The organism is Arthrobacter sp. 05T442 (assembly GCF_056395945.1).
Map to the genome: position 1 here is coordinate 1 of NZ_JBFTKM010000006.1, position 115,343 is coordinate 115,343.

General features: G+C 67.6%; 89 protein-coding genes and 2 tRNA genes (1 of these 91 running past the window's edge). 62 read left to right on the forward strand and 29 right to left on the reverse strand.

Translation table 11 applies throughout. The features are described 5' to 3' along the window. Positions 1 to 156 precede the first annotated feature (156 nt). Complete coding sequence (locus AC1DES_RS08080; RefSeq protein ID WP_476895186.1) at positions 157 to 1,002, forward strand: PHP domain-containing protein; 846 nt, start codon at positions 157 to 159, stop codon at positions 1,000 to 1,002. 84 nt (positions 1,003 to 1,086) lie between these two features. Here AC1DES_RS08080 and AC1DES_RS08085 read toward each other — a convergent pair whose 3' ends face one another. The 3 genes from AC1DES_RS08085 to AC1DES_RS08095 all read right to left on the reverse strand — a co-directional run bounded on the left by AC1DES_RS08085 (position 1,087) and on the right by AC1DES_RS08095 (position 5,552). After that, entirely contained in the window at positions 1,087 to 1,959 is an 873-nt protein-coding gene (locus AC1DES_RS08085) for a DNA-methyltransferase (protein WP_476895187.1), read from the reverse strand. An 8-nt stretch (positions 1,960 to 1,967) separates the two neighbouring features. Further along, on the reverse strand, positions 1,968 to 3,731 hold the full coding sequence (locus tag AC1DES_RS08090; protein ID WP_476895188.1) for a DEAD/DEAH box helicase: 1,764 nt from the start codon (positions 3,729 to 3,731) through the stop codon (positions 1,968 to 1,970). Positions 3,732 to 4,043: 312 nt separating this feature from the next. Then, on the reverse strand, positions 4,044 to 5,552 hold the full coding sequence (locus AC1DES_RS08095; protein WP_476895189.1) for an RNB domain-containing ribonuclease: 1,509 nt from the start codon (positions 5,550 to 5,552) through the stop codon (positions 4,044 to 4,046). A 41-nt stretch (positions 5,553 to 5,593) separates the two neighbouring features. On the opposite strand from AC1DES_RS08095, the gene AC1DES_RS08100 reads away from it, so the two are divergent. Further along, complete coding sequence (locus AC1DES_RS08100) at positions 5,594 to 6,262, forward strand: ferritin-like fold-containing protein (protein WP_476895190.1); 669 nt, start codon at positions 5,594 to 5,596, stop codon at positions 6,260 to 6,262. A gap of 48 nt (positions 6,263 to 6,310) precedes the next feature. Here the strand turns inward: AC1DES_RS08100 and thiE are convergent, their stop codons facing one another. After that, positions 6,311 to 7,006: a thiamine phosphate synthase gene (thiE, locus tag AC1DES_RS08105; protein WP_476895191.1), complete on the reverse strand. Its 696-nt coding sequence runs from the start codon at positions 7,004 to 7,006 to the stop codon at positions 6,311 to 6,313. Between the two features lie 153 nt (positions 7,007 to 7,159). Here thiE and thiO point away from each other — a divergent pair, with 153 nt between their 5' ends. Genes thiO through AC1DES_RS08120 form a run of 3 tightly spaced genes read left to right on the forward strand, consistent with a single transcriptional unit; the run spans position 7,160 to position 9,537 of the window. Then, positions 7,160 to 8,425, forward strand: a complete 1,266-nt coding sequence (gene thiO / locus AC1DES_RS08110) for a glycine oxidase ThiO (RefSeq protein WP_476895192.1) — start codon at positions 7,160 to 7,162, stop codon at positions 8,423 to 8,425. A gap of 45 nt (positions 8,426 to 8,470) precedes the next feature. Further along, complete coding sequence (gene thiS, locus AC1DES_RS08115) at positions 8,471 to 8,707, forward strand: sulfur carrier protein ThiS (RefSeq protein WP_476895193.1); 237 nt, start codon at positions 8,471 to 8,473, stop codon at positions 8,705 to 8,707. A gap of 5 nt (positions 8,708 to 8,712) precedes the next feature. Further along, positions 8,713 to 9,537: a thiazole synthase gene (locus AC1DES_RS08120; protein WP_476895194.1), complete on the forward strand. Its 825-nt coding sequence runs from the start codon at positions 8,713 to 8,715 to the stop codon at positions 9,535 to 9,537. 25 nt (positions 9,538 to 9,562) lie between these two features. Here the strand turns inward: AC1DES_RS08120 and AC1DES_RS08125 are convergent, their stop codons facing one another. From AC1DES_RS08125 to AC1DES_RS08135, 3 genes are all read right to left on the reverse strand, one after another. Further along, positions 9,563 to 9,865, reverse strand: coding sequence for a hypothetical protein (locus AC1DES_RS08125; protein WP_476895195.1), 303 nt, complete (start codon positions 9,863 to 9,865; stop codon positions 9,563 to 9,565). A 76-nt stretch (positions 9,866 to 9,941) separates the two neighbouring features. Continuing rightward, positions 9,942 to 10,166, reverse strand: coding sequence for a DUF3107 domain-containing protein (locus AC1DES_RS08130; RefSeq protein ID WP_476895196.1), 225 nt, complete (start codon positions 10,164 to 10,166; stop codon positions 9,942 to 9,944). A 61-nt stretch (positions 10,167 to 10,227) separates the two neighbouring features. Next, positions 10,228 to 10,974 carry a TetR/AcrR family transcriptional regulator gene (locus AC1DES_RS08135; protein ID WP_476895313.1) on the reverse strand — a complete coding sequence of 249 codons (747 nt, stop codon included), beginning with the start codon at positions 10,972 to 10,974 and terminating at the stop codon, positions 10,228 to 10,230. A gap of 6 nt (positions 10,975 to 10,980) precedes the next feature. On the opposite strand from AC1DES_RS08135, the gene moeB reads away from it, so the two are divergent. Both moeB and AC1DES_RS08145 read left to right on the forward strand, forming a co-directional pair. Continuing rightward, on the forward strand, positions 10,981 to 12,192 hold the full coding sequence (gene moeB / locus AC1DES_RS08140) for a molybdopterin-synthase adenylyltransferase MoeB (protein ID WP_476895197.1): 1,212 nt from the start codon (positions 10,981 to 10,983) through the stop codon (positions 12,190 to 12,192). Positions 12,193 to 12,223: 31 nt separating this feature from the next. Next, the gene (locus AC1DES_RS08145; protein ID WP_476895198.1) at positions 12,224 to 13,243 is read left to right on the forward strand and encodes an SDR family NAD(P)-dependent oxidoreductase; all 1,020 of its coding nucleotides are present in this window, start codon (positions 12,224 to 12,226) and stop codon (positions 13,241 to 13,243) included. A 13-nt stretch (positions 13,244 to 13,256) separates the two neighbouring features. Here AC1DES_RS08145 and AC1DES_RS08150 read toward each other — a convergent pair whose 3' ends face one another. Further along, on the reverse strand, positions 13,257 to 14,594 hold the full coding sequence (locus tag AC1DES_RS08150; protein WP_476895199.1) for a glutamyl-tRNA reductase: 1,338 nt from the start codon (positions 14,592 to 14,594) through the stop codon (positions 13,257 to 13,259). 158 nt (positions 14,595 to 14,752) lie between these two features. Between AC1DES_RS08150 and hemE the strand changes: the two genes are divergently transcribed. The 10 genes from hemE to hemL all read left to right on the forward strand — a co-directional run bounded on the left by hemE (position 14,753) and on the right by hemL (position 25,726). Further along, the gene (hemE, locus tag AC1DES_RS08155; protein WP_476895200.1) at positions 14,753 to 15,865 is read left to right on the forward strand and encodes a uroporphyrinogen decarboxylase; all 1,113 of its coding nucleotides are present in this window, start codon (positions 14,753 to 14,755) and stop codon (positions 15,863 to 15,865) included. A gap of 4 nt (positions 15,866 to 15,869) precedes the next feature. Continuing rightward, a complete protein-coding gene (gene hemG, locus AC1DES_RS08160; protein WP_476895201.1) occupies positions 15,870 to 17,372 on the forward strand; it encodes a protoporphyrinogen oxidase in 1,503 nt (500 codons plus the stop codon). 84 nt (positions 17,373 to 17,456) lie between these two features. Beyond that, entirely contained in the window at positions 17,457 to 18,218 is a 762-nt protein-coding gene (locus AC1DES_RS08165; RefSeq protein ID WP_476895202.1) for a hypothetical protein, read from the forward strand. A gap of 110 nt (positions 18,219 to 18,328) precedes the next feature. Continuing rightward, positions 18,329 to 19,030, forward strand: a complete 702-nt coding sequence (gene hemQ, locus AC1DES_RS08170; protein WP_476895203.1) for a hydrogen peroxide-dependent heme synthase — start codon at positions 18,329 to 18,331, stop codon at positions 19,028 to 19,030. After that, positions 19,027 to 20,295: a ferrochelatase gene (locus AC1DES_RS08175; RefSeq protein WP_476895204.1), complete on the forward strand. Its 1,269-nt coding sequence runs from the start codon at positions 19,027 to 19,029 to the stop codon at positions 20,293 to 20,295. Before hemQ ends, AC1DES_RS08175 begins: the two co-directional genes overlap by 4 nt. After that, entirely contained in the window at positions 20,292 to 21,290 is a 999-nt protein-coding gene (hemC, locus tag AC1DES_RS08180) for a hydroxymethylbilane synthase (RefSeq protein WP_476895205.1), read from the forward strand. Before AC1DES_RS08175 ends, hemC begins: the two co-directional genes overlap by 4 nt. 20 nt (positions 21,291 to 21,310) lie before the next feature. Next, positions 21,311 to 22,264: a uroporphyrinogen-III synthase gene (locus AC1DES_RS08185; protein ID WP_476895206.1), complete on the forward strand. Its 954-nt coding sequence runs from the start codon at positions 21,311 to 21,313 to the stop codon at positions 22,262 to 22,264. Beyond that, positions 22,261 to 23,241: a porphobilinogen synthase gene (hemB, locus tag AC1DES_RS08190; RefSeq protein ID WP_476895207.1), complete on the forward strand. Its 981-nt coding sequence runs from the start codon at positions 22,261 to 22,263 to the stop codon at positions 23,239 to 23,241. Before AC1DES_RS08185 ends, hemB begins: the two co-directional genes overlap by 4 nt. Beyond that, positions 23,241 to 24,344 carry an LLM class flavin-dependent oxidoreductase gene (locus AC1DES_RS08195; protein WP_476895208.1) on the forward strand — a complete coding sequence of 368 codons (1,104 nt, stop codon included), beginning with the start codon at positions 23,241 to 23,243 and terminating at the stop codon, positions 24,342 to 24,344. Before hemB ends, AC1DES_RS08195 begins: the two co-directional genes overlap by 1 nt. Before the next feature lie 47 nt (positions 24,345 to 24,391). Continuing rightward, positions 24,392 to 25,726 carry a glutamate-1-semialdehyde 2,1-aminomutase gene (gene hemL, locus AC1DES_RS08200; protein ID WP_476895209.1) on the forward strand — a complete coding sequence of 445 codons (1,335 nt, stop codon included), beginning with the start codon at positions 24,392 to 24,394 and terminating at the stop codon, positions 25,724 to 25,726. Between the two features lie 122 nt (positions 25,727 to 25,848). On the opposite strand, the gene AC1DES_RS08205 is transcribed toward hemL, so the two are convergent. From AC1DES_RS08205 to AC1DES_RS08220, 4 genes are all read right to left on the reverse strand, one after another. Beyond that, entirely contained in the window at positions 25,849 to 26,586 is a 738-nt protein-coding gene (locus tag AC1DES_RS08205; protein ID WP_476895210.1) for an amino acid ABC transporter ATP-binding protein, read from the reverse strand. Beyond that, positions 26,583 to 27,347: an amino acid ABC transporter permease gene (locus AC1DES_RS08210; protein WP_476895211.1), complete on the reverse strand. Its 765-nt coding sequence runs from the start codon at positions 27,345 to 27,347 to the stop codon at positions 26,583 to 26,585. Before AC1DES_RS08210 ends, AC1DES_RS08205 begins: the two co-directional genes overlap by 4 nt. 12 nt (positions 27,348 to 27,359) lie before the next feature. After that, positions 27,360 to 28,307 (reverse strand): ABC transporter substrate-binding protein, encoded by a 948-nt coding sequence (locus AC1DES_RS08215; protein ID WP_476895212.1) that lies wholly within the window; start codon positions 28,305 to 28,307, stop codon positions 27,360 to 27,362. Between the two features lie 391 nt (positions 28,308 to 28,698). Next, entirely contained in the window at positions 28,699 to 29,409 is a 711-nt protein-coding gene (locus tag AC1DES_RS08220) for an exonuclease domain-containing protein (RefSeq protein ID WP_476895213.1), read from the reverse strand. A gap of 137 nt (positions 29,410 to 29,546) precedes the next feature. Here AC1DES_RS08220 and AC1DES_RS08225 point away from each other — a divergent pair, with 137 nt between their 5' ends. The 3 genes from AC1DES_RS08225 to AC1DES_RS08235 are packed head-to-tail and all read left to right on the forward strand — an operon-like array spanning position 29,547 to position 36,927. Next, positions 29,547 to 29,975 carry an MGMT family protein gene (locus AC1DES_RS08225; RefSeq protein WP_476895214.1) on the forward strand — a complete coding sequence of 143 codons (429 nt, stop codon included), beginning with the start codon at positions 29,547 to 29,549 and terminating at the stop codon, positions 29,973 to 29,975. A 29-nt stretch (positions 29,976 to 30,004) separates the two neighbouring features. Continuing rightward, the gene (locus tag AC1DES_RS08230; protein ID WP_476895314.1) at positions 30,005 to 33,307 is read left to right on the forward strand and encodes an ATP-dependent helicase; all 3,303 of its coding nucleotides are present in this window, start codon (positions 30,005 to 30,007) and stop codon (positions 33,305 to 33,307) included. Further along, entirely contained in the window at positions 33,304 to 36,927 is a 3,624-nt protein-coding gene (locus AC1DES_RS08235) for an ATP-dependent helicase (protein WP_476895215.1), read from the forward strand. The genes AC1DES_RS08230 and AC1DES_RS08235 overlap by 4 nt, the downstream gene beginning before the upstream one ends. Positions 36,928 to 36,972: 45 nt before the next feature. Here AC1DES_RS08235 and AC1DES_RS08240 read toward each other — a convergent pair whose 3' ends face one another. Further along, positions 36,973 to 38,346, reverse strand: coding sequence for a macrolide 2'-phosphotransferase (locus AC1DES_RS08240; protein WP_476895216.1), 1,374 nt, complete (start codon positions 38,344 to 38,346; stop codon positions 36,973 to 36,975). A 187-nt stretch (positions 38,347 to 38,533) separates the two neighbouring features. On the opposite strand from AC1DES_RS08240, the gene nudC reads away from it, so the two are divergent. The 3 genes from nudC (at position 38,534) to AC1DES_RS08255 (ending at position 42,616) form a co-directional block, all read left to right on the forward strand. Continuing rightward, positions 38,534 to 39,622, forward strand: coding sequence for an NAD(+) diphosphatase (nudC, locus tag AC1DES_RS08245; protein ID WP_476895217.1), 1,089 nt, complete (start codon positions 38,534 to 38,536; stop codon positions 39,620 to 39,622). 199 nt (positions 39,623 to 39,821) lie between these two features. Then, a complete protein-coding gene (locus AC1DES_RS08250) occupies positions 39,822 to 41,912 on the forward strand; it encodes an ATP-dependent DNA helicase UvrD2 (RefSeq protein WP_476895315.1) in 2,091 nt (696 codons plus the stop codon). Continuing rightward, entirely contained in the window at positions 41,912 to 42,616 is a 705-nt protein-coding gene (locus AC1DES_RS08255; protein WP_476895218.1) for a M48 metallopeptidase family protein, read from the forward strand. The genes AC1DES_RS08250 and AC1DES_RS08255 overlap by 1 nt, the downstream gene beginning before the upstream one ends. Positions 42,617 to 42,626: 10 nt before the next feature. Here the strand turns inward: AC1DES_RS08255 and AC1DES_RS08260 are convergent, their stop codons facing one another. Beyond that, complete coding sequence (locus AC1DES_RS08260) at positions 42,627 to 44,120, reverse strand: zinc-dependent metalloprotease (protein WP_476895219.1); 1,494 nt, start codon at positions 44,118 to 44,120, stop codon at positions 42,627 to 42,629. Positions 44,121 to 44,356: 236 nt separating this feature from the next. Here AC1DES_RS08260 and AC1DES_RS08265 point away from each other — a divergent pair, with 236 nt between their 5' ends. From AC1DES_RS08265 to AC1DES_RS08280, 4 genes are all read left to right on the forward strand, one after another. Beyond that, entirely contained in the window at positions 44,357 to 45,505 is a 1,149-nt protein-coding gene (locus AC1DES_RS08265) for a YlbL family protein (protein WP_476895220.1), read from the forward strand. A 152-nt stretch (positions 45,506 to 45,657) separates the two neighbouring features. Further along, on the forward strand, positions 45,658 to 48,666 hold the full coding sequence (locus AC1DES_RS08270; protein ID WP_476895316.1) for a UPF0182 family membrane protein: 3,009 nt from the start codon (positions 45,658 to 45,660) through the stop codon (positions 48,664 to 48,666). Between the two features lie 152 nt (positions 48,667 to 48,818). Further along, a tRNA-Met gene (locus tag AC1DES_RS08275) sits at positions 48,819 to 48,892 on the forward strand. Between the two features lie 854 nt (positions 48,893 to 49,746). Next, positions 49,747 to 49,823, forward strand: a tRNA-Met gene (locus tag AC1DES_RS08280). Between the two features lie 163 nt (positions 49,824 to 49,986). Here AC1DES_RS08280 and AC1DES_RS08285 read toward each other — a convergent pair. From AC1DES_RS08285 to AC1DES_RS08295, 3 genes are all read right to left on the reverse strand, one after another. Then, positions 49,987 to 51,441, reverse strand: coding sequence for a cryptochrome/photolyase family protein (locus AC1DES_RS08285; protein ID WP_476895221.1), 1,455 nt, complete (start codon positions 51,439 to 51,441; stop codon positions 49,987 to 49,989). A 161-nt stretch (positions 51,442 to 51,602) separates the two neighbouring features. Beyond that, positions 51,603 to 52,391 carry a PspA/IM30 family protein gene (locus AC1DES_RS08290; RefSeq protein ID WP_476895222.1) on the reverse strand — a complete coding sequence of 263 codons (789 nt, stop codon included), beginning with the start codon at positions 52,389 to 52,391 and terminating at the stop codon, positions 51,603 to 51,605. 136 nt (positions 52,392 to 52,527) lie between these two features. Beyond that, positions 52,528 to 54,591, reverse strand: a complete 2,064-nt coding sequence (locus AC1DES_RS08295) for a TPM domain-containing protein (protein ID WP_476895223.1) — start codon at positions 54,589 to 54,591, stop codon at positions 52,528 to 52,530. 296 nt (positions 54,592 to 54,887) lie between these two features. On the opposite strand from AC1DES_RS08295, the gene AC1DES_RS08300 reads away from it, so the two are divergent. The 6 genes from AC1DES_RS08300 (at position 54,888) to AC1DES_RS08325 (ending at position 61,394) form a co-directional block, all read left to right on the forward strand. Further along, complete coding sequence (locus AC1DES_RS08300; protein ID WP_476895224.1) at positions 54,888 to 56,507, forward strand: S1C family serine protease; 1,620 nt, start codon at positions 54,888 to 54,890, stop codon at positions 56,505 to 56,507. A gap of 277 nt (positions 56,508 to 56,784) precedes the next feature. Beyond that, complete coding sequence (locus tag AC1DES_RS08305; RefSeq protein WP_476895317.1) at positions 56,785 to 57,585, forward strand: electron transfer flavoprotein subunit beta/FixA family protein; 801 nt, start codon at positions 56,785 to 56,787, stop codon at positions 57,583 to 57,585. A gap of 14 nt (positions 57,586 to 57,599) precedes the next feature. Continuing rightward, the gene (locus tag AC1DES_RS08310) at positions 57,600 to 58,553 is read left to right on the forward strand and encodes an electron transfer flavoprotein subunit alpha/FixB family protein (RefSeq protein ID WP_476895225.1); all 954 of its coding nucleotides are present in this window, start codon (positions 57,600 to 57,602) and stop codon (positions 58,551 to 58,553) included. A gap of 4 nt (positions 58,554 to 58,557) precedes the next feature. Continuing rightward, positions 58,558 to 59,337: a PIG-L deacetylase family protein gene (locus AC1DES_RS08315; RefSeq protein ID WP_476895226.1), complete on the forward strand. Its 780-nt coding sequence runs from the start codon at positions 58,558 to 58,560 to the stop codon at positions 59,335 to 59,337. Between the two features lie 75 nt (positions 59,338 to 59,412). Further along, entirely contained in the window at positions 59,413 to 59,946 is a 534-nt protein-coding gene (locus AC1DES_RS08320; RefSeq protein WP_476895227.1) for a gluconokinase, read from the forward strand. A 44-nt stretch (positions 59,947 to 59,990) separates the two neighbouring features. After that, the gene (locus tag AC1DES_RS08325) at positions 59,991 to 61,394 is read left to right on the forward strand and encodes a GntT/GntP/DsdX family permease (RefSeq protein WP_476895318.1); all 1,404 of its coding nucleotides are present in this window, start codon (positions 59,991 to 59,993) and stop codon (positions 61,392 to 61,394) included. Positions 61,395 to 61,561: 167 nt separating this feature from the next. Here the strand turns inward: AC1DES_RS08325 and AC1DES_RS08330 are convergent, their stop codons facing one another. The 4 genes from AC1DES_RS08330 to AC1DES_RS08345 form a co-directional block, all read right to left on the reverse strand. Further along, a complete protein-coding gene (locus tag AC1DES_RS08330; RefSeq protein WP_476895228.1) occupies positions 61,562 to 62,449 on the reverse strand; it encodes an anti-sigma factor in 888 nt (295 codons plus the stop codon). Positions 62,450 to 62,459: 10 nt separating this feature from the next. Continuing rightward, a complete protein-coding gene (locus AC1DES_RS08335) occupies positions 62,460 to 63,065 on the reverse strand; it encodes a sigma-70 family RNA polymerase sigma factor (RefSeq protein WP_476895229.1) in 606 nt (201 codons plus the stop codon). 243 nt (positions 63,066 to 63,308) lie between these two features. Continuing rightward, positions 63,309 to 63,776: a tRNA (cytidine(34)-2'-O)-methyltransferase gene (locus AC1DES_RS08340; RefSeq protein WP_476895230.1), complete on the reverse strand. Its 468-nt coding sequence runs from the start codon at positions 63,774 to 63,776 to the stop codon at positions 63,309 to 63,311. Between the two features lie 29 nt (positions 63,777 to 63,805). Then, a complete protein-coding gene (locus tag AC1DES_RS08345; protein ID WP_476895231.1) occupies positions 63,806 to 64,795 on the reverse strand; it encodes a J domain-containing protein in 990 nt (329 codons plus the stop codon). Positions 64,796 to 64,918: 123 nt separating this feature from the next. Here AC1DES_RS08345 and AC1DES_RS08350 point away from each other — a divergent pair, with 123 nt between their 5' ends. Next, complete coding sequence (locus AC1DES_RS08350) at positions 64,919 to 65,830, forward strand: diacylglycerol/lipid kinase family protein (protein ID WP_476895232.1); 912 nt, start codon at positions 64,919 to 64,921, stop codon at positions 65,828 to 65,830. A 144-nt stretch (positions 65,831 to 65,974) separates the two neighbouring features. Here the strand turns inward: AC1DES_RS08350 and AC1DES_RS08355 are convergent, their stop codons facing one another. Beyond that, on the reverse strand, positions 65,975 to 66,388 hold the full coding sequence (locus tag AC1DES_RS08355) for a hypothetical protein (RefSeq protein WP_476895233.1): 414 nt from the start codon (positions 66,386 to 66,388) through the stop codon (positions 65,975 to 65,977). Between the two features lie 90 nt (positions 66,389 to 66,478). Between AC1DES_RS08355 and AC1DES_RS08360 the strand changes: the two genes are divergently transcribed. Together AC1DES_RS08360 and AC1DES_RS08365 are read left to right on the forward strand one after the other, a co-directional pair. Next, on the forward strand, positions 66,479 to 67,192 hold the full coding sequence (locus AC1DES_RS08360) for a helix-turn-helix transcriptional regulator (RefSeq protein WP_476895234.1): 714 nt from the start codon (positions 66,479 to 66,481) through the stop codon (positions 67,190 to 67,192). Positions 67,193 to 67,242: 50 nt separating this feature from the next. Beyond that, positions 67,243 to 68,472, forward strand: coding sequence for a cysteine desulfurase family protein (locus tag AC1DES_RS08365; protein ID WP_476895235.1), 1,230 nt, complete (start codon positions 67,243 to 67,245; stop codon positions 68,470 to 68,472). On the opposite strand, the gene AC1DES_RS08370 is transcribed toward AC1DES_RS08365, so the two are convergent. Next, positions 68,451 to 69,695 (reverse strand): NAD(P)/FAD-dependent oxidoreductase, encoded by a 1,245-nt coding sequence (locus AC1DES_RS08370; protein WP_476895236.1) that lies wholly within the window; start codon positions 69,693 to 69,695, stop codon positions 68,451 to 68,453. The genes AC1DES_RS08365 and AC1DES_RS08370 overlap by 22 nt on opposite strands. 172 nt (positions 69,696 to 69,867) lie before the next feature. Here AC1DES_RS08370 and mnmA point away from each other — a divergent pair, with 172 nt between their 5' ends. The 7 genes from mnmA to AC1DES_RS08405 all read left to right on the forward strand — a co-directional run bounded on the left by mnmA (position 69,868) and on the right by AC1DES_RS08405 (position 78,643). Continuing rightward, entirely contained in the window at positions 69,868 to 70,992 is a 1,125-nt protein-coding gene (gene mnmA / locus AC1DES_RS08375; RefSeq protein WP_476895237.1) for a tRNA 2-thiouridine(34) synthase MnmA, read from the forward strand. Between the two features lie 390 nt (positions 70,993 to 71,382). Next, the gene (locus AC1DES_RS08380) at positions 71,383 to 73,011 is read left to right on the forward strand and encodes an ABC transporter substrate-binding protein (protein WP_476895238.1); all 1,629 of its coding nucleotides are present in this window, start codon (positions 71,383 to 71,385) and stop codon (positions 73,009 to 73,011) included. A 132-nt stretch (positions 73,012 to 73,143) separates the two neighbouring features. Next, positions 73,144 to 74,235 (forward strand): ABC transporter permease, encoded by a 1,092-nt coding sequence (locus AC1DES_RS08385; protein WP_476895239.1) that lies wholly within the window; start codon positions 73,144 to 73,146, stop codon positions 74,233 to 74,235. Positions 74,236 to 74,237: 2 nt separating this feature from the next. Beyond that, positions 74,238 to 75,257, forward strand: a complete 1,020-nt coding sequence (locus AC1DES_RS08390; RefSeq protein ID WP_476895240.1) for an ABC transporter permease — start codon at positions 74,238 to 74,240, stop codon at positions 75,255 to 75,257. Then, on the forward strand, positions 75,254 to 76,966 hold the full coding sequence (locus tag AC1DES_RS08395) for an ABC transporter ATP-binding protein (RefSeq protein WP_476895241.1): 1,713 nt from the start codon (positions 75,254 to 75,256) through the stop codon (positions 76,964 to 76,966). Before AC1DES_RS08390 ends, AC1DES_RS08395 begins: the two co-directional genes overlap by 4 nt. A gap of 160 nt (positions 76,967 to 77,126) precedes the next feature. Continuing rightward, entirely contained in the window at positions 77,127 to 77,597 is a 471-nt protein-coding gene (locus AC1DES_RS08400; protein ID WP_476895242.1) for a chorismate mutase, read from the forward strand. Between the two features lie 2 nt (positions 77,598 to 77,599). Then, entirely contained in the window at positions 77,600 to 78,643 is a 1,044-nt protein-coding gene (locus tag AC1DES_RS08405; protein ID WP_476895243.1) for a uroporphyrinogen decarboxylase/cobalamine-independent methonine synthase family protein, read from the forward strand. 28 nt (positions 78,644 to 78,671) lie between these two features. Here AC1DES_RS08405 and AC1DES_RS08410 read toward each other — a convergent pair whose 3' ends face one another. After that, complete coding sequence (locus tag AC1DES_RS08410) at positions 78,672 to 79,385, reverse strand: DUF4166 domain-containing protein (RefSeq protein WP_476895244.1); 714 nt, start codon at positions 79,383 to 79,385, stop codon at positions 78,672 to 78,674. Between the two features lie 160 nt (positions 79,386 to 79,545). Between AC1DES_RS08410 and mtrA the strand changes: the two genes are divergently transcribed. The 7 genes from mtrA (at position 79,546) to secA (ending at position 90,160) form a co-directional block, all read left to right on the forward strand. After that, a complete protein-coding gene (gene mtrA / locus AC1DES_RS08415) occupies positions 79,546 to 80,220 on the forward strand; it encodes an MtrAB system response regulator MtrA (protein ID WP_476895245.1) in 675 nt (224 codons plus the stop codon). Further along, a complete protein-coding gene (gene mtrB / locus AC1DES_RS08420; RefSeq protein ID WP_476895246.1) occupies positions 80,192 to 82,186 on the forward strand; it encodes an MtrAB system histidine kinase MtrB in 1,995 nt (664 codons plus the stop codon). The genes mtrA and mtrB overlap by 29 nt, the downstream gene beginning before the upstream one ends. Next, positions 82,183 to 83,901 (forward strand): LpqB family beta-propeller domain-containing protein, encoded by a 1,719-nt coding sequence (locus AC1DES_RS08425; protein ID WP_476895247.1) that lies wholly within the window; start codon positions 82,183 to 82,185, stop codon positions 83,899 to 83,901. Before mtrB ends, AC1DES_RS08425 begins: the two co-directional genes overlap by 4 nt. Positions 83,902 to 84,164: 263 nt before the next feature. After that, positions 84,165 to 85,208: a ComF family protein gene (locus AC1DES_RS08430; RefSeq protein WP_476895248.1), complete on the forward strand. Its 1,044-nt coding sequence runs from the start codon at positions 84,165 to 84,167 to the stop codon at positions 85,206 to 85,208. 143 nt (positions 85,209 to 85,351) lie between these two features. Continuing rightward, on the forward strand, positions 85,352 to 86,077 hold the full coding sequence (hpf, locus tag AC1DES_RS08435) for a ribosome hibernation-promoting factor, HPF/YfiA family (protein ID WP_476895249.1): 726 nt from the start codon (positions 85,352 to 85,354) through the stop codon (positions 86,075 to 86,077). 33 nt (positions 86,078 to 86,110) lie between these two features. Next, positions 86,111 to 87,337, forward strand: coding sequence for a winged helix-turn-helix domain-containing protein (locus AC1DES_RS08440; protein ID WP_476895250.1), 1,227 nt, complete (start codon positions 86,111 to 86,113; stop codon positions 87,335 to 87,337). Positions 87,338 to 87,421: 84 nt separating this feature from the next. Next, positions 87,422 to 90,160: a preprotein translocase subunit SecA gene (gene secA / locus AC1DES_RS08445; RefSeq protein ID WP_476895251.1), complete on the forward strand. Its 2,739-nt coding sequence runs from the start codon at positions 87,422 to 87,424 to the stop codon at positions 90,158 to 90,160. 116 nt (positions 90,161 to 90,276) lie between these two features. On the opposite strand, the gene AC1DES_RS08450 is transcribed toward secA, so the two are convergent. Together AC1DES_RS08450 and AC1DES_RS08455 are read right to left on the reverse strand one after the other, a co-directional pair. Then, positions 90,277 to 90,849 carry an Rv3235 family protein gene (locus AC1DES_RS08450; protein WP_476895252.1) on the reverse strand — a complete coding sequence of 191 codons (573 nt, stop codon included), beginning with the start codon at positions 90,847 to 90,849 and terminating at the stop codon, positions 90,277 to 90,279. 148 nt (positions 90,850 to 90,997) lie between these two features. Continuing rightward, on the reverse strand, positions 90,998 to 91,855 hold the full coding sequence (locus AC1DES_RS08455; protein ID WP_476895253.1) for a LysM peptidoglycan-binding domain-containing protein: 858 nt from the start codon (positions 91,853 to 91,855) through the stop codon (positions 90,998 to 91,000). Between the two features lie 184 nt (positions 91,856 to 92,039). Between AC1DES_RS08455 and AC1DES_RS08460 the strand changes: the two genes are divergently transcribed. After that, positions 92,040 to 92,609, forward strand: coding sequence for a hypothetical protein (locus AC1DES_RS08460; RefSeq protein ID WP_476895254.1), 570 nt, complete (start codon positions 92,040 to 92,042; stop codon positions 92,607 to 92,609). A gap of 9 nt (positions 92,610 to 92,618) precedes the next feature. On the opposite strand, the gene AC1DES_RS08465 is transcribed toward AC1DES_RS08460, so the two are convergent. Continuing rightward, positions 92,619 to 92,843 carry a helix-turn-helix domain-containing protein gene (locus AC1DES_RS08465; RefSeq protein ID WP_476895255.1) on the reverse strand — a complete coding sequence of 75 codons (225 nt, stop codon included), beginning with the start codon at positions 92,841 to 92,843 and terminating at the stop codon, positions 92,619 to 92,621. 154 nt (positions 92,844 to 92,997) lie between these two features. Here AC1DES_RS08465 and AC1DES_RS08470 point away from each other — a divergent pair, with 154 nt between their 5' ends. Genes AC1DES_RS08470 through AC1DES_RS08485 form a run of 4 tightly spaced genes read left to right on the forward strand, consistent with a single transcriptional unit; the run spans position 92,998 to position 101,396 of the window. Then, on the forward strand, positions 92,998 to 93,642 hold the full coding sequence (locus AC1DES_RS08470) for a CpaB family protein (protein ID WP_476895256.1): 645 nt from the start codon (positions 92,998 to 93,000) through the stop codon (positions 93,640 to 93,642). Beyond that, entirely contained in the window at positions 93,639 to 94,970 is a 1,332-nt protein-coding gene (locus AC1DES_RS08475) for a CpaE/TadZ family protein (protein WP_476895257.1), read from the forward strand. The genes AC1DES_RS08470 and AC1DES_RS08475 overlap by 4 nt, the downstream gene beginning before the upstream one ends. Positions 94,971 to 95,028: 58 nt before the next feature. Further along, the gene (locus tag AC1DES_RS08480) at positions 95,029 to 99,891 is read left to right on the forward strand and encodes an NAD-glutamate dehydrogenase (protein WP_476895258.1); all 4,863 of its coding nucleotides are present in this window, start codon (positions 95,029 to 95,031) and stop codon (positions 99,889 to 99,891) included. Positions 99,892 to 99,926: 35 nt separating this feature from the next. Next, a complete protein-coding gene (locus AC1DES_RS08485; RefSeq protein WP_476895259.1) occupies positions 99,927 to 101,396 on the forward strand; it encodes a sensor histidine kinase in 1,470 nt (489 codons plus the stop codon). A gap of 120 nt (positions 101,397 to 101,516) precedes the next feature. On the opposite strand, the gene AC1DES_RS08490 is transcribed toward AC1DES_RS08485, so the two are convergent. Beyond that, positions 101,517 to 101,765 carry a WhiB family transcriptional regulator gene (locus tag AC1DES_RS08490; RefSeq protein ID WP_003804966.1) on the reverse strand — a complete coding sequence of 83 codons (249 nt, stop codon included), beginning with the start codon at positions 101,763 to 101,765 and terminating at the stop codon, positions 101,517 to 101,519. Positions 101,766 to 102,130: 365 nt separating this feature from the next. On the opposite strand from AC1DES_RS08490, the gene AC1DES_RS08495 reads away from it, so the two are divergent. Continuing rightward, positions 102,131 to 102,526, forward strand: coding sequence for a hypothetical protein (locus tag AC1DES_RS08495; RefSeq protein ID WP_476895319.1), 396 nt, complete (start codon positions 102,131 to 102,133; stop codon positions 102,524 to 102,526). 85 nt (positions 102,527 to 102,611) lie between these two features. On the opposite strand, the gene AC1DES_RS08500 is transcribed toward AC1DES_RS08495, so the two are convergent. Then, positions 102,612 to 106,838, reverse strand: a complete 4,227-nt coding sequence (locus AC1DES_RS08500; RefSeq protein ID WP_476895260.1) for an FtsK/SpoIIIE domain-containing protein — start codon at positions 106,836 to 106,838, stop codon at positions 102,612 to 102,614. A 277-nt stretch (positions 106,839 to 107,115) separates the two neighbouring features. Between AC1DES_RS08500 and glf the strand changes: the two genes are divergently transcribed. The 6 genes from glf to AC1DES_RS08530 all read left to right on the forward strand — a co-directional run. Continuing rightward, complete coding sequence (gene glf / locus AC1DES_RS08505) at positions 107,116 to 108,303, forward strand: UDP-galactopyranose mutase (protein ID WP_476895261.1); 1,188 nt, start codon at positions 107,116 to 107,118, stop codon at positions 108,301 to 108,303. Positions 108,304 to 108,407: 104 nt separating this feature from the next. After that, positions 108,408 to 110,321, forward strand: a complete 1,914-nt coding sequence (locus AC1DES_RS08510) for a glycosyltransferase (RefSeq protein WP_476895320.1) — start codon at positions 108,408 to 108,410, stop codon at positions 110,319 to 110,321. Continuing rightward, positions 110,318 to 111,199, forward strand: a complete 882-nt coding sequence (locus AC1DES_RS08515; RefSeq protein ID WP_476895262.1) for an ABC transporter permease — start codon at positions 110,318 to 110,320, stop codon at positions 111,197 to 111,199. Before AC1DES_RS08510 ends, AC1DES_RS08515 begins: the two co-directional genes overlap by 4 nt. Continuing rightward, entirely contained in the window at positions 111,200 to 111,925 is a 726-nt protein-coding gene (locus AC1DES_RS08520) for an ABC transporter ATP-binding protein (RefSeq protein ID WP_476895263.1), read from the forward strand. Positions 111,926 to 111,950: 25 nt separating this feature from the next. Next, positions 111,951 to 114,086, forward strand: coding sequence for an acyltransferase family protein (locus AC1DES_RS08525; protein ID WP_476895264.1), 2,136 nt, complete (start codon positions 111,951 to 111,953; stop codon positions 114,084 to 114,086). 132 nt (positions 114,087 to 114,218) lie between these two features. After that, on the forward strand, positions 114,219 to 115,343 hold the 5' portion of the coding sequence (locus AC1DES_RS08530) for a DUF6541 family protein (protein ID WP_476895265.1). The gene runs 885 nt beyond the window's last position; 1,125 of the gene's 2,010 nt are visible here — the first part of the coding sequence; the start codon lies at positions 114,219 to 114,221; its stop codon lies off the right edge, out of view.

The following is a 115,343-nucleotide window of genomic DNA, read 5'->3' on the forward strand; positions in this document are numbered from 1 at the left end:
ACATCACCGCCGGGATCAGGCCCCGCAGCGCCGCCCACCACGCAGAGGGCACGGATTACACCAAGCCGGCGCTGCCGGGACCGTCCGGCGATAATGGCCGGTCCCGGACGGGGCTGGGCCCCGCACCCCTCACTTCATATCGTCTAGGCTGGTGGAGTGAGGATTGACCTGCATGCCCACTCGAATGTTTCCGACGGCACCCAGGCGCCGGCCGACGTCATTGCGTCGGCTGCTGACGCCGGGCTCGACGCCGTAGCCCTGACCGACCACGATTCCACCGGCGGCTGGGCGGAGGCCACCGTGGCGGCCCGGGAGCACGGCATCGCCCTCGTGCCCGGCATGGAGGTTTCCTGCCGCACGCAGGACGGAATCAGCGTCCACCTCCTGAGCTACCTGCATGACCCGGCGCACCCGGGGCTGCTGGAGGAAATCACGAAAGCCAAGGACGCGCGGCACACGAGGGCGAAGAGGATGGTCAGCCTTCTCTCCGAGGATTACCCGCTGACGTGGGACGACGTCATCCACCACGTGGCTCCGGGGGCGACGCTGGGCCGGCCGCACATTGCCGACGCGCTCGTCGCCGCCGGGGTCGTGGAGGACCGGTCCGAGGCTTTCAGTTCCATCCTGACCTCCCGGTCGCGCTACTGGGTGCAGCACTACGCGCCGGAGCCGGCGCTCGCCGTCGAACTGGTCCGGGCGGCGGGCGGGGTGCCGGTCTTTGCCCACCCCGTCGCTTCCTCCCGCGGACGGATCGTGGGAGAGCGCACCTACCGGGAGATGATCGACGCCGGGCTGGCCGGCCTGGAGATCTACCACCGGGACAACCCCGAGGAGGGACGTGAGTTCCTCCGCGGCCTGGCCGAACGGTACGGCCTGTTCGTGACCGGGTCCTCCGACTACCACGGCGCCGGGAAGCCGAACCTGCTGGGCGAGAACCTCACCTCGCCCGAGGTCTTGGCCCGGATCGAGGACCTGGGCACTGGCTCATCCGTGGTCCGCTGATCCCCTTCGACCCAACTGACTGGCAGCAGGGGCCGTTTTGAGCGCCCAGAACGGCCCCTGCTGCCAGTTAGTTGGGAATGCGAGTTAGTTGCCCGGGAACGACGTGAACGTGGCGTGCTTTGAGAGCCGCTTGGCCATGACGTCGATGGCCGGCTGGTTCTGGTCCACGCACACGAACCTGCGGTCAAGCTTCGCGGCCACGGCGCCGAGCGTCCCGGACCCGGCGAAGAAGTCCAGGCACCAGTCGCCCGGCCGGCTCGAAGCAGCCACCACCCGGCGGATCAGCCCTTCGGGCTTCTGCGTCGGGTAACCCGTTTTCTCCCGGCCGGTGGGGGAGACGATGGTGTGCCACCAGACGTCGGTGGGGAGCTTGCCGAGCTCGCGCTTCGCCGGCGTGACAAGCCCGGGCGCCATGTACGGCTCCCGGTCCACCTCGGCGCTGTCGAAATGGTACTTGGCCGGGTTCTTGACGTACACGAGGATGTTGTCGTGCTTCGTGGGCCAGCGGAACTTGGCCCGGGCACCGTAGTCGTACGCCCAGATGATCTCGTTGAGGAAGCATTCGCGGCCGAAGATGGCATCCAGCATCACCTTGGCGTAGTGCACCTCGCGGTAGTCCAGGTGCAGGTACAGGGTGCCGTCGTCGGCGAGCAGCCGCCAGGCTTCCACAAGCCGCGGCTCGAGGAAGGACCAGTAGTCGCTGAACGCGTCGTCGTACTTGTGCAGGGCGCCCTTGATGGTGTCGTAGGACCGGCCCTTGAAGCCGACCCGGTCGCCCTCGCCGCCAGCGTTGAGCACCATCCGGGTTTCCTGGCGCTTCTGGACCCGGCCGGTGTTGAAGGGCGGATCCACGTAAATCAAGGTGAAGGCGCCGTCCGGCAGCGTGGGAAGGTACTCCGCGTTGTCCGCGTGTACCACCAGATTGCTGCCGTCCGGCGCCCAGACGGTGTCAGTCATGAAGGGGTTTAGGCCTCGGCGCTGCCCGGCTGCGAAGTGCCGCCTTGCGCGTCGCCCCCGGTCACCACTTCGCCGTTGTGGCGGCGGGTGCGGGTCCGGCGGCGGGCACGGGTGGCCCGGTCGACCTCGACCGCGGCCTTGGCGGGTGCCGGTGCCGCCGTCGCTACAGCCTCGGCAGCCTGGCCGGCGGAGGCATCAGCCTCGGCGGGACGGCGACGGCGGTCTCCGGACCGTCCGCTCTCCTGCCCGCCACCGGCGCCGCCGCTGCGGCGGGTATCGCGGCCGCTGTCCCGTCCGCCTGCGCTGGTGCCGCGGGCGCTGTCCCGTCCGCCTGCGCTGGTGCCGCGGGCGCTGTCCCGTCCGCCTGCGCTGGTGCCGCGGGCGTTCTTCTTGCCGGTCTCGCCGAGGTCCTCAAGGACCTCAGCGTCGACGCCGGCCAGCACGCGCTTGTCGCGCGGCAGGCGGCCCTTGGTGCCCGCGGGGATGTCCAGCTCCTCGAAGAGGTGCGGTGACGAGGAGTAAGTTTCCACGGGCTCCGGGTAGCTCAGGCCCAGCGCTTTGTTGATCAGGCCCCAGCGCGGCATGTCGTCCCAGTCGACGAACGTCACGGCCGTGCCCTTGTTGCCGGCGCGGCCGGTGCGGCCCACGCGGTGCAGGTAGATCTTTTCGTCTTCGACGCACTGGTAGTTGATCACGTGGGTGACATCGTCGACGTCGATGCCGCGGGCGGCGACGTCGGTGGCCACGAGGACGTCGACCTTGTTGTTGCGGAAGGCGCGGAGCGCCTGCTCGCGGGCACCCTGGCCCAGGTCGCCGTGGATGGCGGCGGCTGCGAAGCCGCGGTCCACGAGTTCCTCGGCAACCTTGGCTGCGGTGCGCTTGGTCTTGGTGAAGATAATGGTGCGGCCACGTCCGCGGGCCTGCAGGATGCGGGCCACGACCTCGACCTTGTCCATGCTGTGGGCACGGTAGATGAGCTGGCGGATGTCGCGCTTCGTCAGGCCTTCGTCGTCCGGGTCGGCGGCACGGATGTGGGTCGGCTGGGTCATGTAGCGGCGGGCCATGGCGATGACCGGGCCGGGCATGGTGGCGGAGAACAGCAGGGTCTGGCGGACGGCGGGGGTGCCGGCGATGAGGGTCTCAACGTCGGGGAGGAAGCCGAGGTCCAGCATTTCGTCGGCCTCGTCGAGGATGACCATCTTGACGTTCTGCAGGCTCAGGTGCTTCTGCTTGAACAGGTCGATGAGGCGGCCGGGGGTTCCGACAACGATTTCGACGCCCTTCTGCAGCGCGTCAACCTGGGGCTCGTAGGCCCGGCCGCCGTAGATGGTGGCAATGCGGGCGTTGCGCTTCGTGGCGGCGTTCTCAAGGTCCTTCGCCACCTGGACGGCCAGTTCTCGGGTCGGCACGATCACCAGAGCCTGCGGTGCGCCCGGAACTGCCAGCTTTTCGAAGCCGGCGTCGTCGCGGCCGACGACGCGCTGCAGCGCAGGGATGCCGAAGCCCAGGGTCTTGCCGGTTCCGGTCTTGGCCTGGCCGATGATGTCGTGGCCGGCCAGGGCGACGGGCAACGTCATGGCCTGGATCGGGAAGGGGTGGGTGATGCCGGCGGCGGCAAGGGACTCCACGATGTCGGCGCGGACGTTGTAGTCCGCGAAGGTCTTCTCGGCAATCTCATGCGGCTTTTCGTCCGAGATGATGGTCTCTTCGGGCTCGATCGATTCCGTTCCGGATGCGTCGGTCAGAAGCTGGTGCGTGTGCAATTCACTCACAGGTGAGTTTCCTTATTCATTTTGGGCTGCGCTGCTTGCTCGACGGGGGCGGCCGGGTCGGCCGTTCCGGAGCACGCTCAGGCGCGCAGGCAATTCCAGTGGAAGCCGATCGCGGGCTATCTAAATGCTGGCACTGGGGACCAGCGGGTGTGTCTCAAGATCGCGTAGGGGCGGGCTTGTTGAATTCGAAAATGATGGAAATCAACGACCGGGCATCCATATCTACCTCTCCAGTCTAGCTGTACCGGGCCCGGAACCTCGACGGGACCCGCAATTGGGACCCGCAGTTCAGGTGCGGGATGCCCGGGCGTGTCAGCCTGCGAGCTCCAGCCGGACCTCCCGGGTGGTGATGTCGGAGGACAGGATCCGGACCCGGACCTGCGTGCCGGGTTCCAACTCGCCGGGGCACCGGGCCGTGACTGCGGGCTCGGCGATCTGCACGATGCCGGAGGGTCCGTTGCCGTTGCCGGACTGCTTTCCGTTCCCGTTGGCCTTGCCGGCGGCCCCGCCGTTCCCGTTGCCGTTCCTGGCTGGCTTCGAACCGGAAATGACGACGGCATCGAATTCCTGGCCGATGTGGTTGATGAGCAGGGCCGCCTCCACAGTGTCCAGGGACAGCCGCTCCAGCTTGGCGGCCAGCTGGTCCGAGGTTGCCATGATGGACGGAAGGGAGGGCAGGGCCTCGCGGGCCCAGGCCGGAACCTCCGTTCCGTTGCTGAGGGCTTCGCAGATGACCAGTACGAAGCGGTCGATCAGCCGCCGCAGGGGGGCCGTGGAATGGGCGTACGCCGCGCCGATGGCGGACTGGAGGGCGGCCTGCGGCACCGTTCCGTCGAAGGGCGTGTAGCCGGCTCCGCGGAAGAGCATTCCGGCCGAATGCACGATCGCCAGCTGCCGTGGGTCCGTGGGGTCAAGGGTGCGCAGGTACTCGCCGTAGCTCATTTCTCCGTTCCAGGGCTTGCCGAGGGCGTGCGTCTGGCGGTGGAAGTGCCGCAGGGAGCTTTCATCCGGGGCGGGCATGGTGCGCAGGATGCCGACCTTGCCCTCGAGCATCAGCCGGGCAGCGGCCATGCCCGTCATGAGGGAAATCTGCGCGTTCCAGTCCTCCACCGGCAGCGGCGGCGCCGCCACGATCCGGTAGCCGCCGTCGGGCAGCTGCTGGATTTCCTGCTCCGGCATGTTCAGGCTCGCCCCGCCGCGGAGGCGCTCCAGTTCCACCCGCTTGATGCCGACCTCCTTGAGCAGCTGCAGTACCGGCGCCGCGGTGCCGTCGTCGAGCCCGGCCTGCACGCCCTTGTAGCTGAGCTTGGCGCGGCTGCGGACCTGCGCCCGCCGCACGAGCACCGAGGACACCTCCGCGGCGGTATCGAGCTCAAACTCCCAGACAAACGCGGCGCACAGCTGCCCGGCCAGGAGGCTGCCGGCGGCTTCGCTGATGACTTCCGGATGAAGGGGGATCCGCCCGTCAGGTGTGTAGAAGGTCTGGCCGCGACGGCGCGTTTCGGCGTCGAGCGCCCCGCCCGGGGCCACAAACGAAGGGACGTCCGCGATGGCGTAAAACACTCTGTAACCCTCGCCGGAGCGGTCAATGAACAGTGCCTGGTCGAGGTCGGTGGACGACGCCGGATCGATTGTCACGAACTCGACATGCGTGAGATCAAGATCCGGCAGCTTGTGTTCGGCCACGGCCGCCTCCGCGTCACGGAGCACGTTCTCGGGGAACGCGCCCGGCAGTTCCAACGTGGTGCGCAGCGCCTTGAGAGCCCCGGCAAGCTGGTTATTCTGTTCGTGGACGCTGGGGGTCAGGCGATGATGGGACACGAAAATCAGATTAGCCCGAATTGCGCCATTAGTCTTGGATCATGAGCGCATCCCCGGCTGATCCCGCCCGCTACAACAGCTTCCTCAGGGATCTGCTCGGCGTCATGGCCTACGGCGAGCTTTCGGCCTTCGAGCGACTGTCTTCGGACGCCCGGTATTCGCCCACGCTGCACGACCGCGCGGTCCTGGGCAGGATGGCGGTCGTCGAGTTCCAGCACTACGAACTCGTGTGCGCCAAGCTCGCGGACATGGGCTTGGACCCGGAGGTTGCCATGCTGCCCTTCCAGGCATCCGTGGACCATTTCCACGAGCGGACGCGCCCTGCGGACTGGTATGAATCGCTGATGAAGGCCTATGTGATCGACACGGTCTCCGCGGACTTCTACCGTGCCATCGCCCGGTACGTCGACGCCGGGACCCGGGAACTGATCGAGCGGATCCAATCCGCCGACGAGGGGACGGCCGCATTGCGGGACCGCCTCAAGACGGCGCTGGCCGATGACCCCCGGCTGGCGTCCCGGCTGGCACTGTGGGCCAGGCGCCTGCTGGGCGAGGCCCTGACGCAGGCGCAGCGGGTGAGTTTCGAGCACGCGTTCCTCGGCGCCCTCGTCGGGGACGATGCCCGGTCCAGGGAGTTGGTCAGCGGGCTGACGGCCGAGCTCGCCGCGAACCACTCCCGCAGGATGGCGCAGCTGGGTCTGGCCGGCTAGGTCCGCCGCTGCCCGGGAACCACGTCCGCGACGGGCCGGGGACCGGCCTCAGGCTTCCGCGGCGTCCAGCGCAGCGAGCAGGGCACGCGCGGCGCCGGCGGGATCATCGGCGTCGGTGATGGCCCGGACCACCACGATCCGCCGGGCTCCGGCATCGACGACCTGCTCGACATTGCCGAGGCCGATCCCGCCGATCGCGAACCAGGGCACTCCGCCGTCGACCGTGCCGGTTCCTGCGGCCCCGGCACGGCGGACCGCCTGGGCAGCGTGGCGCACCAGATCGAGCCCGACGGCGGCGCGCCCGGGTTTGGTGGGCGTGGCCCACACGGGCCCCACGCAGAAGTAGTCGAGCGCCTTGCGCCCGGGCGCGGCCGCAATGGCGGCGTCCACCTGCCCGGGGCTGTGGGTCGACAGCCCGATGACGGCGCCGTTGCCCAGGAAGTTCCTGGCGGCGCCGAGGGAAATGTCCTTCTGCCCGATGTGGAACACCGGTGCCCCGGAGAGGGACGCGATGTCCGCCCGGTCGTTGACGGCCCACAGCCGTCCGTGGCGCTGCGCCACCTTGTGCAGTACTTCGAGGAGCTCAAGTTCCTCGGCCGCCTCCAGGGACTTGTCGCGCAACTGGATGATGTCCACCCCGCCGGCAAAAGCGGCGTCCACGAAGTCCTCGAAGTCGCCTCGATCCTTGCGGGCGTCGGTGCACAGGTACAGGCGGGCAGTGGTGTGGAGGGCTTCCTGGCTCATGGGACCAGCCTAGTTCCTCTAAACTGGGCCCATACCGCGGGAGCCCGCTGCAGCCGTTCACGCCACCGGCGTAGGACACTGCACGGCTGAGAGGGCGTCAGAGCCGACCGCTTGACCTGATCCGGTTAGTACCGGCGTAGGGAAGGAATCCTCATGGGCACCCCGACACACGATGATTGTTACGACGTCGCGGTCATCGGCGCCGGCGTGATCGGCCATGGCATCGCCTGGGAGGCCCGCCGCTCGGGCCGGTCGGTTGTCCTGATCGACGACGCCCCCGGCAGCGGCGCCAGCTGGGCCGCCGCCGGGATGCTCGCGCCCGTCAGTGAACTGCACTACCAGGAGGAAGGCCTCCTGGAACTGATGCTCGAGTCCTCCCGGCTGTGGCCGGGCTTCGCCGCGGGACTCGACGGCGCCGCCGGAGCGGGACACGACCCGGGAACAGCAGCGGACACGTGCCCGGATACCGGTTACCTGACGACGCCGACCCTCGTCGTCGGAGCCGACGCCGCCGACCGCCGGACACTCGCGGACCTGCGGACGGTCCAGCAGGCCTGCGGCCTCACCGTCGAACCCCTGACCGTGCGCGAAGCGCGCAGCAGGGAACCCTTGCTGAGCCCGGCGATCTCCTGCGCCTTCGACATCCCGGCCGACCACCAGGTGGACCCCCGGAAGCTGCTTGCCAGGATCGCCGCCCTGCTGGCAGGAGAAGGCCCAGGCCGCGCCCTCCGCCGGCGCGCGGCCGGACTGCTCTGGCAGGACGGACGCGTCAGCGGGGTCAGCCTCGAAGGTGGCGGTGTGGTCCACGCCCGGGAAACGGTCGTGGCGAATGGACTCGGAGCCCCGGACCTGACCGGCCTGCCGGCGGGGCTCGCGTTGCCGCTCCGGCCGGTCTACGGGGACATCCTCAGGCTCCGCGTGCCCGCCCACTTGCAGCCCCTGCTGGCCTCCACCGTGCGCGGCCTGGTCCGCGGGATCCCGGTCTACATCGTCCCGAGGCAGGACGGCACGGTGGTGATCGGGGCCACCCAGCGCGAAGACGGGCCGTCGGACCCGTCCGCAGTCTCCGCGGGCGGCGTCTACCAGCTGCTGCGGGACGCCCAGCAGCTGGTGCCGGCCGTGGCTGAGCTGGAACTCCTGGAGGCCACAGCACGCGCCCGGCCGGGCACGCCGGACAACGCGCCGCTGCTGGGGCGCGTTGCGCACCACGGCCCGGCGGCGGAGGCCGCGGACGTCGGAGACATCCCCGGACTCATCATCGCCACCGGGTTCTTCCGGCACGGCGTCCTGCTCACCCCCGCGGCTGCGATTCTCTGCCGGCAACTGATGGACGGGACCGCGGACCCGCGCTGGTCCGGATTCCGTCCGGACCGGTTTTCCCGTGCCGCTGAGGCCTCCGCGTCCGTGCCCGGCAGATGACGCCCGGCACGCGAGGCAGGCACAAAACCCCAACAAGGAAGCACCATGAACATCAGACTGAATGGAACGGAGCACGCCGTCGCGGACGGCACCTCCGTCAGCACGCTCGTCAGGCAGCTCACCGGCCGGACCGTCGGCCCGGACGGCCAGTCCGCGGACGGGCGTAGGCTCGGCGTCGCGGTGGCCCGGAATTCCGAGGTAGTGCCGCGCAGCCAGTGGCACGCCACCGCGCTCATCGACGGCGACGACGTCGAGCTGGTCACGGCAGTACAGGGAGGATGAACGATATGAAAGAAACCGCACTCACGGCACCGCCGGCGGACCAGGCCACCCCGTCCGGCGGCGACCCGTTTATTGTCGACGGCGTCCGGTTGGGATCGCGACTGATCCTGGGCACCGGCGGCGCCCCGAGCCTGGACGGACTGGGGGCGGCCCTTGCCGCGTCCGGGACCGAACTGACCACGGTCGCGATGCGCCGCTACTCGCCCGCGGAGGCAGGCTCGTTGTTCCAGCTGCTCGTGGACCACAACATCAGGGTCCTGCCCAACACGGCTGGCTGCTTCACCGCCAAGGACGCCGTCCTGACCGCCGAGCTGGCCCGGGACGCCCTCGAAACCGACTGGGTCAAACTGGAAGTCATCGCCGACGAGCACACCCTGTTGCCCGATGCCGTGGAACTGGTGGACGCGACCGAACGGCTTGTGGCCCGCGGCTTCAAGGTCTTCGCCTACACCAACGACGATCCCGTGCTGGCCCTGCGGCTGGAAAACCTCGGCGCCACGGCCGTCATGCCCCTGGGGTCGCCGATCGGCACCGGCCTGGGCATCCTGAACCCGCACAACATCGAACTGATCGTCTCGCGGGCGTCCGTACCGGTGGTCCTCGACGCCGGGATCGGTACGGCTTCGGACGCCGCGCTCGCCATGGAACTCGGCTGCGACGCCGTCCTGCTGGCCACGGCAGTGACCCGGGCGCAGAATCCGGCGCTCATGGGGGAGGCCTTCAAACACGCGGTCATCGCCGGCAGGCTGGCGAAAGCGGCTGGCCGAATCCCGCGGCGCGAGCACGCCCTGGCGTCCTCGGCCATGGAAGGCCGGGCCGAGTTCCTCTAGGCCGGCTCTGCCTCCGGCAGGGTCCCTAGATCTTCAGGATGGCCGTGAGCCGGGCGGTGTCGTGGCGGGTCCGGTGCCTGCCGAGGTACATCACAGAGGCGATGGCCGCAGCGGTGCCCAGGAGCAGCGGCAAGATCCAGGGGATCCACGTCAGGCCCGGCTGGTAGCCGAACCCTGCCGCCATGAAGAGGATCCAGCTCAGCATCCCGACCGAGGCGGAGACCCCCGCCGGGACGCTGATGCCGTATTTGGCGTGGCGCTTGTCATTGGCCCACACGACGAAGCCCGCGGCAACAGTCACCAGGGCGACCACAATCAGGGAAAGCATTTCGGACACCTTATCTTCGTCGGGACAATGACGGGGCAGCAGTTGCGGGGGTGCGCCGGCGGCCAGCCGGGTGGGGCTAGAGCGCGCCGAATCCGACGCGGCGGACCTCTTCGGCCCCGATTTCGACGTAGCCCAGGACACTGGCCGGAACGATGATCTGGCGTCCCTTGTCGTCGGTCAGGCGCAGTTCAGTGCCCTTGGCGATGGCGTCTCCGACTACCTTTGCCACGGCGTCCGCATCCTGGGTAGATTCCAGGACGATTTCGCGGCCGATGTTCTGAATGCCGATCTTTACTTCCACTGCAAGGCCTCCAAGCCAATCAAAGTCGAATACATATCAAGGGGTCATCCCTATTTGTAGTCTAGGTCTCTTTGGGAAAGCGGCTGATTCCGCGCCAAGCTAAACGGTAGATCAAGTCGCTGGCCACATCGAGGTCGAGGTCGCCGCCGGTTTCCAGCCAGTACCGGGCGCTGACCTGCGCCATTCCTGCGAGGCCGCGGCCCAGCAGCTGGGCCTCCAGCTCGGGGAGCTTGGTGTCCTCGGCGATCACGCGCGCGACGGCGTCGGCGAAGGTCTTGTTGAAGGCCTCCAGCCGGGCGCTGACATCGGGATCGTTGATCAGGTCCGATTCGAAGACGAGGCGGTGCGCCTGGTCGTCGCTGGCGATGAACCGGTAGTAGGCGCGCATGACGGCCTGGACCCGCTCGTCGTTGTCCGTTGTGGAATTCAGGGCGCCCATGAGGAGCTCGATGAGCTTCGTGAGGTGGCTGTCCAGCAGCGCCAGGTACAGCTCGCGCTTGGACGGAAAGTGCTGGTAGAGCACCGGCTTGCTCACGCGGGCGACATCGGCGATTTCATCCATGGCCGCTCCGTGGTACCCGTTCGCCACGAAGACCTCCTGCGCAGCTGCCAGCAGTTGCGCCCGGCGTTCGTCGCGGGGGAGCCGTGCCGAGCGCTGTCCGCCGCTCCGCGACTGTGCGGCAGGCGATTTGCCCGCCTGGTCACGCCCACCCGGTGCCCGATGAATCACTGTCGGCCTTCTTTCCCTTGCAGTTAAGAACACTTTACGCGCGGGTAATATGACCTGACGGTATCTTCGGGCATAGATTGAAGTATGGCTTCCAAGTTCATCGCACATGCCGCGCCCGCTACACCGGAGCAACGGCCCGGACCGCTGGTGGAACCTGCGGCGGACCTCAGTCCGGACGAAGTGGAACGCTACTCGCGCCACCTGATCATTCCCGAAATCGGCGCGATCGGCCAGCGACGGCTCAAGAACGCGAAAGTCCTGGTGATCGGCGCCGGTGGGCTCGGGTCTCCGGCCCTCCTCTACCTCGCCGCCGCAGGGGTGGGCACCCTTGGCATCGTCGATGACGACACCGTGGACCTGAGCAACCTCCAGCGCCAGGTCATTCACGGCGTCGCCGACGTCGGCCGGCCCAAGATCGAGTCCGCCCGCGATGCCATTGCCGCGCTGAACCCGCTCGTGGACGTCCGGCTCCACAACATCCGCCTCGACGCGTCCAACGCCCTGGAGCTCTTCGCCGGATACGACCTCATCCTCGACGGCGCCGACAACTTCGCGACCCGCTACCTCGTCAACGACGCCGCCGCCATCCTCGGCAAGCCCTACGTCTGGGGGTCGATCTTCCGGTTCGACGGGCAGGTCAGCGTTTTCTGGGAGCAGTACGGGCCCACTTATAGGGACCTCTACCCGGAGGCGCCCCCGGCTGGATCCGTGCCGTCCTGCGGGGAAGGCGGCGTGTTCGGCATGCTCTGCGCCGCCGTCGGATCGCTGATGGTGACGGAGGCCGTCAAGCTGGTCACCGGCGTCGGGCGTTCCCTGCTGGGACGGCTGGCGCTCTATGACGCGCTGGGCGGCACCTGGCGGGAGATCAGGGTCTCCCGGGACCCCGAGGCCGCCCGCGTCACGGAACTTACCGACTACGAGGCGTTCTGCGGGATCACCCCGACGGCGGATGCCGGGACCGAGCACACGGTGACGGCGACCCAGCTCGCCACCATGCTGGCCTCGCGCAAAGCGGGCCTCAAGGATTTCCACCTGGTGGACGTGCGGGAAGCTGGTGAGCATGAGATCGTCAGCATCGACGGGGCGGTGCTTATCCCGCAGGGCCGGATTCTGGCCGGTGAGGCGTGGGAGGACCTGCCCCAGGACGCGGACATCGTCTTCCACTGCAAGGCCGGCACGCGTTCGGCAGCGGTCCTCGCCGCGGCCCGCACCGCCGGTTACGAACGCGTCAGCCACCTCGAAGGCGGGATCCTTGCCTGGGTGCGGGACGTTGAACCGGGCAAGCCCGTCTACTGAACGGGTTCCGTCAGAGTCGAAAGGCAGCATCATGAGCGAGGCACACGCGCTGACACCGCAGCGGAAGACCGGCTCCGGCTTCGGCAGGGAATCGACCGCGGCCGAGGTCATTGCGGGCATTGACCTGACGGGGAAGACCGCCATCGTCACCGGTGGCTACTCAGGGCTGGGCCTGGAGACCGTCCGGGCATTGGCCGCTGCCGGCGCCGCAGTGGTGGTGCCGGCGCGCCGGCCTGAGCATGCCCGCGAGGTCCTGGACGCGGCCGGGCTTCCGGCCGGAACGGCACCCGGGGACGTCACAGTGGCCGGTTTGGACCTCGCGGACCAGTCCAGCGTGAAGGAATTCGCGGCCGCATTCCTGGCCTCCGGCGCGCCGGGCGCGGGCCGCAGCCTGGACATCCTGATCAACAACGCCGCCATCATGGCCAGTCCCGAGCGCCGGGTCGGACCGGGCTGGGAATCGCAGTTCGCCACGAACCATCTGGGCCACTATGCCCTCACCAACCTGCTGTGGCCGGCGCTCTCCGCGGGGAACGGGGCCCGCGTGGTGTCGCTGTCCTCGACGGGGCACAAGCTCTCGCGCATCCGCTTCGAGGACATCAACTTCGATTCCGGGTACGACAAATGGCGGGCCTACGGGCAGGCAAAGACGGCCAACGCCCTCTTCGCCGTCCAGCTGGACGCCCTCGGCAGGAACTTCGGGGTGCGCGCCTTCGCCGTGCATCCGGGAGGCATCATGACTGAGCTTCAACGGCACTTGCCGCGGGAGGAAATGATTGCCTCCGGCTGGATGGACGAACAGGGCAACGTCGACGCGCGGTTCAAGTCGCCGGCGCAGGGTGCCGCCACATCCGTGTGGGCGGCGACATCCCCTGCGCTTGAAGGAATGGGCGGGGTCTACTGCGAGGACTGCGATATCGCGGAGCCTACCGTGCCCGGATCGCCCGAGGCACGGATCCGGGGTGTGGATGCCCACGCTGTGGACCGGGATGATGCCGCCCGCCTGTGGGCGCTGTCGGCTGAACTGACGGGCATCAACGCGTTCGGCTGAACAGCCGGACGGGTCAGGCGGTGTGCCTCTCGCCGGCGTCGGCGGGGAGCTGGCCGCGCCCGGCCGGGCATTCGGCCGTTGCCGCCGGCGCTGCCGGCGGGTCAACCGTGATGCCGTAGAGAGCTTCGAGGCCGGCGACGTAGTGTTCCTGCTGCCCGTTGGCGGCCAGTTCGCGGGCACGGACGGTGGGCACATGCAGCAGCTGCTTGACCATCCGGCGCAGGGCGAATTCGACTTCCTCAGCCGCAGCGGTGCAGCCGTGCCGGGCACGTACCTTTTCCATTTCCGCATCGAGGACGTTCATCGTGTGGCGGCGGAGGGCGACAATCGCCGAGTCCACCGAGCGCGCCTCGCGTTCCTGCTCGAAGGCGCTGGCCGCACCTTCCACGATGCTGCTCGCCTGCGCCAGGGACTCGGCCTGTTCCTGCGGCGCGGCGAGCCGGACGGACTCGAGGGTCAGCAGTTCGACGCCGTCGAGCTCGCCGACTGCGGGGTCGAAGTCGTGGGTGAGGGCCAGGTCGATCGCGATCAACGGCCGGGTTGACGCCGCCCGGACGCGGGCCAGCTCGTAGGCTTCGACGCGCGTGTCCGAGCCGCTGCAGCCGATCATGACGTCCGCAGCGGCGACGGCGGCCGGCAGGGTCGCCTCGTCCAGCGCCGTGCCGCCGCGGGTTGCGACGAACCCGGCGGCGCGGCCGGAGGAGGAAAAGACAGAGACGTCGGTGCAGCCGCGTTCGCGCAGCAGCGACATCGTGGCGCCGGCATAGGCGCCCGTACCGAAGACGACTGCTTTCTTGGTGGACCAGTCGGGATTCTCTGACAGGTCGGTGGCGAGATCCAGGGCCACTGAGACGATTGAGAGGCCGCGGGAGCCGAGCGCAGTCTGGGCGCCGACGTCCTTGGCCGTCTTGGACGCGGCCTGGAACAGCCGCACGAGGCCCGAGCTTGCGGTGCCCTCATGCTGGGCGGTGATCAGGGCGCGGCGGACCTGCCCGGCGATCTCGCGTTCGCCGACCACCGCGGAGTCCAGGCCGGAGCTGACCGAAAAGAGGTGCTGGCTGACCTCGGGACCGGTGCGGGTGCTGAAGGCCCGGGAGACGAGTTGGTCGTTGAGCCCGCTGGCTCCGCTGATGTGGCTGATCAGAGCCGCGCGGGCGGCTTCGACGTCGTCCGGGTCCGGTGCCTCACCGTAGATTTCGAAGCGGTTGCAGGTGGCAAGCACAACTGCACCCGCCACTGCCGGCGATCCGGCGAGGGCGGATGTGGCGAGCTCCGAAGCGCCGGTGCTCAACTGAGCAACGGTTTCGAGATCGATGTCGGCGTGTGTAGCCACCAATGAGAAAAGAACCACAGCACGACCATCATAGCTTTTTCGTGTCCGCGTAGAACAACAATCCGGAGTGGGGATGGGCACCCCGGCCTGTGATTCCCGCCACGCGCGGGCCCGGGGAGGAAGCGGTGACAGGCTGTCGTTATCTTTTGGGCCCGAATTTGGGCACAATCGAAGTCATGACTCCTAGCGCTGCGGCCACTGACGACACGTCTACCCACGAGACCTCCGGGCTCGACGCCGGACACCCGCTGATGGACGGCCGCACCGCCGGTTCCCCGCTGATTACGGCCTATCGCGGGGGCAAGCCCTCCCGCCGCCCCGTCTGGTTCATGCGCCAGGCGGGCCGCTCGCTCCCTGAATACCTGAAGGTGCGCGAGGGAGTGGCCATGCTGGACTCCTGCCTGCGCCCCGAACTCGCCTCCGAGATCACGCTGCAGCCTGTCCGGCGGCACGACGTCGATGCGGCCATTTTCTTCTCGGACATCGTGATTCCGCTCAAACTGGCCGGCGTCGGCGTCGACATTGTTCCCGGCGTGGGCCCCGTCTTGGACGAGCCGGTCCGCACGGCCGCGGACGTCGCCGCGCTCCCGCAGCTGACATGGGAGGCGCTCGAGCCGATCCGGGAGGCGGTCCGGCTCACGGTGGCGCAGCTCGGCAGCACCCCGCTGATCGGGTTTGCCGGCGCCCCCTTCACCCTTGCGGCCTACATGGTGGAAGGCAAACCCTCCCGCGACCACCTCGGTCCGCGCACGATGATGCACGCTGACCCGGAAACCTGGACGGCGCTGGCCAACTGGGCGGCCGACGCGTCCGGGATGTTCCTCCGCGCGCAGCTGGAAGCCGGCGCCTCCGCCGCGCAGCTCTTCGACTCCTGGGCAGGATCGCTGGGACTCGCTGACTATGAACGTTTCGTTGCCCCGGCGTCATCGCGCGCCCTGGACCATGTGCGGCACCTGGGGGCACCGCTCATCCACTTCGGCACCGGCACCTCGGAACTGCTCGTGGCCATGCGCGACGTCGGCGTCGACGTCGTGGGGGTCGACTACCGGCTGCCGCTGGACGAGGCCAACCGCCGGCTCGGCGGCACCGTGCCGCTGCAGGGCAACATCGATCCCGCGCTGCTTTCCGCGCCCTGGGACGTTCTTGAAGCCCACGTCCGCGCGGTCATCGCGGCCGGCGCCGCGGCCCCCGGCCACGTGCTGAACCTCGGCCACGGAGTGCCCCCGGAGACGGACCCGGCGGTTCTGACGCGCGTCGTCCAGCTCATCCACTCCATCTCCCCGGAGTAGCGGCGTGGACGCAGGCCCGGCTGGCGCCGGGATTACTGCCGCCGGGCCCGCGCCTGCCGGGCCAAGCGCCGTCGTGGTCGGCGGCGGGATCTCCGGCCTGCTCGCCGCGCGGGAACTGGCCCTGGCCGGCGCCCGCACCACGGTCCTGGAGTCCTCCGGGGAATGGGGCGGCTGCGTGGGACGCCACATCGTGGCCGGACTGACCCTGGACAGCGGGGCCGAGTCCTTTGCCACGCGTTCATCCGCCGTGGCTGATCTCGCCGCCGAGCTGGGCCTTGCCGGCGAGATCGTCCGGCCCAATCCGGGCGGCGCCTGGGTCCAGCTCCCGGAGGGCCCGCGGGAACTTCCCCGTACCGGGGTGCTCGGCATCCCGGCCAACCCCTGGGATCCTGAAGTCCGCCGCTCGCTCGGTTTCCTGGGCTCGCTCCGGGCCTCCCTCGACGCGGTGTTGCCCGCCTCCATCGGCACCGGCAACGAGGACACGAGTGTCGCCGCGCTGGTCCGTGCCCGGATGGGGCGGCGGGTCCTCGAACGTCTCGTGGCGCCGGTCGTCGGCGGCGTCCACTCGGCCGATCCCGAGGTCCTCGACGTCGACATGGTCGCGCCCGGGCTGCGGGCCGGAACCCGACGGCACGGGTCCCTTGCCGCCGCCGTCACGGCCCAGCGCGGGGGAGCGGCGCCTGGCGGCGCCCGCCGCGGGGGAGCGGCGCCGCCGAAAGCCGGGCTGCAGAAGGCAGGGTCAGCTGTCGCAGGTCTGCGCGGCGGCATGCACACCCTGGTGTCTGCGCTGCTGGCCGAGCTGCGCGAGCGCGGCGTCATGCTGCATGCCAATTCACCGGCGGACTCCGTGGAACGCACCGCCGGCGGCTGGCGCATCCGAGCCGGGGAGACCTGGTACGACGCCGGACTGCTCGTAGTTGCCACGGAAGGCCCTGCCGCCGTCGCACTGCTCGCCAAGGCCCTGCCGGCGCTCGCAGGACTCCGCCCCGGCGCCGGACCCGACGTCAGCCTGGTCACGCTTGTGCTGGACGTGCCGGCACTGGACGCCGCTCCGCGCGGCACCGGGGTCCTCGTGGCTCCGCAAAGCCCGGGCATCCAGGCCAAGGCCCTGACCCATGCCACTGCCAAATGGGGCTGGCTGGCCGGGCGGACCGGCCCCGGCACCCACGTCATCCGCCTGTCCTACGGGCGCGGCGACACGCGGCACGGCGCCCCGGGACGTGCTGAGCCGCGCACCGATGGGGAGCTCTTCGAAGCCGCCCTCAGGGACGCCTCCACGCTCCTGTCCGTCCCGGTCACTGCCCGGGACGTCGTGGACTGGGACGTCGTGCGCTGGGCCGGGGCGCTGCCGTTCGCTTCCCTGGGCCACGGGAGGCGCGTCGACGAAGTCCGGAGCATTTGCGCCGCGGACGGCAGCGTGGCTGTGGTGGGTGGGTGGCTCTCCGGCAACGGCCTCGCGGCGATCGTTGCCGACACGCCACGGCAGGTGCGGGCACTGCTCTCCTGACCCTGTAGGGCCCGACGAGCCGCCGGCCCCTTCGAGCATGACCCCAGCAAATTTTCCCGGCTGCCGTTCGGGCGGCTAGGCTCGATGACTATGGTTATTTTCAGGCCCCACGGGGCACGGGCGCAGACCGGTCACCTTGGGGGACTCCGGCGCGGCGCAGCGGCTGCCACGCTCGGAGTGGTGCTGGCGCTTACGTCAGGGGTTTCTGCCTCACAGGCCGCAACGGGACTTTCCGCCGCAGCCTCCACCGCCACGGCCAACGCCTGGCTGTCCCTGGGCATCGATGATCTGCTGGGCGGACTGCTGGGCCCCTCACCGCAGCCGACCCCCACGCAGCAGTCCACGCCTGCCGCTCCGACGCAGACCGCACCGACCGCGACACCGCAGCAATCCCCGGCACAAAGCGCCGCGCAGAAAAGAGGCCCTGCGCAGCCCACCGTGCAGCCCACCGTGCAGCCCGCGCTCCCGCAGCCCGCCGCGTCCGCCTCCGGAAGCGTCGCCGCGCCCGCCTCCGGAAGCGTCGCCGCTGGCCAGCAGCAGGCAGCGGGCACTGACCAGCCTCCGGCTGCAGGCTCCCAGGCCGCCTCCGCCCCGGCCGAAGCGGCCGTGACGCCGTCCCCACCGGCGGGGACTGCCGAGCCGCAGGTCCAGGACGGTGGCGCACCGGCCGCCGGTGCCCCGGCGCCGTCGGCCGCCGGAGCGCAGGGACATACGGGCAGCTCCGCGCTGCAGGCAACCGCGGCGGTCAAACCCGCCGGACCGTCCCCGCTGGTCGGCTGGGGCGTTTGCCTGGTCGCCCTGTCCCTCGGGGCCGGCGTCGCCGTCGTCCGGATGCGCAAAATCTGACGGACCCGTCCGTCCGAAGGCGACCTCCCGGATGTGAAATAAAGCACTTCTACGCATCGTAGAAGTGCTTTTTTTCGACTTAGATGCGGTGAAGGGGCAGACTGGTAGGTATGAGCCACACTTCTGCCGAATCTGTCACTAAAACCGAAGAATCAGCCGAGCAGTTCTTTACCCTCTGGACGGTGTTCAAGCGCTCCGGGGACGTCCCGCGCAGCAGCGAAGCTGCCGAGGAGTTCGACACCCTGATCGGGACCCTGGCCGCCGCAGGGGTGGTCCACCGCGGCAGCTATGACGTTTCCGCCATGCGCGCCGACGCTGACATCATGATCTGGCTGCACGGCCCCCAGCCCGAAGCGCTGCAGCGGGCTGTCCGGGACATCCGGCGCAGCAAGCTGTTCACGGGCACCGACATCGCCTGGTCCGCCATGGGCGTACACCGCGAGGCAGAGTTCGCCAAGAACCACACCCCGGCGTTCTCCCGCGGCGTCGAACCGGCAGGGTGGCTCTGCGTCTACCCCTTCGTCCGCTCCTACGAGTGGTACCTGCTGCCCGACGCCGAGCGCGGCGCGATGCTCCGCGACCACGGAATGCTGGGCCGCGACTTCCCCCAGGTCATCTCCAACACCGTCTCCTCCTTCGCCCTGGGCGACTGGGAATGGATTCTCGGCCTGGAAGCGCCCGAACTCGTGGACCTCGTCGACCTCATGCGCCACCTGCGCTCTACCGAAGCCCGCCACCACGTCCGCGAGGAAGTCCCGTTCTACACCGGACGCCGCGTCAACGCCGCCGGGATCCTCGAGGTGCTCTCATGAGCCAACTGGATCCCCAGGAATCCGTCACGGCGCCGACCGCCGTCAACTCCGTCACGGAAGCGGGCCGGATGGCCCCGAAGGAGTACGACGCCGTGCTCCTCGCGTCCTTCGGCGGCCCCGAAGGCCAGGAGGACGTGATCCCGTTCCTCCGCAACGTCACGCGAGGCCGCGGCATCCCGGACGAGCGGCTCGAAGAGGTCTCCCACCACTACCGTGCCAACGGCGGCATCAGCCCGATCAACCAGCAGAACCGCGAGCTCAAAGCCGGGATCGAGGCGGAACTCGCCGGGCGCGGGATCGAGCTCCCCGTCTTCTGGGGCAACCGCAACTGGGATCCCTACATCCCGCAGACCCTTCAGGACATGTACGACGCCGGTCACCGCAAGGTCCTCATGGTCACCACGAGCGCCTACTCCTGCTACTCCAGCTGCCGCCAGTACCGCGAGGACATCGGCATGGCGCTGACGGACACCGGGCTGGACGGAAAACTCGAAGTCGACAAGGTCCGCCAGTACTTCGACCACCCGGGCTTCGTGGAGCCGTTCATCGAAGGCACCGCCGCCGGCCTCAACGACGTCCGCGCCCAGCTGGCCGCGGCCGGCACCCCCGATGCTCCCGTGCACATCCTGTTCGCCACGCACTCCATCCCGACCCGCGACGCCGAAGCCGCCGGACGCTCCGAGGGCGAGCCGCGCCACTTCGACGAGGACTCCGCCTACGTGGCCCAGCACCTGGCCACCGGCACCGAGGTCATCCGCCGCGTCGAAGCCGAGACCGGCCTCACCGCGCCGTGGTCCCTCGTCTACCAGTCCCGCTCCGGTGCGCCCCACGTGCCGTGGCTCGAGCCCGACATCAACGACGCCATCGAGGCGCTCGCCGGACAGGGCACCAAGGGCATCGTGATCGTGCCGCTTGGCTTCGTCAGCGACCACATGGAAGTTGTCTGGGACCTGGACACCGAGGCACTGGAAACCTGCGGCAAGCTCGGCCTGGCCGCCACGCGCGTCCCTACCCCCGGCACGCACCGCAAGTTCGTGGCCGGGATCGTGGACCTGATCTGTGAGCGGACCGCCGCCAACAACATCACGGACCGGCCGCGCCTGACCACGCTCGGCCCCTGGTACGACGTCTGCCGCCCGGGCTGCTGCGCCAACTTCCGCGGCGAAAAGCCCACCATCGCGGGCGCGGACACCACCGTCGGCACCGGCCACGACCCGTCCCCGGCGCCTGCCGGCCTCCCGGCGGCAGGTCAGGCAGCACTGTGACCATCAGGATCGGAACCCGCGCCAGCACCCTGGCGCTCACCCAGACCCAGCAGACCGCGGACCAGCTGGCCGCCGTCGGCGGGTTCCCCGTCGAACTGGTGCACATCAGGACCGACGGCGACGTCCTCAAAGGCTCGCTGTCCCAGATGGGCGGCACCGGCGTCTTCGTCGCCGCGCTGCGCGATGCCCTGCTGCAGGACCGCTGCGACGTCGCAGTCCATTCCCTCAAGGACCTCCCCACCGGGCCGGCCCTCGGACTGGCCCTCGCCGCGACGCCCAAGCGCGTCGACGTCCGGGACGTCCTCTGCGCCCGGGACGGGCTCAAGCTCGCGGACCTGCCCGCCGGCGCCACGGTTGGCACAGGTTCTCCCCGCCGGGCCGCGCAGCTGCGCGCCGCGCGGCCGGACCTGGACATCCGGGACATCCGCGGGAACGTGGACACACGCCTTGGACGGGTTCCCGGACTTCCGGGCAACACCTCCGGCGCCGTCGTGGAGGGCAAGTCCTGCGACCTCGACGCCGTCGTGCTCGCCGCCGCCGGCCTGCACCGGATCGGAAGGCTGGACGCGGTCAGCGAATACCTCGAGACCGACGTCATGCTGCCCGCAGCCGGACAAGGATCCCTCGCCATCGAATGCCGGACTGCCGACGCCCCCAGGAAATCCGGATCCACCGACGGCTCCCAGGGCGTCCTGGCCCAGGCCCTCGCGGCCCTCGATGATCCCGACACGAGACTCGCCGTCACCGCCGAACGGGCACTCCTGGCCCGGCTGGAGGCCGGCTGCGCGGCCCCCGTGGGCGCCTACGCCTACCGCAAGGGCAGCATGCTGCACCTCGAAGCCGTCGTCTGCGCTGTCGACGGCACAGCGAGCGTCCGGGACAAGAAGGCCACCGACGGCCTGACCGAAGTCGGGGCCACCCTCCTGGGGATCGAACTGGCCGAAGGCCTGCTGGCCCGCGGCGCCGCCGACATCGCGGACCTGGCCGTTTCCTGAACCGCGGAATCCATCAAGTCATGGGGCAGGCCACGGAACAGCACAGCGGGGACGACCGCCCGGACGCGCGCTCCCGGGCAGGAGCGCTGGACGGCGCCCGGATCCTCGTCGCCCGCACCCCGGACCGCGCCGGGGAGCTCGTGGCGGCACTGCGCCGCGTGGGCGCCGAACCGGTGCTGCTGCCCCTCATCGACTTCGAGGTCGCCAGCGACCAGCATTCCCTCGACGTCGCGTTCGATGCCCTCGGCGCCGGGGCCTACACCTGGCTTGTGATCAGCAGCGTGACGACCGTCCAGGTGCTCGAGGCCAAAGCCGCCGAACGCGGCGCGACCCTGGGAACCTGGCTCCCCGGCAGCGTGCAGGTGGCCACGATCGGCCCGGCCACGCGACGGGCGCTTGAGTCGCGGGGGATCGGCGTCGACCTGGCACCCACGGCGCAGCAGTCCGGCGCCGGCCTGGCCGGAATCTGGCCCGAGGGCCGGCCCAGCGTGCTCCTGCCGCAGGCCGACATCGCCGACCCCAGTCTCCGCCGGGGACTGGAGGCCCGGGGAGCGTCCGTCCAGGCCGTCACCGCGTACCGGACGGTGGACTACCCGGCCAATCCGGCCCGCGGACTGCGCGCATGCCCGCCGCCTCCCGGGCAACACGACGCCGGGCCACCGGCAGCAGTGCTCACCACGGCCCAGGCGAAGGCCGAGATCGACGCCGGCCGGTTGCACGCCGTCGTCGCCGCCGCACCCAGCGCCGCCCGCCGCATCCACGCCGGCCTCGCGCCCCTTGGCCGCTGCCGCTTCGTGGCGATCGGGCGTTCGACGGCGGGGGAAGCGGAGGCCCTGGGCCTCACCGTCGCGGCCACCGCCGAAAAGCCGACGGCCTCCGGCCTCGTGGCCGCGGTGGTCCGTTCCCTGACAGCAGCGCCCCACCCGTCCCCTCAACCGCCCGCAACCGAGCACCCAGCGAAGGACAGACCATGAGCTTTCCGACCCACCGCCCCCGCCGGCTCCGCACCACCCCCGCCATGCGCCGGCTGACCGCCGAGCACCGCCTCTCCGCCGCGGAACTGATCCTCCCCGCCTTCATCCGGGAAGGACTGGACGAGCCCAACCCCATCGCCTCGATGCCCGGCGTGCAGCAGCACACCACCGACTCGCTCAAACGCGCCGCAGCCGAGGCCGTGCGGCTGGGCGTCGGCGGCATCATGCTCTTCGGAGTCCCCGCTGAACGCGATGCGCGCGGCACCGCCTCCCTGGACCCCGACGGCGTGCTAAACAAAGCCATCCGGGACGTCCGCGCCGAGGTCGGCGATGAGCTCGTGATCATGAGCGACGTCTGCCTCGACGAATTCACCGACCACGGCCACTGCGGTGTGCTGGACGCCAAGGGCTACGTGGACAACGATGCCACCCTGGAAATTTACGGCCAGATGGCCGTCGCCCAGGCGGAGGCCGGCGCCCATGTCCTCGGCCCCTCGGGCATGATGGACGGCCAGGTCGCCGTGATCCGGCAGGCCCTTGAGGACGCCGGACACGCCAACACCGCCGTCGTGGCCTACGCCGCGAAATACGCCTCCGCGTTCTACGGCCCGTTCCGCGAAGCCGTCGACTCGCAGCTGACAGGGGACCGGCGCACCTACCAGATGGACGCCGCCAACCGCCGGGAGGCCATCCTGGAAGTGGAACTGGACCTGGCCGAAGGCGCCGACATGGTCATGGTCAAGCCCGCCATGAGCTACCTCGACATCCTCGCCGACGTCGCCGCCATGAGCCCGGTGCCGGTGGCGGCCTACCAGATCTCGGGGGAGTACTCGATGATCGAGGCCGCCGCCGCCAACGGCTGGATTGACCGGCGGGCGGCCATCACCGAGTCCGTGCTGGGCATCAAACGTGCCGGCGCCAACCTGGTCCTCACCTACTGGGCGAGCGAGCTCGCCGGCTGGCTGAAGGAATCCTGATGAGCAGCGCGACCTCGCCCCTGGGCTCCGTGGCAGCTCCCGCGGACCCGGTCGGGCCGGACCGGATCCTCCTGGGCCTGAACACGTTCGGCGACGTCGGCGTCTTCCCCGACGGGCACCCCGTCCCGCACGCCCAGGTGCTCCGGCAACTGCTCGAACAGGCAGAGCTTGCCGACGAGGTGGGGCTCCATGCCTTCGGCGTGGGCGAACACCACCGCCGCGACTTCGCCGTGTCCGCGCCCGAGGTCTTCCTCGCCGCCGCCGCCGCGAGGACCAGGCACATCAGGCTGGGCTCCGCCGTGACAGTGCTCAGCTCCGATGACCCCATCCGGGTGTTCGAGCGCTTCGCCACGGTCGACGCCATCTCCGGCGGCCGGGCCGAGGTCATGCTGGGCCGCGGGTCCTTCATCGAGTCCTTCCCGCTCTTCGGACTCGACCTGGCCGACTACGACGTCCTGTTCGAGGAAAAGCTCGAACTCTTCGACAAGGTCCGGGCGCAGAAACCCATCCATTGGGAGGGCCGCACCCGCTCGTCCCTCAGCGGGCTGAGCGTCTATCCGCCGCTGGAACACCATCTCCTGCCGGCCTGGATCGGCGTCGGCGGCACCCCCGAATCGGTGCTGCGCTGCGCCGAGTACGGCTACCCGATCATCTTCGCCATCATCGGCGGCGAACCACGTTCCTTCGGCCCGCTGGCCGGGCTCTACCGCGAGGCCATGGCCAAGTACGGGCACCCGATGCGGCAGATGGCAACGCACTCACCCGGCCATGTTGCGGCCACCGACGAGGAAGCCCGCGAGGAACTCTTCCCGCACTGGCTGGCACAGCGCAACCGGATCGGCTCCGAGCGCGGCTGGGGTCCCGGAAACCGTGCCGAGTTCGACGCCCTGTGCACCCCGCAAGGCGCCCTGTACGTCGGGTCACCGGGCACCGTCGCCGCTAAGATCGCGCTGCTCAAGAAGAACCTGGGCGTGGACCGCTTCGACCTCAAATACAGCCACGGCACCCTGCCGCACGCCGCCATGATGCGCTCCATCGAGCTGTTCGGCACCGAAGTCGCGCCCCGCGTGGCGGCCCTGCTGGCCGGATCGCCGGCCGGCTGAGGCTGTACGGGCCTTGACCCGGCCGCGGAACTGAAAGAATAGGAACCATGACGTCCAGCATGCCTCGCAACGAGGAACTCTTTGACCGTGCCCGCCAGCTGATGCCCGGCGGAGTCAATTCGCCCGTCCGCGCCTTCGGATCCGTGGGCGGGACGCCGCGCTTCATGGTCTCCGCCAAGGGCCCGTACCTGACCGACGCCGACGGCGCCGAGTACGTGGACCTGGTCTGCTCCTGGGGCCCGGCCCTCCTGGGACACGCCCACCCGGCCGTCCTGGCGGCCGTGCACGCCGCCGTCGACCGCGGCCTGTCCTTCGGCGCTTCCACGCCGGACGAGGCAAACCTCGCGGCCCTGGTCAAGGAGCGCGTCCCGGCCGCCGAACGCGTCCGGATGGTCTCCACCGGCACCGAGGCGACCATGACGGCCGTCCGGCTGGCCCGCGGCTTCACCGGCCGGAACCTCATCATCAAGTTCGCCGGCTGCTACCACGGCCACCTCGACGGCCTCCTGGCCGCGGCGGGTTCGGGCCTGGCAACCCTTGCGCTGCCCGGCTCGGCCGGCGTCACGGCCGCTACGGCCGCCGAAACGCTCGTCCTGCCCTACAACGACCTCGACGCCGTCGAAGCCGCCTTCGCCAAGCACGGGCCCAACATCGCGGCCGTGATCACCGAAGCGGCGCCCGCCAACATGGGCGTCGTCACCCCCGGGGAGGGCTTCAACGCGGGGCTCTCCCGGATCACCCGCGAGCACGGCGCCCTGCTGATCCTCGACGAGGTCCTCACCGGCTTCCGGACCGGCTACTCCGGATACTGGGGCCTGACCGGCGGGGCGGCCGACGCCGCCGAACCCTGGGCCCCGGACCTGCTGACCTTCGGGAAGGTCATCGGCGGCGGCATGCCGACGGCAGCCCTCGGCGGCCGGGCGGGGGTCATGGACTACCTCGCGCCGCTCGGCCCCGTCTACCAGGCCGGCACCCTCTCCGGGAACCCGGTGGCGATGGCCGCCGGCGTCGCGACCCTGACCCACGCCACGCCGGAGGTGTACTCGTTCGTGGACGCCCGTTCGCTGGAGCTTTCCGGGGCCCTGTCCTCGGCCCTCGATGCGGCCGGCGTCGACCACTCGATCCAGCGCGCCGGCAACCTGTTCTCGGTTGCGTTCGGCACCTCGGCCCGCGGGGTCCACAACTATGACGACGCCCAGGGCCAGGAGGTCTTCCGCTACGCGCCGTTCTTCCACTCCATGCTGGACTCGGGCGTCTACCTGCCGCCGTCGGTCTTCGAGGCCTGGTTCCTCTCGGCCGCGCACGACGACGCGGCGATGAACCGGATCTTCGACGCCCTGCCGGCCGCGGCGAAGGCCGCCGCCGCCGCCGCGCAGGCTTAAGCGCGCTTCCCCAAGCACACGGCGTGCGACGCCGTCGTGCCCAAACGACTGATGGCACCCGCAACAGCGGGTGCCATCAGTCGTTTAACGCCGGCAACGCTGAACGCCGGACCGGCGAAGGGTTAGAGGACGTCCGCCAGGAATCCCTGCAGCCGTTCCGTGCGCGGGTTCGTGAAGATCTGTTCCGGCGCACCGGACTCCACGACGACGCCGCCGTCCATGAACGTCACGGTGTCCGAAACGTTGCGGGAGAACCCCATCTCGTGCGTGACCACCACCATGGTCATGCCGCCCTTGGCGAGGTCGGCCATGAGCGCCAGCACGCCCTTGACGAGCTCCGGGTCCAGGGCGGACGTGGCCTCGTCAAAGAACATCACCTCCGGTTTCATGGCCAAAGCCCGCGCTATGGCCACGCGCTGCTGCTGCCCGCCGGAGAGGTTGGCGGGACGGGAATCGGCCTTGTGCTTGAGTCCGACCAGGTCCAGCTGGGCGAGAGCTTCCTCCCGCGCCTGGTCCTTGGACATCCCGCGCAGCTTCCGCAGCGCCAGGGAGACGTTCTCCGCCACGGTCTTGTGCGGAAACAGGTTGAACTGCTGGAAGACCATCCCGATCCGCCGGCGCAGTTCGTCCGGGTTGTCCTTCAGCACCGAACGGCCGTCGAGCAGAATGTCACCCTGCTCGGGCTCAATGAGCCGGTTCATGACCCGCAGGAGCGTGGACTTGCCCGAGCCGGAAGGCCCGATCACGGAAGCCGTGGATCCCTTCTCGACGTGCAGGTCGATGCCGCGCAGGACGCGGTTCGACCCGAAGGACAGGTGGATATTCTGTGCCGTCAACGATCCGGAAACGAACTCGCTCATGCCTGGGCTCCCTTTCCGACGACGGCAGCTGCCTCGTCCGGTTCTTTCTTTTCCGGCCGGCCCGAGCGCAACCGCCGGTCAATCCAGTTCACGAAGTGGGTCAACGGCACGGTCAGCGCCAGGTAGAACACCGCTGCCGCCACGTAGGGGGAGAGGTTTCCGCTGGTGGACGCCGCGTCCTTGCCGATCTGGAAAATCTCGCGTTCCGACGCCAGCAGGCCCAGCATAAAGACCAGGGAGGACTCCTTGATCAGGGCGATGAACTGGTTGACCAGGGCAGGAAGCACCCGCCGGACACCCTGGGGCACGACCACCAGGCGCATGGCCGGGCCGTAGCCGAACCCCAGGGCCCGGGTGGCTTCAAGCTGTCCCTTGTCCACGCTCTGGATACCGGAGCGGAAGATCTCGCCAATGTAGGCGGCCGACATCAGGGATAACGCTGCGATCGCCATCGGGTACGGGCTGGTGGATCCGGTCATCTGCCGGACAATCGGCCCGAACCCCAACCCGATCACCAGAATGGTGAGGATGGGCGGCAGCCCCCGAAGCACGTCGGTGTAGATGCGCGCGACCCAGCGGGCGCCGGCGTTCCGGGAAATCCCCATCAGGGCAAGCAACATGCCGAGCACTGTTCCGATGACGCCTGACGCGACGGCCAAAACGAGCGTGTTCGGAAGCCCGACGGCGAACATTTTGGGGAGGACGGCGCCGATCGACTTCCAGTCCAGGAAGGTCTCGGAGAGCAATGTGAGGAAATCCATGGAGCGCCCGGGTTACTTCGCGGCGACCTGGACGGCTTTGCTGCCCGGCTTCCAGCCCTGCGGGGTCTGCTCCTTAGCGGTGGGCCGGTCCGTGTACCACTGGGCCGTGAGCTTGGTCCAGGTGCCGTCAGCAATGACGGCGTCGAGGCCGGCGTTCAGGGCGTCAATCAGCGGCTGGTTGTCCTTGTTGACGGCGTAAGCTGTGAAGTTCTGGGTGTTGACAACCTTCTCGGCGATCTTGGTGTTGTCGCCATCCTTGACCTGGCCGGTGGCCTGCTGCGAAGGAGCCACCCAGGCGTCGACCTGGCCGGACTTCACGTTGGCGTACACGGTGTTGTAGTCCGGGAACCGGACCGGTTCGAGCTTGAGCGTGTTGGTCACGTAGTCGTCCTGGACAGTGCCCTGGACGACCCCGATGCGGACGCCGTCCTTGAGGTCGGCGAAGCCTTTGACCTTGGCGTCGCTCTTGGTCACGACGGCCATGTAGCCGAAGTCGTAGCCGTTCGTGAAGCCGACAGTTTCGCGGCGCTTGTCGGTGGTGGAGATCGAGGAGGATCCGACGTCGAACTGCTTGTTCTTGACCTGGGAGAGCAACGCGGAGAAGTCGGTGGAAGCGAACTCGACTTTGAGTCCCAGCTTGTCGCCAATGGCCCGGAGGAGCTCGTTGTCGTAGCCCGTGAACTTGCCCGCCGGGTCGATGAAGATGTTCGGCGGAGCGTCGGACAGGGTGCCGACCCGCAAGGTGCCGTCAGTGATCAGGCCCAGCTTCGACTTGTCGATCTTGTCGAGCGGGGTGACCTCCTTGGTGGTGTACTTGTCCAGTGATGTCTGGTCACTGCCCTGGAGGGCGTCCGTGGGTGAGCCCGTTGACTGTGCGCCGCCGCCGCACGCTGCGAGGGAGGCCGCCATGGCGATTGCCACAGGAACGGTTGTCAGCCACTTCAAGGCTTTGCTTTTCATCGCGCAATCACTTTCGTCCGAAGTTCGGTGGGCCGCGCGGAACCTCTCGGTTCCCGGCCGTCTGCTGGCGCGCCGGGTAGGCAGGCGCACCGCGAAAGATAATTGTGTCACCCGGCGCCGGGGACGCCTCAATTCGAATTAATCGTCACGCAAGAGGGCTCGGGGCGAATTATCTTCCATGTTCGCGTGGGCAGTGCACGCTTCCGAGAGAGCCGCCGGCGCCGGGCGAAATCATCGCCCGCGCCAGGCGACGCGGCGGCGTCCACCGGGGGGTGTGGGTTACGTCTCAACGGCTGGATTTGCCGGTAACTGTGGGCTAAACCAGCCGTCGGGCCGGCCAAGGTTTCGTTTTAAGAAGCCGGCCGTTCCGCCGCTGCAGCTGTCCGGCGGCCTAGAAGTCGCCGCGGCTGGCGTCCTCCGGCGGCAGGACCGGCCACTCGCCTTCGATGACGGCGGCCGGTTTGGTCTTGCGCAGGTACGTCTGGAAGTCGGCGGCCTGCGCGGAGGCCCATTCGACCTGGAGCTGGTGGAGGTGGGTTGCGGGCATCCTGAGCTTGGGGAACTTCCCGGCCATGGCGTCGAGCATGCGTAAGGTGGCCAGGGCGTCGGCCGCGGATGTGTGCGCGTTCTCGAGGCTGACGCCGTATTCCTCGCACAGGGCCGTGAGGGTGCGCTTGCCTTTGCGGTAGCGGTCCACCTGCTTGTTCATGATGTACGGGTCCAGGACCGGGAACCGGTTCAGCTGCGGGACGCCGTAGCGGGCCGATTCGGCGGCGAGGACCGTGAAGTCGTAGCTGGCGTTGAAGGCGATGACGGGCACATCGGCATCGAAAAGTTCCTGGAGCACGGCTGCGAGCTCACGGGTCACCTCCGCTGCGGGCCGGCCGTCGCGGCGCGCCTGTTCGGTGGTGATGCCGTGGACGTCGCTGGCTTCCGTTGGAATGTCCACGCCCGGATCGGCGAGCCACTCATGTTCCTTGATGACCGCGCCGGCGGAGTCCACCACGGTGACCGACGCCGTCACGATCCTCGCGGCGCGGGAATTGCGCCCGGTTGTCTCGAGGTCGAAGGCTGCGCGGGGGAGGGTGTTCCAAGTGCTCATGCTTCAACGCTACCTGCTGCCTCTGACAGTTCCTGCCCGACAGGCCCACACCGCATCGCGGCCACGCCGCGCTCCTTCCGGCCCGGCATGGGCCGGATGTGACCTCGCGCCGCGGTTCCGGCGACTAGGCTGGACCGATGCGCACCGAGTATGTAGAAGCAGTGCTGGAGCTCGTGGCTTTGGTCCCGGCCGGCGCAGCGGTCGCGTACGGGGACGTCGCGGAACTGCTCGGCTCCGGAGGACCCCGGCAGGTCGGTTCGGTGATGAGCCACTACGGCAGCGCGGTGCCTTGGTGGCGGGTTCTCAAGGCCAGCGGTGACGCCCCGCCCGGGCATGAACGCGAGGCCCTGGCACTGTATGTGGTCGAAGGCACCCCGCTTCAGGGCAGTCACGCCGAATACCTTCGTACCGGTGAGGGACGATGGCGCGTTGACCTCCCGGCGGCCCGGTGGAGGCCCTCGGAGGGCGAATTCGACCGGATCGATTCCATTGCCGAGCGGCTGGACGCTGCGCTCCATGGTGAGCTGCAAAAAATGTCGGCACCCGATGATGAAATGACTGTGTGAGTACCCCCAGCCAACATCCGGAATTCCCGCTGTCCAAAGCAGGCGGATCCCGTCCCCGGCCCACCGGTTCGGGGTTGCGCCTGCTGCCGCCCAGGACGCAACACAGCGCCGTTCCGGTGCTGACGGCGGACCAGCTCGCCGCCGTCGACGTCCCGCACGGGTCCGGACCCGTCCTGGTGCCCGGGGCGCCCGGCACCGGCAAATCGACCGTCCTGGTGGAGGCCGCCGTCCGCCGCGCCCAACGCGATGGCCTGGATCCCGAACGGATGCTCATCCTGGCTCCGGGACGGCTCGCCGCTGATTCGCTCCGGGACCGCTTCACCGCCCGGTTGGACCGGAGCCTCAGCACGACGCCGGCCCGCACATGGGCGTCGTACGCCTTCGATCTCATCCGGCGCGCCAAGGCCGAAGGCATCCTGCCCCTCCCGCGTCCGCCGAAACTGCTCTCCGGGCCGGAACAGGACCTCATCATCAAGGAGCTCCTGGAAGGCCACATGCAGCCTGGCCTCGATCTGCCGTGGCCGGAGGACCTGGGGGCTGCCCTGCAGACGCGGGGGTTCCGCCAGGAAGTCCGACAGCTCTTTGACCGGATCATCGAATCCGGGCGGACCGCGGAGGACCTGGTGGTCCTCGCCCGGGCCTGCAGCCGGCCCGACTGGGTGGCCGCCGCTGCCCTTTACGCCGAGTACCGTGACGTCCTGGACCTTCGGATGCCCGAAGCCTTCGACCCCGCCGGCATCATCACGGCCGCGCGCCAGATCTTCCAGGATGAGCCCGGCTTCCTGGCCGCCGAGCGGGACAGGCTCCAGCTGATCCTGGTCGATGACATCCAGGAAGCGAATCCCGCCGTCTTCGAACTGCTCGCGGACATCGCGGCCGGCAAGGACGCCATCATCACCTCGTCCCCGGACACCGTGGTCCAGGGCTTCCGCGGGGCTAGGCCGGACCTGGTAGCCGAACTGCCCGTGTTGCTGGCCCCCGCCGGCGGCACCGTCCTGGAGCGCCCGCTCTTCTCCGCCCACCGCCACGCTCCCGCCGTGGCGGAGGCCTGGCAATCGGTGGCCGTGCGCATCTCACGCCGCGCCGGCGGCCAGTCCGCACGCCGGCTTGAACAGCCCCGCCCGGCTGCCTCAGCTGAAGCCGGCGCAGGCAGCGTCGAGGCGCATCTGCTTCCGTCCCCGGCCCACGAACTGCGATACGTGGCGCAGCGGATCCTGGAAGCCCAGCTGAACGACGGCCGTGACTTCGGCGAAATCGCCGTGATCGTACGCAACGGCGGCCAGCTCAGCCAGCTGCAGCGGTACCTCGCCGGCCAGGGGATCCCGGTCCGGGTCCCGGTGGCCGATTCGGCCGTCAGGGATGAGGTCGCGGTGCGTCCGCTGCTGGAGGCCTACGCGGTGGCACTGGACCCGGCAGTGCTCACCCCGGAGTCGGCTGTTTCCCTGCTCACCTCGCGCATCGGCGGAGCGACATCAATCGAGCTGCGGCGGCTGCGCCAGTCCCTGCGGCGGGAGGAGATCCTGGGCGGCGGTGGCCGCACCAGCGACGCCCTGCTGGTGGAGGCGTTGCTGGAGCCGGGAGCCCTGGCGACGCTTGGCATCGAGGGGCAGGCCGCCCGCAGGATTGCCCGCATGATCCGGGCCGGCCGGGACGCGGCCGTGGCGCCCGGCGGCAACGCCGAAACGGTGCTGTGGGCGCTGTGGCACTCCACCGGCCTTGCCGGCCGCTGGACCGACGCCGCCCTTGCCGGCGGCACGGCCGGAGCCCGGGCCGACCGGGACCTCGACGCCATGATGGCGCTGTTCCACACCGCGGAACGCTTCGTGGACCAGCTGCCCGGTTCCGGGCCCGAGCAATTCCTGGAATACCTGCTGAGCCAGGAACTCCCCATGGACACCCTCGCCGCGCGGGCACAGCTGGAGGACGCGGTGGAACTCATGACGCCCGCCAGCGCCGCCGGGAGGGAGTGGCCGGTGGTGATCATCCCAGGGCTGCAGGAAGGCGTGTGGCCCAACACCCGGCTGCGCGGCGAACTGCTTGGCAGCACCCTGTTCGCGGACGCCGTCGAACACGGCGTGGAGTACGCGCTGCAGCTGGACCCGCTCAGCCGGTTGCGCGAAATCCGTTACGACGAGCTGCGGAGCTTCTCCACGGCCGTCTCCCGCGCCAAGGACGTGCTGATCTGCAGCGCCGTTTCCTCGGAAGACGAGCAGCCGTCCTCCTTCCTGGACTATGTGGCTCCGCTGCGCCCGGACCAGGACCGTCGCGGCTTCACCCCGGTGGAGCGTCCCCTTACCCTGCGGGCCCTCGTGGCCGAGCTGCGCCAGTACGCCCAGCTGGATGCCGCCGCTCCCGAATCCCGCGAGGCCGCTGCGGTGCTGGGCGCCCTGGCCTCGGCGGAGCCAGCCGTTCCGGGGGCCCATCCGGGGAGCTGGTGGGGGCTCGCGCCGCTGTCCTCGGACACGCCCGTGGTGCCCCCGGGCAGTACCGTGTACGTCTCGCCTTCCAAGGTGGAGACCGTGCAGAAGTCGCCGCTTGACTGGTTCGTCCAGGCCGCCGGCGGCGAGGCGGCGACGGACTTTGCCCGCAGCCTGGGCACACTGGTCCACGCAATCGCCCAGGACCTCCCGGACGCCTCGGGCGGCGAATACGTCGCTGAACTTCTCCGGCGCTGGCCCGCCCTCGGCATGAAAGACAACTGGGAGGGAAAGCTGGACTTCCAGCGCGCCGAATCCATGGTCCGCAAACTGGCCCAGTACGTCCTCGTCATGCGCAGCCAGGGCCGCAGCCTGCTGGGCGTCGAGCAGGACTTCGAAGTGAAACTCGCTGACCTCCCGGCGGACACCGGCGCTGCGGGCGCCGCACCGGATTCCGGCGAGGACTCCTGGCCGGCACGGGCCGCCGTGTTGCGGGGCCAGGTCGACAGGCTGGAGATCGACGCCGAGGGCCGCCTGGTCATCGTGGACCTCAAGACCGGCAAGAGCCAGCCCGGCAAAACGGATCTCGAACGGCATCCGCAGCTCGGCGCCTACCAGGCGGCGGTGCTGGCCGGCGGGTTTTCCGGCGCGGATGATGGTCCGCCGCCGCTCCCTGGCGGCGCGGTCCTTGCCCAGCTCGGCACCGGGACCAAGAGCCCGGGCATCCAGGCCCAGGCCCCGCTGGACCCGCAGGATAACTGGGCTCTGGGCATGGTCAACGACGCCGCCAGGGTGATGTCCGGGAACACGTTCGAAGCCCGCCACGATCCGTCCAAGGGGGGCCACGGCGGCCACGGCTGCCGCCTCCCTGAAGTCTGCCCGCTGTGCGCGCGCGGAAAGCAGGTTACTGAATGACCCCCGACGTCCAGCGGGCGGGCGTTCCGGCACCGCCCCCGCCGGCACCCCCGGCCATTCTTCCCGTCCCCAGGTTTACCCCCGAGGAACTGTCCGCCATGCTGGGGGAGAAGAACAGCCCCACGGCCGAACAATCCTTGATCATCTCTTCGCCGCTGTCGCCACGGCTGGTCATCGCCGGCGCCGGCTCGGGAAAGACCGCCACCATGGCCGACCGCGTGGTGTGGCTCGTCGCCAACGGCTGGGTCAGGCCGGAAGAAGTGCTCGGCGTGACGTTCACCCGCAAGGCCGCCGGCGAACTCGCCTCCCGGATCCGCGCCAAGCTGGCGTCCCTGCAGCGGATCGCCGCGGCGGACCCGGAGCACAAGGTCTTCCCCGCCGGACTGCTCAGCAACGACGCCCTCGAACCCAAGGTCTCCACCTACCACTCGTACGCCAGCGGCATCGTCTCCGACTACGGCCTCCGGCTCGGCGTCGAACGGGACGTGGTGCTTCTCGGCGGGGCCCAGTCCTTCCAGCTTGCCAGCGAGGTCGTGGAAGCGTACGACGGCGACTACGAACACTTCCGGTCCGCCAAGTCCACCCTCGTCAAAGCGGTGATCCAGCTCGCCGGGGAGTGCTCGGAGCACCTCCGCGACCCCGCAGAGGTCCGGGCCTGGGTGCTGGAGCGGGTCTCCGCGTTTGAGGCACTGCCCTACCTCGCCACTGCCAGGAAAAACCCCAGCCAGGCCGCGGGGGAGCTCAGCGGCATGCTGCGCACCCGGGCAAGCGTCGCGGAGATGGTGGACCGATATTCCGAAGCGAAACGGGCTAGGGGGGCCCTGGACTTCGGCGACCTCGTGGCTCTGGCGGCCAGGGTTGCCAACGAGATCCCGGTCGCCGCGCAGATGGAACGCCAGCGCTACAAGGTGGTGCTGCTGGACGAGTTCCAGGACACCTCCCACGCCCAGCTCGTGTTGTTCTCGAGGCTCTTCGGCGACGGCCACGCCGTGACCGCCGTGGGGGACCCCAACCAGTCCATCTATGGCTTCCGCGGCGCGTCGGCCGGGCAGTTGTTCCATTTCGTCCGCGAATTCCCCCTCCGCGTCACCGGTGACAACACCGGGCGGAATAATGCCGGCGGAGACGGCTCCGGGGCGCCCGCGGCGGGCGCGGCAGACGCGGCGGGCGCGGCAGGTGGCGTGCCGCGCCTTGCCGTCGCCCCGACGTCGTACCTGACCACGGCGTGGCGCAACGGCCGGAACATCCTCTCCGCTGCCAACCTCATTTCCGCGCCCCTCAGCAAGACCGCGGCCCATGCCGGTGCCGCGGGTGCCAGGGACACCGCAGAGTCCGTTGAGGTGCCGCCCCTGCAGCCAAGCCCGGCCGCCGTCCAGGGCAGGGTCGTGATGGGCCGGTACGCCACGGACGTGGCCGAGGCCGCCGCGATCGCCGGGGACGTCCTGAAGTTCCGCGTGACCGATTTCGACGCGTCGCCGTCGGCCGGGTCCGTACCACCGGCGATGGCCGTGCTGTGCCGGCGGAGGGCCCAGATGGAATGCATCCGCCGCGAGTTCGAGGCCCGCGGCATCCCCTACGAGATCGTCGGTCTCGGCGGCCTGCTGGACACCCCGGAGATCATCGATCTTGTCGCGACGCTCCGCGTCCTGGCCGATCCCGGCCGCTCGGACTCCCTGATGCGCCTGCTGGCCGGTGCACGGTGGCGGATCGGCCCGGCGGACCTGATGGCGTTCCGGGACTGGTCCGGCTTCCTCGCCCGTCGCAGAGGCCGCCCCGGCAGCCCGGACACCGGCGACACAGGTGACTCCGGCGACACCGTAAACGAGGCTGCCGACGCCGTGATCGAAGGCGACCTCACCGATGCCGCCAGCCTTGTCGAGGCACTGGACTGGCTGCCCCGCGAGGACTGGACGTCGGCGCACGGGCGCAGGCTGACGCCCGCGGCCCTGGACCGGCTCCGGCGGCTTTCGGCCGAGCTCCGGCAGCTGCGCACGTACATGGGCGATGACCTCACCACACTGCTCGGCGAAGTGGAACGGGCCATGCTCCTGGACATCGAAGTGGCGGCGCGGCCGGGGACCAGCATCCACCAGGCACGCCGGAACCTCGACGCTTTCCAGGATGCGGCCGCCGGATTCCTGCACACGTCCCAGCGGATCGACGTCCTGGCCTTCCTCGCATGGCTCGAGGCAGCAGCGGCCGAGGAAAACGGGCTCGATGCCGCCGCGGCGGAAGTGAACCATGAGGCGGTCCAGCTCCTGACGGTCCACGCGTCCAAAGGCCTGGAATGGGATGTCGTCTTTGTGCCCGGACTCAACGCCGGCGCATTCCCGAGCAGCCGGGACTCGCGCTGGAGCAGCGGAAGTGCAGCACTGCCGTGGCCGCTGCGCGGTGATCGCGCCGACCTGCCGCAATGGGACCTGGACCAGCCGGACCAGAAAGGCTGGCTCGACGCCGAGAAGGAATTTAAGTCAGCGGTCCAGACCCACGGGGAAGCCGAGGAACGGCGGCTGGCCTATGTGGCCTATACCCGTGCCAAGCACGTCCTCTGGATATCCAGTGCCGCGTGGGTGGGGTCACGGGCCGGCATGGCGGGGATGTCGCCGTTCCTGGCGGAACTGGAGGTCCTCTCCGCGGACGGTACCGCGGAGATCCACCCCCTGTCCGTGAGCGAGGAATTGCTGCCGGAGAAGAGCCCATTGACCGCCGAGCTTGAGGTCGCCGTCTGGCCCTACGACCCCCTGGAAGGCCCGTACGACCCGCGGACGGGGACGCGGCTGCGGCTGGTGCGGGGACGGCGTGCCGCCATGGAGTCAGCGGCGGAGCGGGTGCTGCGGATCCTGGGACCGGACGAGCCCGGCGCCCTGGCCGGCGCCTTGGACGGCCCTGCGGACGACGGCGGACACCGTCACCACCTCCGCGGCCCTGCGGCGGGGTGGGCCAAGGAGGCGGCGACGCTGCTGGACCGCCGGTCCCGGCGGACGACTATGCAGGATGTCCACCTGCCTGGACACATTTCCGCGTCAACGCTGGTGGATCTTGAGGACGACGCGGGCTCCGTCGTGGCCCGGCTGCGGCGGCCCGTTCCGCGCGAACCGGGGATGTCGGCACGCAAGGGCACAGCCTTCCACGCCTGGGTGGAGGGGTACTTCGGCGCCGCCGGCATGCTGGATCTCGGCGAGGCGGCGGGCTCAGATGACCATATCGACGAGGCCTACGGTCTCGATGCCATGGTGGAAACCTTCCGCCAGTCCGAGTGGGCCCACCGCGCGCCAGCCTTTGTCGAAGTTCCCGTCGAGACCAGGATTGGCGAGGTCGTGGTGCGAGGCCGGATTGATGCCGTATTCCGGGATGCCGACGGCGGCTGGGACCTGGTGGACTGGAAAACCGGCCGCCGTCCCTCGGCCGCCCAGCTGAAGGTCAAGGCGGTCCAGCTTGCCGTGTACCGTCTGGCCTGGTCCCGGCTCAAGGGTGTCCCGCTCGAGGACGTCCGGGCCGCGTTCTACTATGTGGCCGACAACCAGGTGGTCCGCCCCCACGATCTTGGGTCAGCGGAAAGGCTGGAGGCCATCGTCGCCGCCGCCCTGGGCGGGACGTCGGCGCCCGCGGGCGGCGCCTAGCGCGACCGGGCAGAGCAAGGCGCAGCCCGGTGTGGGCAAACCGGACTAGAGGGACTTCACCTCAACGATGGTGATGGCCGCCGTTGAGGCGTCCTCGCCGGGATGCGGCTGTATGACAGCGATCGACTGCGTCGAGGTGTCCTCCGAAAGACGGTCTGCCGTGCCGCCGTCGGCCGTGCCGGCTGCTTCGGTACCGCTGTCGGCCGTGCCGGCTGCTTCGGTACCGCTGGCGTCATTCTTCCCGTCTTTCCCGTCGCCGGGGATCGGCGTCACGTGTACGGCGGGCATGGCGTTTCCGGCGGGAACCGCGTCCGGTCCGGAGACCGGATCCGCGGCGGGCACGGGGACCGGGAGTACGGTTACTTTGCCCACAGCCGGGACTGACGGGCCGGCCGGGACTCCCGGGACCCCCGGGACCGCCGGAACCGCAGCGCCGCCAGCGTTCTGCTGGTTTTCGGGCGCCGGGACGGGCCAGGGAAGGGGTTCCACGCTGATCGGTTGGCCGCCGTGTTCCGCGACGTCGTCGGCAAGTGCGGTGAGCATGGACTCGGCCTCATGGATCATGTCCTGGTCTCCGGCGGCGAGGCCCTTGACCAGGTACTGCGCCAGCGCGAATTCGGCGGACAATGCCGCCCGCCGCAGCAGGTGAGTGTCGGGCGCGTCCTTCCGGCTGGCGGTGTAGTGTTCCAGCACGGCGTCCACGAAGGCCTGCTCGTTCGAGGCGACCAGCCAGGCCATGTCGTCGGCCGGATCGCCGATGCGGAGGTCGGTCCACCCGGTCACGGCGGTCACGCGGTCGCCGTCGACCAGGAGGTTGTCCTCGTGCAGGTCGCCGTGGACCACACACGGGTTGAAGCGCCACAGCGACACGTCCTCCATGGCGTGTTCCCAGCGGCGCAGCAGCAGCGGCGGGATCTTGCCGGTCGTGGCGGCCTGGTCCAGCTCATTCAGGCGGCGCTGCCGGAACTCGTTGGGCGTGTAGCTCGGCAGATCGGCGTTGCTGACCAGTGACCGGGGGAGGTCATGGATCGCGGCGAGGGCTGTGCCGATTTCGGCGGCCAGGGCGGCGGATCCGCCACTCAGCTCCTCGACGGAGCGTGTGGCCCCCGCGAGGTGCGAATACACGAAGGTGCTCAGCTCACCCTGCCTGACGGTTCCGGCGACCGTGGGCATCAGGAACGGCAGCTCCGCCCGGATGCCGGGGACAAAGGCGCGCAGCACCATGAATTCCGTCTCGAGGCGGGCACTGGCTTCGGCGTGGCGGGGGGAGCGGACGCGCCAGCGTTTGCCTTCGGAGTCGAGGAGAAGGGCGGAGTCGAAGTCCGCCGGATCGTCGGGCGCAGAGCTGACGGCGGTCGGGGTCAGGCCGGGGACCGCCGCGGTTGCTACAGCTGCCAGTTCGATTGGTTTTCTTCTCACGCTTCCACGGTAGATTGAGCGGCGCATAAGACAGTGAGGCACCACGGCGAGTCTCCACATCGGGAATAAATACCGGAGAGCGTTTCGTTGGGAGCGCAACAATTTCCAGCCTCCGCCGCCATTGGCTCGCGGCTCCGAAACGCCCGAGCAAATGTCAATTGTCTGCGGGAGTCAGTACGGTGGGTATATGAGTCTTGCGGAGTCACCAGCACCAGAAAACGCCGCATTGGGCAGCACGGCATCGGAAAGCACCGCCCCGGGATCCCCGCCGGAGCCGAACCTTCCGGCCAACCACCTGATGGACACGGTACTTCCAGTGCGCCCGGCACTGATCGACCGTGGCTCCGCGGCCCGGCTGAAACCCGGAATGCTGGCGGACCTTGTCCGCTCCGGCACCGCGCGGGCGATGGTGCTCTCCGGCCGGCAGGCCCTCGTCAGCGGAAACAGCCTCGTCCTCCTGGACGCCGCGGACCTCGCAGGACACCTTCAAGACACCTCTTACGCGCCTGAGCACCTGGTCTATCTGGGCTCCGCCGTGGCCGGCGCCGGCCTGGAAGAGGGCACCGAGCTCGTCCTTTTCGTCCTTCCCAAACAGTTTGAGGTCCAAACGGAGGCGTTCGAGGCACACGTGGCCGGCATCCCGGCCGCCGCGCAATGGGCAGGTTTCCGCGATGTCGCCGCCCGCTTGAACCCGGTGGACACCGCCCTGTTCATCGAAGCGAGCGCCATCGCCAACTGGCACGCCACCCACACCCACTGCCCGCGCTGCGGCGCCGCCACGGAGACGGAAGCCGGCGGCTGGGTCCGTCGCTGCCCGGCCGACGGCTCCGAGCACTACCCCCGCACGGATCCTGCCATCATCGTCACGGTGGTGGGCCCGGACGGCCGGCTCCTGCTCGGCGGCGGCGGTCCCCTCGACGCCAGGAACTATTCGACCCTCGCAGGATTCGTCGAACCCGGGGAATCGCTCGAACAGGCCGTGGTCCGGGAGATCGGCGAGGAGGTCGGCGTACGGGTCACGGCAACGCAGTACCTCGGATCCCAGTCCTGGCCGTTCCCCGCGTCGCTGATGCTCGGGTTCACCGCCACGACGACGGACACCGAGGCCCGGCCCGACGGCGTCGAGGTCACCCGCGCGCGCTGGTTCAGCCGCCAAGAACTGCAGGAAGCGGTCCTGACCGGCGAGATCGTCATCTCCACCAGGCTCTCCATCGCACGCTCCCTCATCGAGCACTGGTACGGCGGCGTCATCCAGGACCGCCCGGAAACCGAATGACCCCGCGGATGGCAGCCACACGCAGCGGCACCTAGCGGGCCCGGCACGGCGGCCCGCCATCCATACGACACCCTCTATCGACTGAGCAGCAAACGTGACCACAGAGCATTTGAACTTCAGCCCACGCCCCGAAACCCCGGCCTCCGACGGCGTTCCCGCCGACGGCCCTGCACCGGACGACCGCCCCCTCGAGGAGCGGATCCTGGGAGGCCTCGACGCCGAACAGCGGGAGGTTGCCAGCACCCTGCAGGGGCCAATGTGCGTTCTGGCAGGTGCCGGGACGGGCAAGACGCGTGCCATCACCCACCGCATCGCCTACGGCGTGCATTCGGGGGTGTACAGCCCGCAGCGGCTCCTGGCCGTCACCTTCACCGCGCGGGCGGCCGCAGAAATGCGGAGCCGGCTCCGTGATCTCGGCGTCGGAAACGTCCAGGCCCGCACCTTCCACGCCGCGGCGCTGCGCCAGTTGCAGTTCTTCTGGCCACAGGCCGTGGGCGGGGTGCTGCCCAACCTCCTGGACCACAAGGCACAGATGATCGCCGAGGCGGCACGCCGGCTCCGGCTCAGCACGGACCGGGCGTCCATCCGCGACCTCGCGTCCGAGATCGAGTGGGCCAAGGTGTCCATGCTGACGCCCGCGAACTACCTGGAAAACGCCCAGGGCCGGGGGAACCCGGGCGGCTTTGACCTGACCGCGGTCGCACGGGTCTTCCAGTCCTACGAGGACGTCAAGACAGACCGCAACGTCATCGACTTCGAGGACGTGCTGCTGATCACCGTCGGCATCCTGCAGGAGGATCCCAAGGTGGCCGCGACCGTCCGCGAGCAGTACCGGCACTTCGTCGTCGACGAGTACCAGGACGTCTCGCCGCTGCAGCAGCGGCTCCTGGAACTGTGGCTGGGCGGTCGTGATGACCTCTGCGTGGTCGGGGACGCCAGCCAGACCATCTACTCCTTCACGGGCGCGTCCCCGAAGCATCTGCTTGGCTTCAAAGCCATGTATCCCGAGGCCCACGTGGTCAAGCTGATCCGCGACTACCGCTCCACTCCGCAGGTGGTCAAGCTGGCCAACGACCTCCTGGCAGGACGGCGCAGCGGCGGCCCCGTCGCAGACGCCGCCTGGGCCACCCCCCTGCAGCTTGTGGCCCAGCGGGCGGCCGGACCGGTACCGCAATTCACCGAATGCTCCGATGACGAGGCCGAGGCGGCAACGGTCGCCGCACGGATCCGCGAACTGCTCGATGCCGGCACGCCGGCAAGCCAGGTCGCGGTGCTGTTCCGCACCAATGGCCAGTCCGAAGCCTACGAACAGGCCCTGGCCTCCGCCGGCATCGGCTACCAGCTGCGCGGCGGTGAACGTTTCTTTGCCCGCAAGGAGGTCCGCGACGCCATCCTGCAGCTCCGTGCCGCGACCCGGGCGGTCGCCGAAACCGCCACGCCCGAGCCCCTGGGCCAGCTGGTCCGCGACATCGTCGCCTCGCTGGGCTACACCGATTCGGCGCCGCACAGCGGCGGCGCCGTCCGGGAACGCTGGGAATCGCTCGCCGCGCTGGTGGCGCTGGCCGACGAGCTCGTCATCAGCAGGGGACCGCAGTTCAGCCTCCCGGACTTCGTCAACGAGCTCCAGGAGCGGTCCCTGGCCCAGCACGCACCGACCGTCCAGGGCGTGACCCTCGCTTCGCTGCACGCCGCGAAGGGCCTTGAATGGGACGCTGTGTTCCTCGTCGGGCTCAGCGAAGGGCTCATGCCGATTTCCTTTGCCGATACTCCGGAGGCTGTGGACGAGGAACGCCGGCTGCTCTACGTGGGCATCACCCGAGCCCGCGAGCACCTGTTCCTGTCCTGGTCGGCCGCCAGGACGCCCGGCGGCCGGGCGAACCGCAAGCCCTCGCGCTTCCTTGACGGGCTGCGGCCCGACTCCGTGGCCAGCTCCTCCCTCCGCGGCAAGGGAGCGGTACCGCGCCGGAAGGCTGCCGTCCCGGCGTCCTGCCGGGTTTGCGGGACCATGCTCTCCTCCGGGGCCGAACGCAAGGTGGGGCGCTGCAGCCAGTGTCCGCCCAGCTATGAGGAACAGACCTTCAATGCGCTCCGGCAATGGCGCAAGGATGTGGCGCTCGCCGCCGACGTCCCCGCCTTCGTGGTCTTCACGGACGCCACCCTGACGGCCATCGCCGAGGCCCGCCCCGCGTCCCTTGAACAGCTGGCCGGGCTCGCCGGGGTGGGAGCTTCCAAGTTGGAAAAATACGGCGAAGCGGTCCTGGCCGTTCTGGTCGCAAGCACGGAGCTCTGATGGGCGCCTCCGCGAAGCGCCCGGTAAGGAGGCCAGCCGGCGGCGCCCCGGGCCCGGTACCGGCGGCCACGCCGTTGACCACGGCCGACGGCGCTCCAGTCGAGGTACGGCGCTCCGCCCGGCGCCGCCGGACCGTTGCAGCGTTCTGGGAGGACGGCACCGCGGTCGTCGCCATTCCTGCCTCCTTCAGCCGGGCCCAGGAACGCGACTGGGTGCACCGAATGCTCGAGAAGCTCCGGCTCCAGGGCGAACGGGGGACCGGCGGCGAGGGCCAGCGCCGTCCGCGCACCGATGCCGCACTGGCCGCGCACGCGGCCGGGCTTTCCGCGAAGTACTTCGGCGGCCGGGCCGTGCCGTCCTCGGTCCGCTGGGTCAGCAACCAGAATTCACGTTGGGGTTCGGCGACGCCGTCACGGGGAACCATCCGGCTCTCGGACAAGCTCCAGCCGATGCCGCAGTGGGTCGTCGACTACGTGCTGTTGCACGAGTTGGCGCACCTGCTCGTGGCCAACCACAACGCCGCCTTTTGGCGGCTGCTGGAGGCTTATCCGGAGACGGAGCGTGCCAAGGCTTTCCTGGAAGGGGTGTCCTTCGCAATGTCACGGGGACTGTCTCCGGACGACATCGATGACGCCGCCGAGTCCCGACACGAAGAAGCCCCGGGCCGAACCGAAGTTCCGGCCGGGGCCGGCCAGCTTTTCTAAGCCCTGCGCCCTACGCCTTGGGCGTGCCGCCGTCCTCGGAGCCGGTTTCCCCGGCGTTGCCCTTGCCAGCGTCGCCTTCGCCGCTCCCGGTTGCGTCCTCCGGGCCGGTCTCTCCGGCGCCTGACTCCTCTTCCTGTGTGGTTCCTGTTCCGGCCGGTTCATCGAAACCGCCGTTCAGCAGCTTCTGGAGGGCGTCGTCAACCTCGGTGTCGCTGGCCTCGGCGAGCTTCCGGCGTTCGCTGAAACCCTTCGGATCGTCCAGGTCCTCCGCAGTGGGCAGCAGGTCAGGATGCTGCCAGATGGCGTCGCGTCCCTCGACCCCGCGCTCCTCCTTGAGGGAGGCCCACAGGGTGGCAGCCTCCCGCAGGCGCCGCGGCCGCAGTTCGAGGCCGACAAGGGAGGAGAACGCGTGTTCGGCAGGGCCTCCGGTGGCACGGCGGCGGCGTACGGTCTCGCGCAGGGCCGCGGCCGAGGGAAGCAGTTTCTCTGTGGCAGCCCATGTCAGTTCGTCGACCCAGCCTTCCACCAGGGCGAGGGCCGTCTCCAGTTTTTCGAGGGCCTGTTCCTGGGCCGGCGTGCGCTGCGGCATGAAGACGCCTTGGGACAAAGCCGCCTGGATACCCTCGGGGTTGCTGGGATCGAGGTCCCTCGCGAGTTCCTCGATCTTTGAGGTGTCGATGTGGATGCCGCGGGCGTATGCCTCGATGGCGCTGAGGAGGTGCCCCCGCAGCCACGGGACCTGGACAAAGAGCCGGGCATGGGCCGCTTCGCGCACCGCCAGGAACAGCCGGACATCGTTCTCCGGCAGGCTGAGGCCTTCGCCGAACTTCACCACGTTGGCGGGCAGGAGCGCCATTTCCAGGTCGGCCAGGGGAACTCCGATGTCGGTGGAGCTGACAACTTCGGCCGACAGGGCGCCGATGGCCTGGCCAAGCTGCATGCCGAAGATTGCGCCTCCCATGTTCTGGATCATCGAGGAGGCACCCCCCATCATCGACTTCATTTCCTCGGGCATCTGCTCGGTCATGGCCGCGGAGAGCGCATTGGCGATGCTGTTGGCGACGGGCTCAGTGAGCCGTTTCCACGTGCCCAGGGTCTCTTCCACCCACTCGGCGCGGGACCACGCCCTGCCGATCAATCCAGTGGCCGGCAGCTCCGTAACCTGGTCGAGCCAGAGTTCGGCCAGGCGCAGTGCCTCATCGACGTCGCGGGACTGATGCGCGGTCACGGAGGGATCGGAGCCGCTCGCGGCCACCCGCCGGGCGTTCTCGTGTGCGAGCTGCCAGTTGACGGGGCCTTCGGAGGAGGCGCTCATCATCGCCTGGACCTGGGAGAACATTTGGGCGAGAAGGTTCGGATCGTCCGGAAGGCCGGCGGCTTTGGCGAGTTCCGCGGGGTCGATGTTCCCCATTCCCTGACCGCCCATCAGATTCTTGAGCATTTCTGCCAGCGGATCCTTGGGTTCCTCGTCGCCGTTGGACGGATTGAGTGGGTTGGAAGTCATGATCCCGCCGATCGTCGGTGTGGCTGTTTCTCAACTTCACGGTACCCCGCGGCGAGAGCGGCTGTCTGCCGAAACTGCGCCACGTTCGCTGTAGGCAAAGAGCGGTCGGCGCACCCGGACGCGTAGTGTTGGAAACTGGAATATTTGCGGGCGGCAGCCTCGGGTTAGGCTGTGGCCCTAGTGCGCTGTCCGCGGGCCCGCAGGGCCCACCCGCGCCGGTACGGAGAGGTCCTTCATTGACGAATAGCCAGGGCGAGCAGCCCGCCAGCGACCCAGCGGACAGCCGGGCCCCGGGCCAAAGGGGGCTTCTCTTCGGAGCCCGAGCCCCCAGGAGGCGCGACAAGAGGTCCTCGGCCATGCTGGTGTCGGGCTTGCTCACGGTGGCACTCGGCGTGACGGCGATGAGCCTCCCCGTCCCCTACGTCGTCGAATCTCCCGGACCCACGTTCAACACGCTCGGCGAGGACAACGGCAAGCCGGTCATTAGCGTCACAGGCCACGACGTGTTTCCCGCCAAGGGCAGCCTGGACCTCACCACGGTGTACGTCGACGGCGGCCCCAATGGTCCCGTCACTGTCTTCGAGGCGTTCTCGGCGTGGCTGAACGGGAGCAAAGCCGTCTATCCGCAGGAGCTGATCTTTCCCAGCGGAGTGACGAAGGAGCAGTCCCAGCAGGAGAGCGCTACGGCGATGACAACCTCCCAGGAGAACGCCGTCGCCGCGGCCCTGAAGGACCTGAACATCCCGTTCGAGCAGAAAATGCAGATCGCGAGCCTTCCCGATGGCTCCGCCTCGAACGGAAAGCTCAAAGAAGGCGACGTTCTCGTCTCCATCAACGACAAGCCCATCACGAGCCTCGGGGTCGTCCAGGCGGAACTGGCAGCGGGCAACGGGGCACCCGTTACCGTCGTCGTGGACCGTGCCGGCACCAGGGTTGCCGCGACCATCACCCCCACCAAGAGTTCCGCTGGCCGCTTCGTCCTGGGCGTGATCCTGCAGTACAAGTTCACGTTCCCGTTCGACGTCAAGATCTCCCTCGACAAGGTGGGCGGCCCCAGCGCCGGCATGATGTTCGCCCTCGGGATCATCGACACCGTGACACCCGGCGACCTCACCGGCGGCAAACACATTGCCGGCACCGGAACCATTACTCCCGACGGCGCCGTAGGCCCCATCGGCGGGATCGGCCAGAAAATGCACGGCGCACGCTCTGGCGGGGCCTCCCTGTTCCTGGCCCCGGCCGCCAACTGTGACGACGTCGTGGGGCACATTCCCGACGGACTCCAGGTGGTCAAAGTCGAGAATCTGGCCGACGCGCGGAAAGCCGTCGAACTGGCCGCGTCAGGTGCCGACATATCCGGTCTTCCTGCCTGCACCAGGAACTAGACTGACCGCGGAACTAAGCTCTTCCGCCACTCGTGGCAATCATGGGAGTTGCTGCCGATACAATGCATCAACACTTCATCACATGCATCGAATCAACGCACTGACTGATAACTAAAAACCAGTATTTGACGACCAGCTATGAGGTACCGAGTTTGTCCCGTCCCGCCAGCACTGTCCCGCCCGGAAGACTCCCGACACGACGCGGCGCCCTCACGCCGACGCTGATCGTCGTCGCCCTGATCGTGGTCGGGTTCATATTCTTCGCCAATGTCTGGACGGACGTCCTCTGGTACCAGCAGCTGGGCTTCTTCGAAGTCTTCCTGACGGAAAACCTGGCAAAGATCATCATCTTCGCCGCCGGTTTCGCGATCATGTTCGCCGCCATGTTCTACGCCATCCGGATCGCGTACCACGCACGTCCGGTCTATGCCCCCGATTCCGAAATCCGGGACAACCTCAACCGCTACCAGATCCAGCTGGAACCGGTGCGCCGCGTGGTCATGCTCGGCCTGCCCGTGCTGTTCGGCCTCTTCGCCGGCAGCGCCGCAGCCAGCCAGTGGCAAAAAGTCCTCCTGTTCATGCACGAGCAGCCGTTCGGGCAGAACGACCCCCAGTTCGGCCTGGACATCAGCTTCTACTTGATGACCCTGCCGTTCCTGGGTTTCGTCACCGGCTTCCTGATCAGCGTCGCCGTCGTCGCCGGTCTGGCGGGCATCCTCACGCACTACCTCTATGGCAGCATCCGGATCATGGAGCGGGGCATTTTCACCAGCCGCGCCGCCCAGATCCATCTCGCGGTGACGGGCGCGGCGTTCCTCATGCTCTTGGGCGTCAATTTCTGGCTGGACCGCTACTCCACGGTGCAGAGCAACGGCGGCCGCTGGGCCGGCGCCCTGTACACGGACGTGAACGCCGTCATACCAACGAAATCGATCCTGGCCGTGGCCGCGGTGCTCGTGGCCGTGCTCTTCGTCGTTGCCGCGGTAATCGGCAAGTGGCGGCTGCCCGTCATCGGCACCGCCATGCTGATCATCACCTCGATCCTGGCCGGCGGCGTCTACCCCTGGGTCATCCAGCAGTTCCAGGTGCGCCCCTCGGAGCAGACTCTCGAGAAGAGCTACATCGAGCGGAACATCAGCATGACCCGCGCCGCCTACGGCCTGGATAAGATCCAGGAGAAGGTCTACAACGCCACCACCACCGCCACGACCGGCGCACTGGCCCCGGACGCGCAGACGACGGCCAACATCCGCCTGCTGGACCCCAACCTGATCTCCGATGCCTTCTCCCAGATCCAGCAGTACCGGCCCTACTACCAGTTCCCGAGCGCGCTGAACGTGGACCGGTACACGGTGGACGGGAAGATCCAGGACACGGTCATCGCGGTCCGTGAACTCAACCCTGACGGGCTCAGCACCAACCAGCAGTCGTGGCTGAACCGGCATGTGGTCTATACCCACGGCTATGGAGTCGTCGCCGCCAAGGGCAACAAATTCACCGTGGACGGCAAGCCGGACTTCCTGCAGTCGGGTATCCCGTCCACCGGTGTCCTGGGCACTGACCAGACCTACCAGCCCCGCATCTATTTCGGCCAGAACTCGCCCGACTACTCGATCGTCGGCGCCCCTGACGGTGCCCCGCACCGGGAACAGGACCGGCCCGCGACCTCCGAAGGCGGCGGTGACACGCAATACACCTTCACCGGCAACGGCGGCCCGAACGTGGGCAGTTTCTTCAACAAGGTCCTGTACTCGATCAAGTTCCAGTCCTCGGACCTGCTGCTCTCGGACGGCGTGAACGCGAATTCGCAAATCCTCTATGACCGCAATCCCCGCGACCGCGTGGAAAAGGTCGCGCCGTACCTGACCGTGGACGGCAGCGCGTATCCGGCCGTGGTCGATGGCCGGGTGAAGTGGATCGTGGACGGCTACACCACCAGCCCTTACTTCCCGTACTCCCAGCAGGAGCAGCTCTCCGCCGCCACCGCCGACTCACAGACGACGGCGGGCCGCACCGCGGCGCTGCCGAACAGCTCGGTCAACTACATCCGCAACTCGGTCAAGGCCACCGTGGATGCCTATGACGGTTCGGTGACGCTGTACGCGTGGGACGACCAGGACCCGATGCTGAAGGCCTGGCAGAGTATCTTCCCGACGTCCCTGAAGCCGTACTCGGAAATGTCCGGCGACCTCATGAGCCACGTGCGCTACCCGGAGGACCTGTTCAAGGTCCAGCGCGAGCTCCTGGGCCGCTACCACGTCACCCAGGCGGACAGCTTCTACAAGAACGACGACGCGTGGAGCGTGCCGAACGATCCCACTGTCAAGGATGAGGTCAAGCAGCCGCCGTTCTACATGTCCCTGCAGATGCCGGACCAGCAGAAGCCTGCCTTCCAGCTGACCTCCTCGTTCATTCCCCAGGTGGTCAATGGCGCAGCCCGGAACGTCATGTACGGCTTCCTCGCCGCCGATTCGGACGCCGGCAACCAGAAGGGCGTGAAGGCGGACAGCTACGGACAGCTCCGGCTGCTGCAGATCCCGCCCGAAACCCAGGTGCCGGGCCCCGGTCAGGCGCAGAACAAGTTCAACTCCGATCCCACCGTGTCGCAGGCCCTGAACCTGCTGCGCCAGGGCGCTTCGGCTGTACTCAACGGCAACCTACTGACACTGCCCGTGGGCGGCGGCATGCTCTATGTGCAGCCGGTGTACCTGCGGTCCACGGGCGAAACGTCGTACCCGACGCTCCAGCGGGTGCTGGTGGCGTTCGGTGACAAGATCGGGTTCGCACCCACCCTTGATGAAGCGCTGAACCAGTTGTTCGGCGGCAACTCCGGAGCAACGGCCGGTGACTCGGCCAACAAGGGCCAAGTCCCGGCCACGCCGGCCCCTGGCGGCACCCCGGCACCCAGTACCGATGCGAAGGCGGAGCTGAAGGCAGCCCTGGATGATGCGAACGGGGCCATCAAGGCCGGCCAGGAAGCCCTCGCGAGGGGCGACTTCGCAGCCTACGGGGACCAGCAGAAGCGGCTCGCTGCCGCGCTGCAGAAGGCGGTCGCCGCCGAGGGCAAGCTGGAAGCGCCGGCAACTCCGGCGCCGGCGACGCCTACCCCTGGCGGCACGGCGTCGCCGTCGGCAACGCCTGCACCGACACCCAGCAGCTGACGACCGGCAGCCGATGCATCAGCAGGCCGGGTTTCCCTCGCCAACGGCGGGGGAGGCCCGGCTTTTGCGCATCCCGGGCTGTGAGGCGAGATGCACGTCACGCCGCCTCAATTTGGTCTCAAGTTCGGCGGCAGGTAGAGTTGTGAGTGCGACGCGGGGTGGAGCAGTTCGGTAGCTCGCTGGGCTCATAACCCAGAGGTCACAGGTTCAAATCCTGTCCCCGCAACTGGAGGGAAAGCCCGGAACACTGACAAAGTGTTCCGGGCTTTCTGCTTTAGCGACCAGTCGGGCCCCTTGAAACCCGCACCAGTTCAGGGCCCGCGTTGCGGAGCGGCTCGGCGCCCTGGGGCGTGCGGCTCGGCCCGGGCCCGAACCGTGAGCGGTCCAAGGAGTCCCGGATAATTTCCAGACCCGAGTCGGCCATCCCGGAGCCTCTCGTGCCGACGGACGGGGAACGCGCGATCGCCGAGGCAACCGCCGGCGTCCTTCCCCCGTCGGCTGCTCCGTAGCGGCCCTTTTGGCCGCCCAAAACGGCACCTGCGCAGCAATCGATGGGCGGCTTTGGGGCCATGGCGGAAGTGCATCGTCCCATCCGCCCCGAACGGTCAGCCTGCGCCGCGCTGTGCGAACGCCTCGGCATGCGCCTGGAGTCCACTCAGGCCGACAAGTGGCACTACAGGGGGGGATGGGCCCCGGAAGTGGTTTACGCCATCCTTGCGGAGGAATGGAAGGGCCGAAAGCTGGCCACGTAAGCCGAGCTCGCAAGGGACTGAGCGGATGGGCGACGCTCCTGCCCGGTTGCTCCTGCGCGGGCTGCCCCGGACCCCGGCAATCCAGGGGTTCCACGGGCCCGAGACCGGTCCCGGCGGCCAGCAACTGGGAAGGAGCGTCGCCACGCGGGTCGCGCAGGTCGCGGGCACGGAGAGGTTCTTCGGGACGAGTGCATCAGCTGGCCCACGATCAGGACCACGTGGAAGCCCGCGGCCACGACCCGTCCGGGACGGAAACGGGTCACGGCCGGACCCTCAATCCGGGTGTGGTCGGGGCGGCCCCCAAACTAGGGTAGTGTTGATCAAGCGACGCGGGGTGGAGCAGTTCGGTAGCTCGCTGGGCTCATAACCCAGAGGTCACAGGTTCAAATCCTGTCCCCGCAACCATGGAATGAAGAGAAAGGCCCGGATCTGTTGTTCCGGGCCTTTCTTGTTGTCCCGCGAAACTGCGGACCGGGGTTATACGGGGTTATAGGACAAAACGTGTGTAAATTCCGGGCGTGTCAGGTGCGTCCTGCGCAGCCTTTCCCGGCCGAGTCGTCAGCGCTGGCTAGCCCTCTTTGAGCCGCTGGTACGTCTCCAGGGCCCGGGCACGGGATTCCGGCAGCCCCACGATGGGTCCGGGGTAGTCCGGGGCCGGGTCGCCGAGCACGGTGCCCGTGGCTTTCCACGGCTCATGGATTGTCTTGCCGTCCAGCGCCGCGAGTTCGGGGATGTACTGGCGAAGGTAGGCGCCGGCGGAGTCGAACTTCCTGCTCTGCGTGACAGGGTTGAAGATACGGAAATACGGGGAGGCATCCGCGCCGGAGCCCGCCACCCACTGCCAGTTGGCCGGGTTGCTCGCGGCATCTGCGTCCACCAGGGTGTCCCAGAACCAGGCCTCGCCCAGCCTCCAGTCGGCCAGCAGGTTCTTCACCAGGAAGGATGCGGCCGCCATCCGGACACGGTTGTGCATCCAGCCGGTCTGCCAGAGCTGGCGCATGCCGGCGTCAACCAGCGGGTACCCGGTCTGGCCGTGTTGCCAGGCTTCCAGCTCGGCGTCCGACGGCGTCTGCCAGGCGAAGTGGTCGAAATCCGGCCGGTAATTCCGGATTGCCAGGGCCGGGTTCTCGTACAGCAGCTGCCAGCAGAATTCCCTCCAGCCCAGTTCCGAACGGAAGATCCCGACGTCGGCCGGGGGCTGGTGCGGGAAGCGCTCACGGAGGGCGTGCCAGATCCGGAACGGGCTGATTTCGCCGAAACGAAGGTGCGGGGACAGCCTGCTGGTGCCTTCGACGCCGGGGATGTTCCGTCCGGTGCCGTATTCTGCGGCAGGGCCGTCGAGGAAGTCCTCGAGCCGGCTGTGGGCGCCGGACTCCCCGGGACTCCACGTCCGGGCCAGTCCTTTACTCCAGTCCGGCCGGCGGGGGAGTAACCCCCAGTCCTCGAGCGCGTCGCCGTCCGGCAGCCCGCCGCCGGGCCGCCGGGCGGACGCCGGCAGCCGGTCCGGCGCCTCGAGGGGCAGCCGCGGGTCCGTCTGGTCGAGGCATGCGCGCCAGAACGGCGTGAAGACCTTGTACGGCCCTCCAGCGCCGGTGCGCACCGTCCATGGCTCGAACATGAGATTGGCCTGGAAGCTGCTTGCACTGACGCCTTGGTCCGCGGCCCAGCCCTTCACCCGGGCGTCGATGGTGCGTTCAGGCTCGCCATAGCGGCGGTTCCAGAGCAGGCTCGTGGCGGCCGTTTCCGCCGTGAGTTCCTGGATGACCTCGGCGGCCGGCCCGCGACGGAGCAGCAACCGCGAGCCCGCGGCCTCCAACGAGGCGGCAAGCGCGGCCAGGGAGTGATGCAGCCACCACTTCGCCGCCCCGCCCAGGGGGCGGACGCCCTGCGAGGCCTCATCCAGCACGTAGACAACGGTGAGGGGGTGCCCCAGCGCCGCGGCTTCCGTCAGCGCCGGATTGTCATCCAGGCGGAGGTCATCGCGGAGCCAGACGACGGTCGAAGATGCGGTTTCCGAAGACATGAATCCACGGTACACGCCGGGAAGGTACACGCGTGCCCGCAGGTAGCGGCACAGCAGGTAGCGGCACAGCAGAGGCCGGGTCGCGGCGGATAATCCCGGACTTCCGGGATCCTTCGCCGCGGCCCGGCCTGTGCAGTCGGCGGAAAGCCGCCGGGGACGGGCTAGAGCTTGTCGAAGTCGGCTTCGTCGACGACCGAGGAGCCGGCAGCTGCGCTGTTGCCCGTTCCGATGGCCGCGGGGGCTCCGCCGGACTTCAGGGCTGCCAGCCGCGCCTCGATTTCGGTCTGCTCGCCGAGGTCTTCCAGCGAGTTGAACTGCGCATCCAGGCTGGACGCGGCGAGTTCCTGCTGGCCGCGGACCTTGGCTTCTTCGCGGCGGATCTTTTCTTCGAACCTGCCCACTTCGGATGTGGGGTCCATGAAGTCGATGCTCTTGAGGGCATCATGCACCTGGGTCTGCGCCGCGGCGGTCTTGGAGCGGGCCACAAGCTCGTTGCGCTTGCTGGTGAGCTCGTTGAGCTTGCCCTTCATCTGGTCCAGCCCGTGCTTGAGCTTGTCCACCACCTCGGTCTGTGACGCAATGCTGGGCTGTGCCGACTTCGCCTCGTTCTCCGAGGACATCTGGCGCTGGAGGGCCACTTTGGCGAGGTTGTCGAACTTCTCCGCGTCGCCGACGTCTCCCTTGGCGCGGTACTCGTCGGCCTTCCGTGACGCTGCGAGGGCCTTGTTGCCCCAGTCCTGGGCGTTCTTGACGTCCTCGTTGTAGTCATCCTGGAGCATGCGCAGGTTGCCGATGGTCTGGGCCACCGCGGACTCGGCCTCGGCGATATTGTTCGTGTAGTCGCGGACCATCTGGTCCAGCATCTTCTGCGGATCCTCAGCCTGGTCCAGCAGGGAATTGATGTTGGCCTTCGCCAGTTGCGCCATGCGGCCGAAAATGGACTGCTTCATGGTGTTACCTTTCGTCCTGCTCAGTGGTTCCCACTGAATTCCGTGAACAGATGATCTATTGCGTACTGCTATCCGCCGGCCGTCGATCCCGCCGGCGCGGCCGCGAGGCCCTTAGTCCGTGCCCGCCTGCAGCGGCCTAGAAGCTGCCGGAGTCCCCGCCGCCGAAATCGCCGCCACCGCCGCCGCCAAAATCACCGCCGCCCCAGCCTCCGCCGGAATCGCCGCCCCCGCCGAACATACCGCCGCCGCCTCCACCGCCCCAGCCGCCGCCTCCGCCGCCGTGGAGGATGGAGTTGATCAGGATGCCGCCAAGGATGGCACCCCCCAGGCCTCCGCCTCCACCGCCCCCGAACATCCCGCCACGGCCGTAGCCCTGGTTGGCGTAGCCGCCGAAGTGGTCGACGTCCGACTGCGCCAGCTGGGCTGCCTGGGCCGCGAGCGAGTACGCCTGCTGGGCGTACTGCAACGCAGTGACGGGATCGGTGCGCGAGATGGACAAGGCGTAGTCCAGGTTCCGCTGGGCTTCAGCGAGGCGCGTGCGTGCCTCGGTGCCCACGCCGCCCCGGCGCGCGGTGATGTAGTCCGACGTTGCGCTGATCTGCGCCTGGGCCGACATGATGCTCTGCTGCAGCGAGGCCTGCGCCCGGCGCGCCTGCTCCTGCTGGTCACGGATCCCGGTGAGGGAGGCATCCAGTGACTGATGCGCCGTCTCGACCCTGGCCAGTGTGGCGATGGGGTCGATCCTGCCGCCCTGGATCTCGGCCTTGACCGCGGCCAGCGCGGCTTCGACCGCGGCCACGGGACCGGCGAGCTCCGGGTGGGCTCCGGACTGGATCATCGCCCGCGCCTGTGCCAGGTCCTGGGAGGTGTCGACGACGGCGGATTCCAGCCCGTTGCGTGCCTCGTCCAGGCTTCCGGCGACCTTGGTGATGGCGCCGATCAGCACGTTCGTCTGGTGCAGGCTTTCTTCCGCCGCCCGGACGGCGACCGCGGCCAGGCTGGTTTCGCCCGTGCCGAGCTTCTCCTGGGCCGTGGCCGAGGCGTTCTGCACGAACGCGAGCCGGTCCTTGGCCTGGCTGATGTTGTCGGCAACCTGCGCCAGGGCGCTGTCAGCGTACTTGGCCCGCAGCTCGGTCAGCGACTGTTCCGAGCTGGCAATCTTCGCCCCTGCCTCGGTGGCTCCCGCAGCTACCGCGGCGAGGGCCTGGGGGGCGTTCTTCTCCAGTTCCCGGAGCGAGTCGAAGTCCGCCTTCTGTTCCTGGAGGGATGCAAGGGCGGCTTCGGCCCGGCGGATAATTTCGCCGAGCCAGGAGCGCTGCTGTTCTTCGGTGTCCGGAATATGGTCGTCGAGCTGCTGCTGCAGCTTGAAGGATTCTGACATGTGGGCCTTGGCGTCCTGCAAAGCCTTCGTGAAGTTGCCGACGGCCGAATCACCGTACTGGGCCTGGGCGAAGCCAAGCTCCTGCTCGCTGGACTTGATGGCGTCGTCGGCCTCGATCAGCAGCGAGTCGCTCTTCCGGCGCAGTTCCTGCACGCTCAGCCCGGCCAGCGGGTCCAAATCGGCACCCTGGGGCCCGTAGCCCGGGCCGGTTCCCTGGCCTGCCTTCTTGCGGCGGTTGCGGAGGTACAGGTACGTGCCGACACCGCCGGCCGCGACGACGCCGACTCCCACGAGAACGCCGTTGCCGGCGCCGGCCCCGGAGGGCACCGATCCGCTGCCGCCGCCGGCGGCATCGCCGACCGCCGCCGCGGTGTCAATGGCCGCCTGCGCGTAGTCCTTCTTGCCGCCGGCGAGGTTCACCGTGATGGCATTCTGGGTAATGTTCGACTTCTTGGAGTAAATCGGGCTGGCTGTGCTCGGCGCAAAGTAGTACTGGCCGGCGGTGGAAATCGCCAGGAGCACGTCGGCGTTGCCCATCTTCTTCTTGGTTGCCACGGCCTGCCCCCAGCCGGCAGGGTCGGACGGATTCTCGAAGGAATTCACGGTCACCACGTACAGGTTGTACTTGTGGTCCTTGAGCAGGTTCTGTACGGCGTCCTGGACTTCGGCCTTGCGGTTGCCGAGGACGTTTGCGTTGTCCACGACATTCGAGCCGGACGGGATGGTCACCGGATCTTCGGCCAGGGCCGGAGCGGCAGGCAGTGCCAGCAATCCAGCGACGCCAAGAATGGCGAGGAATTGATTGAACTTAGACCGCATGTGCAACCCTTCAGCACTTCTGTGACCGGTTCGGTCGAACCAGTCATCACAGAATGCAGCAGCGCCCCCACGCAGATGTAAAGCCGCAGGTCGCTGTGGCAATTCCATTTGATTCTATGGTGCACCCGAATGGCCGTCCACCAACGGGAATATGCCACCAGCGAAACGCGATGTAGCGTTCAAATAGTCAGTTGCGGACCTCTGCCGCGCCGTTCAGGAACCTCCCAGCAAACGTGCGCTCTAGTATCAGTCAAAGCGTCCATAGTTAATGGCAGACGAGGATGAAAGGAAGTCTTATGACTGAGAACCCAGTGCAGGGTGCGTCACCAGAGAACCGGGAGCCGGCCCAGCCGCGTGAGGGCTCTTCGGAGCCGCAAGACGCCCGAGCGCCGGAATCAGCCCACGAGAATCCGACCCTCCGGCTGGACCAGTCCGGGGACGGTTCCCCGCGACCGGTCTATCCGCAGCACCAGCCCGCCTACGGCCAGCACGCCGCGCCGGACACCCAGCAGTTCGGCGCGCCGGCCGCTTCCGGCGGACAGCCCCCGCAGGGGCAGCAGGGCCACAGCCCCGAGCAGCAGGCGGGCGCTTTCGGGCAGACGAGCCAGTCCCACTACGGCGCCTACTCCGGCGGCCAGCCGGCCTCAGGGCCGCCCTACCCGTCCAACCCGGGCTATGGAAACAACCCCGCCCACGCCCCCAAGCGCAAAGCGGCGTTCGGCGTGCCGACCCTCGTGGCCAGCATCCTTGCCGCCGGCCTGATCGGCGGCGGCGTCGTCGCCGGCAGCAGCGCGTTGCTGACGAACAGGCCCACGACTGTTGCCAGCAACAATTCCAGCCAGTCCGGCCCGGTGATCGTGAACAACAAGGACGACGTCAACGCCATCACCGCAGCCGCCCTGAAAGCCTCGCCAAGCGTCGTGACCATCAAGGCGACCAGCGGCAGCGACGGCGGCACGGGCTCGGGAATCATCCTGGACGCCGACGGCCACATACTCACCAACACCCACGTGGTCACGCTCGACGGTAAGACGGCCAAGGCCGCCGTCGAGGTCCGCACGAGTGACGGAAAGGTGTACAGTGCGAAGATCGTCGGCACCGATCCGCTCTCCGATCTTGCCGTCGTCAAGATCGACAACGCGTCCGGGCTCGTCCCCGCAACACTGGGCGACTCCGGCAAGCTCAACGTCGGGGACACCGCCGTCGCCATCGGATCCCCGCTTGGCCTCACGGGGACCGTGACGGACGGTATCGTTTCGACGCTGAACCGCACCATCAGCGTTGCCTCCTCAGCCGCTCCCAAGGACGGCACCGACAACTCCCAGGGCGGTGACCAGGGTTTCCAGTTCGCCCCGCCAGGCGGCGGACAGGGGCAGAGCACTGCGAACCAGGGGTCCATCTCGCTCAACGTCATCCAGACCGACGCGGCCATCAACCCGGGTAACTCGGGCGGCGCGCTGGTGAACACCAAGGGTGAGATCATCGGCGTGAACGTCGCCATCGCCTCGGCCGGAGGAGATTCAAGCAGCGGCAGCAGCAGCGGCAACATCGGCGTGGGCTTCAGCATCCCGATCAACAACGCCAAGCGCGTCGCGCAGGAGATCATCAGCAACGGGAAGGCCACGCACGGACAGTTTGGCGTGAGCGTCAAGGCCAAGACTGCGAGCACGTCCGCTTCCGGGTTCTCGGTGGGCGCGGAAGTGGCCACCGTCGAGTCCGGTTCCGCCGCCGACAAGGCCGGAATCAAGGTGGGCGACGTCGTGACGAAGTTCCAGGACCTGGCCATCAGCGACCCCAACCAGCTGACTGCGGCGGTGCGCGAACAAGCCGCCGGCGCCACGGTGAAGGTGACGGTCCTGCGCGCCGGGCAGGAGCAGCAACTCGACGTGACCCTCGGCGCGGCAGCCGACCAGTAGGAAACGCAGCCGCAGCAAGGGGCCGCAGCAACACGGAGGCCGGGCAGCACCATACGGTGCTGCCCGGCCTCCGTGTTGCCTCGGCCGCCTATCCGCAGGCCCGGGTCCGTAACTCGGCCGGAGACCGTGCTGACACGGGCGTTAACCCAGGCGCCGTACGGGAGCCGCAATATGGTTAGCTAGGAACAACCCGGCACTCCGGGCGTTCCGTGGCCATGCCCCCAGGGGCGGCTGTCCACCCGCATGGAAGGCTGCTGCAAACACAGTGGAAGAGACATTGAAGATCATCGTGCTGGTCAAGCACGTCCCTGACGCCCAGTTCGACCGGCACCTCACGGGCGGGGGCCACACGACCGATCGCTCCGAGAGCATCCTGTCCGAGCTGGATGAGTACGCCCTCGAAGCCGCGCTGCAGCTCAGCGAAGCCCGCGGCGGAGAGGCTGCAGGCAACAAGGTCATCGCCTTGAGCATGGGACCCGCCGGCGCGGTCAACGCTGTCAAGAAGTCGCTGCAGATCGGCGCGACCGAAGGCGTTCACCTTAGCGATGAGGCCCTGGCAGCCTCCGACGCCGCAGCCACCTCGCTGGCGCTCGCCGCGGCGATCCGCCACCTCGGCGCCGACACCCCCGCGGACCTGATCCTCACGGGCATGGCGTCCACCGACGGCGAAACCTCCCTGGTCCCGGCCCAGCTCGCCGAGCGCCTGGGCCTGCCGCAGGTGACCTTCGCGTCGTCGCTGGAGCTCGACGGCGGCAAGCTCACCGCCCGCCGCGACGGCGACGCCCACACCGATACCATCGAGGCCGCGCTGCCGGCCGTTGTCTCGGTCACCGACCAGATCAACGATCCCCGCTACCCGAACTTCAAGGGCATCATGGCGGCCAAGAAGAAGACCATCACCACGCTGAGCCTTGCCGATATCGGCGTGGACGCGGCGCAGGTCGGGCTGACCGGTTCCTGGACCGCGGTCACGACAGCCGAAGCACGTCCACCGCGCACGGCAGGCACCATCATCACTGACGAAGGCGATGCCGGCGTCCAGCTGGTCGAGTTCCTGGCCGCACAGAAGCTGCTCTAAGGGGAAATCCAGACATGGCAAAAGTACTCGTTTTCATTGACAACCCCGGCCAGGCGCTGAAAAAGTCCAGCCTCGAGCTGCTCACCATCGCCCGTTCCCTCGGGGAGGCGGCCGTCGCATTCAACGGCGAACTGCACACTGACGCCGGCGCGGCCCTGGCAGCCTACGGCGCCCAGGCGCTCTACCGCCCGTCCGCCGAGAACCTGGACGATTACCTTGTGGGCCCCAAAGCGGCTTTCCTGGCGGCGGCCGCGGCGGCCTCGGAGGCAACCGTGGTCCTCACCGAGAACTCCGCCGAAGGCAAGGAAGTCGCGGCGCGTCTCGGCATCAAGCTCGGCGCCGGCGTCATCACCGACGTCGTGGCCGTGGACCCGGACGGGACGGCCCACAAGTCGGTGCTCGCCGGTTCCTACACCACCACGGCCAGGGCCACGACACCGGTCTCCGTGCTGACCGTCAAGGCCAACAGCATCACGCCGGAGCCAGCTGTGACGGCCACGGCACCCGGGTCCGTCACCGTGGACGTTCCTGCCGATGCCACGGCTGCGGCCGCCAGGATCACGGCCCGCAGCGACAAGCCGAGCAGCGGCCGCCCCGACCTGTCCGAGGCACGGATTGTCGTGGCCGGCGGCCGCGGCGTGGACGGCAACTTCGGCCCGGTGGAAGACCTCGCCGATGTTCTGGGTGCTGCCATCGGGGCCTCGCGTGCCGCCACGGACGCCGGCTGGATCGGCCACGACGCCCAGGTGGGCCAGACCGGCAAGACCGTCTCCCCCCAGCTCTACATCTCCGCCGGGATCTCGGGCGCCATCCAGCAGAAAGCCGGCATGCAGACCGCCACGGTGATCGTGGCGGTGAACAAGGACGCCGAGTCGCCGATCTTCGAAATCGCGGACTTCGGGATCGTCGGGGACCTGTTCCAGGTCCTGCCGCAGGCGACCGAAGAAATCAAGAAGCGCAGAGGCTGATCGGATGCCCACCAACGCCACCGCGGCGCAAAGCCCGTTCGATCCGGGGACATCCCGGATCGAGCGGGTCCTTTGTTTCACCGCGCACCCGGACGACATCGATTTCGGCGCCGCTGGCACGATCGCCGCGTGGACTGCCGCCGGAGTCCAGGTCAGCTACTGCATCATGACCGACGGCGATGCCGGCGGCTTCGATCCGGCGCTACGCGAGGAAATCGTGCGGCTTCGCACGGCGGAGCAGAAGCGCGCCGCCGCCCTGGTCGGCGTTTCGGACATCCACTACCTGCACGAGCGGGACGGTTTCCTGGAACCCTCGCACGACGTGATGCGCGAAGTGGTGCGCCTGATCCGGCAGCTCCGGCCCGACGTCGTGCTGTCGATGCATCCTGAACGCAACTGGAACCGGATCCAGAAGAGCCACCCGGACCACCTGGCCGTGGGGGAGGCCGTGACCCGGGCTGTCTATCCTGCGCTGGAGAACCCTTTTGCCTACCCGGAGCTGGCCGCCGCCGGGCTCGACGCGTACAAGCTGCCCTGGCTGTGGCTCTTCGCAGGGCCGGAGGAACGCGAGAACCACTTCGTCGATGTCACCGGGCACGTGGACAGCAAGGTCGAAGCCATCCACATCCACGTCAGCCAGCATCCCGATGCGGACGCGATGGAACGGACGGTGCGCGGACTCATGCTGCACACGGGCGAACGCGCGGGGCTGCCGCCCGGGCGCAGCGCCGAGGCCTTCCACGTCGTAACAGTCAACGGTCCGGAGACCATCGCCGGGTTCTGAGGTTGCCGGAATGTAACCTCTGTCATATGCTTGCCTCTGTTTAAATCATATTTATTTGATGGAAGGCAGACTTTGATGGCGAAGACTGCGCAGCACCCCGTCCTTGTGATCATGGGGGTCTCAGGATCGGGCAAATCAACCGTGGCCGGACTATTGGCCGGCAGGCTGGGCTGGGATCTTGCAGAAGGCGACGACCTGCACCCTGAGTCCAATGTGGCGAAGATGCACGCAGGCCAGCCGCTGACCGACGAGGACCGCTGGCCCTGGCTGGAAATCATCGCCGACTGGATCAGGGCGCACACAGCGGCCGGGACCCCCGGCGTCGTGACCTGTTCGGCCCTCAAGAAGCGCTACCGCGACGTCCTGCGCGGCGAAGGGGTCGTGTTCGTCTTCCTGGAGGGCAGCAAGGACCGGATCTCGGACCGGCTCGCTTCCAGGCACGGGCACTTCATGCCCCCCGCCCTGCTGGAGTCCCAGTTTGAAGCGCTCGAAGCGCCCACTGCGGACGAAAACTTCATTAGCCTGTGCGTCTCCGCGACACCTGCGGACGAAGCACAGGAAATCATCGACCGACTGAATCTCGACGCTGCCGACGCCGCCAGGCCTTGAGCCTCCACGCAACGACAGCGCACGAAGGAAATGTTTTGAATTCTCTGACAGCAACGCAGCTTCCGGCTGCCGTCGAGGCCTGGAACGGCCACGACACCCAACTTCTGGTGGTGGCCGGCATTGGCATCGCACTCATCGTGGTGCTCATTGCCAAGTTCAAGCTCCACCCCTTCCTGGCCCTCGTCCTCGGCTCGGCCTTCGTGGGCCTCGCCTCCGGAGTGGGACTGGCAAACGTCATCAGCAACTTCGAGGACGGAGTTGGCGGCGTCCTGAAGGAAGTCGGCCTCCTCATTGCCCTCGGCGCGATGCTGGGCAAGCTCCTCGCCGACTCCGGCGGAGCCAACCGCGTCGTGGACACGCTGCTGGCCAAGGCCAGCGGCAACAAGACAGTCTGGGCCATCACACTGGTCGCGGTGATCATCGGGCTGCCGATGTTCTTCGAGATCGGCTTGGTGCTGCTGCTTCCCGTGGTCGTCCTGGTCACCCAGCGCTCCAAGATGCCCCTCATGCGCATCGCCATTCCGGCGCTCGCGGGCCTGTCCGTGCTGCACGGGCTCGTGCCGCCGCACCCCGGACCGCTGATCGCGATCAGCGCCGTCAAGGCCGAACTCGGCACTACCCTGGCACTCGGTCTCCTCGTGGCCATCCCCACGGTCATCATCTGCGGGCCGCTCTTTTCCCGGCTTGCCGCACGGTGGGTCCCCGTCGGGGCCCCCGCCGTCGCGGGCGGCATCGACACTGAGCACGGCGCGGACATGGAAGGCCTCAAGCGCCAGCCGAGCTTCCTCGTAACGCTGCTGACCATCATCTTCCCGGTGGTGCTCATGCTCCTCAAAGCCGTCATGGACATCCTCTGGTCCGACCCCAAGACGGCCCCGGCCATCCGGACGTTCTTCGACTTCATCGGCCAGCCGCTCGTCGCGATGACCCTGGCCGTGCTGCTGGCCATCGTCACCTTCGGCTACGCCGTGGGCTTCACCGGACCCAGGATCACGACCAAGATCGGCGCCAGCCTCGGCCCGATCGCCGCAATCCTGCTGATCGTCGGTGCCGGCGGCGGCTTCAAGCAGACCCTGATCGGCGCCGGCGTCGGAGATGCCGTCAAGAAGTGGGCCGAGGGCACCAACATGTCCGTCCTCGTGCTCGGCTTCATCGTCGCGGTCGCCCTGCGGCTCGCCACGGGTTCTGCAACCGTCGCCACTGTGACGGCTGCCGGCATCGTCGCGCCGCTTGCCAGCTCGCTGTCGCCCACGCACGCGGCATTGCTGGCCCTCGCCATCGGCGCCGGCTCGCTGTTCCTCTCCCACGTCAACGACGCCGGCTTCTGGCTGGTCAAGGAACTGTTCGGCCTCACCGTCGGCCAGACGTTCAAGACCTGGTCCGTCATGGAGACGCTGATCTCCGTGGTGGGCTTCGGCTTCGTGATGCTGCTCTCGCTGATCATCTAGGGGGATTGCCGCCGGGTTGCGACCCGGCCCGGCTGCCCCGGACAGCGGGTTAAACAACCAGGCCGCGCAGTCCGTGGATCCTTTCAGGGTTCCATGGACTGCGCGGCTTTGCTGTGTCCGGATTCGTTGAGTCCGGTGCCTGCGCCCGGGGGCGCCACCGCCGGGAGCTAGGCTCCGAGCGGTGCGGCGGCCACGGTCGGAAGGGTCGGGCTGGTTGATCCGCCGACGGGTTCGACCGTGATGCCGAGGGAAGCGGCCGAGCCGATGCCCTTGACGACGGCCGGCTTCGACAGCGCCTGGGCATCCATGAGGCCCTGCGACACTGGCGCCGAGCCGTCCTTGGGAATCAGCCACATCTGGTAGACCTTGCCGGCAGGCGGTGCGGGCACCCCATTCATCTTCACCACAACCGCGTCCTTCGACGAGGAGATGGACACGGTGGCTGTGCCCCCTCCTGCAACGTCGACGGTGGCCTGGCGGACGTCCCCGGCCTGCATGACCTGGTTGAGCGGATCGTTCTGGTTGGCCACGTAGGCGCCGACACCCACCCCGCCCAAGGCGATGACTGCGGCGGCCGCGACGCCGATGAGCCAATTGCGCATCCCTTGCGGCCGGCGTCGTTCTTCCCGGCGCTGCCGGGCCGCGCTGAGCTCATCGGGGACAGGTTCTTCCGGGGCTTCCCGGATCGGTTTCGCCACCACGGGGGACACCGGGGAGCCGGTCCGGTCCGGAGCCTGCCCGGGGCCAGCCATCGATGCAGCTGATTGCGCAGGGAGGGACGCCATGATCCGGTCCAGCAGTCCGGCCGGAGGTTCCTCCTCCGTGGTGAAGCTGGTGGCGAGCGTCTCCTGAGCCTGGCGTACGCGCTCGTTGAAGGCGGTCCGCTCAGCAACAGGGGCCGAGGCGAGGTAGCGCTCGATGGCGGACCGTTCGGCGTCGTCGACGGCGTTGAGGGCGAAGACCTCGGCGAGGTCAGCGGCCCGCCCCGAGGCGAGGTCGGTGGCGATATCAGCCGCGAAGCCGCCGGCGACGCGTCCGTTGTTCTGTGCGTTCATGTCGGTCATCTCAGCTCACCCCCAGACAGGTCTTCAGTCGGATCAGTCCGTCGCGGATGCGGGACTTGATGGTGGGAACCGCCGCGTTCAGCTTCTCTGCGACTTCCCGGTAAGTGAGGCCGCCGTAGTAGGCGAGCCGCACGGACTCCTGCTGCGTATCCGTCAGGGTCGCCAGGCAACGGACGACGGCCTCGGCTTCAAGCCGGCTGCCGACCTCGTCCGAGACGGAGTCGTGGTCGATTTCCTGGCTGCTGGCGCCGTATTTCGCTTCCCGGTCGGTGGCGGACTGCGAGGAACGGACCTTGTCCACGGCGCGGCGGTGCGAGATCGTCATGAGCCAGGCGAGCGGGCTGCCGGCATCGGGGTTGAACCTGGACGCGTTCTGCCAGACCTGGAGGAAGACCTCCTGGGTGGTGTCTTCGCTGAGCTCGGTGTCAATCAGGACCCTGCGTGCCATGCCGAAAACCCGCCGGGAAGTCAGTTCGTAGAACTCCGCGAAGGCACCCTGGTCTCCCTGGGCAATCTGTCCGAGCAGCATGCCAAGCCGGCGGTTGACGTCGGCTGCAGCGCCCGGGGGAGCGGTGGCCTCGGGATTCGGGGCGTTGGGAGTTTCCATCACCTTCAAGCATAAGGTCCCGGCCGCCGATCCCGGGCCAGGATGTCCGGCTTGGGAGGCTTGGCCGGCCGTGCACTGCCGGTCAGGGCGTCTTTGAACCTGAGTTGTTGTCACGTACCGCTCCTCACTCCCTTCCCCGTCTCCCTGGCCTTAGGCCCTGAAACGGCCTACACAGGTGATTCGGCGCAGCCGGGGAATCGGATGGGCCGGCGCTGCGGGAAAATTCCGTGTAGCGGCAGGGCGTTAGAGCCTGGCACCGGCGAACCCGTTTTGGCGCCAGGCCTCATACACGGCAATCGACGCAGCATTGGCAAGGTTCAACGAGCGCAGGGCCGGCAGCATCGGCAGGCGGACCCGCGACGTCACATGCGGGTCGTGCTTGATGTCCTCGGGCAGGCCCACGGATTCCCGGCCGAAGAGCAGGATATCGCCCGGGACGTAGCGGATCTCCGTATAGGACGCTTCACCGTCGGAGGTGAAGGCGAAGACGCGCTCCGGCTTCAGCGCCGCCCACGCCGCGTCGATGTCCGGATGGACGGTGACGACGGCGAGGTCGTGGTAATCCAGCCCGGCCCGCCGGAGTTTGGCATCGGAAAAATCAAAGCCAAGTGGCTCCACCAGGTGCAGTTCGGCACCGGTGATGGCGGCCAGCCTGATGGCGTTGCCGGTATTGCCGGGGATTTCGGGGGTGTGGAAGAGGATGCGGAACACGGTTCCATCCTAGCCAGCCGCCGGAGGCGCTAGTGCATACCGCGCAGCAGGCGGGCGAGCACGGGAACATTGACGGTATTGGGTGCCGGTCCGGAACCCAGGAACTGTTTGAGGCCGCGGGCCAGGCCGGCGGCGTTGACCACCTGCACTGTGTCGGAAGCGTCTCCCCGGGCATCCTGCCCGGCGGGCGACCTGCGGTGCCGGTCGATCACCGGTTCGTGGAGGTTGCCGTCAGTGCTGTGCACAACGGTCCAGCCGGTGACGTTGAGCTCAGGGAAGATGTCCTGCATCCGGCGCACCACGTGGGCGAGATGGGGCGGGGCGATGGAACGTCCGCCGTGCGTCAGTGTGCTGCCGTTCCAGGCATAGGCGCCTGGCGGCAGCAACATGGACCCGATGATGGCCAGGCGGTAGCCGGCCAACAGTGCGTGGTCGATGTGGCTGTTGTCCACCGGCGACTGCAGGCCGTTGATGAGCCGGGCGGACGGAATCGCCGGGAGGATCTGCCTGCTGATCAGCTGTACCGTCCGCAGTTCGCGCTGGATCCTCGCCTCGGCCCCGAAGATTCCGCGCTTGCGGGGCATGCCATGGACCTGCTGCCGTGCCGTGTCCTCCGGAATCAGCGGCACAGCTCCGCCCGGGGCGAAGTGTTCGAACGGCGGGACGTAGACTGGCGCATCCGCGGCGGTGTTCCGCGGCGTGTTGGGGCGGCGCACGTGGGCGGAGGCGCGGCTTCCGGCCGCCGGGGCGTCAAAGTGCGCGCCCTCAGCGCCGTCGTCAGGACCGGTTGAGAAGGCGCCACGGGAGCCGCTGCCATAGGAGCGGTCGTAGGCGGCGCGGCGCTTCGCGTCGATCAGGGTCTCGTAGGCGAGGGTCACCCGCCGGAAGGCTGCCGGATCGCCGCCGTGATCAGGGTGGGCCATGCGGGCGGCCTTGCGGTAGGCCACCTTGATTTCCTTGTCCGTCGCCGTCACGGGGATCCTGAGGACCTGGTAATGCGAGCTGCTGCCCTGCGTCAAGCAAGAATCCTTTACGTTGTGTGGCCAGCGCATCTGGACGTCCGGCCTGGCCAGTTTAACCGGCTGGAGGAACAACGAGCGCGTCCGCACGGATGGTTCCCGGCCGCTGGCATAATTCAGCGCATGATAATCGCCGTCGCCGTCAACCCGCGGGCATCGTTTGGCCGCAGGCAGCACGCGGGGAAAGAGGCGGCGGACTACTTCCGCGCGGCCGGGGCGGGCGTCCTGTTCCTGTGCGAGGGCAGCTACGCGGAGCTCGCCGCGGCCGTTGACGGCGCGCTCGAATCAGGCGTCGACGCCCTTGTGGTGGTCGGCGGCGACGGTATGGTCCACCTCGGAATCAACGCGCTCGCCGGTTCCGGTGCGGCGGAAGGCAGTTACGGCAAGGTTCCGCTGGGCATTATTGCGACAGGTACGGGGAACGACATGGCACGGGCGCTGGGACTGCCACGGCACAACACCCGGGCCGCCTGCGCACAGGTGCTCGCGTCCCTCGCTGCCGGCGGCCGGATGATCGATGCCGGCCGGGTCACATCCGGAGGCACGTGCCGCTGGTTCGCCGGCGTGGTCTCGGCCGGCTTTGACGCCGCCGTCAACGAACGGGCCAACAACTGGCGCTGGCCCCGGGGCAAACTGCGCTATCAGCTCGCCATGCTCCGCGAACTCGCCTCGTTCCGGGCGATCAACTACACCGTCACGGCCGACGGCGAACGCTGGGAGCAGCGGGCGATGCTGGTTTCCGTCGCCAACGCCCAGTCGATCGGAGGAGGGATGCAGGTGGCACCGGGTGCCGTCCTCGATGACGGCTACCTGGATCTGTTCATCGTCGGTCCGCTGTCCCGGGCCGGCTTGCTGGCAGTGTTTCCGAAGGTGTACTCCGGCCGGCATGTCGGGCATCCCGCGGTTCATCTGCGCCGGATCCGCCGGGTGGAGCTGGCAGCGGGGAACATCGTGGCGTACGCCGACGGCGAGCGGATCGGGGCGCTGCCCCTGAGCATTGACGTCGTTCCCCGGGCGGTACGGGTCCTGGCGTAGTACAGGGAGCGACCGGTCCGGAATCACGCGGCGACCCGGCTGGTCCGGGAGGCCGGGCTGACCGGCCGCCCGCGCCGGTGGCAAAGCCGGCCCACGCCCGGCCGTTGGCCGCGCCGGCGCCCGGGTCCCCGCACACGGCCCCGGTTACCCGGCTTTCCGCGGAGAGAGCCTGTTCAGTGCCAGGGCGGCGACCAGCAGTCCGAAGTCGCGCAGCGCGACGTCGTAGAAGCTGCCGAGCACGATCAGGTTCACGATGATTCCCAGGAGCCAGAGGGCCACCAGTGCCGAGCCGAACCGCGGCCGGAGGGCCACCGCCAGTCCGGCGATGATTTCAACCACGCCGACGATGTACATGATGAATTGGGCCGGGAGCGGGACGACCGACGTCGCGACCGGGGCGAGATACATGGTCCAGTGGGTCAGCAGGTTGGTGAATTTGTCCAGGCCGAAGATGATCGGCGCGACAGTGAATACGGTCCGCAACAACAGGAAGGCCTGGCGGTGCGGGTCCGACGCGAGGGACTGTGCCGGTGCGGCGAGGACTGGGGAAGATTTCATAGCTTGCTCCTTCTAAAAATGGATATTCTGATTTTAGAACGCAACCCGATATTAAGCAATGAATCTTGTTTTTAGAGATACGCTGGTCCCATGAGCAAACTTCCCTGGATCCGAAGGGTTGCAGCCGTGGCGTCGCTGGGGGACGAGAACCGCCGGAGGCTGTTTGATTTCGTCGCGTCGGCGGAAGGCGCCGTCAGCCGGGACGACGCGGCCGCCGCCCTTGGCGTCGCCAGGAGCACTGCCTCCTTCCATCTGGACCGGCTAGTCCACGACGGACTGCTGGCTGTTGAATTCCGCAAGCTCGGTGGCAGGGAAGGCCCCGGTTCGGGCCGACCCGCCAAGCTCTACCGGGCCGCCGTCGAGGAAGTGGGGGCTTCGGTTCCGGACCGCAACTACGATCTGGCCGCCGAGCTGTTAATCTCCGCGATCGAGGACTCGACGTCAGGCGGCGGATCCCCGCGCGAGACGCTGCTCCGGGCCGCGTACGCCCGGGGCGAGGCGGCAGGCCACGCAACAGTGCAGGCAGCAGCCGGTTCCGGGGGCTTCGCGGAGCTCCTCACCTCGGAGGGGTACCGCCCCGACGGTGACGGCGAGGGCGGGCTGGTCCTGTTGAACTGCCCCTTCCACCGCATCGCCGCCGGCCACGCGGAGGTGGTCTGTGCCATGAACGGCGCTTTCCTGCGCGGTGCGGCCGCCGGCTGCGGGGTGGCTCCGGACCGGGTGGAACCGCTTGCCATCGAGGACCTCAGGATGCAGGGGACCGCAGGGCGGGAACAATGTTGCGCGCGGATCAGGCCGCTGTGATGCTTGCATGCACACCGGAGGCCGGCCAGGACCGCAGGTAGAATTGGGGTGTGCCCGTATACCTGGATCATGCCGCCACCACGTCCCTCGTTCCGGAGGCCCTGGCTGCGCTGACGCGCGAGTTGTCCCGGACCGGCAACCCGTCGTCCCTGCACGGATCGGGCCGGCGTGCCCGGCGCGCCGTGGAGGACGCCCGTGAAGCGCTGGCGGCGGCAGCCGGGGCCCATCCGTCGGAGGTGATCTTCACATCCGGCGGCACGGAAGCTGACAACCTCGCGGTCAAGGGAATGTACTGGGCCCGGCGCGCCGAGAGCCCGGCGCGCACGCGCATCCTGTGCTCCGCCGTCGAACACCACGCCGTCCTGGACGCGGTGGAGTGGCTGGAACGGCATGAAAGGGCCGACGTCCGCTGGTTGCCCGTGGGCGCCGACGGCGTGGTGGATCTTGGCGTGCTGGAGGCCGAATTGTCCGACGACCCGGCGTCAATCGCCCTGGTCACGGTCATGTGGGCCAACAACGAAGTCGGAACCATCCAGCCCATCGCCGAAATCGCCGCGATGGCCCGCCGTGCCGGTATCCCGGTGCATTCCGACGCCGTCCAGGCCTTCGGCTCCGTCCCGGTGGACTTCCGCGGCAGCGGACTGGACGCCATGTCCATTTCCGGCCACAAGATCGGCGGGCCCGTCGGCGTTGGCGCCTTGATTCTGGGACGCGCCGTGAAGCTGACCCCGGTCCAGCATGGCGGGGGACAGGAACGCGACGTCCGCTCCGGCACCCTGGACACCGCCTCCATCGCCGCCTTTGCGGCCGCGGCAGAGGCCGCCGCCGCAAAACTCCCCGGGGAATCGTCACGGATCGCGGCCCTCCGCGACCGGCTGATCGACGGCGTCCGCGATGCCGTCCCCGAGGCCGTGCTGCGCGGCGCGCCCGGAGCCGGACGGCTGCCCGGCAACGCCCACTTCACTTTCCCCGGCTGCGAAGGCGATTCCCTGCTGTTCCTGCTGGACCTGGCCGGCGTTGAATCCTCCACCGGCTCCGCCTGCACGGCAGGGGTTCCGCGTCCGTCCCATGTGCTCCTGGCGATGGGCCTGGATGAGGACACGGCGCGGGGTGCCCAGCGGTTCACCCTGGGGCATTCCTCTACCGACGCCGACGTCGACGCCCTGCTGGCCGCGCTGCCGGGCGCCTGTGCCCGTGCCCGCCGGGCCGGCATGGCAGGACACGAGTCCACTATCCAGACCGCCGGCACGGTGGCCCGTCAGGCCTCCGGCAGGAGCTGATCCAGCGGGAGCGCCGGGTCTGCCAGCGCGCCGGGGCTCAGGGCGGCTTTCGACGCGATGAGTGCCTTGATCATCTTCTGGGGCTTGTCGGAGCGCGGCCAGTTCACGCTCATGCCGGCCACCACGCGCCCCTCACGCTGCCAGAAGGCGAGGAATTCTTTGGCTTCCAGCGAGCCGCGGACGGTGGGCGGCCCCGAGACCAGCGTCGGGAACCCGGAGTATTCCATGCTGACGTCGTACTGGTCGGTGTAGAAGTACGGGACCGTGTCCAGGAGCGCGTCCTGGCCGAGGATGGCCTTCGCGGCCACTTTGCCGCCGTTGAGGGCATTGGACCAGTGCTCGCTGCGGTGGTGCTCCCCGGTGAACGGGTGGAGGGCGTTGGCGACGTCGCCGGCGGCGAAGATCCCCGGCGTGGAGGTCCGCAGCGACGCGTCCGTAAGGATTCCGTTCCGCAGTCCGAGTCCGGCCGCCGCGGCGAGGGAGACCTCCGGGACGACGCCCACGGCGATGATCACCAGGTCCGCTGGCAGGTTCTCGCCCGAGTCGGTGACGACGCCCGTGACCCGGCCGGCGTCGCCGGTGATCCCAGCGGCCGAGGCGGGGAGTCGGAACCGCACGCCCGCGGCCTCATGCAGCGACCGGAAGAAGCCGCCAAGCTCCGGCCCGATTGCGGCCCCCAGGGGCACCTCCTCCAGCCCCAGTAAGGTGACGTTGTTCCCATAGGCGCTCGCCGCTGCGGCCAGTTCCATCCCGATCCACCCCGAGCCGATCATCACGACGTTGCGGCCGCCCGCGGCGAAGCTGGTGCGCAGGCCGCGGCTGTCCTCGACCGTGCGGAAGGTGCTGACGCCGTCGAGTCCGCTGCCCGGGAGCGGGATGGTCCGGGGCCGGGAGCCGGTGGCCAGCAGCAGCGCGGCGTACTCCACCGGGGCGCCGTCGCGCAGGGCCACGGTCCGGGCAACCGGGTCGATCGATGTCACCGGATCGCCCATCCGCAGTTCGACGGCGTTCTCCCCGTACCACGCCGCCGGGACTACCGGCAGGGCGTCGGCCCCGGCCTTTCCCAGCAGATACTCCTTGGACAGCGGGGGCCGCAGGTAGGGGTGGTGGGACTCTTCCGCCAGCAGGATCACCGGCCCCGCGAAGCCTTCCGCCCGCAGGGTCCTGGCGGCAGTGGCCCCGGCCAGTCCGCCGCCAACGATCACGATGTTCTCAACAGCCATGTCCGCTCGATTCCCGCTGGCGCGTGCTTCAGTTCTATAACCGGTAATCCTGACGTTAGAAGTGCGGGGGTGGACCGTCAAGGGCTTTTGGGCCAGGATTCGGCGTGGCGATAGAATGGGGCGGCAGGCATCGTGTTGTTCCTGCAGCCCCCGATCCCTAAAGAAAGCCAGCATGCGAGTTCTTGCAGCCATGAGCGGCGGCGTTGATTCCGCCGTTGCCGCCGCCCGCGCCGTCGAGGCCGGACACGACGTCGTCGGGGTCCACCTGGCGCTGTCCCGCATGCCCGGAACCTTGCGGACCGGCAGCCGCGGCTGCTGCACGATCGAAGACTCCCGCGACGCCTGGCGGGCCTGCGACGTGCTTGGCATCCCCTACTACGTGTGGGACTTCTCCGAGCGCTTCAAGGAAGACGTCGTCCAGGACTTCATCGACGAATACGCCGCCGGGCGCACCCCCAACCCGTGCATGCGCTGCAACGAACGGATCAAGTTTGCCGCCCTCCTGGAGAAGGCCATCGCGCTTGGCTTCGATGCCGTCTGCACCGGCCACTACGCCAAGGTCATCAACGACGCCGACGGCAACCCCGAGCTCCACCGCGCCGCAGACTGGGCCAAGGACCAGAGCTACGTCCTCGGCGTGCTGACCCACGAACAGCTCAAGCACTCGATGTTCCCGCTGGCGGACACGCCGTCCAAGGCTGAAGTCCGCGCCGAGGCCGAACGCCGCGGGCTCTCCGTGGCCAACAAGCCGGACAGCCACGACATTTGCTTCATCCCCGACGGCGACACTGCCGGCTGGCTGGCCGAAAAGATCGAAATGTCCACGGGCGACATCGTGGATGAATCCGGCGCCAAGGTCGGGGAGCACCCCGGCGCCAACGCCTTCACCGTAGGCCAGCGCCGCGGCCTGAAGCTGGGTACCCCGGCCGCCGACGGCAAGCCGCGGTTCGTGCTGGAAATCCGGCCGAAGGAAAACAGGGTCGTCGTGGGCCCGGAGGCGCTGCTGGCCATTGACGAAATCCGCGGCATCAAGGTCTCCTGGGCCGGGCTGCCCATTGCCGAGGTGGCCACCGGCGAGGAGTTCGACTGCTACGCCCAGGTCCGCGCCCACGGGGATCCCGTCCCGGCCCGCGCCCACATCGAACGCGGGGAAGACCCCGGCAACCTCGTGGTCACACTGACGGAACCGCTGCGGGGCGTCGCGCCCGGCCAGACCGTCGTGCTCTACCAGGGCAGCCGTGTGCTGGGACAGGCGACCATTGACGCCGCCCGCTCGCTGCAGCGAGCTGCACTCTAGCCCCGTGCCCGGCCCAAGGCCCGGGCCAGCCCCCGGCTAGGCCCAAGCCTCGCGCCCGGCACCCTGCGCGCTGTGCGACGCCGCCGGCCGGCCGCGCCAACGAGGGGTTCCAATGCCATTTCCTGAGCCGGTTTCCATAGGCCGATGGCGTGCTCCGAAACAATTCCCCCGGCGCAGTGAAGGGGTTGCCCTGCCGAAGAATCGGGCGTAATCCTGAAGAAAACGATGAGTTCCCCCTATTCGTGTAAATTTTGTGTCTCATCTCACAAGATGTAACGTTTCACCGCGTGATTCTCTGATTCAATCGAGGAATCAGCACAGCGCGCCGCCCGTCGAGTCGCTTGCATCACTTCGGGCTGCGCTAGGACTCATCGAACAGAAAGTTCACAGATGGCAATGAACAAAAAGGCCTTCCAGAGCGTCATCGCGCTCGCCGGGGTTTCCGCCTTTGCACTGACAGCCTGCACGGGCCCGTCCGGTGGCGGCGGTGGCTCATCAGCTGCGGCCAGCGGCCCCATCGCCTACGGCACCACGGACAAGGTCACCGCACTGGATCCGGCGGGCTCGTACGACAACGGTTCGTTCATGGTGATGAACCAGGTCTACTCCTTCCTGCTCAACTCCAAGCCCGGCGGCGCCGACCCTGTCCCGGACCTGGCCGAGTCCGCCTCCTTCACCTCGCCGACCGAGTACACCGTCAAGCTCAAGTCCGGCCTGAAGTGGGCCAACGGGCACACCCTGGACTCCAAGGACGTCAAGTTCTCCTTTGACCGGCAGATCAAGATCAACGATCCCGCCGGTCCCTCGAGCCTGCTGGCGAACGTCGACAGCGTCACGGCCCCCGACGCCACCACCGTGGTCTTCAAGCTGAAGCTGGCCAACGACCAGACCTTCGCGCAGATCCTCAGCAGCCCTGCCGCGCCGATCGTGGACGACGAAGTCTTCCCGGCCGACAAGCTGCTCGACGACGACTCGATCGTCAAGGCCAAGGCGTTCTACGGCCAGTACACGATTGACACGTACAAGAAGAACGAGCTCATCAGCTTCAAGGCCTTCGCCGATTACAAAGGCGTGTTGGGCAAGCCCGCCAACGATGCCGCAACGATCAAGTACTACGCCGATCCCACCAACATGAAGCTGGACATCCAGCAGGGCAACATCGACGTGGCGAACCGTAGCCTGAGCGCCACCGACATCGATGACCTGAAGAAGGATTCCAAGGTCAAGGTCAACGTCGGTCCCGGCGGCGAAATCCGCTACATCACGTTCAACTTCAACACCATGCCGTTCGGGGCCAAGGCCGCGGACGCGGATCCGGCCAAGGCACTCGCCGTCCGCCAGGCAGTCGCCAACCTCGTCGACCGCCAGGCGATCGCCGACCAGGTCTACAAGGGCACCTACCTGCCGCTGTACTCCAACGTCCCCAGCGGCTTCCTCGGCGCCAACACCTCCTTCAAGGACATGTACGGCGACGGCGGCAAGCCCAGCCTGGACAAGGCCAAGAAGGTCCTGACCGACGCCGGTGTGACCACCCCGGTCACACTGAACCTGCAGTACAACCCGGACCACTACGGCAAGTCCTCAGGCGATGAATACGCCATGGTCAAGGACCAGCTGGAGAAGTCCGGCCTGTTCAAGGTCAACCTGCAGTCCACGGAATGGGTCACCTACAGCAAGGCCAGCCGCGCAGATGAGTACCCCGTGTTCCAGTTCGGCTGGTTCCCGGACTTCAGCGACGCCGACAACTATCTCACCCCGTTCTTCCCGGACGGCGGCTTCCTGAAGAACCACTACAACAACCCCACGGTCACTGATCTGATCAACAAGCAGCTCACCACCGTGGACAAGGGCGCACGCGAGTCTGCGATCAAGGATGCACAGAATGCCCTGGCCAAGGACATCTCCACGCTTCCGCTGCTTCAGGGCGCACAGGTTGCCATCTCCGGCAACGGCGTCAAGGGTGTCGATTCCACCCTCGATGCTTCCTTCAAGTTCCGTTTGGGAACTGTTTCCAAGTAACGCTGCATCCCTGCGGTTCTGACCAGCCTAGGAGGCGGGGCGCCCCCACGGCGCCCCGCCTTTCCTGGTCATTGCAGCACCTGCAGTTCACGGGGCCGGCCCAAGGCCGCGAAAGCACAAGTTTAGGTACCAATGACAACACTGATAGAGGCGCCGCCAAGCGACGCCGACGGACTCCTTCCGTCCAAGAAAAAATCTTCCGGCGGGGGGCTGGGCACTTACATCCTCGTCCGGTTCCTGCTGATCCTTCCGACCATGTTCATCCTGGTGACCATGGTCTTCTTCCTGATGCGGGTCATCGGCGATCCCATCACTGCCGCCCAGGGCGGCAGGCTTCCCCCTGATGTTCTGGCGCAAAGGATTCACGACGCCGGATATGACCGGCCGATCTTCGTGCAGTATTTCGAATACATGGGCCAGGTGGCGACAGGCAACTTCGGCACGACCATCACCGACCGCCGTCCCGTGGTTGAGATGCTGGCAACGTTCGGCACGGCAACCCTGGAGCTGGCCATCAACGCCGTCATCGTGGCATTGCTCGTCGGCATCCCCCTGGGCATGGTTGCCGCCCACCGGCGCGACAAGGCACCCGATGCCGTCCTGCGCTTCTTCGCGATCCTCTGCTACGCCACTCCCGTGTTCTTCGCGGGACTGCTGCTGAAGCTGACGTTCTCGGTCTGGCTTGGCTGGCTGCCCGTCGCAGGACGGGCCTCCACGCGGACCGAACTGGCCATGGGAAGCCTCGCCGCACCGACGGGGATCTACTGGCTGGACGCGCTGCGCAGCGGCAACATGGCGGCGCTGGGCGACGTCATGGCCCATGCCGTCCTCCCGGCGATTGCCCTAGGGCTCCTGACAGCCGGGGTCTTCCTCCGGCTCGTCCGCACGAACGTGATCGGCACGCTGGGCAAGGACTACGTTGAGGCCGGCCGGTCCCGCGGCGTCAGCGAGTTCCGGCTCGTGACCAAACATGCCTACAAGCCCGCGCTGATCCCCATCATCACGGTCATGGGGCTGCAGATCGCCTTGCTTTTGGGCGGCGCCGTCCTGACGGAGACGACCTTCGAGTGGAAAGGCCTCGGCTACCAGCTGGTCCAGTACCTGAACGCGCGGGACTTTGTCGCCGTCCAGGGCATCGTTGTCCTGCTGGCGGTCATCGTCGCTGTCACCAACTTCGTCGTCGACGTCGTCGCGGCCCTGATCGACCCGCGAGTGAGGTACTAGCCATGAACGCAACTACAGTAAGCGGGCGGAAACAGCCCCTCATCTACCGGCTTCCGGTCATTTCGCACTTCGGGAAAAGCGTCGGTCTGCAACGCGGCATGCTCGTCACCGGCCTTGTGCTGACCATCTTCTTCCTCCTCACGACGGTACTTGCTCCGGTCATCGCGCCCTACGGATACTCGCAACTCAGTGACGCGTCCGGCACCTTCCCCGCCCAGCAGGCACCCGGCGGCAAACACATCCTGGGCACCACCGTGGGAGGCTACGACGTCTTTTCGAGGGTGATCTGGGGCTCCCAGACCGCCGTGATCGTGATCGTTGTGGCCGTGGCGATGTCAATCTTCCTCGGCGTTGCCCTGGGCCTGGTCAGCGGCTACTTCGGCGGCTGGCTGGACCGGGTTCTTGTGGTGATCGCCGATGCGATCTACGCCTTCCCGTCCCTCCTCCTGGCCATCGTCATGTCGATCGTCATCAACCGCGGCCAGTCCAGCTTCTGGGGCGGCATCGTCGCGTGCTCGTTCGCCATTTCCGTGGTCTTCGTCCCGCAGTATTTCCGCGTGATCCGGGCGGAAACCATCCGGCTGAAGGCGGAGCCCTTCGTCGAATCGGCCAAAGTGGTGGGCGCCTCCAGCGTCCGCATCATGGGGCGCCACATCTTCAAGAACGCAACCCGCACACTGCCGCTCATTTTCACACTCAACGCCTCCGAGGCCATCCTGACCCTCGCGGGCCTGGGCTTCCTCGGGTTCGGCATCGAACCGTCGTCCGCCGCCGAATGGGGCTTCGACCTCAACAAGGCCATGGCTGACGCGTCCTCCGGCATCTGGTGGACCGGCGTCTTTCCCGGCACGGCCATCGTCCTGACCGTGCTCGGCTTGACGCTCGTCGGCGAAAGCATGAACGATCTCAACGATCCACGGCTCAGGGGCCGCAGGAAGGCCGGGAGCAAAGTTCCCGCCAGTGGCCCCGACACCACCGCCGGCGCCCAGGCCGCCCTTGACGCAGAATCGAAAGTGCTATGACCATCAATATCGGTTCCGTTTCGGACCAGCCGAAAACGGGCGGACGCCCGGTGCTGGACATCGACAAGCTGAAAGTCACCTTCGCGACCGACTCCGGCGACGTGTACGCCGTCAAGGACGTCAGCCTCGAAGTCAACCCCGGCGAGGTGGTTGCCATCGTCGGGGAATCAGGCTCGGGCAAGACTGTCACGGCCAAAACCATCCTCGGCCTCCTGCCGGAGACGGCCGTGAGTTCCGGTGCGGTGCTGATCAACGGCAACAACGTGATCAGCGTCAGCGCGGCGAAGCTCCGGCAGATCCGCGGCCGTGACGTCGCGATGGTTTTCCAGGAGCCCTCCACGGCGCTCAACCCCGTCTTCACCGTGGGCTGGCAGATCGCCGAAGGCATCCGCGCCCACGCCGACACCGGCGGGCACCGTGTCTCCGCGAAGGAAGCCAAGGCGCGGGCCGTCGACGCGCTGCGCAAGGTCGGCATTCCGGACCCTGAAACAAGGGTCAACTACTATCCGCACCAGTTCTCGGGCGGCCAGAAACAGCGCGTCGTGATTGCCGCCGCGCTGGCCCTGAACCCGGGCCTGATCGTGGCCGACGAGCCCACGACAGCCCTGGACGTCACGGTCCAGGCCGAGATCCTGGAGCTGCTCCGGGATCTGCGGGACAAGTACGGGACCTCCATTGTGCTCATCACGCACAACATGGGGGTGGTCGCCGACCTCGCCGACCGTGTGGTTGTCATGTATCAGGGCGATGTTGTGGAGGAGGCCCCCGCCCGGGTCCTGTTCGCGCAGCCCCGGGAGGACTACACCAAGAAGCTGCTCGCAGCCGTTCCGCACCTTGGCCGCAACTCCGCCTCCGAAGGCATGGTGGAGCGCGCCCACCAGGGCGGAAAGGTGCTCGTCGAGGCGAAGAACCTGACCATCGAGTACCCGGGAAGGCTCGGCAGCCCGGCCTTCAAGGCCGTCGACGGCGTCAGCTTCACCGTGTCCGAAGGTGAAGTCTTCGGCCTCGTGGGGGAGTCCGGTTCCGGCAAGACCACCATCGGCCGTGCCATCGCGGGACTGAACCGGACCACGGGCGGCAGCCTGAAGGTGCTCGGCTACGAAATGCTGAACTTCAAGGAGCGCACTTTCAAGCCGCTCCGGAAGGAGATCGGCTTCGTCTTCCAGGACCCGGCGGCATCCTTCAACCCGCAGCTGACCATCGGCGACTGCGTGGCGGAACCGCTGATCATCCACTCGAACCCGAGCCCGGCCGAGGCGCGCAAGCGCGTCGGCGAACTGCTCGAGTCGGTGCAGCTGCCGGCGTCGTACGCTGACAGGTTCCCGCACGAGCTCTCCGGCGGCCAGCGGCAGCGCGCCTCGCTGGCCCGGGCGCTCATCCTGAACCCGAAGCTGCTCGTCGCCGATGAGCCGACCTCGGCCCTGGATGTTTCCGTGCAGGCGGTGGTGCTGGAACTGTTCAAGGAGATCCAGCGGGAGTTCGGATTCGCGGCCCTGTTCATCAGCCACGACCTCGCCGTCGTGGACATGCTCTCCCACTGGGTCGGCGTCCTCTACAAGGGCAAGATGGTGGAGCAGGGCCTCGGGAACCAGGTCATGGGCCACCCGCAGCACGAATACACGAAGAAGCTCATCGCTTCCCTGCCCGTGCCCGACCCCGACGAGCAGGCCCGTCGCCGCCGGGAATTCCGCGCGGTGCTGGGAGGCTAGCTGTTTGGAACCGTCTGCGGCACCCTGCCGTGACGCTCCAGGGACATGCCCGCCGTTCGCTGCGAACGGCGGGCATGTCCCTTTTGCGGGGCCGGACGGGGCGGCTGCAACCGTGCTTAACAGCAGAAGTGATTAGCCCCCGTGCCCCTAGACTGGGTCCATGACCGAGCAGAACCACATTCATTCCGATGCTGATTCCTATGACCCGGCGGCCAGCTCCCTGGCCGGCCAGGTGGACCCGGCGGTGATGGCGGAGCTGTTGTCGATCCGCTCCAGCATCGACAACATTGACGCCACCCTGGTGTTCCTTCTCGCCGAGCGCTTCAAGGCCACGCAGAAGGTCGGTTTCCTGAAGGCCGCGCACAATCTTCCCGCCGGGGACCCCGGCCGTGAGACGGCCCAGATCGCACGCCTGCGCCATCTCGCAGCCGAGGCCCACCTCGACCCGGCCTTCGCCGAAAAATTCCTGAACTTCATCATCGGCGAGGTCATCCGCCACCACGAAGCCATCGCCGAGGACCACCAGGCTGCTGCCCGGAACGCCGACGGCGGTGCCGCCGGCGGCACCGCAGGCCGTGCCCCTGTCCAGGCTGATGACTCCGCAGGCGCAGCCGTCGCCGCAGACGCCTAGCCATGGCCGTCTCCGCGCTGCCTGATCCCGTCCAGGTCACCGCAACGGCCTTGGGACCGTGGCCCGGTGAGGACCCGGCCGAGGCCGCGCGGATAGTCCGCGGCGAACTCGGCAGCCCGCACCTTCCCTTCCTCGCCGAGCTTCCCGACCGGGGAGTCGGCGCGGATGCCCTCGGCAGGACGGCGTCACTGCTCGTGGAACTCTCCGTGGACGTCCAGCCCTATGGCTGGAGGCTCGTGGACCGCCCCGGCAAGGACCTCATGCGGGCGAGATCGGCGCTGTCCACCGACATCAACATCCTGGCCGATGTTATCGGTGCCGAGGAGTCGCCGGCGGCGGATCTTAAGGTCCAGCTGCGCGGGCCGCTCAGCCTCGCGGCCGGCCTGCACCTCCACAACGGGGAGCGGGCCCTGATCGACTACGGGGCCCGGCGTGACCTTGCGGCCTCCCTGGCGGCCGGCGTCGGCGGCTACCTGAAGAGGGTGGCCGACGCGGCGCCGGGCGCCCGTATCGCCGTGCAGATCGACGAACCGGAGATAGCGTCCGTGCTGGGCGGAACCATTCCGACGTCCAGCGGCTACCGCACGCTGCGCTCCGTGCCCGGCCAGGAGATCACCGAGTCGTGGCAGCTGGTCATTGACGCGCTTCGCGCTGCGGGCGCCGCCGAAGTCGTCGTCGCGGTCCCGGAAGTCGAGGCGCCCTTCGACCGCATCCTGGCCGCGGGAGCGGACGGAATCGCCGTGCCGCTCCGGGCCCTTACCTCGCGGCAGTGGGAACAGCTTGCCGGCGCGGTGGAAGCGGGGAAGCGGCTCTGGGCCGGAGCGCTGGACGTCGCCGATCCGGGCGCGCGGCTGCCCCGGGTTCCCGAGGTCGTCGAAAACCTCTGGCGGCCCTGGCGGCAACTGGGACTTCCGGCGTCGGCGCTGGGAACCTTGCGGGTCACGCCGTCGGAGGGTCTGGCCCAACATTCGCCCTCCGCCGCGACGGCGGCACTGACCCGCCTGACCCAGGTCGCGGACGGGCTCAACCAGCTGGCCCTCGGTTGACCGATGGTTTCGCTTCGGGCCCGGACGGTCAGCTCCGGCTCTCCCAGCGGTCCGGACGCGCTAGCCCGGGGAGGTAGCCCGCGGCGGTGATGCCTTCGGGATAGGGCTCGAGCCGGTAGTCGAAGTGCCCGGCGTAGACCAGCACGAGGCCGATCTGGGGCTGGATGACTTTGACCTGGATCCGGTGTTGGCCGCGGGGTCCTTCGGCCGGCTCCCACCACTGTTCGGCATAGGCCTTGGCATCGAGGGCGCCCGGCAGCGGAATCCGAAGCGGCCCGAGGAACAGCCGCGACGCCTCAGACACTCCCCGCAGCCGGCCTTGCGGCGTGACGCTGAGGTTGAGGTCGGTGACGAGCCGGCGGTAGCGGCCGACGTAGTCTATGAGCCGGGCTCCGCGCGCGGTGCCGTCGAGGCTGGTGGTGTCGTGGAAGAGCCGGGTGGTTCCGGGGAAGAAGATTTCCCGCCTGGCCGTCAGGCTGGATCGGCCGAACGGGTCCAGATGGGCGTGGTTTTCGATGCGGAACCTGATGCCCTCGCCGTATTCGGGGAAGAAGGCCTGCTCGCCGCCCGCGAGCCGCAGCAGGGGGCGCAGCCAGGGCTGGGCGCAGCCAACGACATCGAATACGCCCTCGCCGACGCCGTAGTGGCCGGATCCGGGCGCGAGCGAGAAATATTCCTGCAGCTCCGGCTGCAGCCGGGCGAAGTCATGGCCAAGGGCGCGCTCGTAGATCGGGATGTGCACGGGGACCTCCTGGGATCCTGGCGGGGTGATCGGGGCCTGTCCACAGCATGCAGTAGAACGCGCCGATTGTCACAACCTGATCCCGGCCCCGGGGCGGTCCGCGCCATGCCGGGGAGCGGCCGAATACGACAAAGCCATTTCAATAAGGGAATATATAAACATGAAGGCACGCATTCTGGTAGTGGACGATGACGAGGCGCTCGCCGAGATGATCGGTATTGTGCTGCGCAATGACGGGTTTGAACCTGTCTTCTGCGCTGACGGCGGGCAGGCCCTTGATGTCTTCCGCTCCTCCAAGCCGGACCTCGTGCTGCTTGACCTCATGCTTCCCGGGATGGACGGCATCGAGGTCTGCCGCCAGGTCCGGGCCGAGTCCGACGTCCCGATCGTGATGCTGACGGCCAAGGCGGATACCTCCGACGTGGTCCGCGGCCTGGAATCCGGGGCCGATGACTACGTGCCGAAACCGTTCAAGCCTGCCGAGCTCGTGGCCCGGGTCCGCGCACGGCTCCGGCCCGGCGACACGAAAGCCCCGGAGACCCTGCGCATTGCGGACGTCACCATCGACGTCGCCGGCCACCTGGTCAGCCGCGGCAGCGACAGGATCTCCCTGACTCCGCTGGAATTCGATCTGCTCGTTGCCCTGGCGCGGAAGCCGTGGCAGGTGTTCACCCGTGAGCTGCTCCTCGAGCAGGTCTGGGGCTACCGTCACGCCGCCGACACCCGTCTGGTCAATGTCCATGTCCAGCGGCTAAGGTCCAAGATCGAACGTGACCCGGAAGCCCCCGAAGTTGTATTGACGGTTCGTGGTGTCGGCTACAAAGCAGGTTCCTGAGCCTGCGGACGGCGATCCTGTCCAGGCGGGCCCCCACAGCGAAGACGCAGCCCCGCAGGCCCTGGGCTTCCGGACCCGGCTCTGGGCCAAGCGTGCACGGATTGTCGGCGTCCGGGTCGCCAGGTTGGTCCGGACCGGGGTCTCGCGCATTCTTCCGGGACTCCGGTTCCTGCTGCGCGCGGTGCACCGGCGGTGGCGCCGGTCGCTGCAGTTCCGGACGGTGCTGACCACGCTCATCCTGGCCGTCAGTTCGTTTGCCGTGGTCGGCGCCTACCTCTCAAACCAGATCGCCAACAATCTCTTCCAGGAGCGGCTGGCCCAGGCCGAGTCGGAGACCCGCTACAACGTCAAGCAGGTCCAGGACACGTTCGACGGCGCCCAGGTCACCGACCAGTCCAGCGTCATCACACTGGTCTCCGACACCCTGACCGCCGTCGAAGGGCGCGGCTCCGTCATCCAGCGCCGCTATGTGTTTGAAGCGATGCCGGAACAGACCAAACCCCGCAACCGCTGGGTCGAATCGCGTGCCTCCGACCAGCTCACCATCAGCGTCATTCCCGCGGACCTGCGCAAGGCCGTCGAGGAATCGGGCAAAGACCAGTACTGGGCGTCCACGCAATTCCCGGTGGGCACCGAGGACCGCCCTGGCATCGCCGTCGGCAACAAGGTCACCTTCAACGGCACCGTCTATGAGCTCTACCTCATTTACGACCTCAACACGGCCCAAAAGACCCTGGATGAGATCCAGAACGTCCTGCTGGCCGGCGGTGCACTGCTGGTCCTGATGATCGGCGCCATCGCGTGGTACGTCACCCGCAACGTGGTCAGCCCGGTCAGCCATGCCGCCGTAGTCTCCGAAAAGCTCGCTGCCGGCCAGCTGCAGGAGCGGATGGTGGTCAAGGGCGAGGACGAAGTCGCCCGGCTCGGTGCGTCGTTCAACCACATGGCCGCCAGCCTCCAGGAACAGATCACCCAGCTCGCGACGCTGTCGCAGATGCAGCAGCGGTTCGTTTCCGACGTATCCCACGAACTCCGCACCCCCCTCACCACGGTCCGTATGGCTGCGGAGGTCCTCTACGACGCCCGCGAGGACTTCGATCCGATCAACAAACGGTCCGCCGAACTGCTCTACAACCAGGTGGAACGGTTTCAGTCGCTGCTCGCCGACCTGCTGGAAATCTCCCGCTTTGACGCCGGAGCGGCCACCCTCGACGCCGAACCCACGGACATCGTCCAGCTTATTTCCCACGTCATGGACGGTGTTGCGCCCGTCGCCGCCGGGTACGGCTCTGCGGTGACCCTCAACGCCCCTGCCGGCAGCATCATCGTGGACATGGACGACCGCAGGATCGACCGGATTTTGCGCAACCTGGTCCTGAATGCCCTCGAGCACGGCGAGGGCCGGCCGGTGAACATTTCGGTGGCCGCCAATGACACCGCCGTCGCGGTTGCGGTGCGGGACCACGGAATCGGCATGACGTCCGCCGAGGCGGCCCGCGTCTTTGACCGCTTCTGGCGCGCTGATCCGGCCCGCGCGCGGACCACGGGCGGCAGCGGCCTGGGACTTTCGATCGCCGCGGAAGACACCAAGCTCCACAACGGCTGGCTGCAGGCGTGGGGGAAGAAAGGGAACGGCTCCAACTTCCGCCTGACCCTTCCGCTGCGCCAGGGTGAAAGCATCACGAAATCACCCCTCCAGCTGGAGCCTGTCGACGTCGCCCTCCCGGGCGCCGGACGCGAGCGCACGATGCTGCTGTTGCAGCCGCAGGCCCAGGATCCGGGCCCGGACGGCTCCGCAGCTGCGGAGGCAGGTCCGGGGCCAGACAGCGGAAACGTCCCTGGGGCTGGCCATATCCCGGATCCGGGACGTGCCCCTGCGGCCGGCCACGTTCCTGGGGCCGGCCACCACATTCCCGGGGCGGGCGCCCCCGGACACGACGGAACCGGAACGAAGGACAGGGCATGAACGGTTCGCCAAGAAAGTCCACCCGTGCGGGTGCTGCCCTCCTCGCCCTCCTCCTGCTCCTGCTGACGTCCTGCGCGCAGATCCCGCGGTCCGGGCCGGTCGGCAAGAGCAAGGATGAGTCCGCCGGAAACCCCAGTGCGCCGGTCTTCTTCCCGTCCGCGCCCCGCGCCGGCGCCGGGCCTGAGTCCGTCATCGAAGACTTCTACCTTGCCGGCAGCGGGTACGAGGACGACTACGCCGTCGCGCGGCAGTACCTGACGCAGGCATCGTCGGTGACGTGGAAGCCGGACCAGCGGACCTTGGTCTTCCGGTCCGCCCGGGTGGTGCGCACCGGCGTCGAAAACGTGTTCAACTACGAGCTCGACCTGGCCTACTCGGTCGATGCGGAGGGCGTAGCCACCCAGCTTCCGGAGGGCACCAAGGAGAATATTCCGGCCACGCTGACACAAGTGGACGGGGAATGGCGGATCGCGGAGATCCCGGACGGGACGGCCATCCCGGAAGAGACCTTCAAGGTCATCTACGGCGCGTATCCGATCTACTTCTACGACCCCACGTTCGCGTATGCGGTGCCCGATGTCCGGTGGTTCATCCGGAACAAGACGGTCAAGGCCATGACGAGTGCGCTCCTGGGCGGACCCGCCCCCTACCTCAAGGGCGCCGTCGTCAGCGCGTTCCCCTCGGGCATCAAACTGGCCCGCGAATCGGTCCCCGTGGTCTCCGGCGCTGCCCAGGTGGATCTCACAGCCAAGGAACTGCTGGATGCCTCCAACGAGGACAGGCTGCGGATGCAGACCCAGCTGGCGTTGACCTTCCGCAGCCAGCCGGACGTCGTCAACGTCGAGCTGCGCGCCAACCAGGACCTGGTGCGCGTCGATGACAACGGGACGGTCCTCCCGCCGGTCCGTGACAAGAACGTCCCGGCCCACCAGATTGCCGTGAACAACAACGATCTGGTCCGGTACGAGAACAACAGGCTTTCGCCGCTTCCCGACATCCAGTCCGTCGCCGCCCTCGGGCCGCGGGTCCCGGCGGAATCTCCCGTTTCGCAGTCCGCGGCGTTCCTGAACGCAGCGCGGACCACCCTTTACTCGATCGTGCCCGGCCAGCCCGCCAGGGCCCTGACCACCCGGGCTGCGCTGTCACGGCCCTCGTTCGGCCGCTACGACTGGGTGTGGACGGCAGGACCAGGGGAGACCGGGGCCACTGAAGTCCTGGCGTACCGGCCCGTCGGCGTGGCGGAGGGCGCCGGCGTGCCCACGGTGACGCTGGCACCGGCGTGGCTTGCGGGACGGACCGTCAAGGAGTTCAGGGTTTCCCGCGACGGCGCGCGGGCCTTGGTCATCTCGGAGCAGGCCGGCAAGACGAAGGTCCAGGTGACCGGCGTCATCCGGAGCCCCGACGGCACGCCACGGGACCTGACGGTGCCGTCGACGCTCCTGACCTCGCGTGACCCGGACCAGGGCGTTTGGGTCGACGACACCACCGTCGCTGTCATGAAGGGCTCCGCCACCGACAACGTCACCCCCGAACTGCTGTCCCTTACGTCCGCCCAGCCGCAACAGCTGGCACCCTGGCCTGGCCTTACCGACCTCAGTGCCGGCAACGGCCAGGACGAGATCTTCGGGCAGTCCGCGGAAGGGGTCTTCCAGCGGCTGGGGAACGGCTGGTCACCCCAGCTCAAGGGTCCCATCGACCCGGCCTTCCCAGGCTGATTCCCGGGCTGACCCCGGACGGCTGCTCCCAGGCTGCTCCCGGGCCGGTGACGGCATCCGGCGCCACGCATGTGCGCCGGCCCGCGGGACTGTCGTCCGGCCGCTGTCCCGGGGCCGGCCCGCGGGACTGTCGTCCGGCCGCTGTCCCGGGGCCGGCCCGCGGGACTGTCGTCCGGCCGCTGTCCCGGGGCCGGTCCGCGGGACTGTCCACATACGGTCCTCCGCGCTTCCGCAGGGAGCGCTGCCCGGTCCAGGCTGGGGGAATGAGCAGCCATGCGCCGGGCCGTGACCCTAACGGCCGTGATCCCAACGGAACGGACCGTGCCAGGGGCAGGACCGCCGATCCGGACCTGTCTCCGGCGCCGGCGACGGCGGCGAAGCATCGCGGCGACTACGCCCGTGCGCTGGCGAGAATGGCCGACCGCGCCGCGGCGGCAGCGGGCGAATTGCTTGCGCTCGTCGCACCGGTGGACTGCGTCTGCTGCGGCGCTGAAGACGCTGCTCTTTGCGGTGCCTGCGAGCGGCAGGTCAGGTCGCTGACGCTCAGCCCGTTCCGGGCAGAGGCGCAGGCGCCGGCCCTGATGAACATGGACGGCACCGCACTCCTGCCGGTCGTGGCGGCGGGCGTGTACCGCGCGGAGCTGGCCCAGTGCGTGCTGTCCTTCAAGCGCCACGGCCAGGAGCAGCTCGGCACCGTGCTGTCGAAAGGGCTGGCACGGGCCCTTGGCGCCGCCGCGGGCGAGGTGCAGGGGCTGTGCCTTGTGCCCGTGCCCACGAGCGCCGGCGCGTTCAGGAGGAGGGGATTCAGCCCCGTCCACCTTCTGCTGCGCCGGCTCGGCCGGCGCCGTGAATTTTCCGGCGTGAGAATCGTCTACGCCCTGCGCAGGCCAGGCCCGCTTGTCCGGGGCCTGATGCCTGCCGGGTCCCCGCTCACGCGCCGGCGGCCGGGCCTGGAACCTGCCTCGCGGGCGGTCCCCTATTGGGCGCCCGGCCCGCCTGGCGGCCAGAAGGGACTGGGGCGTGGCGCCCGGGCACAGCGCGTGCGCGGGTCCATGCGGGCCGCGGACGGACTGCGTGCCCCGGACATGCGGGGACAACCCTGCATCATCGTCGATGACGTGCTCACTACGGGGGCCACGCTCGCGGAGGCCGCCCGCGCGCTGCGGGCGGCAGGAGCCCTTGTCGTCGGCGCCGTCGTCGTCGCGGCGACACGCCCGCCGCTCATTGTGGACCGGGACGCCGCCGGGCCTGCCGTGGCGGCAAAGGGTGGCCACAAGGAAAAAAATAAACCGGAAAAGGATGAATAACAGGAGGCTATGAACTAACGTCGAAGCTGGGTACCAAGAACAGATGTACCTGTCGATAGCGGCTCGGAAAGGGGCTCGACTGTCAGTCAGTTTGGCCCCGGGAAGTGCCGCCGTCGTGTCACCGAAGTCATTTGGAGGGCACCATGGAGTTCATGATCAGCGGACGTAACTTGACGGTCTCAGACCGCTTCCGCGAATACGCCGACGAGAAGATCTCAAAGATCGCATCGTTGGGAGACAAGGTCCAGAGGGTGGACGCGAAGGTCACCAAGGAGACCAAAGCCCGCCAGACTGCAGAATTGCTCACGGTTGAGTTGACTGTCCTGGGCCGCGGCCCCGTGATCCGCGCCGAAGCAAGCGCCGCCGACAAGTTCGCCGCGTTCGATCTCGCCTACAACAAGCTTCTTGAACGCCTGCGCAGGGCCAAGGACCGCAAGAAGGTCCACCACGGCAGGCACACCCCGAAGTCCGTCACCGAGGCGACGGCGACCCTTGAACCGGCAAGCCCCAGCGAGCCCCTCTACGTCGAGGCGAGCCATCAGCAGGAGGCCTCGGAGCCGGCGGCGGAAAAGTCACCCTACGACGTCGACAACGACATCCCCGCCGGTGACTCGCCCGTGCTGATCCGCCGGAAGGTCTTTCCCGCGGCCAGCCTGACGCTCGACGATGCAGTCGACAACATGGAACTTGTGGGCCACGACTTCTACCTCTTCGTGGACAAGGAAACCAAGGCTCCGTCCGTCGTGTACCGCCGTGACGGCTGGACGTACGGCGTGATTTCCCTCGACCAGACCTGCGAGCCGGGGCAATCCAAGCTGGAGGAACAGATTCTCGCCTACCGTTCCGAGGACGAGCCCGCCAGCGCATAAGCTGGTCCTGACTTTTTCGACGAAGGGACTGACGTGCACGCATCGCTGAGCCTCAACCAGGCACGGCGGATCGCACTGGCAGCCCAGGGATTGGACAAGGTACGGCCTGCCGGACCCGTGACTGCACGGGCGGTGGGCCGTACCTTTTCCCGGCTGCACCTGGTTCAGATCGACTCCGTCAACGTGCTTTCCCGCAGCCACTACCTGCCCTTCTTTTCCCGGCTGGGCAACTACGACCGCGCGATCCTGCAGCGGATGGCAGGGGCGCATCCGCGCCGGATGATGGAGTACTGGGCCCATGAGGCCAGCTTCATCAGGCCGGACCATTTCCACGATCTCGTGCAATGGCAGAGCCGCAAATGGGTAGGGGCTTCGGCCATGGACCCGGAACTGCGCAACGGCGTGAGGGCCCAAGTGCTCGAAACCCTCGCCACCGGCAGGCCGATGACCGCCGCCGAGCTCACCGCCAGGCTCGGCCACGTGGAGGACCGGCAGACGGACAACTGGGGCTGGAACTGGAATGCGGTCAAACGGGTCCTGGAGCACCTCTTCGAAGAGGGTCTCGTCTCCGCCGCCTCCCGGACCGAATCCTTCGAACGGCGCTACACACTGACGGCCAGGGTCCTGCCAGGGCGCGGCGCCCTGGCCGGGGACCCTGTACGCGACCCGGCAGCCGCCATGGACCGGCTGATCGACGCCGCCGCCCAGGCCCACGGGATAGGAACCGTGAGATGTTTCGCGGACTACTTCCGGACGCCGTTACGCGCTGCCGCGGTTTCGGTCGCACACCTCGTGGAGGCCGGGCGTCTGGAGCCGGTCACGGTTGCAGGCTGGGACAAGCCGCTGTATCGGCATGCCGAAGCGAAACTTCCCCGCGCCGCCACCGGCCGGGCGCTGTTGAGCCCCTTCGATTCTCTCGTCTTCGAACGCCGGCGGCTTGAGGCCTTGTTCGGATTCCACTACCGGATCGAGATCTACACTCCGGAGTCACGGCGGCGTTTCGGCTACTACGTCCTGCCCTTCCTTTTGCGCGACGGGATAGTGGCACGGGTGGACCTCAAAGCGGACCGCGCCGGCGGAAGGCTCCTGGCCAAGGCTGCGCATGCCGAACCCGGCGCGCCGGCGGACACCGCCGTCGAACTCGCCGCGGAACTGCAGCTCATGGCAGAGTGGCTGGGACTGGACAGCGTTGTCGTGTCACCGAACGGGGACTTAGGGCCGGCGCTCGCGGAAGCTGTTGCGGGCCCGCATCCGCTCTGAGGGAACAGGCGTAACCGGCCCTGCGTCTCTCCCGTAGACTAAACACGCCAGAATTCGGCAGCTTGAGACTGGGAGCAACTTCACGTGGCATCACTTATCGAAAAACTTCTCCGCACGGGGGACAAAAAAACCCTGCGGCAACTGCGGAATTATGCCGATTCCATTAATGCCCTGGAGAGCTCCTTCCAGACCTTCACGGACGCTGAGCTGCGCGAAGAAACCGATCGCCTGCGTGAACGGCACCAGGACGGCGAAAAGCTGGACGATCTCCTGCCCGAGGCGTTCGCCGCCGTGCGCGAAGCATCCTCACGCACCCTCGGACTGCGCCACTTCGACGTCCAGCTCATGGGCGGCGCCGCCCTGCACCTGGGCAACATTGCCGAAATGAAGACCGGTGAAGGCAAGACCCTGGTGGCCACGGCCCCGGCCTACCTCAATGCCCTCACCGGCAAAGGCGTGCACGTCGTTACCGTCAACGACTACCTTGCCGAATACCAGTCCGACCTCATGGGCCGCGTCTACCGCTTCCTGGGCTTGAGCAGCGGCTGCATCCTGTCCAACCAGGACCCCGCGCTGCGTCGCGAACAGTATGCCGCCGATATCACCTACGGCACCAACAACGAATTCGGCTTCGACTACCTCCGCGACAACATGGCATGGGACAGCTCCGAACTCGTCCAGCGCGGCCACAACTTCGCCATTGTCGATGAAGTGGACTCGATCCTCATCGACGAGGCCCGCACCCCTCTGATCATCTCCGGTCCGGCCCAGGGGGACACGAACCGCTGGTACAGCGAATTTGCCAAGGTCGTCATGCGCCTGCAGCCCGAGACGGATTACGAGGTCGACGAGAAAAAGCGCACCGTGGGCGTCCTCGAAGCCGGCATCGAAAAGATCGAGGACTACCTCGGCATCCACAACCTCTACGAGTCCGCCAACACCCCGCTGATCGGCTTCCTGAACAACGCCATCAAGGCCAAAGAACTGTTCAAGCGGGACAAGGATTACGTCATCCTTGACGGCGAAGTGCTGATCGTCGACGAGCACACCGGGCGCATCCTCGCCGGCCGGCGCTACAACGAGGGCATGCACCAGGCCATCGAAGCCAAGGAAGGCGTCGAGATCAAGGCCGAAAACCAGACGCTGGCCACGGTCACCCTGCAGAACTACTTCCGCATGTACGACAAGCTCGCGGGCATGACCGGCACCGCTGAGACCGAAGCCGCCGAGTTCATGAGCACCTACAAGCTCGGCGTCGTCGCCATCCCCACGAACAAGGACATGCAGCGGATCGACCAGGCGGACCTCGTCTACAAAAACGAGGCCGTGAAGTTCGACGCCGTGGTCAAGGACATCGCCGAACGGCACGAAAAGGGCCAGCCGGTCCTCGTCGGCACCACCAGCGTCGAGAAGAGCGAGTACCTCTCCCGGTTGCTGGCCAAGGAAGGCGTCCGGCACGAAGTCCTGAACGCGAAGAACCATGCCCGCGAGGCCGCCATCGTGGCGCAGGCCGGCCGCAAGGGCGCCGTGACGGTTGCGACCAACATGGCGGGCCGCGGCACCGACATCATGCTGGGCGGCAACGCGGAATTCACCGCCGTCGCCGAACTGGCGGCCCGCGGCCTGGACCCGGAAGAGAACTCCGAAGAATACGAGGCCGCCTGGCCGGCCGGCTTCGAAGCAGCCAAGCAGTCCGTCAAGGAAGAACACGAGGAGGTCCTCGAGCTCGGCGGCCTGTATGTGCTCGGCACGGAACGGCACGAGTCCCGCCGCATCGACAACCAGCTCCGCGGACGCTCCGGCCGCCAGGGAGACCCCGGCGAGTCCCGGTTCTACCTCTCCCTCACCGATGATCTGATGCGCCTGTTCAACTCCGGCGCGGCCGAGCGGCTGATGAACAGCTCCGTGCCGGACGACGTCGCCCTTGAATCCAAGCTCGTGTCGCGCGCCATCGCCTCCGCCCAGGGCCAGGTGGAGGGACGCAACGCAGAACAGCGTAAGAACGTTCTTAAATACGACGACGTCCTGAACCGTCAGCGCGAAGCCATCTACGGCGACCGCCGCCGCATCCTCGAAGGTGATGACCTGCACGAGAAGGTCCAGTTCTTCCTGGAAGACACCATCAACGCCTTCATCGAGGAGGCCACCGCCGAAGGCACCGGCGACGACTGGGATTTCAACCTGCTCTGGTCCAACCTCAAGACGCTGTATCCGGTGAGCTTCACTCCGCGCGACGTCATCGACGAGGCCGGCGGCAAGTCCCGGATCACCGTCGAGTTCCTCAAGGAAGAGATCCTCTCCGACGCCCGCCTGGTTTACCAGGCTCGGGAAGATGCGATCGGTTCCGAGAGCATGCGCGAACTCGAACGCCGCGTGGTCCTCTCGGTGATCGGCCGCAAGTGGCAGGAGCACCTCTACGAGATGGACTACCTGAAGGAAGGCATCGGCCTGCGGGCGATGGCCCAGCGGGATCCCTTGGTGGAGTACCAGCGCGAAGGCTTCATCATGTTCCAAGCCATGATGGAGGCCATCCGCGAGGAAAGCGTCGGCTTCCTGTTCAATCTGGACGTCGAGGTCACTCCGGCCGAAGACGTCGTAGTGGCGGATGCCTCCGGCCAGCACACCGAGCACCACGAGCCGCAGATCCACGCGGCGGGACTCGAAGCCCCCGAGAAGCCGGCCCAGCTGCAGTACACGGCTCCCGGCGAGGACGGCGCGGCCGAGACCCGCGTCGAAGCCAAGAGCCCGGGGCGCTCGGGCAATCCGGCCAAAGCTGCGGCGCAGGATGCAGGGCGCCGCACCGCCAAGAAGAAGCGTCGCTGAGCGGCGGCTGAAGCCTGCCAGGGCTGACGTGATGAAAGGAGGACCGGAACAGTTGTTCCGGTCCTCCTCATTTTTCTGCCTCCTTTCGTCTCCGGACCGGGCGGCCCAGCGGCGCCTCAGCCGATCTCCAGGGCAGTGACGCGCCAAGCCAACTTTCCGCGCTCCAGCCGCAGCGCGACGGCGCGGACCCGCAACTCTTCGACCACGACGGCGCTGGCCTCGTAGACGTCGTCCGAAATCCGGCACGCCTGGACGGACCGGACGGAGGGGTTCCGGTGCAGCCGTCCAGCGGTCGGCGAGCTGCCGGAGGCCACCCGACGCGTCAAAGCCGCCCGGTGCTGGAGGGCAGCCAGGCACCTCGGATCAAGCCGGCGGGCAAGTTGCTGGACGGGCCGGGTGCCGGCGAGGACCTCGATGGCGGCCTGAACAGTGCTGCGCGAGATGGCACAGATCTCGCGGCCCTCATCGACAAGCCGGAGCGGCACGGGCCCGGCTGACGGGTCGGGACGCACCTGGGGCCGGGACGCCTGGGCTGCCTGGGCCGCCCCGCCGGAGCGGAGGGCCGGTTCGTCGGCGTGGGAGGCGGCAAGGGTGGAGGCCGGGGCCTCGGTGTCGGGGACCAGGCGGAGGGGCGCAACCGCAGCAGCGGCGCCGGCCGCTGTTGCATGGACCCCGGTCAAGACGGTCATTTGGTGTTCCTTTGCGGTTTTGGCGGTGGACGGTGGATTCATGCTGTGTTCGTGGTGCTGGTGCTGGTGCTGGTGTTGGTTGCGGGGCGCGGGGCGCCCCGCCGCCGCTGGCGGCCTGAAGTATCGCTGACCGGGTTGCCGTGCTGTGTCAGGTTCCGGGTGGCAGGACGAGCACCTGTCCGGGCACCAGTAAGTCGGGGTTCTCACCGATGACTGCACGGTTGGCCTGGTAAAACCGGGGCCACTCCATGGCGACCTCAAGGTCTGACGCAAACGGACCCAGAGCGGCCGCGGCGAGGCTCCACAGCGAATCTCCGGCCCGCACGGTCACCTCTGTCGGCGCCGTCTCGGCCTCGGGCGCGCGCAAGTGGCGGGCCGCGAGCGGTCCGGGTTCCACGACAGGCCCCTGCGGCTTCCACTGCGGATCCAATCCGAGGCGACCGGAAACCCGGGCAGCTGCCGGGGAAGGTGCCGGGGACGCCGTTGCGGGAGCGTCGGCCCGAACAGGGACCTGCGGGTGGGCGCTGTCCGCCGTCGGAGTCCACGCCGCCGGCACGGCCGCCTGGACTGAGTGGGCGGTCACGCCGGGGCCGGGGGAGGCAGGCGGGGCAGCGGGCGGCGTGGCGGCAGTGGCCAGGGGAGCCGCAAGCAGTTGGAGTCCGACGGCGGCCAGTGCGAGGCGGCGCATGAACGCCGGACTGAACCTGCTGGCCGCTGCGGCAGCACGCTGCCTGCCCCTGCGCTCCAGCAGCGCCGCCACGACCGCGATTGCGAAGGACAGCGCCCACCAGGTGACGACGATCAGGCCTGCCGTGTTTGCCACGATCCCCAGCTGGTCCTCGAACGAAAGGGACTGCTGGCGCGCTGACGATGAATGCCAGCGCTGCATGAGGGTGCTTCCCATGGCCGCGAGGAACGACCCCAGCAGCAGGACCAGGGCTGCCATCGCGGCGTCTCCATGCAACTGGCGCCGGCGTCCAGCCGCCAGGAACGATTCCGAATTCATAAGACAGACCTCCATCGCTTGGAATCCATTTTGAAATCATTGGATATTGTTAAATATCACTCGGTGTCATTTGATGTCGTTTAATCTATTTAACGCCAGTGTGAACTCGTCGGCGCGTGTTTGTCTAGGGGTTGTCCGGTGTGTGTGGATTGACCGGGTTCCTGCGCCCGCCTACGCTGTCGCCATGCGGTGGGATGCGCTCTTCGAGGACCTGGAGGCACAGTTGGCCGCACAGCAGCGGCTGGATCTCGACGCGGAAATCGCGGAGCGCGCGCGGGTGGATGCAGCGGGTGTGGAGCTTGCGGACCGGCTCCGGGGTTCCCTGGGGCTGTGTATCCGGGTCCATCTGGCATCCGGTTCCGTCTTTGAGGGGAACCTTAGCCACGCGGGCAGCGAGGCGCTGGTGCTCGACGAGCCCGGGCACCAGGTCCTCATCCCGTACGCGTCAGCGCTACGGTATGCCGGCCTCGCCCGGCTGGCGGTGTCGGAGCCGTCCAGGGCCGGTCAGCGGCTGGGCCTGGCCAGCGCGCTGCGCGCCCTGGCGAGGGACCGGGCGGCCCTGGCCGTTCTCGTTTCGCAGGGTCCCGGGGATACGGCGCTCCATGGCGTGATCGACAAGGTGGGGAAGGATTTCCTGGATCTGGCTCTCACACACGACGCGGAGGACCGGCGGCCGCTCAACGTGCGGCAGGTCACGACCATTCCATTTGGGGCCTTGGCCGGCCTCAGGTCCGTCCGCGCCGCTGGCAGCTAGTCCGGGGGGTCAGGTGCTGGCCGCCTTGGACTGCTTCGCCTCTTCGATCATGCGGCTGGCCTCGGCGTAACGCTCCTCGATGTACTGCTCCAGCATCTTTTCCTCGATGCGCCACTGCCCGCGGCCGCCGACCTGGATCGCTTTGAGTTCCCCGCTGCGGACCAGGGCGTAGGCAGCCGGAGAGTTGATCTGGAGCTGCTCGGCAACGTCAGCGAGTGTCAGGAATCGGGGCATGACTCCATTTTGCCACCGTTGGTGTCATCCGGGACCGATATCCACAGTTTGTCCGTGTTTGGTCCTGCGTCTTCCGCACGGGCCGCCGGGGCGCAACAATAAGGGTGTCAGGCACCCGGAGCCCGGGGATGCCACTACAGGGGGAGCAGTAAGCATGAGCGGGAGCGCAGTGGCTGACGGGGCCCGCCTGAGGAAGCCATCCTGGAAGGACCCCCGGCTTCTGGTGGGAATCCTGCTGGTCCTGGCTTCGGTCGTGGGCGTCATCTCGCTGGTCGGAGCAGCGGACCAGACGACCGAGGCCTATGCGGCCCGCGAGCCGATTGCAGTCGGGGAGACGCTGACAGCCGACAAACTGCATCGCGTCAAGGTCCGCCTCGGCGAGGTTGAAGAGCACTACCTGACGCCGGAGACCGGGCTTGCCGACGGTCTCGTGGCCGTCCAGAGGATCGGCAAGGACCAGTTGCTGCCGCGCGAGAGTGTAGGCCGGCTCGACGGCCTGGACCGCAAGCCCGTGGCCATCACCGTCGAAGAGAGCCTTCCGGCGCAGGCGGTTGCGGGCTCACGCGTGGATGTCTGGGTGGCGCTTCCGGATACCCGTAACGGTTTCAGCGAGCCCACGCTGCTTTTGCCGGGCGCCGAAATCGCGCAGATTACCCCTGGTAGTTCCGCGCTCGGGTCATCGCGTTCCACCGTCGTGATGGTGCTGGTGGCCGATCAGCAGATGCCGAAGCTGCTGGGGGCCCAGGCTAACAAGGCCAAGATATCGGTCGTCTGGAACCCGGGTGGCGGGCCGCGATGAACATTCCTGTCGTGACCGTCGGAGATTCGAACGACGATTTGGTCGGCGGCCTGGAACGCCTCCACGGTCCGGTATCCGTCGTCCGCCGGTGCAGCGAACTCGCGGAGCTGCTCGCAGCGTGCCAGAGCGGGCTTGCCCGCGCCGCCGTCGTCGTGGCCGGGAGCGAGGAACTGACGGCCTCGCTGGTTGACCGCTTGTCCGCCGTCGGAGTGGCTGTTCTGGCATTGACGGACAGCCCCGAGGAAATGGCCCGTTTGCGGGGAATCGGCGCGGCTGCGGAGCCTCGTGCGGTGGATGCGTCCATCCTCGCCGCACGGATCTCGGCCGCGGTGGCGCAGCTGAGCGGGGCCGGACCGGGGCCGCACCTGGCCGGCGGCGCCTTCGTGGACCATGCACCCGTTCCGGCGTCCCGGGCAGCGACATCCGATGGATACGCGGCTTCCCGCGCCGGCACCCCGGACCACGCAGGTAAGGGGCGGATCATTGCCGTGTGGGGTCCTGCCGGCTCGCCGGGCAGGACCTTCGTGGCTGCCAACATCGCAGGGGAACTGGCCGCGGAAGGTCAATCCGTCCTGCTTGTCGACGCCGACACTTACGGCGCCAGCGTTGCGGCCATGCTTGGTCTTCTCGACGAGGCTGCCGGGCTGGCGCAGGCCTGCAGGCTGGCGGACCAGGGACTGCTCGACGCCGATGCCCTGATCAGGATAGCGGCGCCGGTGGCGACCAGGTCGGGGACGTTCCGCGTGCTGACCGGCATCACGCGGGCGGACCGGTGGACTGAACTGCGCGCTGCCCCCCTCTCGCTGGTGCTCGAGCGGTCGAGGGAGATCGCCGACGTGACGGTGGTGGACACCGGCTTCTGCCTCGAGACCGACGAGGAACTCAGTTTCGACACGATGGCGCCGCGGCGGAACGCGGCGACACTGCGGAGCCTGGAAATGGCCGATACCGTCTTTGCCATCGGAGCTGCGGATCCGATCGGTGTCCCGCGGCTTGTCCGCGGTTTGGCCGAACTGCAAACGGCCGTTCCTGGTGTTTTCCCCACGGTCGTGATGAACAAGGTTCGGGCAGCCGCCGTGGGGCGGTCCCCGGAACGTCAGCTGCGGGACGCGTGGCAGCGGTACGGGCCCGCCCTGGAACTGACGGCCTTCCTGCCCGCAGACCCCGCGGCGAGCGACGCGGCACTGCTGGCGGGCTCGCTCCTGCTGGAAACCGCCCCTGACTCTGCCCTGCGCCGGACCATCGCACTTTTGGTTTGTGCACCTGTCCAGCGAAATCGTAAATCCTCTGTCTTTTCTTCCACAGCAAAGCGCCCGGCAAAGGGCTAGGGTCGACGTAGGGGCCGCAAAGAGGCGGCCATGAACTGCTTTATGGAGGCGTTTGTCGATGTCGTCTGGGTCCAGCGTGGAGGATCAACCCGTTTCGATCGGTGCCGTTGAAGGCTACCTCGGGGATTACTACGAGCACCTTGCAGAGGAGGACTTCCGCGGGTATGCCCAGGAAGTCCTGACCGCCCGGGCCGAAACGCACCGGCAGTTGGCCGCCAAGCGGCTCCCGGGCGTCGCCAACATCTCCATCATCGATGAGGCAGACTGCAGCGTCGTCTACATCGTCACCGATGACATGCCCTTCCTCGTCGACTCGGTCAACGCGGAACTGGTCCGCCAGCACGCCCCGATCCACCTCGTGTTGCACCCGCTTTTCGTCGTCACCCGCAACCGCGAGACCGGCGAACTCGTCCGGGTCTCGCGCGTACCCTCGCACCTGGGCATCTCCAGCGGCGACACCGCTGCAATGCCGAACCTGTCCCACCTGATCGCCCACGGTGACAATGCCTCGCACATGGAGTCCTGGATCGCCGTCGAAATCGACCGCGCCGACGACGCCAAGCGCGAGCAGCTGATCGAGGGCATCGGCCGCGTACTCGGCGACGTGCGGGCGGCCGTGGAGGACTGGCCGAAGATGCGGACCAAGGCGCTGGAGATTGCAGCGGACCTTGACAAGGTGGCAAATCCGGCCCAGATTGCCGAGCTGCGCCAGGCGCAGGAGCTGCTGCGCTGGATGGACGACGGAAACTTCACGTTCCTCGGCTACCGGGAATATGACCTCAAGAACGAATCCGGCGAGGACGTGCTGGAGCTGCGCGAAGCGAGCGGGCTGGGGCTGCTGCGCGGGGGCACCGACACCCGCCAGGTGCAGCACCTCACCGAGGCAGGCCGGAAGAAAGCCCGCGAGAAGCGCGCCCTGGTGATCACCAAGGCAAACTCCCGCTCTACCGTCCACCGCTCGGCATACCTGGACTACATCGGCGTCAAGAGCTTCGACGCGGCCGGCAACGTCAACGGGGAGCGCCGCTTCATCGGCCTCTTCGCCACAAGCGCGTACGCCGGCTCCGTCCGCGAGATCCCTGTAGTCCGGGAAAAAGTGGCCGCCGTGCTGAGCGAGGCCGGCTTCCCGCCCGACTCGCACTCTGGCAAGGATCTCCTGGGCATCCTGGAGACATACCCGCGCGATGAGCTTTTCCAGATCGAGGTCCCCGACCTCTCGGCCACCGCCACCGGCATCCAGCGGCTGCAGGAACGCCGCCGGACGCGGCTCTTCCTCCGGCCGGACATCTACGGCAGGTTCATGTCCGCCGTCGTGTACCTCCCGCGCGACCGTTACACCACGAACGTCCGCCTGCGCATTGAGCAGGAGCTGCGGGAGACGTTCAACGCCGTGTCCATCGACTACGAGGCGCGGATGACCGAATCCGCTCTCGCCCGGCTGTTCTTCCGGATCCGCCTGCCCAAGGATGCTGACGTCAGCAACGTCAACAGCGACGAGCTGGAGAAACGACTGGTCCGCGCCGCACGCTCCTGGAGCGAGGGCGTCTCCGAGGTCCTGCACGCACGGGCTGAAAACGACGGCGCCGAAGGTGCGAAGGAACTGGCAGCCCTCTGGGCCGAGGCGTTCCCGGCCGGCTACCGCGTGGACTACGAGGTTGAAGACGCGCTGGAAGACATCGCCCGCTTCGAAAAGTACGGCGCGGCGGCTGAACGGGCAGCGGAAGGCGCCAAGGAACAGCCCGGCGTGCACGTCTACCTGCCCGAAGGCGCCGGGGCGACGCTGGAGGAGGACGCGCGGGTCAAGCTTTACATGCTCGAACCCAAGAGCCTCAGCCAAATTCTCCCGTATTTCCACAACCTCGGGCTCGAAGTCCTGGACGAACGCCCCTTCGAGATTGAAACGGCGGACCACCGCGACTTCTTCCTGTACGACCTCGGCCTGAAATACCCGGCCGGTGTGGATCCGCAAAGCACGGGCCAGCTCCTGGGGGAATCCTTCGGCGCAGCCGTCTCCGGTGCGGTGGAATCCGACAGCTTTGACCGGCTCGTGCTGCGCGAGGGCATGTACTGGCGCCAGGTCATCGTCCTGCGCGCCTATGCCAAGTACATGCGGCAGATGGGCAACACAAACTCGTTCGAGTTCATGTCCGACACCCTGCTGGCGAACCCGGACGTTACCCGCGCGCTGACCGCCCTGTTCAGCGCACGCTTCGATCCGACACTGACCGATGCCGAACGCACGCGCAGGCAGGACGAGGTCAGCGTCGAACTGGACGCCGCCATTGAACAGGTGGCCACCCTCGACGCTGACCGGGTGCTGCGCACCTTCGCCAACCTGATCCGCGCGACACTGCGGACCAATTTCTTCCAGAACAAGACCCATGTCAGCTTCAAACTGAACCCCGCTGCCATCGACGGACTGCCGTTCCCCAGGCCCATGTTCGAAATCTGGGTCTACTCGCCCCGGGTCGAAGGCGTGCACCTGCGCTTCGGCAAGGTGGCCCGCGGCGGCCTGCGCTGGTCGGACCGGCGCGAGGACTTCCGCACCGAAATCCTCGGCCTGGTCAAGGCCCAAACCGTCAAGAACGCCGTGATCGTTCCCACCGGCGCCAAGGGCGGTTTCTACGCGAAGCAGCTCCCGGACCCGGCCCTGGACCGGAGCGCCTGGATGGCCGAAGGCATCGAGAGCTACAAGACGTTCATCCGGGGTCTCCTGGACATCACCGACAACCTCATCGCGACGCCGCAGGGCGAAACCGTCATGCCGCCGTCGGACGTCGTCCGGCACGACGACGACGATTCCTACCTGGTGGTTGCGGCAGACAAGGGCACCGCATCGTTCTCCGACATCGCCAACGGCCTCGCCACGGAGTACGGGTTCTGGCTCGGTGACGCGTTTGCCTCCGGCGGCTCCGTGGGCTATGACCACAAGGCCATGGGCATCACGGCCCGAGGCGCCTGGGAGTCGGTTAAGCGCCACTTCAGCGAGCTGGACCTGGACACGCAGTCCGAGCCCTTCACCGTTGTGGGCGTCGGCGACATGTCCGGCGACGTCTTCGGAAACGGCATGCTGCTGTCCAAGCACATCCGCCTCCTGGCTGCCTTCGATCACCGGCACATCTTCCTCGATCCCACCCCGGACGAAGCCGCATCCTTTGCGGAGCGCCAGCGGCTCTTTGAGCTGCCCCGGTCTTCCTGGGACGACTACAACAAGTCGCTCATCAGCGACGGTGGAGGCATCTTCCCCCGCCAGGCCAAGGTCATCCCCATCTCTGCGCAGGTCCGCGCCGCGCTGGGGCTTCCGGAGGCCACCACCCAGCTGAGCCCGCCGGAACTCCTCCGCGCGATCCTCCTTGCCCCGGCCGACCTGCTCTACAACGGCGGAATCGGCACCTACGTCAAGGCCAGCACGGAAACCAACGCGGAGGTCGGCGACAAGGCCAACGACGCAATCCGCGTCGACGGACGTGAGCTCCGTGTGAAGGTGGTCGGCGAAGGCGGCAACCTGGGCATGACGCAGCGCGGACGCATTGAGGCGGCGCTGCAGGGCGTCATCCTCAACACCGACGCGATCGACAACTCTGCCGGGGTGGACTGCTCCGACCACGAGGTCAATATCAAAATCTTCGTTGACCGCATGGTCGCCGCCGGCAAGCTTCACAAGGAAGAGCGCGCGGAGTTCCTGGCCTCCATGACCGACGAAGTCGGCCGGCTGGTGCTGGAGGACAACATCGACCAGAACATCCTGCTGCTGAACGACAGGATGCGGGTGTCCGAATGGAGCCCCAGCTACGAACGCCTCATGGACTGGCTGGAGAAGTCAGCCGACCTGAAGCGGGACCTGGAAGCGCTGCCCAGCACCGCCACACTTCGCGAGCGCCTGTCCCAAGGACAGGGGCTGACCTCCCCCGAGCTCTCGGTCCTGGCGGCCTACGCCAAAATCGAGCTCGCCACGGCACTGCGGGACAGCGACCTCGCCGATGATCCGTGGTTCCGCGGCACGCTCAGGGCCTACTTCCCGAAACAGCTGCGTGAACGGTTCGACGCCGAACTGGACACCCACCCGCTGCGCCGGGAAATCATCGCGACCGTCGTGGCCAACGACATGATCAACCTGGGCGGCATCACCTTCGCCTTCCGGGCCATCGAGGAGACCTCGGCCACCGAGGCCGCAGTAGCGAAGGCCTTTGTGGCGCTCAGGGAGGTCTACGAGCTGAACGTCATGGTCGCGGAACTGAACGAACTGCCCGCGTCCTTCCCGACAGAACACTGGAGCACCGTCCACCTCGATATCCGCAGGCTCCTGGACCGCGCCGTACGGTGGGTCCTCAGCCAGGGCAGCACTTCCCGGCCCATCGCCGAGACGGTCGCAGAGTTCAAACCGCTGATGGACCCCATGCGGGCCCGGCTGCTGGACTACCTGCGCGGTGATGACCGTGCCCGCGTCGCCGATTGGCTGGAGAAGGCCCGAGGCTGGGACCTCCCGGAGGACCTGGCACACCGCTGGGCGGAGCTGTTCGAGAGCTTCGTGCTCCTGGACATCGCCAAGATTGTCCATGTCAGCCCCGAGCCGGTGGAAGACATCGCCCACGTCTACTACACGGTGTTCAACCGCTTCCACGCCGATTCCCTGCTCGAACGCATCACGAAGCTGCCGAGGGAGGACCGCTGGCAGGCACTGGCCCGTGCGGCCCTGCGCGACGACCTCTATTCCACCATTTCGGATATGACGACGGCGGTACTGGAGGGCACGCCCGCGGGAACTCCTGCGGAGGAACGCCTCGCGGCCTGGGAGGGCCAGAACCTGGAGCAGCTGGACCGCGCGAAGTCCATGTTCGACGAAGTCAACGCGCTCGAAGCCGATGACATGGCCTCACTGTCGGTAGCATTGAGGCTCTTGAGGTCAATCGTCCGACGCTAGGGGCAGTTGTCCCCGGTGTCGCAAATGGAGGTGCTGTGGCAATCTTTACGGACCCTATCAGGGAGCACGCTGATTTCGGGCCCGGTGATGCCGAGTGGCTGCACCTCCTGGTCGGCGACTGGCAGATGGTCGCCGACCTGGCTTTCGCCGACCTGGCGCTGTGGTTTCCGCATCCTGAATTGGGCTACGTGGCCCTGGCCCATGTCCGGCCCTCCACCACGCACACGGTGTTCCACGCCGACTTCGTGGGCGAGGGAATCAGGTCGGACCTGTTGCCTCTGGTTGACAAAGCCTGGGAGAGCCGAACAATCGAGCGCTCCAATGAAACCAACTGGAGCAGCGACATGGCGCTGCGGGTCGAGGCGGTGCCGATGGTCCGCAACGGCCGCACGCTGGCCATCGTGACCTCCCATATGGACCTCTCCAGTTCGCGCATGCCGTCGCGGCTTGAACTCACCTACCGCCAGTGCGCCTACGACCTGCTGCGCATGGGAACGCTGGGGCTGTGGCCGGACTTTGCCTCGCCGACCGGGTCCCGCCGCGGCGCGCCCCGGGTTGGCGACGGCCTGATCAGGCTCGACGCCGAGGGGATCGTGCAGTACGCGAGCCCCAACGGTGTCTCCGCGTTCCGCCGCCTCGGCGACGGCGAGTCCCTCGAGGGCCGGTCCCTCGCCGAGGTGACCGCCGGGCTCCTGAAAGACCGGCGGCTGGTCGACGAGACACTGCCCTTGGTGGTCACCGGACGTATGCCGTGGCGCAGTGAAATCGAATCCCGCGGCGTCAGTCTGTCACTGCGTGCCATCCCGCTTCGCGACGAACAGCAGCGGTTCGGCGCCTTGGTGCTGTGCCGCGATGTTTCGGAACTGCGGCGGCGGGAGATGGAACTCGTCACGAAGGACGCGACCATCCGCGAAATCCACCACCGGGTGAAGAACAACCTGCAGACCGTGGCGGCACTGCTGCGGATGCAGTCCCGGCGCATGGTCAGCGACGAGGCCAAACAGGGGCTCGAACAGGCCATGCGGCGGGTGGCAACGATTGCCCTTGTGCACGAGACACTCTCCCAAGGCCTGGCCCAAAGCGTTGACTTCGATGAACTCATAGGGCGGCAGTTCCGCCTGTCAGCAGAGGTCGCCTCGCCGTCGCAGCAGGTCAAGACACAGCGCGCGGGACTTTTCGGCGAGCTGCCGAGCGACTTCGCCACACCCCTGGCCCTGGTCATCAACGAGCTAGTGACCAACGCCGTCGAACACGGGCTGGAGGGGCGGACCGGCACCGTCCGGCTGATTGCAGACCGCACCGAAAGCGAAGACGGCGAGGAGCTCCTCACCGTGACGGTCGAGGATGACGGCATCGGCCTGCCGGAAACGCCGTACGTCGAGGGGCTGGGCCTGCAGATCGTCCGTACCCTCGTCACGAGTGAACTCGGCGGGAACATCCAGTGGAAGGCCCGCGAGGGGGGCGGAACGGCCGTGCAGATTGTCCTGAGCCTGGCCACACGCTGAGTTTGGCCACACGCAGAGTTTCGCCACAGGGCCGGAACCGGCTTAAAGGCAACGGCCGCGGACCATTTGGTCCGCGGCCGTTGCTGCGGTTCTAGGGCCGGCGCACCGGCCGGCGGAAAATCAGGAGGCGCGGCGGGCCCGGGCTGCCCGGCGCTTCAGGGCGCGGCGCTCGTCCTCGCTCATGCCGCCCCAGACGCCGGCGTCCTGGCCGGATTCGAGGGCCCACTGCAGGCAGGTGTCCACGACGGGACAGCGCCGGCAGACGCTTTTGGCTTCCTCGATCTGCAGGAGGGCAGGCCCGGTGTTTCCTACGGGGAAGAACAGCTCCGGGTCCTTGTCAAGGCACGCTGCGCGGTTACGCCAATCCATGCTGATCAGTCACTCCATTCCTGGGAACACGTTAAATGCCTTTGTGAAATTATTCACTAGGGGCTTCATAAGAAAGGGGCCCTCTGGGGCCCCCTCGGTCATCTGGATTAAGCGTGTCATGTTAACGCTGTGTAAACAAGGGGTGTGGGGCGTCAAAATGCAGTGGGATTGTGAGCGATGCATCACATCTTCTGGCGGCGTCCTCACATCTAGTCGACTATGTCCGGTAGTGTGCCAGTGTGTCAAGAGCCCCGGTGAACCCCCCCGATCCTGCTGAAAATCCCTCCGGGAATCCCGGCGGCGGCGCGGAGGGAGTGCCAGGGTCCGGCGAACACGGTGCCGGCCGAGCCGTGGCCAAAGGGGCCATAAGGCCGGTGGGAATTCTTGTCATCGCCATCGTTGTGGCGCTTGAAGCAACGGCCCTCCTGTTTGCGGCCCTCTGGTACGGAACCCAGCTCCTGACCGGAGCCCCCGTGCTGTCCTTTTGGGGTGCCGTCTTTACTCTCTTTCTGCTGCTGGCGTTTTCAGTCTGGCTGTATGCCGTGGCACGGTTCTTGATGCGCGGTTTCCGCTGGCCCCGGGCCGGCTCCCTGGTGGCCCAGCTTTTTGTGCTGACCATCGGTTTCCCGACCCTGGCGGGCGGTTACCCCTTCGCCGGCCTGGCCATGCTGATTCCTGCCGCCACCGCAATTGTGCTGCTGTTCGACAAGCGTGTCATCGCCTTCGCCTCGCGGGCAGGCGGGGCGCCGCCTGCCCTGTAGCGTCACGGGACCCAGCGGCCTGACCCGTGGCCTGCCTCGACGGCGCCGGATCGTACCCTTGTCCGCCCGGGCGGTCGGCGGACCCTTACAGGTGCCGGATGTCCCGCGGCTTGTCCTGTGCGTTTACGGCCAGCTGAACGGCTGTTGCCTGCCCGTCGAAGATTGCGACGGAGCGTCCCGGGGGAGGGTTGTGTTCGAGTTCGAACCGGACTCCGAACACGTCCCCATCGATAAGTGTTCGCGGACGAATCAGGATCCCGCGTCCCTGGTTGCGCGCTCTCACGGCGAGGGGCACCCTCTGATTGAGAGCCGTGCCGAAACCGGCCGTCAGGATCACTGTCCAGCCGAGACTGTTGAGCGCGAGCAGCCGGGCGTTCGTGGCTTCGGACAGTAAATCAATATCGTCGGCCAATGCGACCGCTGTCGAATCCAGGGTGCCGGCGAGGGCGCTTGCGTGCACCCCGGACCAATACGCTTCGGGCTCTGTTCCTGCGCCCGGTGCCAGCCAGCCGGTGGCAGGGTTGAGGCCCGGCAGGGCCGCCAGCAAGGTGCTCTTACCGGACCCGGCCCCTCCGAGGACGGCTAGAACGCTGCCCCCTGGCAAGGGAACCGTGAACGGCTGCAACTCGTCTCCTGCGACGCCGATGCAGAGCGAGTTCCTCGGCGGAGTCCAGAGTGGATGCTCCGCCGTGCCGGCGGGTCCGGCCGGTGCCGGTACCGCCGAAAACGGTGCTCCTCGAAGCTGGGCCGCACGAAGCGTTCCCTTGGCCCCTGCCCACCGGGCGCGTAGCTCGGCAACAGATACGAGCCGGGGGAGTGCCTCGACCCTGAAGGGACGGCTCCGGACCGCCGGAGGGGTGCGGAGCCGTCCGGGTTCGGGCGTTTCGAAGAGCTGGCACACGTGGCCGGCCTTGGCAGGGCTTCCCGGGCCAGTGTTGCCTGTGAATGCACCGAAAACGGCCACGCGCCCCGGAAGTGATTCAAGGGCCGGCAGGCGCGGCCACGCGAGCCGTCCCTCCTCCGTGGATCCCGCGGGGAAGAAGACCCGGTTCGGGACAGCAGCGAAGAACCTCGACGTCACCAGTTCACGCTCACCGGAAACGACGACAGTGATTCCAGCCTTCGAGCCGTCCCGGACAATATCCAGGACGAGGTCTTCAGCCCACGCCAGGGGCCCGGACCGTAACGCCGACACCCATGCTCCCCAGCCGCGGAGCACCAGGACCAGCCGAGGCGATCCACGGGACGCCGGCGCGCTGAGCCGCCGCGTCATTTCGCCGGTGAGGCGTTCGAGTACCCGGACTGCCCGGCGGAGCTCGTGCAAACCCGCCACGGCTCCGACACGGGGGGAGTCCGCAGCCGTGCTGAAAGAGCCGGCGGAGTCCAGGAAGTAGAGGTGCGTCTCCGTCTCCGCGGCCAGGAGTTGATCCACGACCAGCGCCAAGGCATGGTCGGCGCCCCCTGCGGCACCGCCGATGAGTCCGAGATGCCCGTGTCCGGCAGGACTCCAGCCCAACTCGGTGACGCGCTGCTCTTCCGGAAGGTCCACCAATCCGAGCCGGACCGTGCCCTCAGCTGTCTCGTCATGTCCGACTGCGCGTCCCGGTTCAGCTTCGGGTGCACGGTGACGCCGTGCGGCTGCGCGGGGTTTCGGCGCCGGATAGGGCAGGCGGGCAGGGAGCGGGTCGGCCATCGGCCGGCGTGGTGGCGCGCCGCCGAGGGCCCGCCACAAACCGGCAGTCACGTCGACCAACGACGCCGCGGCCTGCGCAGGCGTCAGTGCTTCTCCGGGGCGGGGGCCGGGGCCGGGGCGGGGGCCGGGGCCGTCGTCGGTGCCCTGCGGCGCGGCGACGGGCGCCCGCACGAAGACGTCTTTGGCAGTCTCCACAGTTACAGCTCCTGCGGCCGCGGACTGCGGCGTGATGGTGGCGGTCTGGAATTCCTCGGGCGCGCCGGATCCACGGGTCAGGAATGCGCGCCCGGGACTGGCGATGGGGATCCCTGCCGCGAGCCTGGAATTCATGACGTCCATCGATTCGAGGTCGGACTGGACCCGGAGGGCGACGGAACTCGTGACGTTGGCGCGGATGTCCGCCGTCAGGGCCCCCTGGGGTCGCTGGGTTGCCATGATGAGGTGGATCCCGAGTGAGCGGCCGATGGTCGCGATTCTCATGAGTTCGGAGAGCGCCTCGGGCGCGTCCTCCACCAGGATCCGGAACTCGTCTATGACGAGTAGCAAGTGCGGCAGGGGATCGGCCGACCCGTCCCGCGACTCGTATGTGGCGAGGTCCGGGACATGCGCAGCGGCCAGAAGCTCTTCCCTGCGCCGCACTTCGGCGCGCAGCGAAACCAACGCGCGCCCCATGCCGTTCGCGCCGAGGTCCGTCAGCATGCCGACGCAGTGCGGCAGGCCAGTCAGCGGCCCCAGACCCGAGCCGCCCTTGAAATCGACGAAGAGCAGATTAAGTCGGTCCGGAGCATGGCTGGCCGCGAGTGCTGCGGCGAGCGTGCGCAGGAACTCCGATTTCCCCGAGCCGGTTGTTCCGGCGACCAGGAAGTGGGGACCGTCCGCCTCCACATCGACGTAAATGGGTCCGGCGCTGCCGGCGCCCACGGGGACGGGGAGCCCCTGCGTGCGTCCGCCGCGCTCCCAGCGCCCGGAAATGTCGGCGGCCGAGAGGGCCAGGACTTCGTCCAGGGAACAGCGGCGGGGGATGGCCGCCCGGGACGGATCCGTTGGCCACCCTGCGGATCCGGACCGGCGGCAGAAACGGTCGAACACCAATGGCGGGACGAGGTCGGGGACAAAGCGGATCACAGCGGACCCGGCAACGAGCCGGGCGCTGTGTCCGCCGAGCACAATGCCCGGGCCGGCGGGAAGGCTTGGGTCCCGGTCCCGGTCCGGGTCCTGTGAGCAGTCGATCACCCGCCAGCCGTGGCCGCTGGCCACGGCGCACAGCGTGGCCGTTCCGTTGGCGTCGTGGGAAATCGTCCCGTCCGACGGGGTGGGGGCCATGTCAAGGATGATCAACAGCCCGTGGTCGTAGCCTTCGCCGGGACCGGCAGCCAGCATGGCGGCGGTGGCGGCTCCGTTGGCTGACAGCGCCACGGCGGGAAGGAACCGGGCCGCAAACGGGAGGGACTCCGGGGAGCCGTGGATGAGGAGCCTGGTACGGGACGCGAGGGGGTATCCGGCGAGTTGCATGGTGAAGGAACGGACGAGCCCGGCCACGGCGTGTCGCGGTCCATGAATGGTGGTCAGGACAGCGGACGTGTCCAGCGTCAGGGGCATCAGGCCTAGCGGAGGGGGCTGGAAACGGGGGTCTGCGGGTTCCAGCCTGAGGTTGGCCGTTTGCCCGGCCAGCCCGAGTCGCAGCCACACCGGTGCCGTTCTGCCGGCGGGCGGCACCGGACCGGGTCCTCCGGATGCGGCGCGGACGCACAGCTCCGCCGCGGACGGAGCAGCGCGCCGCCGTCGTTCCTTGTCCCGCTGCATCGCAGCAGCAACATCCGCCCGGCGTTCGCGGCGCTGACGGCGGCCGGACAGGGCCGGAACCACGACTGAGAACGCAGAGGCTGCAGTCAGGGCGAGGAACATCCACGTGCCGGTGGCGAGGGCCAGGCCGATCCCGATCACGAGGGGCACGGTGGCAGCCAGAACAAGTGCCGCCCGGTTGCCCTGGCCAACGGTGTTCCGGACAAGCAGCGGCTCGGCGACGTTGGACCCGGCAGCCGCGAGGACACAGTCCGGGACGTCGCCGGATGCATCGGCAGTGCCGAAGATGAGGGACATCGTCGAGTCGCCACAACGGATGATCGAGCCGGTGGTGACAGCAGACTCCCGGACCATCCGGCCGTCGACGCTTGTACCGTTCGAGCTGCCGAGATCGACAATGGTGACTGCGGAGTCAGAGACCTCCAGCCGCGCGTGGTCCCGCGAAAGTTCGGCATCCGGAATGGCTATTTCCGCCCCACCGCGACCGATCCGGAACCGCCCGCGCCGCAGCGCGGCGATCGTTCCGGCACCCGGTCCGCTATGGACCGCAAGAATCAGCGGGGCGGTCGGCGGTTGCCCGGCTGCTGCCCTGGGGGAGGCTCCCGTGAATCCATCGATGAGGACGGCACCGTGGACAAGGGGCGCCACGCCAACAGTCAGGGCTGCTACAGCGACACCCTGCACGAACAGCCCTCCGGTTCCGTAGCGCCGGGACACGGCCGCTTGCAGGTCCGCACCGGGGCAGCCGGACGGAAGGGCGACGGCGAGCTCGACCGGCTCCCGGCTCAGTGCAGAACTCCCGGGTGCCGATACCAAGGTGCAATGGAACAACATCGACGGATCCTTTCCGGCCCGTGGCCTGGAACCCACGGTAAGGCAGGCGGAGGGCAGCAGACCCGCGGATTTCCGGCTATGTGGAAAGGCCAGGCCGCGTTGTCGTGACACCCACAGTCCGGGCCGTTGCGACGCTGGCCGGGGGCGGGACGGAGCCGGGGGTGCGCCCCGATTCGCCGGTTCATACCCTGTCTCGGGTAGGCTAGAGCAGCAGACAATGCACAACGTTGCGCTGCCCCCATTCGAACCAGGAGATTTTGTGACCGCTGACCTCGTCATCGTAGGGTCGGGCTTTTTCGGCCTGACAATCGCAGAACAGGCCGCCACTGAGCTGGGCTTGAAGGTCGTCGTCATCGACCGTCGCCATCACATCGGCGGAAACGCCTACAGCGAAAAAGAAGAGCAGACAGGCATCGAGGTCCACCGCTACGGTGCCCACCTGTTCCACACCTCCAACGACCGCGTGTGGGAGTACGTGAACCGGTTCACGACGTTCACCAACTACGTGCACAAGGTATACGGCGTCCACAAGGGCGAGGTCTACTCCCTGCCGATCAACCTGGCCACGATCAACCAGTTCTTCCGGGCCAACCTCACTCCGGGACAGGCGCAGGAACTGATCAAGGAGCAGGCCGGTGAGCTTGCCGGCACCGATCCGCAGAACCTCAATGACAAGGGCATCCAGCTGATCGGCCGGCCCCTGTACGAGGCGTTCATCAAGCATTACACCGGCAAGCAGTGGCAGACCGATCCCAAGGACCTGCCCGCCGGCATCATCTCCCGCCTCCCGGTCCGGTACAACTACGACAACCGGTACTTCAATGACAAGTACGAGGGCCTCCCGACCAACGGCTACACCGCCTGGATCGAGAAGATGGCAGAGCACCCGAACATCGAAGTGCGGCTCAACACCGACTTCTTCGATGACTCGCACGAGTACAGCAAGGACAAGGTCGTCGGCAACATCCCGGTCATCTACACGGGCCCCGTGGACCGCTACTTCGACTATGCCGAAGGCGACCTGTCCTGGCGCACCATTGACTTCGAGGAAGAAGTCCTCGATGTCGGTGATTACCAGGGAACCTCCGTGGTCAACTACAACGACGACGACGTTGCCTACACCCGCATCATCGAGCCGCGCCACTTCCACCCGGAGCGCGCTTACCAGACGGAAAAAACCGTCATCATGCGCGAGTTCTCCCGCGCCGCGGAGAAGGGCGACGAGCCCTACTACCCGATCAACACCGCCGCGGACCGCGACCGCCTCCTGAAGTACCGCGACCTGGCTGCCGCCGAAAAGGACGTTCTCTTCGGCGGACGGCTCGGCACCTACAAGTACCTGGACATGCACATGGCAATCGGCTCCGCCCTGACCATGTTCGACAACAAGATCCGCCCCCATTTTGAGAGTGGCGCCACCATCGAAAGCGGGGGAGTGGACGCATGAGCATCTCCAGTGAAGAACAAGCACGCACTGAACAGGAATTAACCGTGGGGTCAGAGCCGGAGTGGGATACCCTGCAGCGCGTGATCCTTCCCAGCCCGAGCCAGATGGACACGGTCCCGCTCTACATGGACATGGGCGCGGCGACGGGCATCCAGCTCCCGACTGCCGGGGACCGCGAAGGAAAACCGAGCAGGCCCCAGTCCTTCAGCAGCTCCACCAAAGAAGCCCACGTCGAGGACTTTCTGTCCCGGCGTTCCACGTCGGTGAGGTCCGGGGAACGGGTCTCGTTCGGCAGCTATTTCAATGCGTTCCCGGCCAGCTACTGGCGTCGGTGGACGACAGTCGAGAGTGTCCGGCTCCACGTGCGCACCCAGGGAACCGGGTCGGTCATCGTGTACAAGTCCAACGCACGCGGCTCGCTGCAGCGTGTGGACACCCGGCGGGTCGAGGGCATCTCCGAAAGTTTCTTCGACCTCTCACTGGCGCCCTTTGGTGATGGAGGCTGGTACTGGTTTGACCTCGTGGCAGGTTCGGAACCGCTCGTCATGCTCGAAGCAGAATGGCAGGGACCGGCCCAGGCCAGTCAGCCCGGGAGCGTGACGCTGCAGATCACGACGCTGAACAAGACTGATTTCTGCCTCAACAACCTTCGTCTGCTGGCGGAGACGCCCGAATCACTGAAGCATGTCCAGGAAATTCTTCTCGTGGACCAGGGCTCGCAGAAAGTCGAGGACGCCGAGGGATTTGAGGAAGTCCGCGATTCCCTCCACGGGAAGCTTCGGATCATCAATCAGTCCAACCTTGGCGGATCGGGCGGTTTCGCCCGCGGAATGTTCGAAGCCGTCGAAAACGGCAGCGACTACGTGCTTCTCATGGATGACGACGTCGTCGTGGAGCCCGAGAGCATTGTCCGCCTGCTGACTTTTGCAGACCGCTGCAAGACGCCCACCATCGTTGGCGGGCACATGTTCGATCTCTACAACCGGACGGTGCTGCACACTTTCGGCGAGGTTGTGAACCCGTACCGGTTCCAGCCTTCACTCCCGAGCGAGGACATGGTGCTGGGACATGACTTCATGTCCTCGAACCTGCGGCAGACGTCGTGGCTGCACCGCAGATGCGATGTGGACTACAACGGCTGGTGGATGTGCCTGATCCCCACCAAAGTGATCCGGGAAATCGGCCTTTCGCTCCCGCTGTTCATCAAGTGGGATGACTCGGAATACGGACTGAGGGCAAAGAAGCACGGATTCTCCACCGTGTCTCTCCCCGGGTCCGCTGTCTGGCACGTCTCGTGGATCGACAAGGACGACCTCGTCGGCTGGCAGGCCTATTTCCATGCCCGCAACCGTGTGGTCACGGCCTTGCTTCACAGCCCGTACGAATACGGTGGCCGTGTCGTCCGGGAGTCCCAGTACATGGACGTCAAGCACTTGGTTTCAATGCAATACGCTACGGCCCACGGCCGCAACTGGGCCCTGGAAGACGTTCTGAAGGGCCCGGACGGCCTTCGGGCGCTGCTGCCCTCGAAGCTTCCGGAGATCCGCAAAATGATGGCGGACTACTCCGATTCAGTCTTCCGCCCTGACCAGGACGAGTTCCCTGCGCCCAAGATGGACAAGCCGCCGCGGCGCGGTCATGGAATTTCGCAGCCCTCCAAGATCAGCCTCGTGCCATGGGCGGCCAAGACTGTGATGCGGCAGCTGCTGCGCCCGGTGACTGCGTCGAGCGCCGAGCGCCCCCAGGCCACGGTTGCCCACCAGGATAACCGCTGGTGGCGGATGGCACAGTACGACAGTGCTGTTGTTTCAAACGCCGAAGGAACCGGCGCCTCCTGGTACAAGCGCGACCCAAAGCAAATGCGGGACATGCTGGCCGAGAGCACCAGGCTCCATGCTTTACTGCTCAAGGACTGGCGTGCCTTGAGCGCCCAGTACAAGTCGGCCATGCAGGACCTCACCTCGATTGAGTCCTGGAGGAAGACGTTCGAAGAGCACACCCAGAACGAGACCAAGTGAGCCAGGTTTCCTATGCGGAACTCACCACTCCCGGGGTGGGCGGAGGCATCCGCGACATCCGCCAGTCAGGCTTCCTGCTGAAGCTGCTGGTGCGCAAGGAACTCAAGGTCCGGTACCGCGGCTCAGTGCTGGGGCTTCTATGGTCCTACGTGAAGCCTGGCGTGCAGTTCATCGTCTTCTACGTTGCCCTCGGCGTTTTCCTCGGGCTGGAGCGCAGCTCCAAGAACCCTGATGGCCTGGCGAATTATGCGGTGTACCTGTTCTCGGGCATTGTTTTGATCAACTTCTTCTCGGAGGCCTTGGGCAATGCGGCCCGGTCGATCGTGAACAACGGAAACCTGATCAAGAAAATCTACCTGCCACGGGAATTGTTTCCGGTGGCCTCGGTGTGGGTTTCGGCCGTCCACTTCTTCCCGCAGCTGGTCGTCCTGGTGGCAGGATGCTTGTTCGCGGGCTGGCACCCGGACATACTCCAGTTGCTCGCGGCCGTAGTCGGGTTCGTCATCGTGGCGCTGCTCGCGACCGGACTCGGGTTGCTCTTCGGCGCCGCAAACGTTTATTTCCGCGACTCGGAGAATCTCGTGGACATGTTGCTCATGATCGCAACGTGGGCGTCCCCGGTGATGTACTCGTGGACGATGGTGCAAACGAAGCTCGGTGCAGCCGCTTTTTCCATCTACCAGGCCAACCCGGTCACGGTCGGCGTCGAGCTCTTCCACTATGCATTCTGGCTGCCGACAACGGACGGTTCGACGGCGATGCCTCCGAATCTGTTCAGCCTGTGGGTGCCCGTGGGCTTTGTGGCCTCACTGTTGGTGCTTGGACTTGGTCAACTAACATTTCGGCGGCTCGAGGGCCGCTTTGCGCAGGAGCTGTAAGTGGTAACCGCAATAGAGGTCTCTGATATCAGCAAGCAGTTCGTGCTGCGCCATACCAGGTCGATCAAGGAAGCTGTGGTCTGGCTCGCGAAAGGCCGCCGGGGAGACCTGTCAGAGAAGTTCCACGCTCTGAAGAACGTCTCTCTCCAGGTTGAGTCCGGTGAAACCGTCGCGCTCCTGGGCCTCAACGGGTCCGGAAAATCGACGCTGCTGAAGCACATCTCCGGTGTCATGCTGCCGGACACCGGCACGGTGCGTACCCGGGGGCGGGTTGCCGGCCTGATCGAAGTCGGTGCCGGGTTCCACCCGGATCTGTCGGGTCGGGACAACGTGTACCTTAACGGTGCCATCCTGGGCATGACTGAGCAGCAAATCAACGACCGGTTTGACGAGATCGTGGAATTCTCGGAGATCGGCCAGTTCATCGACACCGAAGTGAAGTTCTATTCCTCGGGAATGTACCTGCGGCTGGCGTTTTCGGTGGCGGTCCACACGGATCCGGAAGTGTTCCTCATCGACGAGATCCTGGCGGTGGGAGACGAGCCGTTTCAACGCAAATGCATCGCCAAGATCCAGGAACTGGCAGAGAAGGGCAAGACCCTCGTCGTCGTCAGCCACGACCTGGACCTGGTGTCGCGCATCTGCTCCCGCGGCGTGCTGCTGGAGCATGGCAACCTGATGTTCGATGGACCCATTCACGAAGCCGTAGCGCTCCTGCGCGCATGAAACCGACCCCGGATGACAGAGAGCAGTGATCACCATCTCGCCGACCCTTCAGGTTATCCAGGGCCGCCGCACTAGACGCGGCCCCGAGGGCGCCAAGCCACGGAGCGCACAACGCGCGGACATGCAAGGCCTGCGGACGCTGGCGGTGGGTTTGGTTATCGTCTACCACATATGGCCGGGGGCTCTGTCCGGCGGCTTTGTCGGAGTGGACGTATTCTTCGTTATTTCGGGTTTCCTCATCGTCGGATCGCTCGTCCGGGAGTTGGCCGAAACGGGCCGCATCAGGCTCACCACCTTTTACGGGAAGCGGATCAGGCGGCTCCTCCCGGCGGCCAGCGTTGTTCTGCTCGCGACCCTCGTCGGGACGGTGCTCCTCCTTCCCCAAAGCAGGTGGCAGTCGATTTGCCTGGACGTCATTATGTCGGGCCTGCAGATCCAGAACTGGAACCAGGCGTTCAGCACCAGTAGCTACGCCGGAGCGACGGCTTTGGTGTCCCCTGTGCAGCACTATTGGTCTCTGGCCGTAGAAGAGCAGTTCTACATCGTGATTCCGCTCCTTCTCATAGGCGCTGTGCTTGCGCTGCGGAAACGGGGCTTTCGGGCCGAGATTGTCTGCCTCGTTCTCCTGGCCGCCGTGACTGCCGCGTCGCTCGTGCACAGCATCGTATTCTCCGCGGCGGAACACGATGTTGCCTACTTTGCAACCAGCACGCGCATGTGGGAGCTCGGGCTCGGGGGCATCGGCTCCCTGCTTCTACCCAAGCTGTCCTTGACGGCAGCGGCACGACGATTTTTGGGCTGGGCTGGCCTCGCCGGCATCCTCTACTCGGCGGTCACGTACACCACGGCGATGGCATTCCCCGGCTATGTGGCAGTGTTGCCCGTGATAGCCACGCTGGCCATCCTCGCGTCGGGCTCTTCGGAGGCAGCGCCCGGTGGCGGGCAGCCAACATCGGTAGCCGGATTGCTCAGCATGCGGCCTGCCACCTACATCGGCGACGTATCGTATTCCCTTTACCTTTGGCACTGGCCCGTCGTCGTCTTCTACGTCTTCCTTCTCGGAAGGGCGCCCGGCCCCCTCCACGGCGCCATGATCGTCGCTATCAGCCTGGTCCTGGCGGTGGCGTCTTACTACGTCGTGGAGCAGAAATTCAGGCACGGCGGCAAGCAGCCTTTGAGCCCCACGCTGGCCACCCGTCGACGGCCACGACCCCGGGGCGCCTTTGTGCTGGCGCTGGGCTTGTTGGTGGCGACGTGCACTTCGGCGTTGATCCCCTGGGGGATCGTTGAGGCCAAGGCACAGGAGTTAAACGGGCTGCTGAACCTGCGTGAGTATCCAGGCGCCATGGCATTTGACCCGGAACATCCCGCCCCGGTTCCCGGCGGTCTTCCGGTACAGCCCGACCCGGGCGTGGCAATGAAAGATGTGCCGCTGACCGGGAAAGACGAATGCGGAATTTTTGATCCCGCACTCATGCACGACGAACAGTGTGTGTATGGCGCCGCAGACGCGACCAAGAAGATGATCGTCGTCGGCGACTCCCATGCAGCGCAGTACGTTGATCCCCTTCTCCTTGCCGGCCAGTCCTCAGGCTGGAACGTGAGAGCCATGGTTCGCAACGGTTGCCCGTTTACGGCTGCACCGCCCCAGGATGCCGGCACGGTTTACCGCAATTGCACCGATCAGAACAAGGCGACGCTGCAAAAGATTCTGGCCCTCAAGCCTGACCTCGTCGTCGTCTCCGGCATGACGCCGGATGGGTACCGGCGGGCGCTGAAGTGGGGTTGGCAGGACCCCGAAGCGCCAGTCGGCGGGTACGTGGAACTTTTGGCACCCCTCAGACAGGCAGGGATCCATGTGGCCGTTGTATTGGACATACCCTATCCAAGCTTCTCGGCCCCTGAATGCGTTCAGCTTAAGGGCGCTGATTCAACGGAGTGCCAGATACTGCAAAAACCAGGCGACAGGCCTGCCGACCCCCTGAAGAGTGCCGCAGCGCAGGTGGCGGGCGTCGACGTGATCGATTTGTACCCCCATTTTTGCCGCAATGACCTCTGCCCGGCAGTGATCGGCAATGTCCTGGTGTATCGGGACAATCACATGACCAACACTTTCGCCAAGACCTTGGCACCCACCCTTGCCAAGGCACTTGGGTTCTAGCCGCGCCGGCGCTGAACCCCAGTCGAGTAGGATTTCTCGGGGACGGCGCAGGTCTCACGATTTGTCTCTGCCGTTCGCTCAACGTTTTGGAGGCATCCTTTGTCCTGGTGGTCTGTAGTTCCGCTTGCTCTCGTGGCAATCGGTTTGTTGTTCGTTCCCGGAGCTGCAGTTGCCTGGGCCAGCCGGGTCCGCGGGATGGCCCTGCTGGGTGTGGCCCCGGCAATTACGGTTTCGATCGTGGCTGTCTCCGCCCTGGTGGCGCCTGTCGTCAACCTGAAGTGGTCACCGTTGCCGGTGGCTTTGGTCACCATCGTAATCGCGGCCGTCGCCCTGGGGGTGGCCACCTGGCTTCGCCGGACCGAAACCAGGCCTGAACCGACGCCGATCAACTGGTGGGCAGGCGCCGGGCACGCGGCAGCCGTCCTTGCTGCAGGATTCCTTATCAGCCGCCGGCTCGTCGCTGCTTTCGGCAGGCCCGAGTCCTTCTCGCAAACGTTTGACAACGTTTTCCACCTGAACGCTGTCCGCTACATCCAGGAAACAGGATCCGGTTCGTCCTACACCGTGAGCGCCATGACGGGCGGCGGCTTCTACCCGTCCGCGTGGCACGATCTCGTGGCCTTGCTTGCAGACGTCACGGGCGCCAGCATCCCCGTTGCCGTCAATGTCACCAACCTGGTTGTGGGTTCACTCGTGTGGCCGCTGGGTTGCATTTTCCTTGCCCACAAGATCGTCGGGAAGCGTGTCATCGTGAGCACTGTGGCCGGAATCCTGGCTGCCGGGTTCGGCGCCTTCCCGCTGCTCCTGCTCGACTTCGGAGTGCTCTATCCGAACTTCCTGGGCAACGCACTGCTGCCAGCGGCGCTTGGAGTGGGCCTGCAGGCCATCGGCCTCGCGGCGCAGGCGCCCCAGCAGGCGTCCGAGCCCGCGCCCGCGCAGGTCGCGGCGCAGGCGCCCCAGCCGGCGCCCCAGACCAGGCTCATTGACGCGCTGCTGCTGGTTGCGGTTCTCCCTGGAATCACGTTGGCGCACCCCAGCAGCACCATGGCGCTGCTCGCGTTACTGCTCCCGCCGTTCCTCTTCATCTGGGCCAAGACGACCCGCCGACTCGTCCGGAGGAGCGACAACCGGTGGCGACCCCTGGCGGTAATGGTGGCCCTGGTGGCCGTCGGGCTGGCGATCGTTGCGGTTATCTGGAAAGTCGTCCGCCCCGCCGAGGCCGCCGCATTCTGGCCGCCTATCGAAACGACCGGACGG

Coding starts and splice junctions, on each gene's coding strand:
- AC1DES_RS08235 (WP_476895215.1), top strand. CDS start 33,304: ATGACCCCCGACGTCCAGCGGGCGGGCGTTCCGGCACCGCCCCCGCCG.
- AC1DES_RS08470 (WP_476895256.1), top strand. CDS start 92,998: ATGAGCGGGAGCGCAGTGGCTGACGGGGCCCGCCTGAGGAAGCCATCC.
- AC1DES_RS08450 (WP_476895252.1), bottom strand. CDS start 90,849: ATGACCGTCTTGACCGGGGTCCATGCAACAGCGGCCGGCGCCGCTGCT.
- AC1DES_RS08320 (WP_476895227.1), top strand. CDS start 59,413: ATGGCGAAGACTGCGCAGCACCCCGTCCTTGTGATCATGGGGGTCTCA.
- AC1DES_RS08400 (WP_476895242.1), top strand. CDS start 77,127: ATGACCGAGCAGAACCACATTCATTCCGATGCTGATTCCTATGACCCG.
- hpf (WP_476895249.1), top strand. CDS start 85,352: ATGGAGTTCATGATCAGCGGACGTAACTTGACGGTCTCAGACCGCTTC.
- AC1DES_RS08210 (WP_476895211.1), bottom strand. CDS start 27,347: ATGGATTTCCTCACATTGCTCTCCGAGACCTTCCTGGACTGGAAGTCG.
- hemL (WP_476895209.1), top strand. CDS start 24,392: ATGACGTCCAGCATGCCTCGCAACGAGGAACTCTTTGACCGTGCCCGC.
- moeB (WP_476895197.1), top strand. CDS start 10,981: ATGGCTTCCAAGTTCATCGCACATGCCGCGCCCGCTACACCGGAGCAA.
- AC1DES_RS08430 (WP_476895248.1), top strand. CDS start 84,165: ATGAGCAGCCATGCGCCGGGCCGTGACCCTAACGGCCGTGATCCCAAC.
- AC1DES_RS08260 (WP_476895219.1), bottom strand. CDS start 44,120: ATGACTTCCAACCCACTCAATCCGTCCAACGGCGACGAGGAACCCAAG.
- mnmA (WP_476895237.1), top strand. CDS start 69,868: ATGCGAGTTCTTGCAGCCATGAGCGGCGGCGTTGATTCCGCCGTTGCC.
- AC1DES_RS08185 (WP_476895206.1), top strand. CDS start 21,311: ATGGGGCAGGCCACGGAACAGCACAGCGGGGACGACCGCCCGGACGCG.
- AC1DES_RS08510 (WP_476895320.1), top strand. CDS start 108,408: ATGGACACGGTCCCGCTCTACATGGACATGGGCGCGGCGACGGGCATC.
- AC1DES_RS08475 (WP_476895257.1), top strand. CDS start 93,639: ATGAACATTCCTGTCGTGACCGTCGGAGATTCGAACGACGATTTGGTC.
- AC1DES_RS08350 (WP_476895232.1), top strand. CDS start 64,919: ATGATAATCGCCGTCGCCGTCAACCCGCGGGCATCGTTTGGCCGCAGG.
- AC1DES_RS08425 (WP_476895247.1), top strand. CDS start 82,183: ATGAACGGTTCGCCAAGAAAGTCCACCCGTGCGGGTGCTGCCCTCCTC.
- AC1DES_RS08215 (WP_476895212.1), bottom strand. CDS start 28,307: ATGAAAAGCAAAGCCTTGAAGTGGCTGACAACCGTTCCTGTGGCAATC.
- AC1DES_RS08335 (WP_476895229.1), bottom strand. CDS start 63,065: ATGGAAACTCCCAACGCCCCGAATCCCGAGGCCACCGCTCCCCCGGGC.
- AC1DES_RS08310 (WP_476895225.1), top strand. CDS start 57,600: ATGGCAAAAGTACTCGTTTTCATTGACAACCCCGGCCAGGCGCTGAAA.
- hemE (WP_476895200.1), top strand. CDS start 14,753: ATGACTCCTAGCGCTGCGGCCACTGACGACACGTCTACCCACGAGACC.
- thiS (WP_476895193.1), top strand. CDS start 8,471: ATGAACATCAGACTGAATGGAACGGAGCACGCCGTCGCGGACGGCACC.
- AC1DES_RS08370 (WP_476895236.1), bottom strand. CDS start 69,695: ATGGCTGTTGAGAACATCGTGATCGTTGGCGGCGGACTGGCCGGGGCC.
- AC1DES_RS08360 (WP_476895234.1), top strand. CDS start 66,479: ATGAGCAAACTTCCCTGGATCCGAAGGGTTGCAGCCGTGGCGTCGCTG.
- AC1DES_RS08145 (WP_476895198.1), top strand. CDS start 12,224: ATGAGCGAGGCACACGCGCTGACACCGCAGCGGAAGACCGGCTCCGGC.
- AC1DES_RS08460 (WP_476895254.1), top strand. CDS start 92,040: ATGCGGTGGGATGCGCTCTTCGAGGACCTGGAGGCACAGTTGGCCGCA.
- mtrA (WP_476895245.1), top strand. CDS start 79,546: ATGAAGGCACGCATTCTGGTAGTGGACGATGACGAGGCGCTCGCCGAG.
- AC1DES_RS08380 (WP_476895238.1), top strand. CDS start 71,383: ATGGCAATGAACAAAAAGGCCTTCCAGAGCGTCATCGCGCTCGCCGGG.
- AC1DES_RS08205 (WP_476895210.1), bottom strand. CDS start 26,586: ATGAGCGAGTTCGTTTCCGGATCGTTGACGGCACAGAATATCCACCTG.
- nudC (WP_476895217.1), top strand. CDS start 38,534: ATGAGTCTTGCGGAGTCACCAGCACCAGAAAACGCCGCATTGGGCAGC.
- AC1DES_RS08480 (WP_476895258.1), top strand. CDS start 95,029: ATGTCGTCTGGGTCCAGCGTGGAGGATCAACCCGTTTCGATCGGTGCC.
- AC1DES_RS08255 (WP_476895218.1), top strand. CDS start 41,912: ATGGGCGCCTCCGCGAAGCGCCCGGTAAGGAGGCCAGCCGGCGGCGCC.
- AC1DES_RS08405 (WP_476895243.1), top strand. CDS start 77,600: ATGGCCGTCTCCGCGCTGCCTGATCCCGTCCAGGTCACCGCAACGGCC.
- AC1DES_RS08100 (WP_476895190.1), top strand. CDS start 5,594: ATGAGCGCATCCCCGGCTGATCCCGCCCGCTACAACAGCTTCCTCAGG.
- AC1DES_RS08395 (WP_476895241.1), top strand. CDS start 75,254: ATGACCATCAATATCGGTTCCGTTTCGGACCAGCCGAAAACGGGCGGA.
- AC1DES_RS08315 (WP_476895226.1), top strand. CDS start 58,558: ATGCCCACCAACGCCACCGCGGCGCAAAGCCCGTTCGATCCGGGGACA.
- AC1DES_RS08490 (WP_003804966.1), bottom strand. CDS start 101,765: ATGGATTGGCGTAACCGCGCAGCGTGCCTTGACAAGGACCCGGAGCTG.
- AC1DES_RS08085 (WP_476895187.1), bottom strand. CDS start 1,959: ATGACTGACACCGTCTGGGCGCCGGACGGCAGCAATCTGGTGGTACAC.
- AC1DES_RS08465 (WP_476895255.1), bottom strand. CDS start 92,843: ATGCCCCGATTCCTGACACTCGCTGACGTTGCCGAGCAGCTCCAGATC.
- AC1DES_RS08165 (WP_476895202.1), top strand. CDS start 17,457: ATGACTATGGTTATTTTCAGGCCCCACGGGGCACGGGCGCAGACCGGT.
- hemQ (WP_476895203.1), top strand. CDS start 18,329: ATGAGCCACACTTCTGCCGAATCTGTCACTAAAACCGAAGAATCAGCC.
- AC1DES_RS08220 (WP_476895213.1), bottom strand. CDS start 29,409: ATGAGCACTTGGAACACCCTCCCCCGCGCAGCCTTCGACCTCGAGACA.
- AC1DES_RS08175 (WP_476895204.1), top strand. CDS start 19,027: ATGAGCCAACTGGATCCCCAGGAATCCGTCACGGCGCCGACCGCCGTC.
- AC1DES_RS08390 (WP_476895240.1), top strand. CDS start 74,238: ATGAACGCAACTACAGTAAGCGGGCGGAAACAGCCCCTCATCTACCGG.
- AC1DES_RS08455 (WP_476895253.1), bottom strand. CDS start 91,855: ATGAATTCGGAATCGTTCCTGGCGGCTGGACGCCGGCGCCAGTTGCAT.
- AC1DES_RS08295 (WP_476895223.1), bottom strand. CDS start 54,591: ATGCGGTCTAAGTTCAATCAATTCCTCGCCATTCTTGGCGTCGCTGGA.
- AC1DES_RS08285 (WP_476895221.1), bottom strand. CDS start 51,441: ATGTCTTCGGAAACCGCATCTTCGACCGTCGTCTGGCTCCGCGATGAC.
- AC1DES_RS08300 (WP_476895224.1), top strand. CDS start 54,888: ATGACTGAGAACCCAGTGCAGGGTGCGTCACCAGAGAACCGGGAGCCG.
- AC1DES_RS08290 (WP_476895222.1), bottom strand. CDS start 52,391: ATGAAGCAGTCCATTTTCGGCCGCATGGCGCAACTGGCGAAGGCCAAC.
- AC1DES_RS08355 (WP_476895233.1), bottom strand. CDS start 66,388: ATGAAATCTTCCCCAGTCCTCGCCGCACCGGCACAGTCCCTCGCGTCG.
- AC1DES_RS08225 (WP_476895214.1), top strand. CDS start 29,547: ATGCGCACCGAGTATGTAGAAGCAGTGCTGGAGCTCGTGGCTTTGGTC.
- AC1DES_RS08120 (WP_476895194.1), top strand. CDS start 8,713: ATGAAAGAAACCGCACTCACGGCACCGCCGGCGGACCAGGCCACCCCG.
- AC1DES_RS08195 (WP_476895208.1), top strand. CDS start 23,241: ATGAGCAGCGCGACCTCGCCCCTGGGCTCCGTGGCAGCTCCCGCGGAC.
- hemB (WP_476895207.1), top strand. CDS start 22,261: ATGAGCTTTCCGACCCACCGCCCCCGCCGGCTCCGCACCACCCCCGCC.
- thiO (WP_476895192.1), top strand. CDS start 7,160: ATGGGCACCCCGACACACGATGATTGTTACGACGTCGCGGTCATCGGC.
- AC1DES_RS08330 (WP_476895228.1), bottom strand. CDS start 62,449: ATGAACGCACAGAACAACGGACGCGTCGCCGGCGGCTTCGCGGCTGAT.
- AC1DES_RS08125 (WP_476895195.1), bottom strand. CDS start 9,865: ATGCTTTCCCTGATTGTGGTCGCCCTGGTGACTGTTGCCGCGGGCTTC.
- thiE (WP_476895191.1), bottom strand. CDS start 7,006: ATGAGCCAGGAAGCCCTCCACACCACTGCCCGCCTGTACCTGTGCACC.
- AC1DES_RS08385 (WP_476895239.1), top strand. CDS start 73,144: ATGACAACACTGATAGAGGCGCCGCCAAGCGACGCCGACGGACTCCTT.